A 111,279-nucleotide genomic window follows, 5' to 3' on the forward strand; every position below is an offset into this window, starting at 1 on the left:
CAGACGGTGGCCGAGGCCTACGGCAATATCGAGGCCGAGCTGCTGCGGCTGGACGCGGGAGAAATCCGCGGCACGTTGCGTGTGCGATCGATCCCGTCGTTCCTGGCCAAATGGCTCACGCCGCGCTTGCCGCGTTTTCAACAACGTTACCCGGACATCGAGTTGCGCCTGGTGGCTGAAGACAGTGCCCAGGCGCTGACGCCGGGCGACTTCGACCTGGCCATCGACCTGAACGATGGCAGTTACCCCGGCATGCTTTCGACGCCGCTGCTGGACGAGCAGATCTTCCCGGTGTGCTCACCTGCCCTGCTGCGCGGGCGCCCGCCGCTGCACGGCCCCGCTGACCTGGCGCACTACCCGCTGCTGCATGACATCACCGCCTGGCGTGGCAGTTCGGAATATGCCGAGTGGGAGTTCTACCTGGAAGGCATCGGCGCCGCCGGCCTGGATGTACGGCGCGGGCACACCTTCAACCGCAACCACCTGACCATCGAGGCGGCGATTGCCGGGATCGGCGTGGCGATTGCCCGGCGCACGCTGCTCAATGATGAACTGGAACGCGGGGCACTGATCGTGCCGTTTGGTGTACCGATCGCCAACCACAAGCGTTATGTGGTGCATTACCCGCCAGGCGGCTTGAACCAGCCGGGTGCGCGGGCGGTGCATGACTGGCTGGTGGAAGAAGCGCAGGGGTTCAGGGCGTTGCATCCGCTGAACAAGGACTAACTGGCGGCACACGGTCGATGCGGGCGTGCGTTGCTCAATAAGCCTGCTTACCCGTAAAGGCATTAAGCGTGCGCACCAGAATCACAAAGTCCAGCCACAACGACCAGTTGTTGATGTACTCGATGTCCGAGTCGACCCGCTGGATCATTTGCTCGATATCCTTGGTCTCCCCCCTGAACCCGCGCACCTGCGCCAAACCCGTCATGCCTGGCTTGATATTGTGGCGGGCAAAGTAGTCGACGATGTCCTGCGAATACAGGGTGTCATGTTGCAAGGCGTGTGGCCGCGGCCCTACCAGGGACATTTCCCCGGTCAGCACATTGAACAACTGTGGCAACTCGTCAAGGCTGGTACGCCGGATGAAAGCCCCGATCCGGGTCAGCCGTGGGTCATTCTTCTGCGCCTGTTTGACCACGCCCTCTTCCGGTTGGTGAACATGCATGCTGCGAAACTTCCAGATACGGAACGATTCGCCCGTCCAGCCGGTACGTTCCTGGCGGAAGAACACCGGGCCGCGGCTATCTATCTTGATGGCCAGCGCAACAGCCAGCAGTACGGGTGATGCAAACAGCAAAATCAACGCGGCCAGCACCCGGTCCTCAAGGTTTTTCAAGAACAGGCTCATGCCCGTCAAAGGTGTCTCCGACAGGGTCAGCACCGGAATGCCGGCAATTTCCCGCACGCTGTGGTTGATCAGGCGCAACGAGAAGATATCCGGCACCCAGTTCACCGCAATGCACTTGTCGAGCAACTTGAAATACACGTCGTTGATGACCTCGGAGCCACCCAGTGGCGTCACCAGGTACACCGTACGAATGCCGTGCTGGGCCACCAGTTCGTCAAGGTCGCCAATATGCCCCAGCACCGGCAGGCGCTGCTTGCCCTCGGCACTCTCCAGCCCCTGCCCATCGCCTTTGTCGAGCAGCACGCACCCCAGCACCCGCTCGCCAAACCACGGGTTGTTGCTGATTTTCTGATAAAGGAAGTTGGCCAGGTCACCGTTGCCGATGATGAGGGCATTGTCCAGGCGCGCATGCGCGCTAAAGCGCTTTTGCAGTTCGCGCACGGCAAAATGCAAGAATAACTGGGCGAAATAACCAATGACGAACAGTTGCACGACCAATAGCCGTGAATAGGTTTCGCTCTGTTTGGTCAGGAACGCCATGACGACCAGGAAGCAAAACGTTGCCGACCAGGCCTTGAACAGGCGGAACGCCTTGATCGAAAGCCCGACGTTGGTGCGGTAGATCGCGTAATGATCATAAATGACTGCCAGTGCGCCAATCAGCAACAGCAGCATGATCACGTAATCGGATGTGATATAGCCGAACTGGTCGTAGATCAGGTACCAGGCAATACCGGTGACGGCAATACCATCAAGGCCGGCCTGAATGGCGTTACTGACACTGCTTCTTCTCTGGAGTAAGGAACGACTGCTTCTGGGTTCGAAAACCATTTCAGACCTCATCAAGATGAGCCTAGCAAGTGCCTTCCATCAAACAGCAAGTCTTGAAAACAGACTTAAGCAAAAACCGTGCAGCAGGCGCGTGGCGCCCTCAAGCGATTGATATCACTGTAGCAGCCACCCGCTGCTGGCGTACCCGGAATCACCGCTTTTGCGATTTTTGGCCGATTCATAGGGCCCGCCTGGCCAAAACCGCCGCCCGCCGGTACAACAGGGTGCGCAACAGGAATAGCGGATTGCCCACCACATAACGCATGAACAGGCGCTTGGGCTCGCGCAGCAGGCGGTACAACCACTCGCCACCCAAACGCCGCAGCCATTCAGGGGCACGGCTGACCTTGCCGCCGAGAAAGTCCAGGATCGCCCCACCGCACACGATCAGGCATGGCCCGCCAGTGGCTGCCAACTCCGCTGCCACCGCTTCCTGCTTGGGCATGCCCATGCCCAGCACGATCAGCTCGGGTTGCTGCCCGCGGGCCAACTGTAGATAGGTTTCAACGCTGGCAAAGCCATCGTGAACCGACACTGGCACGATGCCGAACTCGGCTTTACAGCGCTGCGCAGCCTGGTCCAGGTAGGGTTGCCGGGTGCCCCAGAAGGCGACCTTTCGCCCTCGGTAAGCAGCCATGAGCCTGGGAATGAAGTCAGTGCCGTTCATGTTGAGCCCGGGTTCCAGGCCCAGGCCGCGATACAGGATCGCCATGCCGGCACCATCGCGCAGCAGCACATCTGCGGCCGACAGTGCCTGGCTGTAGCCTCCATCGCGCACCACCAGGTTCATCGCATGGGCGTTGACGAAGCCCAACACGGTGCCCTTGTCCGGCGTAGCCAGGCGGTCGAGCAGGTGCTGCACGGCGGCGTCATCAGCGATCACGTCCAGTTGGTCGATCACGCGCTTCCAGCGATTCTGCCACTGAGCCATCAGTCGTCATCCCGTTTTGAACGCACCCATTCAACCTGGCGCTTGATCAGGAAACTCAGGTACAAGGGAATCTTCCTGGCCGCGTAAAACGGCGCGTACAACAACACCGAGAACGGTATCACTTCACGGCAGAAGCGCGCCCAGGCCAACACCACGGCAAAGGCCAGCAAGGCCAAACCGGTAAAGGCCAGACACGCGGGCACCGTCAGGCCGAACAGCAGATACGCCAGCCAGGTCACCAGATTAAGCCCGAGCAAGGCCAGCACCAGCAACGCCAGGGGCGGCACCAGCAAGTCCAGGGTCAAGGCCGCCAGGCTAGCATTGCGCTGGGTGATTGCAGCCCTCGCCCGTTTGGGTGCGTCGGCGAGCATCAAGCCCAGATGGCCATGCTCCCAGCGGGTGCGTTGGCTGTTGAGGCCTTGCTGGCTGAGCGGAAACTGGCTAGTGACCAGTGCCTCGGGGCAGAAAGCAGGAGGCTTACCCTGCTGGCAAAGGTCCAGGCCCAGCTTCACATCCTCGACCAGGTGACCATTGGCCAGGTTGATCAGGCTCAGATCGTGCCAGCCGAACGCCATGCCCGCGCCCATCAACTGGCATGGTAGGCCCAGGCGCGCCCAGCCGCGTGGCCGCACCAGGTTCTTGACCCGCCAGGCAAACTCGGCAACCTGCACTCTCAACCCGGCACCTGCCGGTGCACGCATCAGGTACAGCGACTGTACCGGGCGCCCAAGTTCGAGACAGCGGCGCGCCAGGCAGTCGATCGCCCCCTCGCCCACCTGGCAGTCGGCATCCACCACGATGACCACCTCGGTCGGCCGCTGAGCCAGGTGGCGTACGCCGAAATCCAATGCGTAGCCTTTGCCGCGCAACCGCGTGTCGTGGCGCTCTACCACTTCGGCGCCGGACTCGCGTGCCAACTGGGCCGTGTCGTCAGAGCAGTTGTCCGCCACTACCAGCAAGCGGTCGCCGTCCAGCAGTTGCGGCGTAACGCTGGCCAGCATCGCACGAATGACCAACGCCTCATCGTGGGCGGGCACCAACACCGCCACTCGCGGGCGCTCGCCAATGCCGTTGGGCCTCGCCCGCGCTGGCAGGCACGCCAGCAACACTTGCAGCACCAGGACCAACACCGGCACCAGGACGATGATCGCCAACAGGCCCAGTAACCAACCCAATACACTTATCATGCGTATGCCTTGAAATAGCCGGCCAGCCTGGCCGCCTCGGTGTCGATGTCATGCCGTTGCACTACACGCTGGTAGGCCACCTCGCCCATGTGCTGCAGTACCTCGGCCGGTTGCGCCAGGCAGTCGGCCATGGCTGTTGCCAGCTCGTCCACGGCGCCGGCAGGGAACAGCCAGCCGTTCTCGCCAGGCCGCACCAGTTCGGGGATACCCGCTACATAGGTGGTCAGCACGGGCCGGCGCAAGGCCATGGCCTCCATGATGACCACGGGCAAGCCCTCGGCGAAACTGGGTAGCACCAGTGCACGGGCGGCCAGGACTTCCTCGCGTACCTGAGCACTGCTGATCCAGCCGGTGATACGCACTTGCTGCTGCAAGCCGTGCCGGGCAATCAAGGCCTCGATCTGCTTGCGCATTTCACCGTCACCCGCCAGCACCAGCTCGAAAGCGATCGATTGGGCAGCGAGACAGCGCGCCGCTTCCAGCAACAGCAGCTGGCCCTTCTGTTCGCACAGGCGCCCGACACATACCAGCCGTGGCGCCGACGGCACATTGATCGGCGCCACCTCATGAAAGCCACGCTCCAGGCCGCAATGCACCACCTTCACCTTGCTCCAGTGCTCGTGCGCCACCCAACGGTACAGCTGGCTGCGCCCGTACGAGCTCACCGCCGCGACAAAGGCGGCGCGCCGTACTTTCTCACCCAAGTGCAGGAACTGTGGTTTGTCGAATTCTTCAGGGCCGTGCACGGTAAAGCTGTATGCCGGCCCGCCCAGGGCGTTGGCCAGCATGACCACTTCAGTAGAGTTGGTGCCGAAATGCGCGTGCACATGTGTCGCTTCCCCTGCCTGCAACCACTGCAGCACCTGGCAGGCCTCGGCCAGGTAGACCAGGTGGTAGGGCCAGGCACGGTCTGCTCGCAGACCAAGGCGCATGGCCAGCCACAGTGCCTGGAAAAAACGCCGCGGCTGCGTACGCAGTACCTGCCACGTCGGTGTCAACAACCCCTTGAGCCCACCTTGCAATACGTAGCGGGTCTTGTCCCGCTCGGTTGCGTCCTCGGCGTCCTGCACCTCGGCGTCCCACCCACGCAGGGCTATACGTTGTACCTCAACCCCCTGACGCTCCAGCGCCAGAATTTCGCGACGGATGAAACTGTGGCTGACTTTCGGGTACTGATTGATGAAGTAAGCAATGCGCATACGAATCCAGATCCAAACCCGCTTGATGACCAACCTTCCCTGGCAACCTTCACTTCAGGCTGTCGACTACGGGCGGTCTGTCTACTGCCGATGCACTCACAGCAAATGCATCCCCCTGTTTTCCTTGTAGTCCAAGGTTGTGATTGCTGCTTGGCAATGCTGCCTGCAAACGGGTGAAAACATCGTCAAGCAATGCCTGGCGGCGGCGGTACATCGCCCGTTTCTTGGCCGGGATGTCAGCTTCCGCCCGTTGTGCCGGCGCTAACGGCAGGGTAAAAAAATCCTCACGGTCAGACGCTGTGGCGCCATGCTCTTGCCAGATCACGTCGTAGTTGGCCGCCAGGTCCTGGCCCTTGTCGCTGCCAAAATAGGGGTGACGATGGTGCCGGCAGGCGTCGCTGACGGCATACAGCTTTGTCACACCCAGGGTCCTGCCCAGGCATTTCAACGCTTCGAGCAACAGGCTGCGTGGCCGCAGCCCTTCGAAGTCCTTGGTCAGGTCGCGGTAGATGGCCAGTGAGGTTTCGCTGTCGACACCTTTGTGGATACCCTGCACCGCACCAATGAACAGACTTGTCTCACCCTGGCTGCGGCCCAGGGTGAAGGCCAGGGATGCCACCCGCAGGTCGGCCTGGAACAGGTTCAGCACCAGTTCGCCTTCGCGCTTGAACCAGATTGGCCGGTCCAGTACCAGGCAGCAGCCCGGCGAATGGCTGGACAGGTCACACAGCCTCAGGTTTTCGTCGCGCCCCAGCAGCAGCAACGCCGGGAATTGCCCCGCCACCAGTTCAAAGTGCGAAGCCAGCGCATCCAGACGCTGTGGGGCCTCCCAGCACTGGCTGATGTAAGGCCATTGCACGACCCCGATACAATCCACACCCAGCCGCTGCAAACCATGCGGGCCCAGCGCCGTCGTCATGCGCTGCATGAACCCGGTCAGCTCAGGCCATTGCCTGGCAATCTGGCGCATCAACTTGTATTTGTTGTGCAACGCCCGCAACGAGTAACCCGGTTGCAAGGTAAACACGCTTTTCACGAGGGTGCCGAGCATCATGGGTTTCTCTCACTTGTACTCGATCAATGCCGATTTGCCAGCCGCAAGGCGATGGCGCAGGAACTTCAGCTGGCCGAGCATTTCCGGGAACTTGCCCAACACCAGGAACACGGCCTGCAGCCAGTTCTCGCGCGTCGACTTGCCGCCGCGACGGGCCAGGCGCACAGCCTGCAGTGGGTAGATCAACAGCAAGAGCAGGCACCAGCCGCCCAGCAGCAGGCAGGCCAGCGCGATCACCAGGGGTATCCCCAGGCCCCACAACCAGGCCCGGCGTGACTCGCGCAGCCAATGCCGCTCGGGGGGCTGGCCATGCAGGTACGCGCCCTCGGCATAGGCGTGCCCAGCGCGCAGGCTACGCCGCCACCACTGGCTGAAACGGGTCATGCCGGCATCGTGCAGGGTCATCTCGGCAGCCAGTCGCCAGACTTTCCAGCCGTTGGCCCGCAAGCGCACGCACAGTTCCGGCTCTTCTCCGGCGATCAGGTCAGGGCGGAAGCCACCAACAGCCACAAAGGCGTCTGCCCGCATCAGCGCATCGCCGCCACAGGCCTTGGCCTCACCGACAGGGGTATCCCACTCAAGGTCGCACAGCAAGTTGTACACCGAGCGCTGCGGGAAGCGCTCACGCCTGCGACCACACACCACTGCCACGGCGGGGTGCTGCTCAAGAAAGGCCTGCGCCGTGGCCAGCCAGCTGGCATTCACCTCGCAGTCGCCATCGACGAACTGTACCAGTTGCATCGATGGCAACAGGCGCTGCAAAGCGGCAAAACCTTCATTACGCGCGCGAGCGGCGGTGAACGGGATACCCATGTCCAGCGCCAGCACGTCCACGCCAAGGTTGGCGGCCAACTGCAGCGAACCATCGGTGGATCCCGAGTCGACGTACATGACCTTGTCCGCCCCATGCGCCAGCGAAACAAGGCAGCGCTCGAGACGCTGGCCCTCATTGCGGCCGATCACCACCACGCCGATCACCGTTGCCATAGGCCTCACTCGACCGACGCCGTGGCGGCCGGTTGCCGGGCCTTGATGATGGCCGGCACCCCCACTGCCAGTGAATTGTCAGGCACATCTACCAGCACGACGGCATTGGCGCCGATGATCACGTTGTTGCCGATGCGAATACTGCCCAGCACCTTGGCCCCGGTGCCGATGTCGACGTTATTGCCGAACACCGGGGCAATCGGCTCGTCGACATTCTTCAGGCCCACCACCACGCCGTTGCGGATACGGCAGTCATCGCCGAAGCGGGCATAGCCGCTGACAACGATGCCGCCAAAATGATCGATGACGAAGTTTCGCCCGATCACCACCTCGCAAGGCAGTTCGATACCGGTGATGATCTGGACGAATTTGAACAGCACCTTGTAGATGAGCGAACACAGTTTACGCAGCAGTGCCGGGCGCAGCGTATAACGCCAGCGGCCAAAGCGGTACACCAGCAATACCCAGAAACCCTGGGCGCCCCAGTCCCCGCCATGGGCCCGCAGGTCGGCGCGAATATTCTCGAACATGGCTCCACCTACCTTGTCGGTTGGCTGGCGTACCGGGTCTTGAACAGCAATGACCAGGTTGCCCGGCAATGACGCCAGCAGGCCTGAATGGCGCCCCAGCCGCGTCGTTTCAACAGCGCCTTGAGTGCCAGCACCAGGTCGCCCAGCGTGACCAGCAGCATGTGCAGGGCCAGCCCCGCCACCCCATGATGCTTGCGGAAGTACAGCAGCTCGCTTTCGATCTGGTAGGACGAGATCTGCCGGCTGGCGGCCTCCAGCTCCGCCACCGACTTGGAACTTTCGCCACCGATGTGCACCACCGTGGTATGCGGGTAGTACACCACTTTCCAGCCAGCCTCCTTCACCCGCTTGCAGTGGTCCACCTCTTCGTAATAAAGGAAGTAGCGCGGGTCGAACAACCCCACCTTGTCGAGCACTTCGCGGCGCACCAGGTAGAAGCAGCCGGGCAACCAGTCACACTCGCGCACCGAGGCGTGATCCCAGTTCATCTCGTCGACCATCTTCAGCCCTGGGAAAAACCGCCCCAGCCCGGTGCGCCCGACGAACACATTGAGCGGCGTGGGGAAGTAGCGGCAACTAGGCTGCAGGTCGCCATCGCGCCCCTCCAGGCGCACCCCCAGTACGCCGCACTCCGGGTGGGCTTCCATGTAGTCGAGCGTTTTCTGCAGCGAGTCGGCGGCAACGAAGGCATCGGTATTGAGCAGCAAGGCGTACTTACCCTTGAGGTGGGCCAGCAACTGGTTGTTGGCCCGGCCGAAACCCACGTTCTGCTTGTTGCTCAGCAGCAGTGCCTCGGGGCACACCTGGGCCATGCGCTGCACCGAGTCATCGCGTGAGGCATTGTCGACCACCAGGTAACTGGCCAGCCGCTCGCTGTCGGCCCGGCGCAGCGCATCGAACATCGGCTGCAGCAGTCCCGCGGTATTGAAGTTCACCACCATGACATCCACAGGTTTGCTAGCCATTTTTGCCGTCCCCGAAGAAATACTGGCGTCTTTGCGCCATCAGTAACGGTTCCACTTCCGGGTCGTAGGCACCGTTGCGCTGCTTCACCAGATCGATCCATGGGTAGGCTTCGCAACGTGCCTCGACTCGTTTGATCAACTGCTCGGTGGTACAGATGAACTCGGCCGGGTTGCCACCATAGACGGTGCCTGGCGGCACGTCCTTGGTCACCACCGCCCCTGCCGCCACGATGGATTCGGGCCCGATGGTCACGCGAGGCATCACGATCGCACCATGGCCGATGAAGCAGTTGTCCTTGATGTCGATGAAACCGACCGAATCCAGGTGCTTGCCATAGCGATGCTCGATCAGCAGTACCACTCCGTCATGACCGATCAGCGTGCAGTCGGACAAGCCCACGCTGTTGCCGATACGTACCAGCGACGGGTCGAGAAACTTGCAGCCTGTATTGACGTAGAAATTGCTGCCGACCGAGTGAAAGTTGCCCCATCGGGCCAGGTAGGCCCCCCATTCAAGACCAGAGGGGTTGCAGAACCTCCTGTAGAATTTGCCCCCTCGCCCGGTTGCATGGGCGTAGTGCGCCACTGCCTTGCGTATCCATCCCTTCATACTGCCTGGCCTCGCGATCTGAACAATCTGGAGTGTCCTGAGGCGTTCCGGTCTCGTTCTTCTAGGTGCTGACCGCATCGCTCTCACCCGTGTACAACCTGCATCACGCTGCGGCGCTGCTGGCCGCTTTCATCTTGTTATCGAGGTGGTCGGCCAGCCGCAAGGCAAATTGCAACAGCGGCATGGTCGGGTTGGAGGCGCCGCCCTTGGCAAAAATGCTGCTGCCGGCGACATACAGGTTTTCGGTACCGAACACCTTGCAATTGGCATCGACCACACCGAACTGCGGCGAGGCGGCCATACGCGTGGTGCCCATGTGATGGGCATGGGGTGCCATTTTCAGCGGAATCGAGGTGTCGTAAACGAAATCGTTGAGCTTGACGAACCCCAGATCCATGTCGGCGAACTGCTTGGCCAGTTCGCTGCCAATGCACTTGATGGTGTGCCGGTCATCGGCGCTAAGCACCCAGTTGACATTGACCTTGGCCACGCCCAGCGCATCCTTCTCGTCCAGCAGCGAAATGCGGCTGTGCAGGCTGGGGAATTGCTCGATCATGGTGCTGAGCACGCCGTCACCGGGGCAACTGAACTTGGCGACGAAGGCGACCTTGCTGGCAAAACCCATGTCGCAGGCCAGGCTCTCGAGAAAATACTTGACCTCGGCTGTGCGGCCATAGGTCTGCACATCGGCCAGCAAAACAGCGGTGACATTACCTTTACCAGCCTTGTACTCGTCGACGAAAGCATCGGTGGTGTAGTACTGGCGCGGCTCCGGGTCCTGCCCGGACTTGAGGATGAAAGTGCCCATTTCGATGTTCAGGTGCTCCATGAATCCCCCGCCGACCAGCCCTTCCTTGCTCACCACACCTGCAGCCACCAGGGTCTCGCTGTTCAGCAACTGCCGGGCATTCTCGATGGCACCTGTGGCCAGAATGAAGTTGCTTGCTACCAGGCGCTGACGATTGCGTTGATAGTCGGACAAAACCACCGCAGCCAGGTGGCCGGAAGCCTTGTCGAACTCCAGGTCAACGCAATTACAGTGGATGAATACGTCCAGGCCTGGGGTCTGCTCCAGTGCTGTAGCGTACTTTTGCGCAAAGCGTGTCGGCGTGCTGAGCAGAAAGCGGTCCGCCTCGAAGTCACCACCATCAAGGCCGGTATTCATCGCGCGAAAATCCGCGCCAGGCGCCAGATCGACAATCTCCATCGCTGCCGGTAGAAAGCCTTCGATCTCCGAGTAGGGAATTGGCCAACCCGGCAAGTCGCCTGGCGGGGCGACGGCAAAATCCGAAGGAGTGAATGGCCGGCACCGGCCAGCCCAGTGATTGGAGGTGCCCCCCAGGTAACGCAGGCGGGATTCCTCGGCATACAGCTCCAGGCCGGTGGATGAGCACGCGTACAAGTCTTGCGAGTACGACGCATATTCGCGCCCCCCGCCTTCAGCGATCATTACGCTCCAGCCGGCGGCTGCCAGGCGCAAGCCCAGGGTTATACCCGCCGGGCCGGCGCCGATGATGCAGAAATCGTAGTGATCGCGCAGCGCCTTCTGCTGCTGAAAGTCTTTGATCATGCCGACGCGTTCCGAAAATAACGGGACGGCAATACCCAACCGTTGATTACCACGAACCCGGGCTTTTCGACCGCCTTGCCAGCAACGGCCGCCGAGGCGCCGAACACCGCCCCCCCCACACTGAGCAAGACACAACTCTGGAGAAAACCTCTACGACCCAACTGCGCATTACAAAAAGTGAGCTTCTCCATGATCCCGTGACCTGTAGCCATGAAAGTTACACCCGGCAAACTGCGCTACAGCCAGTTGAAAAAGGCCGTCAACAGTGCCCCGCACAGCGCCCCGACCAGCAACATCGGCAGTACCACCAGCTCACGCTTGAGGCTGAAGATATCCAGTTTGCAGTTCACATACACAACCAGCACCAGCGTTGGCACAGCATGCAGGGCAACCCCCCAGATAGCCCACTCCACCCCACCAATCGCCAGTAACAGCGGCAACAGCCCCCATAACGAGACCAGGCGGATGATGTTGTCCATGGCCTGGTACTTGGTCAGGCCCAAGGCAATCCACACCTGATGAGCCAAGGTATAGCGCAATACGATGAACGATAGCGAGAGAATCGCCAGCATCGGCCCTGCTTCGCGGTAGCGATCGTCATACATCCAGCCAATCAGCAATGGGCTGGCGGTCAGGAACCCGCCACAAATGAACAGTACCAGCAGGTCGACCAGCAGCCGAAAGCGGAAATACAGCGCTTTCAGGCGCAGCTTGTCGTCGGCCCGGGCCGCTTCGCTGAAAGCAGGCAACGCCACCGCGCCGACAATTTTCATGAGGGCGGTCTGCACCGCACCCAGGATCAGCACGGCGATTGAATACACACCCAGTTGCGCCGCCGACATGCTGGCGCCAAACCACATACGGTCGCCGTACATCGCCAGCACGCCAACCATCGACGACAACAGGATCCAGCGGCCAAACACGATCAGCTCGGTCAGCGCCGAACGGTCCCAGCGCAGGTGGTTGGTGGGCCCCTCCAGGGCGGTATGCCCCAGCACGGTCCAGACCACCGCCGAAACCAGGCCTGATAACACCAGCGCCCAGATCGAATGGGTCAGCAAGCCCAGCACCAGCATCACCACCAGGCCGGCCACCTGCGAGGCAAGGTCGACCAGTACCACGCGCTTTTGTTGGAAAGTTCGTACCGCCACATCTATCTTGGTGGACTGGAACCCCCAGATGGCCGCCGACAAGCCGGTTACTGCCAGCACCATCGGCAGTACGGGGGCGGCATAGGTGGAGTCGGCCGGCCACAGCTCGGCCAGTTGGGCCAACCAAGCCCCCAGGGCCAGCAGCAGGGTAAGCGCAAACAGCAGGAAACCGCGGATGATCTGCACGGTCCAGGCGGTATTGAGAAAATCCGGATCGTCACCACGGTGGCTCTGAATGATGTTCTGGCGCAGGCCAACATCGGAAAGCAAATGCAGCAGTATCGAAACAGTGGTGGCAATGACCATCACCCCGAACATTTCCGGCAGCAGCAAGCGGGCCATGATCAGATTGCCGCCCAGGCGCATCACCTGTGAAGCCACCTGCGAGACCAGGTTCCACGACCCGGCTCTCAAGGCCCGCTTGCGCAGGCTCGCGGCGGCTGACACATCAATCGACGGCATGACTTCAATCTCTGACTGATTGGCTAAAAGTCACTATAGTTTCAATTAGCCACGATGCTAGCCGTTGCCCACCGAAGGAAAGGTGTACATAGCCAATGCCTGAACATTTTCGAGCGTTGATCGTCATCCTGTTTTTGGCGAGCGTGGTCTTCGTGATGGCGCGGCGGCCTGCCACCGACCTGATTCCGCTCAGCGACTACAAGCGCCGGCGTAATCTGTGGTTCCTACTGACCCTGCTGGCTTTTCTCTCGCACAGCTTCTGGCTGTATCTGGGTGTGGGTGCGGTCGTCCTTTTGCTGGCCGGGCGCCGCGAGCACAACCCCATGGCGCTGTTCTACATGCTGCTGTTCCTGATCCCGCCAGCGTCGGTGCAGGTGCCCGGGTTTGGCGTGGTCAATTACCTGGTCGACCTTAACCATATTCGCCTGCTGAGCCTGTGCGTGCTGCTGCCGGCCGCGCTGCACCTGCGCCGGCAAGGTGACACCCTGCGCTTCGGCCGCACCTGGGCCGATAAGTTGCTGGCCGCCGGCCTGCTGCTGCTGAGCGTGCTCTATTTGCGCGAAACCACCCCGACCGACACGCTGCGCCAGGCGCTGTACCTGTATGTCGACGTACTCCTGCCGTACTACGTGGCCAGCCGTGGCCTGCGTCAGATCAGCGACTTCAAGGACACCCTGCTGGCCTTCGTACTTGTCTCTTTCGTCATGGCGCTGATCGCTGTGGCCGAGTATGTACGCCACTGGCTGCTATACAGCGCCCTGGTCGACGCCATGGGCGTGCCATGGAGCATGTCCGGCTACCTGAGCCGCGGTGGTGCGCTGCGGGCGAGCGTCACCACCGGCCAGGCGATTGTACTGGGTTACGTGATGAGCGTGGCCATCGGCCTGTTCCTGTTCGTGCAAGGCTATGTGCAACGCCCGCTGCACAGGGCCATGGGCGCCCTGCTGCTGGCCGCCGGGCTGTTCGCGCCATTGTCACGCGGCCCGTGGATCGGCGCCGTGGTCATCGTGGTGGTGTTCATTGCCCTGGGCAAAGGCGCCGTCAAGCGCCTGGCACTGCTGGGGGCGGCTGGCATGCTGGCGTTGCCCTTGCTGACCGTCGTGCCTGGTGGCGACAAGGTGCTGGACCTGCTGCCGTTCATCGGCAACCTCGAGAAAGAGAACATCACCTACCGCGAGCGGCTGATGGACAATTCCTGGATCGTCATCCAGCGCAACCCGTTGTTCGGCTCCTTCGACTTCCGCAACACACCCGAAATGCAGTCGATGATCCAGGGCGAAGGCATCATCGACATCGTCAACACCTACATCAACCTGGCGCTGCGGGCCGGCCTGGTCGGGCTAGGCCTGTTCGTGGCGTTCTTTGCCGTGGTGGTGGTGGGTATCCGCAGGGCCATGCTCAGTTTTGCCGACAAGGATGACGAGCGACGACAGCTCGGCCGGGTGTTGCTGGCAACGCTGATCGGCATTCTGGTCATCATCTTCACGGTCAGCAGCATCACCTTCATCCCGGTGGTGTACTGGTCTATCGCAGGGCTGGGCGTGGCCTACATCCAGATGGTTCGCCGGCTGCACAACAGCCAGGTGATGGAACTGGCAGAACCCGACCTACAACCCAGGTAATGTTCATGAATAGGCTGTCCCTGCGTCATTTCGTGCGCTTTTCGGCCATTGCCGGCCTGGCCCTGCTGCCGCTGGCCAGTTGGGCTTCAGACTGGCAGGTCAGTGTCGATGAGCAAAATGGCTTGCCTACCGTGACACACGGCGGCGGCCCGGTCATGAAGGCCAAATTCGATTTCTGGGCTGCCAACTGGAGCTGGACCGGTTTCTATACCGACTTCAAGGTCAATGGCCCTTACCACTACACGCTGCGGGGCAAGAACAAGGAACTGGACTTCGACCTGCAAGCTGACATCCGCAAGGAACAAGCGCAAACCCTGAGCTGGGCCTTCGACCTCGACGCCCACAGCCGCCAGAGCGGTGTCATGGGTGGCGGCATGGTGTTCCAGTTCGACCCGGCGCAAATCACCGGCGACATGGGCGCCCCGCAGTTGCTGCCCGACAACCGCGGCTGGACGTGGGGCAAGGCCGACCAGGCTCGACGCATCGAAATGCGTTTCGACCCGCCACTGGCCAAGGTCTATTTCGAGCGCGGCAACCCGTCCGAGCTGCGTGCATTCCTCTACAAGGACCCGATCAGCGCCGGCCGCCAGCAGTTCAAGGCCGTGCTCAACGTGACCGGCGACATCGAACTCGGCCCTACCCCCAGCGAGCGCTTCGGGCTGGCAGACCCCGCCAGCTGGCCTGATGACCAACTGGACTGGCGCACCTCGCCGGTGGACCTGTCGTTCCTCAACGCAGCGGAGAAACCCGCCGGCAAGCGTGGCTTCGTGAAGGCGGTCGGCGACCAGTTGATGTTCGCCGACAACACTCCAGTGCGCTTCTGGGGCACCAACCTGTCGGCCTACTCGTTGTTCAAAACCCCTGACGAAGAAATCCGCCTACAGGCCAAACGCCTTTCGGCGCTGGGCTTCAACCTGGTGCGTCTGCATCACCACGACTCGCCCTGGGTCAGCCCCAACGTCTTTGGCGACGGCACCTTGGTGCATGATACCCAGCAGCTCAGCGCCGAATCGCTGCGCAAGCTCGACCTGTGGATCAAGTCACTCAAGGACGAAGGCATCTACATCTGGCTGGACATGCATGTGCAGCGTGCGTTCACCGCCAACGACAACATCGAAGACTTCAAGGAGCTGCCCGAGAAGGACGGTCGCGTCGACCTGAAGGGTTACGCCTACGTGAACGACAGTATCCAGCAAGCGATGAAACGCTTCGCCGAGCAGTACCTGACCCATGTGAACGAATACACGGGCCTGGCCTACAAGGACGACCCGGCCATCGCCGCCGTGCTGATCACCAACGAGAATGACCTGACCCAGCATTACGGCAACGCCCTGATGCCAAACAAGGATGTACCGCGCCACAGTGCGCGCTACATGGCCGCAGCCAAGGCCTTTGCCAAACAGTTTGATCTACCCGTCGACCTTACCTGGCGTGCCTGGGAACATGGACCGTCGAAGCTGTTGCTCAACGAGCTGGAGCAGCGCTTCAATGCCGGCATGATCGCCCACCTGCGCAGCGTGGGCGTGAAAGTGCCCATTGCTACCACCAGTACCTGGGGCGGCAATGGGCTTAGCGCGCTTCCGGCACTGAGCGTTGGCGATGTCATCGACGCCCACAGCTACGGCGACGCAGGCCAACTGGAGAAAAACCCGCTGACCAGCGACGGCATGATCGACTGGATTGCTGCCGCCCAGGTCGTCGGTAAACCGCTGACTGTCACCGAGTGGAACGCCGAGCCCTTCCCGCTGCCGGACCGTCACTCGCTGCCGATTTACATCGCCGGCACCGCCAGCCACCAAGGCTGGGACGCCATGCTGCAATACGCCTACAGCCAACAAGCGTTCAACCCGGGCTGGCGCACGGCGGACAACTGGCACGCGTACAACGACCCGGCGATGATCGCCACCCTGCCCGCCGCTGCCCTGCTCTATCGCCGTGCGGACGTAAAACCAGCCACCACTCGCTACGTGTTCGCACCGACACCTGCCACCCTGTACAACCAGGAAATCACCCCGCGTAACTCACCGCTGCTGCGCACGGCCATGGAAAAGGGCCAGTTGCAGATCGCCCTGCCACACACGCCGGAATTGCCCTGGCTAAAACCCGCGCCCATACCGGCAGGCGCGCAGGTGCTGCACGACCCGGGGCAATCGCTGCTGGCCGCCGATGCCACCGAGTCGGTGACCGATACAGGCGAGCTCAGGCGCAACTGGCAACAAGGCATCTACACCATCGACACGCCATTGACCCAGGCCGCCAGCGGCTGGCTGGGCGGCCGCCCGATAAACCTGGGTGCCATTCAGATACAAACGAAAACGCCTTACGCCAGCGTGGTGGTCCAGAGCCTGGACGGCAAGCCACTGGGTCAGTCGCGCGAGCTTCTGCTGTCTCTGGGCACCCGTGCCATGCCCAAGGCCGATGACAAGACGCCGTTCAATGTGGAGCCCCTTGAAGGCAGCCTGAACATCAAGGCACCCGCCGGCCTGAAACTGTTCGCCCGCGATGCACAGGTGCAGCTGAAACCGCTGCCGGTGGCCTACAAGGATGGGCAATACACCATTACCTTCGACGGCACCTACATGTCCAACTGGCTATTCTTGAAATAGAGCATAGGGCCATCTACGCTCAGGTCACCTGTAGATGATCATCCCACCTGCACGTGTCAGGGAGTGTTCACTGCGTCTGTAAACAGCAGATTCCAGGAGGTGGGGATGAAATATCTGGTTGTGGGTGGTGCGGGCTACATTGGTTCGCACATGGTCAAGCACCTGCTCGCCGCCGGCCATGACGTGCTGGTCGCGGACCTGGTCTCACCTGGCCCCGGCATTCAGTGGGCCAGGCTCGATATCGCCGACGAAGCCGCACTGGACGTGCTGTTTGGCGTCTGTCGCTTCGATGCAGTGTTTCACTTCGCCTCGTTCATTCAAGTGGGCGAGTCGGTCAGCGCGCCCGGCAAGTACTACCAGAACAACGTCGCAGCCACCCTTGCCCTGCTGCAGGCCATGGTCAATGCCGGCATCAGGCACCTGGTGTTTTCTTCCAGTGCCGCCGTATATGGCAACCCACAGTACGTGCCGATCGATGAAGCGCACACCAAGGTACCGATCAACCCGTACGGGTTGAGCAAATGGATGGTCGAGCAGATTCTTGAGGACTTTGACCGGGCCTATGGTTTGAAATCGGTATGCCTGCGCTATTTCAATGCCGCGGGCGCTGACCCAGAAGGCCAGCTAGGGGAACGTCACGACCCGGAAACCCATCTGATCCCCTTGATCCTGCAGGCTGCATCTGGCCGACGCGAGGCGGTGACTGTGTTTGGTCGCGACTACGACACCCCGGATGGCACCTGTATACGCGACTACGTGCATGTTGCAGACCTGGCGGCGGCCCATGCACTGGCGGTGGATTATTTACGGGCCGGTGGCGAGCGTGCCGCGTTCAACCTGGGCAATGGCCTGGGCTTTTCGGTGCAGCAGGTGATCGATACGGCCCGGGCAGTAACCGGGCGACAGATCAATGCCCTTGACGCACCGCGCCGCGCGGGCGACCCGCCGCGGTTGGTGGCGGATGCGAGCAAAGCCATGCAGGTGCTGGGCTGGCGCCCGGCGTTCGCTTCGCTGGAGGAGATTGTGCGACATGCGTGGCAGTGGGAGTTGCAGTATCCCTGGGAGCGCTGAGTTGGCTTCGCTCCCTGTAGGCGCAGCACAAGGCTGCACCTGCAGGCGGACGGCCAGAAGAATCAGTAATAGGTGCGCGGCTGTTCGTCAGCCTTGTTCAACACAGTCCCGATCAGGTTCACCGTGGCCAGGTGATGCAGGCAATCCTCGATTTCCTTTTTGTTGTTCATCCCGTTGGCCACCACCAGCAATACACAATCAAACTTGGGCATCACGGTGATTGCATCGTCCGAGCTGAGCAGCGGTGGCAAATCGAAAATGCAGATGCGCGACTCGTAGCGGTTGCGCAACTCGCCAATCAGGTTGTTCACCTTGGGCGAGGACAGCATCTCGGTCGACAGGGGTACGGGTACCCGCGTCGGCAGCACCACAAAGCGCGGCAAGGTCGGGTTGACCAGGCAGTCCTGCAGCTCGGCCTTGTCCGTCAGAAACTCGTTCAGTGCCTGCTCCATGGGCAGCCCCAGGTAACTGCCGACCTTGGGCCGGCGCAGGTCGAAGTCCACCAGCAACGCAGTCTTGGTGGTGTGGTGGGCAATACTCATGGCCAGGTTGATCGCCAGCATTGTCTTGCCCGCTTCCGGCGTTGGCGAGGTGATGGCCAAGGTACGCCAGCCGTTCTCGTCCATGGCCCTGAGCACCTGCGTACGCAACAGGTCGATCGGCCCGTTCATGTTGGAGTTCTTGTTGTACGCGACGATGCGGTTGCGCTCCAGGTGGTCTGCACGCAGCGGTACCACTTTGGTGTTCACGTAATCGAACTGACCCGGCACTTCTGCCAGCGCCGTACCGGGGGCGGGAGACAGTGCCTGGGGAGTACCTGGGGTAACCTGATGAATATTGTTGCCAACAGCCGGCTTGATCCTGTCCATCACTGCTTTCCCTATACAAACCGAGACATGACTTTGTACAACAGCACATCCAGTGGCATGTAGAACACGTGCACCAGCCCTATCATGATAGCTGCCAGCGCCAGTGCCGCCAGGATCAGGCGATTGCGCCAGCGCTTGCGTCGGGCCACGTCGGCTCGGGTATCGATATAGGGCAGTGCCACCAGCACCCGTTTGCCCAGCAGGCTTTCCAGGGCGCCAACGCCGCGCACGCGCTGATTGAGCATTTCCAGCAGCATCACCAGCGCACCGCCACCGGCGGGTGCCAGCACCAGGCCCAGCGCGGCGATTTTCTTGCGGTTAGGCTTGATCGGCTTCTCGGGCAACAGCGGAGGCTCCAGCAGCACAAAGCGTTCAGCCTTGTTTTCCTGCTCGAGGCTTTCGGTAATTTTTGCGCCCATTTCCTTGGCACGAATCTCTTCGTATTTCTTGCGCGCGTTGTCGTGGTCACGCATCAAGGTCACCAGGCCACGCTCGACCTGCGGCGCCTCGAGGATCTCGGCCTCATAGCCTTCCATTTTCCGGGTCAGCTCGCGCTTTTGCTCTGCCAGCGAGGCAATACGCACCTGGGCGGCGCTCATCTTGGCACGGACACGGGCCACGTCGAGGCTGACCGTGGACGCTGCCGCAGTGCGACCACCACTGGCTTCGAGCGCCTGGATCTTGCGTTTGATCGCCACCACATCAGGGTGGGCGTCCTTGTAGCGGGTCAGCAGCCGCGCGTATTCGGCTTTCAGGCTAGGCAGGTCCTCAGGCAGGTCGGCACGGGTTGACCGGGTGCCTTCGGCAGCCTTGGTGGCAAGGCCTGCATTGGCCGCAGACAGTTCCAGCTCCAGGTAGCGCAGCTCTTCCTGGGCAGCCTTGTAGTCACGGTCGACCTCACGGAATTCCAGCTCCGCACGCGACAGCATGTTCATGCGCAGGGTCTGGTGCTCGGGCAAGGCATTGGCGTGGGCCTGCTTGAAATCGGCCAACTGGTTTTCCAGGCTGGCCAGCTCGGCACCCAGCTTGTTGGCTTCCTGGGTGAGGAACTCGGTGGTTTCGTTGGCCCGCTCGGTGCGCTGCTTGAGGTTTTCGTTGAGGAACAGCGTCACCAGTTCGTCGGCGACTTCCTTGGCCACTTGTGCCTGCTTGTGCTCGAACGACACAGTGAACGCCACGGTCGCTTCACCACGTCCGCGCACATAGGTGGTAAGGGTTTGGACCACGATCGCGTTGCGCATCTGGTCGATCTTGTCGCTTTCGCTGAAGCGCTTGTCGGCGAACAGGTCGTACTTGCCAATGATGCGCAGCAGGTTTTCGCGGGTCATCACCCGTTGGCGGATCACCTCGATGCGCTCATCGGCAAAAGTGGTGGTGTTGGTCGACACCAGCTCGGGTGAAATCTGCTGCGACTCCACCAGAATGGTGCCGGTCGACTGGTAGATCGGCGGCACCATCAACGCGACGGCCACGGTCGCGGCGAGAATGACTGCGGCACTCACCCCTAACACCAGGGCCCTGTCCTTGATAATGGCGATGTAATCTCTGAGGGAGAGCTCGTAGTCAGACTTCATAGGGCCACCTGCCTGAAGTTCAGATGTCGGGGTACCTGTACGTCAACGTCAAACCAACGATCGTAGCGGTCGCATCCGGTACATGGTCCTGCTGCCGTTCTTTGTACATCAGCGACAGGCGCAGGTCCCAGTAAGGCGAAAACTGGCGGCTGGCCCATACGCTGTAAGTCTGCAGCGTATTGGGCGACTGCCCCTTGCTGTCTTGCCACGCGGCGTCCGCGCCCACCCGGGACAACTCGGTCAACGCATAGCTCCACACACCACGCACCTGGTCCAACTCGGCGAAGCCGCCTTCGGCGCTTGCCACCGTGCTGCGCTCGGCTGTGAGGCTGGCATCGGCACGCGGGCCGGTGTACAGCAACGCAACCCCACCCTCCCCGCGTCGGCCGCCGTCGTCACCTGATACTTGGTTGACGCCAACATGGGCATCGGCGCTAAAGCCTTCGGCAAGCTGGTATTTGACGCCGACTGCCGGGGTGTAACTGTTGGAAGCGGTCGCGGTAAGGTCCTGTTCGGGCTCATAGCGCCGGGCACCAAAACGGGTATACAGATCAGCCCGCTCGTTCCAGGCGTAAGTCCAGGTAAAGACGTTCGCCAGTTCGTCGTAGCCCGTCAGCGTGCTGATGTCGTAACGGGCACGGTTGTAGGTGGTTTCGTTGCTCAAGGTACTGCGCTCGGTCACCGCCTGGCTCCAGTTGCCAGTCAAGGTGTAAAGCTTCTGCGTACCGTCGGTGGTAATCACCCCGGTATCCAGTACTGTCCCCGACAACGTCGAGCTCTCGTTGTAGCGCGCCACCAGGCCGAAACGCCCCCGCTCGGTGGTGCGCTGCCAGCCCAGGCTGATATCAGGGTCTTCACGGTCATCGACGATATCCGTATCGGATGAGCGCAGCACATGCATGCCAAGCCCCAACCTCAATTCGTCACGGTCAAAAGTGCCGATCAGGGTGTAATCCGGCGCGATGATCGTGCGCGTTATGCCCTTTTCCCCCGAGGTCAGCAGCAATGGGTTGCTGTCGTATTCGACGGATGTCGGTACCACCACCGTAGACTGCCAATTTGCCGCCAGTACCGCGTCCGTAAACGGCAAGACCAAGATTGCCGTTGCAATGCGAGTTGTTCTAAGAAGAGGCATTAAATGTTCTTATTAAAGGCAAGATCAAGGGACGACCAGCGTATCGCCAGCCTGAAGTTGGATGTTGGTGGACATGTCCCGCCCAGACACCAGGTCCTTATATCGCACGGGCAGGATCTTTTGGGAAGCACCCGTGCCGCGGACCACCTTGATTTCGCTTTCATCCGCAAACTTGTCCAGGCCACCCGACATGCTCAACGCCTGCAATACCGCAGTGGGGCCTGCCATTTGCACCGGCCCGGGCTTGATCACTTTGCCTTGCACATAGACCATGTTGCCGGCAATGCTTTTGACGACAACGCTGACGTTAGGGTCGGGGAGGAATTTTTCGAGTTTGGCAGCGACCTGCTTTTCGACTGCCGTCACGTCCAGCCCGGCAACATTGATGCGCCCGGCCAGGGGGAAGGTGATACTGCCATCGGGAAGTACGGTGGCTTCTTGACGCAGGCTGTCTTCCTGCCACACCGAAACCATCACCACATCGCCGGGGCTGAGCAGGTAGGGAGCGCTGCTCTGGTCGGCGTTAGCGGCGCCGGCCCACATCGTCAGCATGCACAAAGCGGCAAATATTGAACGCACCATGAGGGTCCCTCCGGCCAAATGGCCCGACAAAGAGCACTGAATGAGAACAACACACCAACTCTCGCTCCGCTTCGCGACGCACAGCTGCCGCGATGGCCTCGACCTTCCTGCAGGCCCTTACCTTGATACTGTAGCCGTGGGCTGCAACGTTCTTAACGTTGGCCCTTACGGGCTACTGGGAATATAGCAACGGTTGGAGAATTCACAAGCCATGCCTGTGGCCTCTCGGCAATGGGCAGTCACTTCGGGTACAAGGTGTCCGGTTCAGATCTTTCTGCGGTTGGCAACAGCAACAAAACCGACGACAGCAAAGGCAAAGAACCAGCCCGCAGTTGAAACAGGAATGATACTGTTCTGACTGATATACGAATCTGCCGCGCGGGCAGCACCACTTAGCATCACCAGCAAGAACATCGATTTGATTATCAGAGTCGAGCGCATACTCCCCTCCTAAAAACAGGAAAATCAATTAGTTATTGGCGCGGTGTTGCGGGAGTTGTTTCGTTGTTGATTTGAGCTTATGGGCACAATGACACTACGTCAATGATCCGACACCATAATAAAATTCAATGGGCGATGGGTGCATTCGTCAAAAAAGCGACACGCAGATTATGCAAGGGAGGGCTGGTGCGATGTATCTGGCGTTTCACAGCTGAGAACAAGGGGCATACCTGCCCCCCTGATGTTTTATTCGTCTGCGTGGTGAACCACGACCAGTAATTGCGCCGGTGAGACACCTACCGAGCGCAGCCGGTGCGGCGTCTGGGCGTTGAAATGCAGGGCGTCGCCCTGCTCCAGCATTACCCGCTCGCTCATGAAATCCACTTCTACCTGGCCTGCGTGAACAAACAGGAACTCTTCGCCCTGGTGCTCCTTGAACGTGGGGTCGCTGAACTCGGACGGCGGCTGGATCAGAAACGGCAGCAGGCTGCGCTGGCCAACCTGACTGGTGAGGGCCGCATACCCCGGCCCTTGCCCATCGCCAACCAAGGCCTGGCGCTCGGTATGGCGCACCAGGCTGTAGCGGCTCTGTCCGGCCTGTTCTTCGGCGAACAGCTCTTCGACATTGACGTTCAGCGCCCTCGCCAGTTTCAGCGCCGCAGCGATCGAGGGCGTGTTGAGGCCGCGCTCGACCTTGGACAGGTAGCTTTTGGTCATGCCAGTCTTTTCGGCCAGCATTTCCAGGGTCATCCCCAGTTTCTTACGCAGCAGTTTCAATCGGATAGACATGTGACGCGTGTTTCCCAGGCTGAGGCAGCCATGATACGCGTCTGAAAGCTGACGCCAAGCCTGCAGAGGCCTTGAATCAAGGCATCACTGGCGGTACGTACTGCAGCGTTGTACCCAATGCCCACAGCAACACCAGCACCAACGGCACATGCACCAGCAATTGCACGAACGAGAACCCGATCAGGTCGCGCGCCTTGAGCCCCAGCACGCCCAGCAGCGGCAGCATGTAGAACGGGTTGATCAGGTTCGGCAAGGCTTCGGCCGCGTTGTAGATCTGCACCGCCCACCCCAGGTGGTACTGCAGGTCGTTGGCCACCAGCATCACGTAAGGGGCCTCGATGATCCACTTGCCACCGCCGGATGGGATGAAGAAGCCCAGCACCGCCGAATACACGCCCATCAGCACGGCATACGTGTCGTGGGTGGCAATCTGGGTGAAGAACAGTGAAATATGGTGGGCCAGCGTCTGTTCATCGACGCCCTTCACCTGAGTGAGGATGGCGGCGATCGAACCATACAGCGGGAACTGGATCAGCACACCGGTGGTGGTCGGTACCGCACGCGCCACCGCATCAAGGAAGCTGCGTGGGCGCCAGTGCAGCAAAGCACCGAGCATGATGAACAACAGGTTGTAGGTGTTGAGCCCCGAGATGGCGGTAATCGCGGGTTTTGTCGCAAACTCCTGATAGAGCCAGCCAGCAGCCAAGGCCACCAACAGCAGGATCAGGATCGGGCTGTGTTCCAGCCACTCCCCCGGGCGCGTGCGTTGCGGGGCGGGTGGCGCTGTGAAGCTGGGGTCGACACCGCAGTCTTCGGCGCTACGTGCGCTGTTCGGGCCCGGCGCGGTGGCGTAGGCGATCACCAGCGAGACCACCACCAGCGCCGCCAGCATCACGCCGGACTGCCAGAGAAAGATGGTTTCGGTAAAGGGAATCACCCCGGTTATCGACAGGATTGAAGGTGGCAGACTGGCCGGGTTGGCCTGCAACTGCGCCGCCGAGGATGACAGGCCCAGCGCCCACACCGCACCCAGGCCCAGGTAAGCCGCCGCACCCGCTGCGCGGTAATCCATCTTCAGGTCGGTACGCCTCGCCAGGGCGCGTACCAACAAGCCTCCAAACACCAGCGACAGCCCCCAGTTGAGCAAGGAAGCCAGCATCGAGATCAGCGCTACCCAGCACACTGCCGAGCGCCCATTGCCGGGGATACGCGCCAGGCGATCGATCAACCTCGCGGCCGGCGGCGAGCTGGCCACCACATAACCACCGATGACCACGAAAGCCATCTGCATGGTGAACGGTATCAGGCTCCAGAAACCGTCGCCAAAAGCCTTGGCGGTGTCGGTCGGTTTGGCGCCCATGGCCAGTGCGCCAATACACACCAGCAGTACCGCCAACGCGGCGAACACCCAGGAGTCGGGGAACCAGCGTTCGGCCCAGTTGGAGCAGCGCAAGGCAAAGCGCGCGGAGCGGCTGTCTTGGATTTCAGCGGCCACGGTGAATTCCTTTTATTGGTTTTATGAGATAAAGCGGTATTGCCAGGCAACGCAAAAAACCTGTGGGAACGGGTTTACCCGCGAATGCGGCGGTCTATGTACCGACGCATTCGCGGGTAAACCCGCTCCTACAGGGTGAGATCACGTCATGCCTTAGAAGGTCATTTCCTTCACATCCTCCGGCACGATCAGCTTGCCGGCGGTTTTCTCGATGATTTCCTCGACGCTGACCCCGGGTGCGGTCTCGCGCAGGATGAAGGCGCCGTCTTCGATTTCCAGGTAGGCCAGGTCGGTCAGCACCTTGCGGATGCAGCCCGCACCGGTCAGCGGCAGGCTGCACTGCGGCAGCAACTTGGACTCGCCGTCCTTGGAGGCATGGGTCATGGTGACGATGATGTTGTCGGCGCCGGCCACCAGGTCCATGGCCCCACCCATGCCCTTGACCAACTTGCCCGGAATCATCCACGAGGCGATGTTGCCCTGCACGTCCACCTCGAAAGCGCCCAGTACAGTCAGGTCGACGTGGCCGCCACGGATCATGGCGAACGATTGTGCCGAATCGAAGATCGAGGCGCCGCGGCGGGCGGTGACAGTTTGCTTGCCGGCGTTGATCATGTCGGCATCAAGGGTGCTTTCGGTCGGGAATTCGCCCATGCCGAGCAAGCCGTTTTCCGATTGCAGCATCACATCCATGTCGGCGGGTACATAGTTCGCCACCAAGGTGGGGATGCCGATGCCCAGATTGACGTAGTAACCGTCCTTCAGTTCACGGGCAACGCGTTGCGCCATCTGTTCGCGGGTCAGTGCCATGGTCAGGATCTCTTTATTGTTCGGGTGGATGGCGCTCAGGCCTTGACGGTGCGCTTTTCGATACGCTTTTCGAAGGTGCCGACTATGACACGGTCCACGTAGATGCCCGGGGTGTGGATTTCGCTTGGCAGCAGCACGCCGGGTTCGACGATTTCTTCCACTTCGACCACGGTGATCTTGCCGGCGGTGGCCGCCAGCGGGTTGAAGTTTTGCGCAGTGTTGCGGTAAACCACGTTGCCGTAGTGGTCGGCCTTCCAGCCCTTGACGATGGCGAAGTCACCGGTGATGGATTCTTCCAGGATGTACTTGCGGCCCTTGAACTCGCGGACTTCCTTGCCGTCGGCAACCGGGGTGCCATAGCCAGTGGCGGTGTAGAACGCCGGAATGCCGGCACCACCGGCGCGCATTTTTTCGGCGAGGGTGCCCTGTGGGGTCAGCTCCACTTCCAGTTCGCCACTGAGCAACTGGCGTTCGAACTCGGCGTTTTCGCCCACATAGGAGGCGATCATCTTGCGGATCTGCCGGTCTTCCAGCAGCATGCCCAGGCCAAAACCGTCCACGCCGCAGTTGTTGGAAACCACGGTCAGGCCCTTGACGCCGCGCCGTTTGATTTCGCTGATAAGGTTTTCCGGGATGCCGCACAGGCCGAAACCACCGGCCAGTACCGTCATGTTGTCGCTCAGGCCTTCAAGGGCCTGTTCATAGGTTGCAACGCGCTTGTCCAGTCCGGCCATGCTGATCCGCCTTTTGTAGTTGTTTAACCGACGAGGCTGTCGGTGAGCGTGTGCCGACATCTTCACCGCAAGCGACTGATTTGTTAATTTTGTTTTCGTCATCGATTGATAAATTTTATAAAACAAAAATAGGCCCGACATGAACGTCAAGCAACTACGCGCCTTTGTCGCCGTGGCCAAGTACCAGAGCTTCGCCCAGGCCGGCGAACACCTGCACGTTTCGCAACCGGCACTGAGCCTGACCATCAAGGCGCTGGAAGAAAACCTCGGCGGCGCCCTGCTCAGCCGCACCACGCGCAGCGTCAGCCTGACTGCCGAAGGCGAAGTGCTGTTGCCACTGGCACGCCGCCTGCTGGCCGACTGGGACGACACTGAAGAGATGCTGCGCCAGCGCTTCACCCTGCAATTGGGCCGTGTGTCGGTGGCGGCCATGCCGGCTTTTGCCGGCAACCTGTTGCCCCACTCGCTCAAGGTGTTTCGCCAGCGCTACCCCAAGGTCAACGTCACCGTGCACGACGTAATCAACGAACAGGTACAGGAACTGGTACGCCATCGCCGCGTCGAACTGGGCATCGGCTTCGAGCCGGATAACATCGATGGGCTGGACTTCCACCCGTTGTACATGGACCGCTTCGTTGCGGTAGTGGCCGCCGACTCGCCCTTGGCACTGCTGCCCCAGGTCAGCTGGGCACAGCTGATGGCCGAAGACTTCGTGGCCCTGCAGCGCCCTTCGGCAGTGCGCCTGCTGATGGAGCAGAATGTGGCGGCCCGCCACGGCAAGCTGGCAGTAGCGTTCGAAAGCCACCAGCTGACGACCATCGGCCGCATGGTTGCCAGCGGCCTGGGGGTCAGTGCCGTGCCGGCGCTGTGCATCAACCAGATGCAGGAGCTGGGTGCCCGCTGCGTAACCTTGGTCGAGCCCACTGTCGAACGGCGCATCGGCGTGATTGCCCTCAGCGAGCACAAGCTTTCCACCGCAGCGCAGGCACTGCTTGAGGTTCTTCTTTCCAATACCCGGATCCCGGAGGTGACATGCGTTTCGTAACACTGGCAGGCACGAGTGTTCCATCCATCGGCCAAGGCACCTGGTACATGGGCGAAGACCCAGGTCACAAGGCTGCCGAAGTCGCGGCGCTGCAACAGGGCATCGAGCTGGGCCTGAACCTGATCGACACCGCCGAGATGTATGCCGAAGGGGGGGCAGAAGAGGTCGTTGGCCAAGCCATTGCCGGGCGCCGCGACCAGGTATTTCTGGTCAGCAAGGTCTACCCGCACAATGCCGGCCTGCGCGGCATGGCGGCTGCCTGCGAACGCAGCCTCACCCGGCTGGGCACCGACTGCATCGACCTTTACCTGCTGCACTGGCGTGGTCAGCACCCGCTGGAGGAAACCGTCGAAAGCTTCGAGCGCTTGCGCGAGCAAGGCAAGATCAAGCGCTGGGGCGTGTCCAACTTCGACGTCGACGACTTGCGCGAGCTGCATAACCCTGATTGCGCAACCAACCAGGTGTTGTACAACCCGGCCCAGCGTGGCATCGAATTCGACTTGCTGCCGTGGTGCGAAAAACGTGGCTTGCCGACCATGGCCTACTGCCCGCTGGCTCAGGCCGGGCGCTTGTTGCAGCACCCGGTACTGGCAGAAATCGCCGAGCGTCATGGCGCCACACCGGCCCAGGTCAGCCTGGCCTGGGTGACCCGCGATGACGGCGTGATCGCCATCCCCAAGGCAGTGGCGCCCGAGCATGTGCGGCTCAATGCAGCGGCGGGAGCGCTGACCTTGACCAGCGAAGACCTGCGGGCGATCGACCGGGCGTTCCCTGCGCCGACGCACAAGCAGCGGTTGGCGATGGTGTAACCGGCGAGCGCAAGCTGGATCAGTAGATGACCTCTGTGGGCGCGGGCATACCCGCGAACACCGGCAAGGCCGGTGCCATGCAACGCGGTGGCTGCTTCGCGGGCTCGCCCGCTCCCACAGGGAGCCGCGCAAGTACCGAGCGTTGGGGTTTCAGTGGAAATCCCGGCTGCGCACATCCAGCCCTTGCAGCAGCGGACTCACATCCTCCAACCGCCGCGCAATCAAGTGCCGCACCCCATTCTCCTGCTCCAGCCGCCCACTGACCTTGAGCAGCTGCGAACCCACCAGCGCCCGCCGCTGCCGTTCGGCCAGCGCACGCCACACCACCACGTTGACCATGCCATGCTCGTCCTCCAGGGTAACGAAGGTCACACCGCTGGCGGTTTGAGGCCGTTGCCGGCCCACCACCAGCCCGGCCACGGCAATGTTGTCGCCATGCTCCACACCCTGTAATTCACTGGAGCTGCGACACCCCAGCGCCCTCAGACGAGAGCGCAACAGGGCCAGTGGATGTGGGCCAAGCGTAGTGCCGAGGGTTTGATAATCGGCCATCAAGTCCTCGCCCACGGTTGGCACGGGCAATTGCACCGTTTCTTCAGGCAAGGCCTGCACATCGGCGAACAACGGCAGCTGCGGCTGCACCGCAGCCACCTGCCAGCGCGCCTGATGCCGATCGCTGGCCAAAGCGCGCAGCGCCCCGCCATCAGCCAGGCGGGCACGGGCCCGAGCGTCCAGGCCGGCGCGCAGGCACAGGTCTTCGACGTTGCGCCACGGCCGCTGCGCCCTCGCCTGCTGCACGCGCCTGGCATCGGCTTCGGCCAGGCCACGCACCAGCCGCAGCCCCATGCGAATGGCCAGGGTGCCTTCAGCATCAGGCTCCAGGGTGCAGTCCCAGTCGCTGTGGCAGACATCAACCGGCCGTACCTCGATACCTTGGCGGCGAGCCTCTTGCAACAGTTGATCAGGGCTGTAGAAGCCCATCGGCCAACTGTTGACCAACGCACAGGTGAAAATCGCCGGCTCATGGCACTTCAGCCAACTGCTGGCATAGCACAGCAAGGCAAAGCTGGCCGCATGCGACTCAGGGAAGCCATAGCTGCCAAACCCCTTGATCTGCTCGAAGATGCGCTCGGCAAACGCCAGCGTGTAACCATTGCGCAACATGCCCTGCACCAGCCGTTCGCGGTGCGGCTCCAGGCCGCCGTGGCGCTTCCAGGCGGCCATGCTGCGGCGCAACTGGTCGGCCTCGCCCGGGGTATAGTCGGCCGCGACCATCGCCAGCTCCATCACCTGCTCCTGGAACAGCGGCACGCCCAAGGTACGCTCGAACACCTCCTTCAGTTGCGGCGACGGATACGTCACCGGTTCCTGCTTCAGGCGCCGGCGCAGGTACGGGTGCACCATGTCGCCCTGGATCGGCCCAGGGCGGACGATGGCTACCTCGATGACCAGGTCGTAGAACTTTTGGGGCCGCAGCCGCGGCAACATGGCCATTTGCGCGCGTGACTCGATCTGGAACACGCCCATGGTTTCGGCACGGCTGATCATGGCGTAGGTGGCCGGGTCTTCGCTAGGGATGGTCGCCAGGGTCAGGTGCCGGCCACGGTGGCGTTGCAGCAGGTCGAAGCAGCGGCGCAAGGCGCTAAGCATGCCCAGCGCCAGTACGTCGACCTTGAGCAGGCCGACCATGTCCAGGTCATCCTTGTCCCACTGGATCACCGTACGCTCCGGCATCGCGGCATTCTCCACCGGCACCAGCTGGTCGAGCGGTTGCTGGGAGATGACAAAACCACCCGGATGCTGCGACAGGTGCCGGGGGAAGCCGATGAGTTCGCCGGCCAGCACCAGCACCCGCCGCAGCGAAGGGCTGCCCGCTTCGAAACCGGCCTCGGCCAGGCGCTGGTCATCGGGTATGCGATCGCTCCAGCGGCCACAACATTTGGCCAGGGCATCCACCTGGTCGGCAGGCAGCCCCAGCACCCGCGCCACATCCCGCACCGCACCGGCGGCATGGTAGGTGTTGACTACCGCAGTGAGCGCCGCCCGGTGCCGGCCATAGCGACGGAACACATACTGGATCACCTCCTCGCGCCGGTCGTGCTCGAAGTCCACGTCAATGTCCGGTGGCTCGTTGCGCTCGCGCGACAGGAAGCGCTCGAACAGCAGGTGGTGTTTCATGGGGTCAAGCTCGGTGATGCCCAGCACGAAGCACACCACCGAGTTGGCTGCCGACCCCCGGCCCTGGCATAGAATGCGCTGGCTGCGGGCGAAGGCGACAATGTCGTGCACCGTCAGAAAGTAGCTTTCGTAGCCCAGCTCTTCGATCAGCCCCAGTTCCTTGGCAAGCACATCCCGCACCTTGCCACTCGGCCCGCCTGGCCAGCGCAGCGGCAGGCCTTGCTCGCACAATTCGCGCAACCAGCTTGCCGGGGTATGCCCCTCGGGCACCAGTTCGCGTGGGTACTGGTAGTTCAGTTCGCTCAGGTCAAACTGGCAGCGCCGGGCAATGACCAGGGTCTCGGCCAGCAGGTCGAGCGGATACAGCTCGCCCAGTTGCGCCTGGCTGCGCAGGTGCCGTTCGCCATTGGCAAACAGAAAGCGCCCGGCCTCGCTCACCTGGCAATGCTGGCGGATGGCAGTCATGCAGTCCTGCAAGGCACGGCGACCACGCACGTGCATGTGCACGTCGCCACAGGCCACGGTGCGAATGCCTACATCAGCCGCCAGTACCCGCAGCCGTTGCAGGTGCACGGCATCGTCACTGCCCCGATGCAGGTGCACGGCCAGCCACAGGCGCTCAGCGAACACACTGCGCAGCCACGCGCCGGTAGCGATATCGCCACTGTCAGCGGCCACCCACAGGGCCAGCAGGCCTTGGTGGTGCAGCAGCAAGTCATCACGAAACAGCTGGTACGCCCCCTTCTCTGCCCGCCGCCGGGCACGGGTGATCAGGGCGCACAGGTTCTGGTAGCCGGTCAGGTTCTCGACCAGCAGCACCAGTTTGGGCCCGTCGCACAATTGCACCTCGCTGCCAACGATCAGCCGCAACTGGTGCACCTTGGCTGCCTGCCAGGCGCGCACAATACCGGCCAGCGTGCATTCGTCAGTGATCGCCAAGGCCTGGTAGCCCTGCTCGCGCGCACGCCGGAACAGCTCGTCGGCGCTCGATGCACCGCGCTGGAAGCTGAAGTTGGAAAGGCAATGCAGCTCGGCATAACCCGGGGTGTTCATGCGAACCAACCCTGCAGCCAAAGCGGGCCGGCCTGGCTCAGGTCGCGGTAGGCCCAGCCGCGCAGGCCGTCACGGGTTTCGATGCGGTAGTAGTCGCGACGCACATCGCCGCCATCCCACCAACCGGATTCGATACGTTCGGCGTAGCCCTGCACCTGGTAGCCGGCATCATCCAGCGCGATCGGTGCCGACAACAGCCAGCCCGGGCGGCTGCCCGGTGCAACCGGCATGTTGCCTTGGGCACCCTGCTCTACCAACTGCCAGGCGCATTCGGGGCGGTGATCGGCTGCTGCGCCAAGCCCCTTGACGGCCTCATCCCCCAGGCGGGCGCGCAACCGCTCGCGCAACTGCGCCCAGGGTTGCGCCTGTTGCGCCCGCGGGTCGAACAACGCCTGATGCTGTGGCACGAAGGGTGGCAAGTCTTCGGCAACCAGCCGCAGGTTGCGCACCGGTGCGGGTATGCGCAGCGGCTCAAGGCGCGCACGGGCCAGCTCGAACAGCATCGCAGCATCGCGTTCCGCCGCCAGCAGGCCCACCTTGAGCAGGGTATCCGGCCCCTCGGCGTGCTCCAGATGCAGGCAGAAGCGCTGCACGCCACAGTCTCGCCCGGCCAGAAATGCAGCAAGGTCGTTGAGCATGCGCCGCAGCGGGAACAACAGCGCCTGGTGCGACTCGACGTCGAAGTTGAGTTCCAGCCGGGTTTCGAAACGGTCCGGTGGCTGGTAGAAGTCCAGCCCCAGGTTGCGCAGGCCGAGCAACTGATCGAGGTGCAGTTGCACCTGGGCCGCAAAGCGCCTGGCCAAGGTATCGCGCGGCAAGGCCAATACCTGGCCCAGCTGGTGCAAGCCCATGCGGGCAAACGCTTCGGCCGCCTCTGCCGGCAGGCCGACGCGCGTGATGGGCATGCCAAGCAGCGCCGCTCGGGTGGCGTCGACATCGCCCACGGCCAGGCCATCGTGGCCATTGGCGAGCATGCGAGCAGCCACCGGGTTGCTGGCCAGGACAATGCGTTGACGCAGGCCCAGTTCTGCCAGCCCCTGACGCAGACGCGCCTCGAACAAGGGCCAGGGCCCGAACAGTTGCAGGCTGGAGCCCACTTCCAGCAACAGCGCCCGTGGGTAATGCAGGCTGACCTGGGCACTGAAGCGGTAGGCCCAGGCCGCCAGCAGCTGTTGCACCTGATCGATGCGTTTGGGGTCGGCTTCGACACAGGTAAAGCCATCGGCCAGGGCACGCGCTGCGGTCAGGGTTTGCCCGGCCCGCAGGCCAAGTGCAGCGGCCGCCGGGTTGACTGCCTGCAACAGGCGACGCTGGGTCGGCCCGCCAATCAGCACCAAAGGCGTGTCAGGGTCGTCACGCTCACGCAGGACGGTGTCCAGCGCAAGCTGCGGGAGCAGGATGCAGGCCCAGAGCATGGTGCATCAGCCCCGCCCCGGGCAGGGTATTGGCAGTGCTGGTGGCATGCCACCCCGGCTTTTCAGCACGCGCCATTGCGCCGGGCGTGTGTCGACTGCAATGCGCAGCGCTGCGGGTGAAGGGTTGTGCGACGCCTGCTGCGGCCTGCAGGCGAACGCCAGTGCCTGCCCGGTTTCGGCCGCTACCTGCAAGCGCCGCAGGGCGCGGTCATCGGCACGTTCCGGCCAGCACAGCACCGCCGCGCAACTGCCCGAGCGCAGGCACTGTTCGGCAGCCCACAGGGCATCGGCAGGCTCGGCATCCACCTGTACCAGCCAGCGCAGGTCCACCCCCGCTGCCTGCCAGGCTGGTGCAAAAGGGATGAAGGGTGGAGCCACCAGCACCACTCTGCTGGCTTCTGCACTCAGCCGGGCCAGGGTTGGCCACAGCAACTGCAATTCGCCACAGCCGGGGTTGGCCAGCAACAGCTCGCTCAGTGCTGCCGCCGGCCAGCCACCTTCCGGCAAACGTTCGTCGAGGGCCGCATGGCCGGTGGGCTGCAGCCCGAGCGGTCGCGCCTGGGCCTGCCGGCCGCGCCATACCCGGCGCTGTTCCAGCAGCCTGTCGAGGTCGACCACGGCACCCATCAGTCACGCCTCAGCAAGCCGCAGAACACGCCTTCGATGAAAAAGTCCTGTTCGGGCCGCACATCGATCGGCGCATAGGCCGGGTTGCGTGGCAACAGCCGGTAAGTGCCGCCTTGGCGCTGCAGGCGCTTGATGGTCACTTCGCCGTCCAGGCGCGCAACCACGATTTGCCCGTCGCGGGCGTCGGCCTGTTGCAGGATGCCGACCAGGTCACCGTCAAAGATGCCGTCGCCGATCATCGAGTCGCCCCGCACCTTCAGCAGGTAGTCGGGGGTACGGCGGAACAGGCTGGGGTCGAGCAGCAACTGCTCGTGGATGTCCAGGTCCGGGCCGATGGGGGCACCTGCCGCCACCTGGCCCAGCACGGGTACTTCGAGGATTTCTGGCCGGCGCAGCGGTTCGGCCAGGCGTATGCCCCGGGCCTGGTTTGGCGTGACATCGATGTAACCGGCCTGGCACAGGGCGGTGATGTGCTTGCGCGCAACGCTGCGCGAGGCAAAACCGAAGCGCGTGGCGATATCGGCCAGGCTCGGCGGCTGACCATGCTCGGCAATACGCTCACGGATGAATTCGAAAATGGCGCGGCGTTTGGGGGTAAGAGTGTCCATGGAGCACATTTGTACTCTTTTCGGAGCGCGCTGAACAGCCCCCTTCGTCGTCAGCTTTGGTTATGATCCCTTGGCTTGTGTTTTTTCATCTGGATATCCCATGCTGACCGCCCTGCTGTTCGACCTTGACGGTACCCTCACCGACACTGACACCCTGCACCTGCAGGCCTTTCGCCAACTGCTGCGTGAACACGATGGCCGCGAGCTGAGCCAGGCGCAGTTCGATGCCCAGGTCAGCGGCCGCGCCAACGGCGAGCTGTTCGCCGAGCTTTTCAGCGGCGCCAGTGTCGAACAGTGCCAGGCGTTGGCCGACCGCAAGGAAGCGCTGTTCCGCGCAATGTCGCCGTCGCTTGAACCGATGCCGGGCCTGTTGCGCCTGCTGGAGCATGCCCAGGCCCATGCCATCGGCATGTGTGTGGTGACCAACGCACCGCGGCTGAACGCCGAGCACATGCTGAACGCCATGGGCCTGGGCCAGCACTTTGAACATGTGCTGGTAGCCGAAGAACTGGCACGGCCCAAACCGGACCCGCTGCCCTACCTCACAGGCCTGCAGCGCCTGGGTGCCGAGGCCGGGCAAGCGCTGGCCTTCGAGGACTCATTGCCGGGGACGGCCGCGGCCAGTGGCGCGGGGATCTTTACCGTGGGCGTGGCCACGACGCAGACCCCGGAGCGGTTGCTGGCGGCGGGCGCCAGGCTGGTTGTCGACGATTTCAATGATGCGGCGTTGTGGGCGTTGATCGAGCGTATGGCTTCAGATAGGGGCTGTGTTCCCGAAGGCTAGGGAGTGGGAGCCGAACCTGCTGGCGCTGCAGCCGGGGTGCCGGCTGTACAGCCTGGAACGCTAAGCCGTGACGCCGCATTTCGCCCCTGCAGCCATACCGCCAAAGCCGCCAACCCTGCGGGTAGCAACAACGAAGCGAACACCTGGGCAAAACTCCAGCCCAGTGCCAGCATCTGTGCCCCGGCAAAGGCACTGAGAATCGCACCCAGGCGCCCGATGCCGCTCATCCAGCTGGCGCCGGTCGCCCGTGCTTCAGTCGGGTAAAAAGCCGCCGCCAGTGCATTCATGCCAACACTTGCCCCATTAAGGCCAAAGCCCACAGCGCTCGCAACCGCACACAACCAGGCGAAGTCCGCAGCGACCTGACCAATTGCAAAAATCACCACACCACTTAACAGGAAGGTCAGTACCAGCACGCGCTGCGCCGGGTAGCGATCCATGGCCCAACCCACCGAAATTGCCCCCAACGGGCCGCCAATCTGGAAACAGGCGGTGACGATGGCCGCTTCGGCCACCGAAAACCCGCCCCCCTCCTTTACCAGCGTCGGCAACCAGCCGCTGAACAGATAGACCAGGAACAGCGCCAGCACGTACCCGCCCCAGAGCATGCAGGTACCAAAGCGATACCGCGCTGAGAGGATGGTGCCGATTGCACCGCCTGCAGCCTGGGCTTTACCGGGCAAGACAAAGGTCGTGTCGGCGTTGACATGCTCAGGTGCCAGGCGACGGACAATGGCCAGAATGCGCTTGCGGTCCGCCCCTTTGCTGACCAGGAACGTCACCGATTCCGGCAGGCGCCAATACAGCAACGGCAGGACCATTAGCGGCAACACCCCACCCAATGCCAAGACACTGCGCCAGCCCAGGTTCGGAATCATCCAGGCGCTGACGAAGCCACCTGCCGCCGCGCCCAGGGAGAAGCCGCAGAATGCCAGGGTAATGAGCAGCGAGCGGCTGCGTGCCGGGGCATACTCGCTGACCAGGGTGCTGGCATTGGGCATGGCTGCGCCCAGGCCCAGGCCGGTCAGAAAGCGCAACGCGACCAGGGCTTCCAGGCTGGGTGAAAAGGCCGAGGCCAGTGTCCAGAGGCCGAACAGCAGCACGCTGCACAGCAACACCGCCTTGCGCCCGTAACGGTCCGCCAAGGGGCCGGCAATCAAGGCGCCGAGTGCCAGGCCGATCAACGCGGCGCTCAATACCGGGCCCAGACTTTGCGCATCCAGGCCCCAATCGCTTTTCAATTGCGGGGCAATGAAGCCGATGATGGCGACGTCCAGGCCGTCCAGAGCGATGATGAGAAAGCCGAGGAACACTACCCATTTCTGGTAACGGCCGATGGGTTGCTGGTCGATCAGTTGGCGCACGTCGAGTGTGTTGTTCATAGGTATCACCTGTTGTTGTTTTTATGACGGTGTTTGTCGCAGCCCTAGTGGAAAAGGCTGGGTAAGCGCACAGGCCTTATGATGCGTGTTTCCTGAGCCACCACCAGGTCGCGGGTGGCATGCAGGTACGCAGCAAAGTCCGGGTCGGCATCCCGCGCTGCGCTGCGCTTCTCGAAGTCATCGAGGCTGTCATAGCCCCACAAGTGCACCACCTGGTTCAACGGCCCGATGCTGCTGGTGTAAAACGCCAGGGGTTCACCGAGATGGCGCAGCAGGATCGGCATCGCCAGCTGGTCGAACGCCTCGAGAAAGGCCGCCATGCCGCGCGGGCGAATGGTGTAGATGCGGTGGTCGACCACAGGCTTGTCCATCACGCCACCTCCCGTGCGTTGCCCGCCGCCAGCCCCTGCTCGACACCCGCCAGATGACGCCCGGTGATGTAGGCAAAGGTCATGATCGGCCCCAGGGTGATGCCCGCCCCGGGGTAGTTGCCGCCCATGATGCTGGCGCGGTCGTTACCCACCGCATACAGGCCGTCGATGACTTGCCCGTCGGCCGCCAACACTTCACCGGTCACACGGGTGCGCAGCCCGTCGAAAGTGCCCAGATCGCCCATGATCACTTTCACGGCAAAGTACGGTCCCTCGCCAACCGGCGCTACGCACGGGTTGGGTTGTTGCTGCGGGTCGGCCAGGTAGCGATTGAAGCTGGTGCTGCCGCGGCCGAACTGACGGTCTTCACCGTGGACAGCGCCAAGGTTGTACTCGCGCACAGTCTGCTCCAGCCCTTGCGCATCGATACCGGCCTTGCCGGCCAACTCCGCCAGGGTCTGGCCCTTGAGCAGGTAGCCGTTGCGCAGCAATGGCCCCAGCGGCATCGGCGCAGGCTTGGCAAAGCCCAGCCCGTATTTGGCCAGGGTGCGGCGGTCGCACACTAGCCACATGGCAGTTTCTGCCTGGTCGGAACACGCCTCGATCAGCGCTGCGCCTACGTCGTGGTAGGCATTCGACTCATTGGTGAATCGCTGCCCTGAACGCAGCACGCCGATCACACCCGGTTTGTAGCGGTCGAGCAAATGCGGAAAGGCAATATGCCGCCCACCACCCACCGGCACCTTCGACACCGGCATCCAGGCTGCAGGTGCCTGCAGGCATATATCGACCTTTGCTCCCAGCGCCTCGGCCATGCGCGCACCATCGCCGGTGTTGCCCGCTGGCACCGGTGAAAAATGCTCGCCGCCACGCCGTACATGCGGGTAGGCCTGGCGCAGCCGTTGCAGGTCATGGGAGAAACCGCCACAGGCCAGCACCACCCCGCGCCGGGCCTCGATGCGCTGCTCGCTGCCGGCCTGCCCGGTCACCGCCCCCACTACCCGCGCCCCTTCGCGCAGCAACTGCCGCGCCGGGGTGCCTGTGAGAATCGGAATGCCCAGGTCCAGTGCCGAGCGTACCAGCCGTGCCGCCAGGGCATTGCCACTGGTGACCTGGGTGCCGCGTCGGTACAAGGCCAGCTCCTTCAAATGGGTCAGCAGGCGCTTGGCCACGTAGGTGAACGAGGTCAAGGAACGGGTGACATTGAAGAAGTGCTTGAGGTCGGCATTCGACGAGTTGAACATCATGCCGATGAAGGTGATGGTCTTCAGCGGCGGGCGCAGCCGCGCCATGTCGGCCCCCAGACCACGGATGTCGTAAGGTGCGGCCAGTATCGAGCGGCCCACATCGACGCCGCCTTCCACCTGCGGGTGATAATCGGGGTACAGCGTGGGCACGAATTTGACTGCCGTCTCGCGCTCGAAAAACTCAACCATCTGCGGCGCGTAGCGCAAGAATGCCTCCACCCCGGCCGCATCGAAGCAGGCACCGGTTTCGTTGCGCAGGTAGGTCATGGCCGCTGCTTGGCTGTCATTGCCCCCGTGCCGGGTGCCCGGCACCCACAATACGCCGCCGGAAAACGCCGTGGTGCCGCCGAAGCACTCCTCCTTTTCGATGACGATCACATCCAGGCCAAGCTTTTTCGCGGTGATGGCTGTCGCCAGGCCGCCAGCCCCCGCACCGATGACCAGTACATCGCAGCTACGCGTACTCATTGGCCTGCCCCCTCGAAGCCAGGGCGCGGGATCAATGCCATGGGCATGCTTTCCAGTCCGCCATCCACAGTCAGCTCGGCGCCGTTGATATAGTCGGCGCGGCGGCTGGCCAGAAACAGCACGGCTTCGGCGATGTCTTGCGGTTCACCGATGCGCTGGTTGGCGGTCATGGCGCTACGCCGGCGCTCCACCTGTGGATCGGCATAGAACGCCGCCGACAATGGCGTGCGGATCAAACCCGGGCATACGGCGTTGCTGCGCACACCGCGTGGCCCCCACTCTACGGCAATCTGCCGCGACAACATGCTGACGCCTGCCTTCGCCGCGCTGTAGGCGCCACTGTTGGGTTGCGGGTAATGTGCTGCAATCGAGGCCACATGCACGATACGGCCCTGGCCGCAGTCCAGCATGGAACGGCCAAAGGCCTGGGCACACAAGAGGTAGCCACTGAGGTTGACCGCCAGCACCTGGTTCCATTGCTCCAGGCTTAGCGTGTCCAGCGCACCAGGGCGCAGCACGCTGGCATTGTTGACCAGCACATCGCAGCGCCCATGCAGCGCCTGTACCTGGGCCGCAGCCTGCTCCACGCTGGCCGGGTTGGCAATGTCGCAGGCCAGGGCACTGACTTCGCCTGCACTGTGTTCCCCCAGGGTGGCCGCCAGTTCGCGGCATTTGTCCAGGTCGCGGTCAAGCAGCACCACGTGGGCCTGCTGCTCCACCAAGGCTGCGGCCAACGCTGCGCCAATGCCGCCGGCCGCGCCGGTCACCACGCATACGGCCGACTCCAGGCCTAGCCACTGAGAAAGGATCTTGTTGTTGTACATGCTGTTCTCCAGAGCGTTGCTTGTTCTGGGCAACAGGCTATGGCCGGCAGGCCCACCGGCAGAATGGACAAAACCTGCAACCAGCCCCACATTCCCGTCAATTTGCCCACTGCGCCCTGAAGCCTGCGGGCAGCTATGGCACAGTAGCGGGTACTGAACAGAACAATTACAACACCATGAACAAGATCCCCAATTACGCCCTGTACGGTGAAACCGCGCAGCCGGTGTGGCACGAAGCCTTGCATGTGGAGCAGATATCCCAGCGCTCTGGCGCGCACAACTGGGAGATTGCCGCACATCGTCACGAAGGCTTGCTGCAGCTGTTGTACCTGCAAAGCGGTGGCGGCGAGGTGCTGTTCGACAGTGACCGGTTTCAGGTCCATGCGCCCTGCGTGGTGTACGTCCCGGCGCAGGTGGTGCATGGTTTTCATTGGGCCAGCCAGGTAGAAGGCCAGGTAATCACGGCTGCGCAGCACCCGCTGGATAGCATCGCCCAGGTGCTGGCACCCAGTGTGCTGGTACAACTGCGCAAACCACAGGTGATTGCCCTGCCCCACTGGGCCGCCGATGAAGACCCGTTGTTGCCCCTGTGTCGGGCCCTGCGCGAGGAATACCACAACCGCGCCCGCGAGCATGTGGCCAGCAGCATGGCGCTATTGCTGGCACTGATGATCCATGTCCTGCGCCATGAGCCGTACATACCCGCAGGTGAGCAACGCCCAGTATCAAGACGCAGCCAGCAACTGACTGCTTTTCGCGAGCTGGTAGACATGCACTACCGCGCGCACTGGCCACTGGCAGAATACGCCGCCGAGTTGGGCATGACCCTGGTGACGTTGGGGCGGTTGTGCCAGGAACACCTGGGCATGACGCCGATGAATGTGATCAATGCCCGACTGGTGCTGGAGGCCAAGCGCATGCTCGGGCATTCGAGCCTAAGCGTGAAAGAGATCGCCCATGAGCTGGGGTTTGCCGATGTGGGGTATTTCAGCCGGTTCTTTCGCAAGCAGGCGGGGGTGAGCCCTAGCGGATTTCGGGAGGGCCAGTGACGCCCGCTGGCTCTGTGGATGTTACTGGCAATGCACGCGCCTGTGGCTTACCCGCGAAGAAACCCGTGCAGGAAACATCAAACAGCCAAGGCCCGCTGCACTTCCCCCACAGTGGTCGCCAAACTGCTCAGGTGCAGGCTCGACACCCGCTCCACCGGCGCCTGATCCAGCGGCCATTGCAAGGCAATGCTGCCGACCAGGCGCCCTTCGGCATGTACCGGCAAGGCAATGGCGCGGATCAGGAACGGCAGGCGCACCGGGTATTCCCAGTAGCCTTCGGTGCGCTGACCAAAGCCCTTGTGCGCTTGTTCTTCGATATCGCGTAACAACCCGTCGTCACCCAGCCGCTCATGGGCCGCCAGGCGCTGCACTTCGTCCACCGCCAGCTCCCCCAGGCACGCCCGCCCCATCGCCGAATGAAACAGGCTGGCATGCTGCCCGACGATCTGACAGGTGTGCGGATAGCGCTTGCGCAGCACCTGGGGAATGGCGCTTTCCATCACCTCCAGCCGCTGGCCGTCGAAACACGACAGGTCAGCGACCAGCCCGGTGCGCTCACTCAACTCCAGCAGCATGGGCGCTGCGCTTTCCACCAGGCGCCGCTTGAAACGCAACTGGCGGTCACCGAACAGGCGTCGCGCACACAGCCGGTAGCGCCGGTCGGCAAGGCCGCGGTACAACCAGCCTTGCGCCTGCAAGGTGGCGATCATGCGCGACACCGTGGCCTTGGGCAGCGCCGTCAGGTAGTGCAGTTCTTCCAGGCCCAACGCCTCGTGCTCGCCCAGCAGGTCGACGATAGCCAGCGCCCGCTCCACCGAACGCACGCCGCCGCTGTCTGCCGTGATGCCCATGGGTATGACCTCCTTGTAGCGGGATGGTCAGGATAGCCAGCAAGATCCGCGCCTGCCCATGCTTTCATGGCGCAAGCAGGCGTTGTGGCGGGCAGCGCACCACCCAGCGGGTGAGCTGTTCATGGGCATACGCCAGCTGCAGCACGGCATGGTCGGCCTGCGCCGGGCCTATGATTTGCAGGCCCATGGGCAACCCGGCGGCATTGAACCCCACCGGCACGCTGATGCTCGGCAAACCGGCCAGGGTCGGCCCGATCATCACTTCCATCCAGCGGTGGTAGGTGTCCATTGCCCGCCCCCCGACCACCGTTGGCCATGGCTGGCGTGCATCGAAAGGGAACACCTGGGCCGAGGGCAACAGCAGGAAGTCGTAACGCTCGAACAGCTTGCCCATGGCGCGGTACCAGTCACTGCGGTCCAACGAAGCCTGGTACAGCGCCGCCGCACTCAGCTGCAAGCCACCTTCCACCTCCCACCGTGCTTCGGGCTTGAGCAATGCGCGCTTGCCGGGGTCGGCATAGGCTGCGCCGAGGTTGCCATGCACCAGGAAGTGGCGGTGGGTCAGCCAGCATTGCCACAAGCGCGCCAGGTCGAATGCCGGCTGGCAGGCCTCGACCCGGCAGCCCAGCTCGGCAAAGTCGGCCAGCGCCGACTCGCACAGGCTCATTACCCCGTCATCCATCGGCAGATAGCCGTTGTAGTCGCCCAGCCAGCCCACCCGTACACCGCGAAAATCGCGCGGCAAGCCAACGGTAAAATCGCGCCGGCCTTCGCTTAGCGACAGCGGCGCCCGGGCATCAACACCCGCCTGTATCGACAGCAGCCGCGCCACGTCGACCACACTGCGGCCCATCGGCCCTTCTGTGGCCAGCTGCTGCACGAACAGCTCGGGTGCCGGCCCATGCGGCACGCGGCCCTGCGATGGGCGCAGGCCGAACAGGTTATTGAACGCCGCCGGGTTGCGCAGCGAGCCCATCATGTCGCTGCCGTCGGCCACCGGCAGCAAGTGCATGGCCAGCGCCGCTGCAGCCCCACCGCTGCTGCCACCCGCCACCCGCGACGGGTCGTAGGCGTTGGTGGTGGTGCCAAACAAGGGGTTGTAGCTTTGCGAGCCCAGGCCAAACTCGGGCACATTGCTCTTGCCCATGATCAATGCCCCGCTCGCCCGCACCCGCGCCACGCTGATCCCATCCTGCTCGGGTACCTGCTCGGCAAACAGCGGCGAGCCGAGCGTGGTACGCAGCCCGGCCGTGGCGGCGAGGTCCTTGATTGCCTGCGGCATGCCATGCATCCAGCCGCGCGAGTGGCCACGGGCCAGTTCGCGGTCACGCGTCTCGGCCTCGGCCAGCAGCACTTCGGCCGGGCGCAGCGAGACCAGTGCATTGACCTGCCGATTGAAGCGCTCGACATGCCCCAGGTAGGCCTGCATCACCTCCCGGCATGACAACTGGCGGGCATGGATGGCCTGGGACAGTGCCTCGGCATCAAGGGCAACAATGGGGTCGATGGCTAGCGGCTTCACGGTTTTACTCCAAGGTTGAAGGCGGCAGGCTTGACTGCCTGCGGTGCTTCTTTCAGGCAATAGGTGCCCAGCAATGTCAGCAGGCAGGCAAACAGCACGTAGAACGCTGGCGCAACCGGGGTGCCGAGCACCTGGGTGAGCCAGGTCACGATCAACGGGGCAAAGCCACCGAACACCATCACCGCCACGTTGTAGGCCACCGACACGCCGGTGGAACGCACCTGGACCGGGAACTGCTCAGCCAGGGCAGTAGGTGCCGGGCCGAAGAAACCACCGATGGCCGTGCACAACAGCAGTTGCATGACCAACAGGCGCTCCAGGGAAGGCGCAGCGGCCACCCACACATACAGTGGGTAGACCATCACGAAGAACGCCAGGGTGAAGGCCATCAGCACCGGGCGCCGCCCCAGCCGGTCAGACAGCGCCCCGGACAACGGAATCACGAGGGTCATCAGCCCCACGGCGAGCATCTGCACCAGCAGCACCTGGTCCAGCGGCAGGCCTAGGCTTTTGTGGGCGAAAGTCGGCATGTTCACCAGCACCACGTAGAACGATACCGTCGCGCCGCAGGCCAACCCCATCGACACCAGCAGGCTGCGCCGGTGTTCACGCAGCACCTGCCACAGGCTGGGCGACTGGCCCTTGGCATGGCGACGCGCCTCGACAAACGCCTCAGGCTCCTCCATATGCTTGCGAATCCACAGCCCGACCGGCCCGATCAGCAGGCCCAGCACGAACGGGATGCGCCAGCCCCAGCTGTCCAGCGCCTCAGGCGAGCACAGGTGGGTAACCAACGCCACCATTGCCGCCCCGGAAAACACCGCCAGGCACTGCCCTACCAATTGCCACGAACCATACAGGCCCTTGCGGTGGGCAGGCGCGCTTTCCACCAGAAACGCCGTGGCGCTGGCGTATTCTCCACCGGTGGCAAAGCCCTGCAGCATGCGCGCCACCACTATCAGCAGCGGCGCAGCCATGCCGATGGCCAGGTAGTCGGGCGCGAAGGCGATCATGGCGATGGACACGGTCATCAGGCGGATGATCATCTGCATGGCCGCCTTGCGGCCCTTGCGGTCGGAATACATGCCCAGCAGCACGCCGCCCACCGGGCGCATGAAAAACCCGACGCCGAAGGTGGCAAGGGCCATCAGCAGCGAGGCGTACTCGTCGTCGGACGGGAAGAACTGCCGGGCGATGATGCTGGCCAGAAAGCCATACACGATAAAGTCATACCATTCCAGGGCGTTGCCGATAACGGCGGCCACCACTTGCCGGGTACGCGACACGCCGGTGCTCGAAGTCTGCATAGGGAACACTCCACACAATGATTGGGTGATCGCCCAGGCGCAGTCGCGCCCGGGTTCCAGCGGCAGTGCTCAAAAAGGGACAATCAGGCAGGTGCCAGCCAGCGCTCTGCCAGCGCGCCCCAGTAGGCGGCGCCGGTCAGCAGGATGTCGTCGTTGAAGTCGTAGGCCGGGTTGTGCACCATCGGCCGCGATACACCATTGCCGATGAACAGGTAGGCCCCCGGGCAGCGCTGCAGCATCCAGGCGAAGTCTTCGCTGCCCATCAGCTTGCGGGTGTTGCCATCCACTGCCTGGGCGCCCAGCAACTCGACCCCTACCTGGGTGGCAAAGGCGTTTTCAGCGGCATGGTTGACCAGTACCGGGTAGGCCGGGCGGTGCTCGATGCAGGCGCGGCAGCCAAAGCTCTCGGCCTGACTGACGATGATTGCCCGCACCCGCTCAAGGGCCTGCGCCCGCACCTCGGCGTTCAGCGCGCGCAGGCTAAGGCGCAACAGCGCCTGTTGCGGGATCACGTTGGCCGCTTCGCCGGCCTGCAACGCGCCGACGGTGACCACTGCCGCTTCCTGCGCATCGATATTGCGCGCCACCACGGTTTGCAGCGCCATCACCACACTGGCGGCCGCCACTAGCGGGTCGACGGCCAGGTGCGGCATCGAGCCATGGCCACCCACCCCGTCCAGGGTCACCGTCAGCAGGTCTTGTGAAGCCATCATCGGCCCTTCACGAAACCCCAGGTGCCCGGCCGGCAGCCCTGGCATGTTGTGCATGCCGAATAGCGCATCACATGGAAAGCGCTCCAACAGGCCGTCAGCCAGCATCGCCTCAGCACCGCCCTGGCCCTCCTCGGCCGGCTGGAAGATCAGTGTCAGCGTGCCGTCGAACTGCCGGGTTGCCGCCAGGTAGCGCGCGGCGCCAAGCAGCATGGTGGTGTGCCCGTCATGACCACAGGCGTGCATGCAGCCTGGGTGCTGGCTGCTGTATGCCGCGCCCGATGCTTCGTGGATGGGCAGCGCGTCCATGTCGGCGCGCAGGCCCAGCCGGCGGGGGCTACTGCCATTGCGCAGCACGCCGACCACGCCGGTCTTGCCGATTCCGGTGTGCACTTCATAGCCCCATTCCTCCAGCAGTCGGGCGACCAATGCCGAGGTGCGGCTTTCTTCAAAGCCCAGTTCCGGGTGAGCGTGGATATCGTGACGGATCGCGTGCAGGTCGCTGGCCACGTCGGCGAGCCAAGCCTGGATATGCTGATGTCGGGACATGTGGAGTCTCCTCGCGCGGGTGGTTTCCCGTTCTTGTTGTTCGCCTTCAGATCACGACAGGTGAGGCAGGTCGTGCTTGGCTCACAGATAAGCGCGAGTGACGCGGGATCACAAACGAATGTGGTTCCGCCCAGCGGAACCAGTCGTGGAGAGGGAAAGCAGTGTTGGCAACAGAGTGTTCAACATTCGGAATCTTTGCGCGCCTTTTGGGGACCGCTGCAGTTGCTGGTACCTTGAGCACCCTGCTCAGCTTCAGACAAGGACTGCTTCATGCCGCCAAGCCCAACCACCCCAAGCGGTTTCATCCGCGTCCGTGGCGCCCGCGAGCACAACCTGAAGAACATCGATGTCGATATTCCTCGCGATGCCTTGGTGGTGTTCACCGGCGTGTCCGGCTCGGGTAAGTCTTCACTGGCGTTCTCCACGCTGTATGCCGAAGCCCAGCGGCGTTATTTCGAATCGGTGGCGCCCTATGCCCGGCGCCTGATCGACCAGGTTGGCGTGCCGGACGTAGATGCCATCGACGGGCTGCCGCCGGCGGTGGCCCTGCAGCAGCAACGCGGCACGCCGAGTGCACGTTCCTCGGTGGGTAGCGTGACCACTTTGTCCAGCTCGATCCGCATGCTCTACTCCCGCGCTGGCCACTACCCGGCCGGGCAAGCGATGCTGTACGCCGAAGACTTTTCTCCGAACACGCCCCAGGGCGCTTGCCCGCAATGCCATGGCCTGGGCCGTGTCTACGAGGTGACCGAAGCGACCATGGTCCCCGACCCTTCGCTGACCATCCGTGAGCGTGCGGTAGCGGCGTGGCCAATGGCCTGGCAAGGGCAAAACCTGCGCGACATCCTGGTCACGCTGGGCTATGACGTCGATATCCCTTGGCGCGACCTGCCCCAGGCACAGCGCGACTGGATCCTGTTCACTGAAGAGACACCCACCGCCCCCGTGTATGCCGGCCTGACCCCGGCGCAGACCCGCGAAGCGCTCAAGCGCAAGCTGGAGCCCAGCTATCAAGGCACGTTCATGGGTGCCCGCCGTTACGTGCTGCATACCTTCATGCACTCGCAGAGCGCGCAGATGCGCAAGCGTGTGGCCCAGTACATGCGCCCCAGCCCTTGCCCGCTGTGCCAGGGCAAACGCCTGAAGCGCGAAGCGCTGGGCGTGACCTTCGCCGGGCTGGACATCGCCGAACTGTCGCACCTGTCGTTGCAGGCGCTGGCCGAGGTGTTCCGCAAGGTGGCGGCAGCTGACTACCTGACCCAGCAGCAGGACGATCTGACCCTGGAAAAACGCCTGGCGGCCCAACGCATCGCCAACGAGCTGCTGGAACGTATTGATACGCTGCTTGACCTCGGTCTCGGTTACCTGGCCCTGGAGCGCAGTACCCCGACCTTGTCTTCCGGTGAACTGCAACGCCTGCGCCTGGCCACCCAGCTGAATTCGCAGCTGTTTGGGGTGGTCTACGTACTCGACGAGCCGTCGGCCGGCTTGCACCCGGCCGACAGTGAAGCGCTGTTCGAAGCCCTGCAGCGCCTGAAACAGGCTGGCAACTCGGTGTATGTAGTGGAGCACGACCTGGACACCATGCGCCGCGCCGACTGGCTGGTGGATGTAGGGCCAGCTGCCGGCGAGCACGGCGGCACCATCCTCTACAGCGGGCCGCCTGCCGGCCTGGCCGCGGTGCAACAGTCATGCACCCGCACCTATCTGTTCAATGCCCCGGTACAGGCCACACGCGCCCCCCGCCAGGCCCGCGACTGGCTGAAGCTTCAAGGCATCACGCGCAATAACCTCGATAATCTGAGCGCCGCATTTCCGCTGGGCTGCTTTACCGCCGTTACCGGTATTTCCGGCTCGGGCAAATCCAGCCTGGTCAGCCAGGCCCTGCTGGAACTGGTGGGGGCACACCTGGGCCATGCCGAGCAACGTAGCGAGCCCGAAGCGCAAAGCCTGGAAGACGAACCTGAACAGACCAGCAGCGGCCACGTGAGCTCCGGGCTTGGCAGCATCAAGCGGCTGGTGCAAGTTGACCAGAAGCCGATCGGCCGCACGCCGCGCTCCAACCTGGCCACCTACACTGGCCTGTTCGACCACGTGCGCAAACTCTTCGCGGCTACCGAGCAGGCCAAGGCACAGGGCTTCGACGCCGGGCGCTTTTCCTTCAACGTTGCCAAGGGCCGGTGCGCCAACTGCGAGGGTGAGGGTTTCGTCAGCGTCGAGCTGCTGTTCATGCCCAGCGTGTATGCGCCCTGCCCGACCTGCCAGGGTGCCCGCTACAACCCCGAAACCCTGGCGGTGAGCTGGCAAGGCATGAACATCGCGCAAGTGCTGCAGTTGACCGTCGACCAGGCCCTGCAGGTTTTTGCTGAACAACCGCCTGCCCGCCGTTGCCTGCAAGTGCTACAGGATATCGGCCTGGGCTACTTGCGTCTGGGCCAACCGGCCACCGAGCTGTCCGGTGGTGAAGCGCAGCGCATCAAGCTGGCGACCGAACTGCAGCGCATGGCCCGCGGGGCGACCCTGTATGTGCTGGATGAACCCACCAACGGCTTGCACCCGCAGGACATCGACCGGCTGCTGGTACAGTTGAACCGCCTGGTAGAAAGCGGGCATAGCGTGGTGGTGGTCGAGCATGACATGCGAGTGGTGGCGCAGAGCGACTGGGTAATCGATATCGGGCCGGGGGCTGGCGATGCCGGGGGCAAGGTGGTGGTCAGTGGCACACCGCAGGTGGTGGCGGGATGTACCGACAGCCGCACGGCGGCGTTTCTGGCCAAGGCCTTGTGACCCTTGCGCATAGCCTGGTTCCTGGGCCGCCGACCAGCGCACATTGACTCAACGGAAATTGCTGTCGTTGCCAATGGCCTACATCCACCAAGCCAGCACCACCGGCAACCAGGCAAACGACAGCACCGTAGAACACATCACCAGGTTCGCCACCTGCTCTGGTTCACGGTTGGCCCGCACCGCCATCAGGTAGTTGAACACGGCTACCGGCATCGCCGACTGCACCACCAGCACCGCACGCTCCAGGCTGTCCATACCCAGTACCGCGCCCACTGCCCAGCCCACCGCAGCCCCCAGGCCAATGCGCAAACCGCCCAGCAACATGCCGCTGCCCACGTGACGCAGGCGAATGCTGGCCAGTGATACCCCCAAGGTCAGCAACATGAGCGGGATGGTCATACCGCCCAGCAAGTCTACGGTGTTGGCCAACCAATGCGGGAGTTCGAAATCGAGAAATATGATGGGCATGGCGCCGGCCAGGCTGATGACGATAGGGTTGCGCAGCAGCGCCTTGAGCGAAGCCGCCGTGCCGGAAATGGCCATGCCGATGGTGAACTGCACGATGGACAGGGTCAGGAAAAACGCCACAGCCAGGGCCAGGCCATGCTCACCGAAGGCGTACAGACTGATCGGCAGGCCCATGTTGCCTGTATTAGGGAACATGAACGCCGGCAGCAGTACCCGCCAGTGCATGCCCGACGCGCGACACACCAGCAAAGCGGCCAAGGCCATCCCCAAGGTGCACAGCAAGCAGGCCACGGCCATGCTGGTAAAGGCATTCGGGTTCAGCTCGGTACGACTGAGGGTGGACAGCACCAGCGAAGGTGTGCCGACGGTCATCACCACCCGGGCGATGAAATCGGTGGGGTAATCCAGGCCCTTGCGGGCCCAGGCAAAGCCAATTCCGGCGACGATGAAAACCGGAGCCAGGACTGCGAACAGCGACGCGAACATGGAGGCCTTCCTTGGTGGGGGGGTCAGCATTATGCAGCACTCTGCAAGATTGCCGTGCCGATCTCACCGCACGCAGGAGCAGCCATCTAAAATGTCTGTGGCAGACATGTTCATGTCGCGCTGAGACTGCGGCGTCTCGTCGCACACCCATACCCCTTGGCAAAAGCGTCCAAGCCCGTAGAATCCCGCTTCCTTTTCGCCCGTCGCCTTGAACGGTGGCAACCAGCAGCAATGACAGAGTCAGCGCCTGAACACATGAACGCACATGTGAAGTAGGCTCAACCCTCCCCGCCCGGCCCATCTCCCATAACGCCCAGCGGTTGAGTCTTGCCCAGGTCGCATCCGTGTCGCCACTCGCCCCTTGCCGGGTCGAGCCGGTGTGCGCGCCGAGAAGGTGCTCATTCCGCTCATCCAACTAGAGGTACGTATGTCTCCGCGTTTGCTGGCCATGGCGCTGGCGCCCCTGCTCGGGCTGTTCATCATCGCCCTGGGCAACGGCTTCATGTCTTCCCTCACCACCCTGCGCCTGGGCGCCGCCGGTGAGTCTGCCACCACCATTGGTATCGTCTCGTCGACCTACTTCATCGGCCTGACCCTCGGCGCCATCTTCAACGACCGGCTGATCCTGCGCATTGGCCACATCCGCGCCTATACCAGCTTCGCCTCGCTGATTGCCGTCACCATTCTGCTGCAAGGGTTGTTCTACGAGGTCACCTGGTGGTCGGTGCTGCGCCTGATCAACGGCTGGGCGGCAGTCGGCGTGTTTCTGGTGATCGAAAGCTGGCTGCTGCTGGCCGGTGACGCAAAGATTCGTGGCCGCCTGCTGGCGCTGTACATGATCGCCTTCTACGGCGCCGGGGTGATCGCCCAGGCCGGCCTTGGCGAAATCACCCAGCTAGGCGATACCGCCCCGTTCATGCTGGCCGGCGTGCTGGCCGCCCTGTCGGTGCTACCGATCGTGATCCTGCCGCGGGTGTCGCCGCTGCTGGACCAGGTCGAACCCCTCAAGCCCCGCCAGTTGCTGGGTGTGGCACCGTCGGGCCTGGTCGGCTGCTTCGGCTCGGGCGTGGCGATTGCCGGCATCTATGCGCTGCTGCCACTGTACCTGCAGCGCATCGGCCTGGAGGTGGGTGAAGTTGGCAACATGATGGCCTGGGTGATCCTCGGCGCGATGCTGCTGCAATACCCGGTCGGGCGCTGGTCCGACCGCAAGGACCGCCTCGATGTGCTGCTCGCGCTTGCCGCGTTGTGCGTTGTCCTGTCCCTTGTAACGGTGTTCCTGCCATCGGACTCGTTCCTGCTGCCGGCCATGCTGTTCCTGTTGGGTGGTGGCGTGTTCACCCTGTACCCGGTGGCGGTCAGCCATGCGGCCGACCGCGCGCCTTCCGATGCGCTGGTACCGATGATCCAGGGCCTGCTACTGATCAACTCGCTGGGTTCGGCCATGGCCCCGGTGGCCATTTCGCCGATGATGACCGAGTTTGGTGAGGCCGGGTTGTTCTGGGCGTTTGCCGTGGTCAACCTGACCATGGTGTGCTTCTTCATGTGGCGCCGTGGCAAACGCCCGGCAGCAGAGCACCCTGCCCCGTTCACCGCGTCGACCACCTTCTCGCCAACTGGCGCCGAGCTGCGGGTGACCGAAGACCTGATGCATGCCGCGCAGGAGCATCCGCCGCTGGAGCCAGTCGAAACCCCGGCGCCCGCACAGCACTCAGCATCCTGATGATTGCAGGGGTCGCTCTGCGGCCCAATCGCGGTACCAGGCCGTTGCCACAGAAGATTACATTTCCTTCTGCGGGCGGCCTTGGGTGTGACTGGGATATACAGCCCCCATAAATTGCCACTCGTCGCCCAGAAGGCACCCCGCCAGCTGCCGCCAGCCAAACGAATGACTGATCACCCGCAAAGGAGAAGCCCCATGATCCGCATTCGCCCACTATCCCTGTGCCTGGCGCTCGCCCTGAGCAGCCTCACCGGCACTGCCTTCGCCGCCACCGACACCCATACCGACAGCCATCCGCAAACCGACCCCTCTGGCGGCAAGACCGTCGGTGAAGGCAGCAGCGTCAACAGCCCCGGCAGCGGCAAAGGTAACGACAGCAGTGACACAGGCAGCAACACCGATGCCGCCGACGGGGCCGCTGGCGGCTCCAACAATACCGGCGAAGGCACCGGCTCTGGTGCCGGTGCCAGCGGCGGCACTGCCGAGGACCAGGACAGCCGCTGAAGCCGACCTGGACTAAACTGAGCCCTGACGCCCTGCCAAGGATTGACCATGCACCTCAGACACTGGCTGTTCGCTGCTTTGCTGCCGTGTACTGCGTTAGCTGCCGCAGGCAACCAAGGCGCGATGTCGATCAGTTCCTCGTCATTCACCGATGGCGGCGTCATCGCCCTGCAACAGGTCGGCCAGGACCCGGCATGCGGCGCCGGCGAAGAGCGGACCCCGCAACTGAGCTGGGACAACTTGCCCGCAGGTACGCGGTCGCTGGCCCTGATCATGTTCGACCCGGACGGTGGCAAGGGCGTTGGTGTGGTGCACTGGATTGCCTACAACATCGACCCCGAACAGGATGGGCTCAAGGCAGGCACGGCCGGGCTGAGCGGGCCATCCGTGACAGTGGGCCGCAACTCCCGCGGTACCCTCAGCTACCGAGGCCCCTGCCCACCCGCCGGCGACAACCCCCATCATTACGCACTCACGCTGATTGCCACCGACCTGCCCTTGGGTACCTTGCCTGAGGGGCTGGATCGCAGCGGCCTGCTGCAACTGCTGCAAGGCCACGCGCTGGGGGCTCAAAGCCTGGTCGGGCGATACGGCCATTGAACCAGTCAGTACAAAAACAAATGATCAGCCCCATAGCATTTATCCATTGAATGGCCTGCACGAACTGAAGTAAGCTCGGGCTCATTCACTGGAGAGCAACATGCCGAAACACACCCGCAACCACGCCAACCACACCGGTCGCAGCCTGCGCCCTGTGCTGGCCGTTGCCGGCTGCGTGGCACCTGCCAGCTATTACTTTGGGTATTGGTTTAGCCACTAGGCGCCGATACCCACCCGGCGTCCACCTTCGAGGGGCCGCCGAACATGAGAATACTCAAACCCCCGGTCGGCTCCCCGACCGGGGGTTTTGCTTTTCAGGCCTTTGACCAACACCGATTCACTTTGAGGACAGATTCATGAACTACGCCACTTATTACTACGCAAACACCTCTGCCTGGCGATTTAGCCAATCCCGCTCGGGCCAGCCTGCCGCCTCCGATCGGTCCTCTACAGGTGGCAATGCAGCAGCCAATACCAATTCAACGATCTGTCGAACACCTCGATAGGGCCGACCATGCGGGCCTGAACCCGCTGTCCGCCCAGGGAAAAACGCCATGCACGCTTCCAGCCTCGCCCTGCCCCTGACCCAGCCGCAAGCGGCCAACACCACTGTCAGCAAACGCTTGCCCAGCCCGCACCTGCTCAAGCAACAGATGCCACTGTCCAGCGAACTGGCCCAACAAGTCCAGGCCCATCGCCTGGCCATCCGCGACATCCTCGAAGGCCGCGACCCGCGCCTGCTGGTCATCGTCGGCCCCTGCTCGATCCATGATCCACGCGCGGCCCTGGAATACGCCGACCGCCTGGCTGCCCTTGGCCGCGAAGTCAACGACAAGCTGCTGCTGGTGATGCGCGCCTACGTCGAAAAACCGCGTACTACAGTGGGCTGGAAAGGCCTGGCCTACGACCCGCACCTCGATGGCAGTGACGACATGCACTCTGGCATCGCCTTGTCCCGCGGGCTGATGCTGAGCATGATCGAACGCGGCCTGCCGATCGCTACCGAGTTGCTGCAACCGATGGCCGCCGGCTACTTCGACGACCTGCTGGCCTGGGCCGCGATTGGCGCACGCACCACCGAATCGCAAATCCACCGCGAAATGGTCAGTGGCCTGGAACTGCCGGTCGGCTTCAAGAACGGTACGGACGGCGGCATCGCCATCGCCAGCGACGCCATGCGCAGCGCTGCCCATCCCCACCGGCACTTCGGTATGGATGCTCAGGGCCACCCGGCGATCATCGAGACCTTGGGCAACCCGGACACACACCTGGTACTGCGCGGCGGCCACAAAGGCCCGAACTACGATGCCAACAGCATCGCCATGGCCCGCCAGGCGTTGGCCAAGGCCGGCCTGCAGGCACGGATCATGGTCGATTGCAGCCACGCCAACAGCGGCAAGGACCCGGCGCGCCAGCCAGCGGTCTTCAATGAGGTGCTGGAGCAGCGCCTGGCCGGCGACCGTTCGCTGGTCGGGGTGATGATCGAAGGGCACTTGTTCGATGGCTGCCAGGCGCTGGGCAAGGGCGCACTCAAATACGGTGTGTCGATTACCGACGGCTGCCTGGGCTGGGCCTCGACCGAAACCCTGTTGCGTGAGGCGGCACAAAAACTGTAGGCCAATGGTTGCAAGCCTGGCGAGACATACCCCGGACAAGTGCGCTAGGCTTGCCTTTTTACCCCAAGGAGCAGTACCCATGGCCCGTGCAACCGCCCGCCACATTCTGGTCAGCAGCGAAGACAAGTGCAACGAACTGAAAGCCCAGATCGAAGCAGGCGCCGACTTCGCTGAAATCGCCAAAGCCAACTCCACCTGCCCGTCCAGCCGTCAGGGCGGTGACCTGGGCTCGTTCGGCCCAGGCCAGATGGTCAAGGAATTCGACACCGTGGTCTTCAGCGCCCCGGTCAACACCGTGCAAGGCCCGGTGAAGACCCAGTTCGGCTACCACCTGCTGGAAGTGACCAGCCGCCAGGACTGATTCACCCCTCCCGGTGATCAGCCCCCCTGTGGGAGCGGGTTTACCCGCGAAGAGACCAGACCAGACAACCTCGTTGCCTGCTCCGACGCATTCGCGGGTGAACCCGCTCCCACAAGTATTGTGGGGGCTTGTATTTTCGTGCATGGGCTTTACGGTCCAGGCGGCTACCACCCACGCCCTCACCGTCTACGGTGAAGCCCCCCGCTACGCCGCCAGCTTCCGGCATTTCGACTATGTAAACCCCGACGCCCCCAAGGGCGGCATCTTACGCCGCTCGGCCATCGAAATCGGCCAGTTCGACCACATCCTCCCCTACATCGACAAAGGCATCGGTGTCAGCGAAGTCGATGGTCTGCTGTACGCGCCACTGGCGGTACGCTCGTACGATGAGCCCTATACCGTTTACGGCCTGATCGCCCGACGCATGGAGCGCGGCCCCAAGGATGAATGGCTGCGTTTCGACATCGACCCGCGCGCCACCTTCGCCGATGGCAAGCCGGTGCGCGCCGAAGACGTTCGTTTTACCTTCGAACTGCTGATGAGCAAGGGCAGCCTCAAATACCGTACCCAGTTTGCCGACGTGACCGGCGTGACCGTGGAAAGCCTGCACAGCGTACGATTCGACTTGAAGCCCGAGCACGGCCGCACCCTGGCGCTGGACCTCGCAAGCCTGCCGGTAATGCCCAAGCACGATTGGCAGCAGCGCGATTTTGCCAACGGTGCCGGCTTCGACAAGCCGGTCGGCAGCGGGCCATACCGCATCGGGCGCATCGATAACGGCCGCAGCATCACCTTTGAACGCGACCCTGCATGGTGGGCACGTGACCTGCCGGCCAGCCGTGGCCGCTACAATTTCGACAAGCTGCGCATCGAGTACTTCGGCGACACCGAAGTGGCGCGCCAGGTACTCAAAGGCGGAGGCTACGACTATAACCGCGAGTTCTCCGCCACGGCCTACACCTTGGGCTACAACGGTGCGCAACTGGACGACGGCCGCCTGCAACGCGCCCACCTGGCCCCGGCCAAACCGCAGGTGGCCCAGGGTTTCGTGTTCAACCTCGACCAGCCGCAGTTCAAGGACCGCCGTGTGCGCCAGGCGCTGGGTATGTTGTGGGACTACGAGTGGAGCAACCGGCAGATGATGCGCAACCTGTACATCCGCCAGCAAAGCGTGTTCTCCAATACCCCTTTGGCCGCTCGCCAGTTGCCGGATGCGGGGGAGTTGAAGCTGCTCACCCCCTTGCGCGGCCAAGTGCCAGATGAAGTGTTCACCACGGTGTTCACCGCCCCGGTCACCGACGGCTCGGGGATCATCCGTAAACAGCAGTTGCAGGCCCTGGCCCTGCTCGAACAAGCCGGCTGGCACCCCGAAGGCGACCGCCTGGTGAATAGCCAGGGCACGCCACTGGCGTTCACGTTCCTCAATGGCCAGGCGGGCCTTGAACGCCTGCTGCTGCCGTGGAAGCGCAACCTGGCCCAGATCGGCGTGAGCCTGAACATCCGCAACGTCGACTCGGCCCAGTACGTCAACCGGCTGATGGCGCGCGATTACGACATGATCGTCACCGGCTACCCGGTCACCCTGTCGCCGGGCGCCGAGTTGTACAACTACTTTGGTTCGGCGGCCGCTCACGACCCCGGCTCGAACAACCTGATGGTTTTGCAGGACCCGGTCGTAGACCACCTGATCGACGGCCTGGTCCGCGCCGACACCCAGGCCGACATGCTGCGCCACGCCCATGCCCTGGACCGCGTGCTGCAATGGAATTACTACTGGATCCCCAACTACTACCCGCCAGGCAGCTCCACCGCCTGGTGGAACCGCTTCGGCCTGCCCAAGGTCCAGGCCACCTATGACGAGGGCCTGGACACCTGGTGGGAGGTCAGCCCTACCCCACTGACCAACGCGCAAATGGCCGAACGCCGGAAGGCCTTGCCATGACCGCTTATGTCCTGCGCCGCCTGTTGCTGATCATTCCGACGCTGCTGGCAATCCTGCTGGTCAATTTCGCCATCGTCCAGGCCGCGCCGGGTGGCCCGGTGGAGCAAGCAGTGGCCCGCCTCCAGGGCATCGGTGGCGGCGCACCCGGCGCGCGAGCTGAAGTGGTCCATGGCGAATCCCGGGCCACACGCGGCCTGGACCCGAAACTGATCGAAGAGATCAAGCGCCAGTATGGCTTCGACAAATCCGCCCCCGAGCGGCTTTGGTTGATGCTCGGCCAATATGCCCGGCTGGACTTTGGCAACAGCTTCTTCCGCGGCGCCAAAGTCACCGACCTGATTCTCGACAAGTTGCCGGTCACCTTGTCGCTGGGCTTCTGGGCCACGCTGATCACCTACCTGGTGTCGATCCCGCTGGGCATCCGCAAGGCGATGCGCCATGGCAGCCGCTTCGATGCCTGGAGCAGCGCATTGATCGTGATCGGTTACGCCCTGCCTTCGTTCCTGTTCGCGCTCTTGCTGATCGTGCTGTTTGCCGGCGGCACTTCGCTCAACTGGTTCCCAGTGCGCGGCCTGGTCTCGGACAATTTCGACGAGCTCAGCCTGCTGGGCAAGGTCGCCGACTACTTCTGGCACCTGGTGCTGCCGGTCGCTGCCCTGGTGATCGGTGGGTTCGCCACCCTCACGTTGCTGACCAAGAATGCCTTCCTCGACGAGGTTTCCCGCCAATACGTGGTCACTGCCCGGGCCAAAGGCCTTAGCGAACGCCGCGTGCTGTATGGCCACGTACTGCGCAACGCCATGCTGCTGGTGGTGGCCGGGCTGCCACAGGCGCTGATTACGGTATTTTTCGCCGGTTCGTTGCTGATCGAGGTGATCTTCTCGCTCGATGGTCTTGGCCGCATGAGCTATGAGGCCGCCGTGTCGCGGGATTACCCGGTGGTGTTCGGCACGCTGTTCATCTTCACCCTGGCGGGCCTGCTGATTCGTCTGATCGGTGACCTGTCTTACACGTTGCTCGACCCGCGCATCGACTTCGATACGAGGGCGCATTGATGCTGTCGCCCCTATCACGCCGTCGCCTGCAACGCTTTCGTCGCCACCGCCTGGGTTGGGTGTCGCTGTGGTTGTTTGCCGGCCTTCTGCTGCTGAGCCTTGGCGCTGAACTGGTGGCCAACGACAAGCCACTGCTGCTGGGCTACAAGGGCGAACTGTACGTTCCGGCGCTCAAACGCTATACCGAGCAGCAGTTCGGCGGGCAACTGCCGTTTCAACCCGACTACCGCAGCGCCTATGTGCGCCAGCTGATCGCGGAACAGGGTGGCTGGATGCTGTTCGCGCCTATCCCGTTCAGCGCCGACACACCTAATTACGACCTGCAGGTGCCCACCCCCAGCCCGCCAAGCGCCAGCAACTGGCTAGGCACCGACGACCAGGGCCGTGACGTGCTGGCGCGGGTGCTTTATGGCACACGGGTATCGCTGCTGTTCGCCTTTGCCCTGACCGTGGTCAGTGTGCTTATTGGCGTGGCGGCAGGCGCCCTGCAAGGCTACCACGGGGGCTGGGTCGACCTGCTCGGCCAGCGATTGCTGGAGGTATGGTCGGGGTTGCCCGTGCTGTATCTGCTGATCATCCTCAGTGGGTTTGTCGAACCGGATTTCTGGTGGCTGCTGGGGATCATGGCGCTGTTTTCCTGGCTGACCCTGGTCGACGTGGTGCGCGCCGAGTTCCTGCGCGGGCGCAATCTGGAGTATGTAAAGGCTGCGCGGGCGCTGGGGTTACCGGACAGTCAGGTCATGCTGCGGCATATCTTGCCCAATGCCATGAATGCCACGCTGACCTATGTGCCGTTCATGCTGACCGGGGCGATCACCACACTGACCGCGCTGGACTTTCTGGGCTTTGGCATGCCAGCGGGCAGCGCCTCGCTGGGCGAGCTGGTGACCCAGGGCAAGCAGCACCTGGAGGCACCGTGGTTGGGCTTTACCGCGTTCTTTGCGCTGGCGGTGATCCTGTCACTGCTGGTGTTTATCGGGGATGCCCTGCGCGAGGCGTTTGACCCCCGACGATAAGTTTTCAGGCCCGGTCTTTTCGCGGGCTTGTGCCAATACATGATTCAGGATGTTCACCCATGCACGAAAGCGACAGCCTCAAGGACTACCCCCAGGTACGGCAACTGGCGATCCGCTCGCTGTTCGAGATCATCGAGCAGTCCAGCGAAGGCACGGTGATCGTCGACCGCCAGGCGCGCATCGTCTGGATGAACGAACGCTATGCCCGACGCTTTGGCCTGGCCGACGCTGCCAGTGCCATCGGCCAACCCTGCGAAACGGTGATCCCTGGGAGCCTGATGCGCGACGTGGTGAGCAATGGCCGCCCCATCCTGCTGGACATGCTCGACACGCAGAACGAGCCGTTGGTTGTCATGCGCCTGCCCATCCACGACGACCAAGGCACGCTGATCGGCGCCATCGGCTTTGCCCTGTTCGACGAACTGCGCAGCCTGTCGCCGCTGCTCAAACGCTATTCCAGCATGCAGCAGGAACTGGCCTCGACCCGCTCGCAACTGCGCGCCCGCCAGGCCAAGTACAGCTTCGCCCAGTTCGTAGGCAGCAGCGCGGCCAGCCTGGAAGCCAAGCGACGCGCCCGGCGTGGCGCCGGCAGCGATTCACCCGTGTTGCTGCTGGGCGAAACCGGCACCGGCAAGGAACTGCTGGCCCACGCCATTCACGCAGCGTCGGCACGGGCGCACAAAGCCTTTGTCAGCATCAACAGCGCAGCCATCCCGGAGACGCTGCTGGAAGCCGAATTCTTCGGCACTGCGCCGGGTGCTTTTACCGGTGCCGATCGCAAAGGGCGCAGCGGCAAGCTGCAACTGGCCGAAGGCGGCACGTTGTTCCTCGACGAGATCGGCGACATGCCGCTGGCCCTGCAGAGCAAGCTGCTGCGGGTGCTGCAGGAAAAGGAATACGAGCCGGTCGGTTCGAACCAGATGCTGCGCAGCGATGTGCGCATCATCGCCGCCACCTCCATCGACCTGCAGGCTGCCATGGCCCGCGGGGCCTTCCGCGCCGACCTGTATTACCGGCTGAATGTGCTGCCGATCGATGTCCCGCCGTTGCGGCAACGGCTGGAGGACCTGCCGGCGCTGTGCGAAGCCATATTGGCTGAGCTGGGCAGCCAGTACGAACTGGAAACTGAAGCGCAGCAACTGCTGGCCAGGCATGCCTGGCCGGGGAACATTCGCGAGTTGCGCAATGTGCTGGAGCGCGCGACTTTGCTGGCGGATCAGCCCCGGTTGGGGGTTGCGGACTTGCGTGCGGCACTGGGGCCATTGAGCTCGCTGGCTGAGGCGCCTGTACGGCAGACCTACCGCGAGGCGTGCGAGGCATTTGAACGCGGCCTGATTGCCGGGGCACTGGCCGAGCATGGGGGGAAAGTGCCAGAGGCAGCGGCAGCGTTAGGGCTGGGGCGGTCGACGCTGTACAAGAAGATGGTGGCACTTGGTCTCTGATTGGAGATTTTTGTTTCTGGTTTGAGATTGCCGCGTTGATTGCGCTCTCGATTGCGTGCAGGCCAGCAAATGGGCTGCAGAGTAGACGCCAGGCGTCTCTTAATGTAGACAGCGACTTCAAGAAAATTCATTTAACCCTTACAAATCAGCCAGTTACATTGTTGGCACGATTCCCGCTATCTCCTGTTCAACGATAAAAACAAGACTCACCCAGGAGACCCACCCCGATGACCGTGCTCATCGCACTCGCCGCTCTGGCCTTGCTGATGCTGGCCGCCTACCGCGGTTACAGCGTGATCCTCTTCGCCCCCATCGCCGCCCTCGGCGCTGTCCTGCTCACCGACCCTTCTGCCGTCGCCCCTGCTTTCACCGGGGTGTTCATGGAGAAAATGGTCGGTTTCATCAAACTGTACTTCCCGGTATTCCTGCTGGGCGCGGTGTTCGGCAAGCTGATCGAGCTGTCCGGTTTCTCCCGCTCGATCGTCGCTGCGGCCATCCGCATGCTCGGCACCCGCCAGGCGATGCTGGTCATCGTACTGGTCTGTGCGCTGCTCACTTACGGCGGTGTCTCGCTGTTCGTGGTGGTGTTCGCGGTGTACCCGTTCGCCGCCGAAATGTTCCGTCAGAGCAACATCCCCAAACGCCTGATTCCGGCCACCATCGCCCTGGGCGCATTCTCGTTCACCATGGACGCCTTGCCCGGCACCCCACAGATCCAGAACATCATCCCCAGCACCTTCTTCAACACCACCGCCTGGGCCGCACCGTGGCTGGGCCTGATCGGCACGCTGTTCGTGTTCTTTACCGGCATGGCCTACCTGCAGCGCCAGCGCAACAAGGCCCTGCGCGCCGGTGAGGGTTATGGCACCGACTTGCGCAACGAACCGGAAACCGCTGCCGACCTGAGCCTGCCCAACCCTTGGCTGGCGCTGTCGCCGCTGATACTGGTGGGGGTCATGAACCTGGTGTTCACCCACTGGATACCGCATTGGTACGGCCCCAGTCACAGCCTGCAACTGCCAGGCATGAGTGCACCGGTACACAGCGACGTGGCCAAGCTGACGGCCATCTGGGCTGTGCAGGCCGCGTTGCTGGTGGGCATACTGATGGTCCTGGTGTGCGCCTTTGGCGCCATTCGTACACGTCTGGCCGAAGGCACCAAAAGCGCGGTGGGCGGTGCCTTGCTGGCAGCCATGAACACCGCCTCGGAATACGGCTTTGGCGCGGTAATCGCCTCGCTACCGGGTTTTCTGGTGCTGGCCGATGCCCTGCGCGGCATCCCCAACCCATTGGTGAACGAAGCCATCACCGTGACCTTGCTGGCCGGCATCACCGGCTCCGCTTCGGGCGGCATGAGCATCGCCCTGGCGGCCATGGGCGACACGTTCATCGCCGCCGCCCACGCAGCCGACATCCCGCTGGAAGTGCTGCACCGGGTAGCCGCCATGGCCAGCGGCGGCATGGACACCCTGCCACACAACGGCGCGGTGATCACCTTGCTGGCGGTGACCGGCCTCACCCACCGCGAGGCTTACAAGGACATTTTTGGTATTACCCTGATCAAGACCCTGGCGGTGTTCGTGGTCATCACCACGTTCTACGCCACTGGCATCGTCTAAGGAGCATGGCATGACCCTTGAAGGCAAAACTGCACTCGTCACCGGTTCCACCAGCGGCATTGGCCTGGGCATCGCCCAGGTATTGGCCCGGGCTGGCGCCAACATCGTGCTCAACGGCTTTGGCGACCCGGGCCCCGCCATGGCGGAAATTGCCCGGCACGGGGTGAAGGTTGTGCATCACCCGGCCGACCTGTCGGATGTGATCCAGATCGAGGCCTTGTTCAACCTGGCCGAACGTGAGTTCGGCGGCGTCGACATCCTGGTCAACAACGCCGGTATCCAGCATGTGGCACCCGTCGAACAGTTCCCGCCGGAAAGCTGGGACAAGATCATCGCCCTGAACCTGTCGGCCGTATTCCATGGCACCCGCCTGGCACTGCCGGGCATGCGCACGCGTAACTGGGGGCGCATCATCAATATCGCTTCGGTGCATGGCCTGGTCGGTTCGATTGGCAAGGCAGCCTACGTGGCAGCCAAGCATGGTGTGGTCGGCCTGACCAAGGTGGTCGGCCTGGAAACCGCCACCAGTCGTGTCACCTGCAATGCCATCTGCCCGGGCTGGGTGCTGACGCCGCTGGTGCAAAAGCAGATCGACGATCGTGCAGCCAAGGGTGGCGATCGGCTGCAAGCGCAGCACGATCTGCTGGCAGAAAAGCAACCGTCGCTGGCCTTCGTTACCCCCGAACACCTCGGTGAGCTGGTACTCTTCCTGTGCAGCGAGGCCGGTAGCCAGGTTCGCGGCGCCGCCTGGAACGTCGATGGTGGCTGGTTGGCCCAGTGACGGGCGGCCTGGGCCTGGCGGCGGCCGCGCATTCGTTTATCAGCAAGGAGGCCTTATGCGCCCTACCCCAATGACCGCGATTCTGGCCCTGAGCCTGGCCGCCGCCGCACCTGCGACGGCCGCCAGCCTGAAGGACATCGCGCCCTACCCCGAGGCGGAAAAAGGCTTCACCCGGCAGGTTATCCACCTGCCGGCCCAGGCCGATGAGTCGGCCTATAAACTGGAAATCCTCGCTGGCAAGACCCTGCAGGTCGACTGCAATCGCCAGCGCTTGGGCGGCAGCCTCGAAGAACGCACCCTGGAAGGCTGGGGCTACAGTTACTACCGCCTGGACAACGTCAGCGGCCCGGCCAGCACACTGATGGCCTGCCCGGACGACAAGAAGACCGAGGCCTTCGTGCCGGTGGTCGGCAACGGCTTCCTGCTGCGCTACAACAGCAAGCTGCCGGTAGTGGTGTATGCGCCCAAGGATGTCGAAGTGCGCTACCGCGTGTGGTCGGCATCGCAGGATGTGCAAAAGGCTAAAGTAGAGTAAGCAGAACCGCTTTCTCTGCAGGATCAGCTTCTTCGCAACACAAGGCTGATCCTGCACTGAGCCTGCTTTGTTCCGGTAAAGGAGATTCGGCATGAACGATGTGCTCTGGCGCCCGTCCACAACGCAGATCGAGGCCAGCCGGATGGATGCCTTCCGCCGCCGGGTCAACCTGCGCTACAGCCTGCAGCTCGACGACTACCAGGCCCTGCACGGCTGGAGCATCGAACAGCGGGCTGCCTTCTGGCAAACCCTTGCCGAGTATTTCCACGTACATTGGCATACCCCGCCCAGCCAGGTGCTCAGCGAAGGGCCGCAGATGCCCGATGCACAGTGGTTCGCCAATGCCACCCTGAACTTTGCCGAACACCTGCTGCGCCGCCGCGACGACCGCCCGGCCGTGGTCGCCGTACGCGAAGATGGCCAGCGCGAAGTGTTCAGCCATGCTGAACTGGCCGCACAGGTGGCCGGGCTGCAAACGGCATTCAAGGCTGCAGGTATCGTCCCGGGCGACCGGGTAGCGGCCATCATGCCCAATACCTGGCAAACACTGGTGGCCATGCTCGCCTGCACCAGCCTTGGCGCAGTCTGGTCCTCCTCCTCGCCCGAATTCGGCGTGCACGGCATCATCGACCGCTTCGGCCAGATCGAACCCAAGCTGCTGATCGTCTGCGCCGGTTACCAGTATGCAGGCAAGGCCATCGACCAGGTGACCAAGGTCAACCAGGTGTGCGCGCAGCTGCCTGGCCTGGAGCAACTGATCGTGGTGCCCCATACCCGTAAAGGCACGCGTGCCGACGAATTCCAGGCAGCCAACGTCAGCCTGTGGGATGACTTCTTCCAGCCCGGCGGCGAGCCCCGTTTCACCCCGCTGCCGTTCGACCACCCGCTGTACATCCTCTATTCCAGTGGCACCACCGGCGTGCCCAAGTGCATTGTCCATCGCGCCGGAGGCGTGCTGTTGCAACACCTCAAGGAACACGGCCTGCACAACGACCTGAAGGCCGACGACGTGCTGTTCTACTACACCACCTGCGGCTGGATGATGTGGAACTGGCTGGCCAGCGGCCTGGCGGTGGGTGCCACGCTGGTGCTGTACGACGGCTCGCCGTTCCACCCGGGCCCCGGGCGCCTTCTGGACCTGATAGAGGCCGAGGGCATCCACGCCTTCGGTACCAGCGCCAAGTACCTGGCGGCACTGGAGCAGGCAGGCCTGGAACCCGCCACCAGCCACTGCCTGACCAGCCTGCGGCTGCTGATGTCCACCGGTTCGCCGCTGTCACCGCACAGCTATGACTATGTGTACGACAAGATCAAGGCCGACCTGTGGCTCGTGTCCATGTCGGGCGGTACGGATATCGTCTCCTGCTTCGTGCTGGGCAACCCGACCCTGCCTGTGCGTCGCGGCGAAATCCAGTGCAAGGGCCTGGGTATGGCGGTGGAGGTGTGGAACGAGCAGGGTCAGCCCGTGGTGGACGAAAAAGGCGAGCTGGTGTGCACGCGCAACTTCCCCTCGATGCCACTCGGCTTCTGGAACGACCCGGACGGCCGCCGTTACCAGGATGCCTATTTCAGCCAGTTCCCGGGGGTGTGGGCCCAAGGCGACTACGCCGAGCAGCGTGCCAGCGGGGGCATGGTGATCCACGGTCGCTCCGACGCCGTGCTCAACCCGGGCGGCGTGCGCATTGGCACGGCGGAGATCTACCGCCAGGTGGAAAAAGTCGAACAGGTCGTTGAAAGCGTGGCCATCGGCCAGGACTGGAACGGGGATGTGCGGGTGGTGCTGTTCGTGCGCCTGCACGACGGCCTGCAGCTGGATGAAGCCCTGCGCCAGCACATCCGCCAGGTAATACGCCAGTACACCACACCCCGCCATGTGCCGGCGGTGATCGCCCAGGTCAGCGACATACCGCGCACCATCAGTGGCAAGCTGGTGGAACTGGCGATTCGCGATGTGGTGCATGGGTTGCCGGTGAAGAACACCGATGCGCTGGCCAACCCGGAGGCGCTGGAGCAGTTTCGCGATCGCGCAGAGCTGAAGATTTGACATTCATCGCGGCCATTTGGGCGCGATCGCTACTACTGGATTCAATCAGGCATAATGCCGCCTTTTTTCCCGATACACAGGTAGCCCATGAAAGCCCAAGCCCGCCACATACTGGTCAAGACCGCTGACGAAGCCGAAAAGCTCAGGCAGCGCATCGCCAACGGCGAGGCTTTCGACGTGCTCGCCAAAAAGTTCTCTCTTTGCCCATCTGGCAAGCGGGGTGGTGACCTGGGCGAAATCCGCCCAGGGCAGATGGTCGGTGCCATCGACCAGGTGATTTTCAAGAAGCCTTTGCGTGTGGTACACGGGCCGATCAAGAGCAAATTCGGCTACCACCTGGTGCAAACGTTCTACCGCGACTAATGCGCTAGCCTTTTGCCACCTGACATTTTTGCCAGTTGTGATCGTGACGCACTCCTCTATACAACCCGGGTAACCCTGTACACCACGCGTGGTGCGCAGGACTCCCTGGAGAATGGAGGTTTTCCTGATGCGTCTACGCCTGATGTTGACCCTGGGTTCGCTGCCGCTGCTGGGCATGGCCCCGCCCGCCGCAAACGCGGCTTGCACCTTCTCACCCGGCCCGGGTAACGACACCTACACCTGTGACAGCGGCACGGCGCCCTCGCTGTTGGACACCAGCGGTGATAACCGCCTGGTATTCCCGGCATCCGGTAGCGGCGCCATCACCGGCGATGTAACCTTCGGCGCCGGCAAAGATAGCATCGACATGGCCTCTGGCAGCGTCGGCGGCAACATCCACCAGGGCTCCGGCATCGATGACTTCGCCATGAGCGGCGGCGTCATCGAAGGCAACCTCAACCAGGGTGATGGCCTGGACACCTTTCACATGACCGGCGGCTGGATCAAGGGCACGTTCGACAGCGGCGACTATGCCGAAATGGACAACGGGCGTATCGGCAACGTCAACATGCGGCTGGACGAGAACACCTTCATCATGCGTGGCGGCAGCGTCGACCGGAACGTCATCGCGGCCTTCGACAAGGACTACATCGAAGTCTTCGATGGCAACATCGGCGGCAATATCAGCGTCAGCGGTGGCGATGACCAGGTGCTGGTGCACGGTGGCCAGGTTGGCGGCGATGTGTTGCTGAGCACTGGCAACGACCGCTTCACCTGGGACGGTGGCCGTATTGGCGGGCGCGTGGATGCGGGGCCAGGTGATGACACGGCACTGCTAAAAGGCCTCACGCCCGAGGTGCTGAGTATCACTGTGGACGGCGGCGACGGTACCGACAGCCTGACCTTCGATGCCAGCCAGCCGGCAGGCGGTGCCCGCTATGTGAATTGGGAGCGCGTGGCGCTGAACAATGGCAGCCGGCTGGCACTGGATGACACACTGGTACTGGGCGACAGCAACAGCAGCACGGGCAGCCTCGCCCTCGACGCCAGCAGCAGCATCACTTCACGCCAAGGGGTAATCACTGCATTTGCCCCAGACCAGCGCGCCGCGATCAACAACGCAGGTACATTTGACCTCACAGCCGGCAATGATGCCATGGGCCGCTTGAGCATCGAGGGCGATTACACCGGCAACAACGGCGCCCTGCGCCTGAACAGCGTGCTGGCCGGCGATGGCGCAGCTTCCGATCGCCTGGTGGTCAGCCGCGGCGCGATCGCCGGCTCTACCCAGGTGCTCATCAACAACCTCAACGGCGCAGGTGCGGCGACTGCGCAGAACGGCATCCAGGTGGTCGAAGCCCGTGACGGCGCCACCAGCACGGCCAACGCCTTTGTACAGGCCCAGAGGCTATCGGCCGGTGCCTACGACTACCGGCTGTTCAAAGGCGGCGTCACTGCTGGCAGTGAAAACAGCTGGTACCTGCGCTCGACGCTGGTTGCGCCACCCGCTCCCGCCCCTGTGCCGGCACCGGGCGAGCCGCCGGTGATCGCCCCGGCCGTGACCCCACCCGTTGCTGCGCCCGCGCCCGGCCAGGCCGAGCTGCCTGCGCCGGCGCAGGGCCAAAGCCTGCCGCTGTACCGCCCCGAGGTCCCGGTTTATGCCGCAGCGCCACGGGGTGCCGCGATCATCGCCCGCCAGGCATTGGGCACCTTCCACCAACGCCAGGGCGACCAGCTGTTACTCCAGGGTGAAAGCGCCCTGCCCGCCAGCTGGGGGCAAGCCTACGGCGGCGCGCTGCGCCAGCAATGGAGCGGCACGGTCAGCCCGAGCCTGGATGGCGACCTGTACGGTTTCAAGGTAGGCCAGGACCTGTATGCCAAGGTTGGCGAGAACGGTTACCGCCAGCATGTCGGTATCTACGTAAGCCACAGCCGCCTGGACGCCGACGTCAAAGGTTTTGCCCTGGCCGTTCAAGACCGCAGCGTGGGCGACCTGAAGCTCGATGGCGATAGCGTGGGCACCTACTGGACGCTGGTCGGGCCACAGGGCGCGTACCTGGACGCGGTGTTGCAGTACACCCGCCTGGATGGCCGCGCCCGCTCCGATCGTGGCGACACGCTCAACCTCGACGGCCACGCCTGGACAGCTTCACTGGAATCGGGCTACCCCATTACTCTGTCCGAGCGCTGGCGCGTGGAACCGCAAGCTCAGCTGATTGCGCAAAAGATCGCACTGGACAGCGCCAGCGACAGCGTCTCGCGCATCAGCCATGACGCCCAGGTCGAGCTGACAGGTCGCTTGGGCCTGCGCCTGGAGGGTGCGTTCACAGGAAGCAGCGGCCGCCTGTTGCAACCCTATGCGCAGGTCAACCTGTGGCACGGCGACGGTGGGCGCGACACCTTGACCTTCGATGACGCAGACAAGATCAGGACCGATTACCGCTATACCTCAGTGCAACTGGAAAGCGGTGTGGTAGCGCAGGTCAACAAAGCGCTGAGCCTGCATGGCGGCGTGCAGTACACCGCCAACCTGGACAGCCGCCAGCAGGAAGCCAGCGGCGTGAACCTGGGCGTGCGCTGGCAGTTCTAGCGGCGCGCAGCCAGCAGACCGAGGCCCGCGCAACCCAGCAAGGAAGCGCTGACCCGGTTGAACATCCGGCGTGGGCCAGGCTGGCTGAACCAACGCTGCATGTAGGCGCCCAGGCCTGAGTAGATGGCAATGGCCGCCCATTCCAACAGCAGGAACAACACACCCAGCCAAAGGAACTGCTCACTCACCGGGGTGCTGCTACCGACCGAGACGAACTGCGGCAGGAACGCGGTGAAGATCAGGATGGCCTTGGGGTTACCGGCCGCCACCCAGAACTCCTGGCGCGCCAGGCGCCAAGTGCCGCCTGGGTGATCGCTTGCCACCACGGTCTCGCTCACCGGTGCGCGCCACAGTTGCCAGGCGATGTAAAACAGGTAGGCCGCGCCCACCACCTTGATGGCCAGGAACAGGTATTCGCTGGTATGCAACACCACTGCCAGGCCCATCGCTGCCAGGGCGATCATGCCGCAGAAGGCAAGGATACGGCCGCCGCCTGCCACACAGGCGGTGCGCAGGCCGTAACGGCTGGCGTTGTGCAACGACAACAGGTTGTTTGGCCCTGGCGCCATGTTCAAGGCGAAGCAGGCGGGGATGAAAAGCAGCAGGCTTGAAAGGTCCATTCTCGTTTTCCTCTGACAACAGCCCTCTATTTCGGCGCGTTCCGGGCCCTGCGGTCAAGTAACAGCCAGTGATAAAAACTGTACGGGTGCACGGTACCTGTTACCCTTCCGGCAATACCGAGGAGCCTGTAATGCCCCGTTCCCACGCCGCCCTGTGGCGCGACCCGGCCCTGGCACATGTCGAAAGCCGGCGCGCCTGCCACAGCCGGGCCTGCTACAAGGCCCACAGCCATCCGACGTTTTCCATCGGTGCGGTGGATGCTGGCCGCAGCCATTTCACCGGGGCTGCCGACGGGCAGCATCACTTGGCGCCCGGCACGCTGGTACTGGTCCCGGCCCACCGCGTGCATGCCTGCAACCCTGCACCCGGCCTGGCCTGGAGCTATCAGATGCTGCATGTGGATGCTGACTGGCTGACGCAGTTGCGCCTGGAGTCAGGTCTTGGCGGTATCGGAGCCAGCGAACCGGTGCGTATCTGCAGGGAGGCTGAGGTATATCGGCAGTTCTGCGCGCTGAATAGGTTACTGTTTTCCAGTGCCTGCACCGGCGAGAAAGATGCGGCGCTGATTGCCTTTCTGGGCGACCTGGACTTTTCCGCGCACCCACCGCTGGCAGCGCCCCCCACCCTGGAAACCGCCACCTTGAGCGGGTTGCTTACACGCATCGAGCAGCAGGACCCTGCGCAATTGAGCCTGGAGGTGTTGGCGCGGGAGGCGGGGCTTGGGCGCTATCAGCTGATCCGCGCGTTTCGTGCGGCTACCGGGTTCACGCCGCATGCCTACCTGCTCAATGCCCGGGTCAATCGCGGGCGGCAACTGTTGAGTGAAGGGCTGGCCCTGGCGGAAGTGGCCTATCAGCTTGGCTTTGCTGACCAGAGCCATTTCCAGCGGGTGTTCAAGGCCCATGTGGGGGTTACGCCGGGGCAGTACCGGGGGAACTGAAGGCTGCTGCAGGTGCAATATTGTTCAATACGCCAGAACGGGCCCGGCAGCAGACTGCGGTTTTTTCCGTAGAGCAGCCCCCAATGCAGCAATTCATGATCATCGCCCTGGCCCACTTCCTTGCCCTGCTCTCACCTGGCCCGGACTTTTTCCTGGTCGCACGCAACGCGATCAACAGCGGCTGGCGCATCGCCAGCGGCGCCTGCCTGGGCATAGCACTGGCCAATGGCGCGTTCATCGTCATGGCCTTCACCGGGCTTTCGGTACTGCAGCAGGGCGGCCCGCTGTTCACCACCCTGCAACTGGCAGGCGCCAGCTACCTGCTGTACATCGGCGTGCTGTTCCTGCGCCATGCCGGGCAAACCAGCCTGGGCGCAGTCGCCGGCAGCCAGCGGGTTCATGGCTGGTGGCGCAGTTTGGGCATGGGCTTCTTGTCCGGCATCCTCAACCCCAAGAACGCGTTGTTCTATGCCAGCCTGGCGAGCATGGTCGCCAGCGTCAGCCCCGGCTGGAAGGCTGCCTACGCCGTATGGATGTTCAGCATCGTCCTGCTCTGGGACTTGCTGGTCGCCGTGGCCATCGGCAACCAGCGGGTACTGAGGCGATTCGTCCGCAGCCTAGCGTGGCTGGAGCGGGCCTCGGGGGTCATGCTGGTGTTGTTGGCAGGGGCGTTGTTGCTGCATCTGGCCCAGGGCTGACCCGCTGCAAGGTGCGCATGTCGACCAAGGTGAAATGCCCGCTGGACCAGCCCCCCGTGTCCAGGTGCCACACATTGCCCAGCAGCTTGGCCTCCAGCACCGGGGTGTGGCCGACCAGCAGGGCTCGCAGGCCCTGCACCGGTTGGGTGTCTCCCTCTTTCAGGCGCCGACGCGACCACTGGCACACTTGGCGCACGTCAGGGTCGTCATCCAGTTCCAGCCAGGAGCGTAAGACTGCCCAGTCGGCAAACGGGCTGTCTGCATGCAGCAGGCCTACCAGCCCGTCTGCACTCTCCACTTCCATGGCAATCGGCAGCTGCTCGAAACGCTCCACGAAACGCAGTTGCTCGCGCCGCGGCAAGTCGAGAAACCAGCCACCGCCGGCGGCGCGGTACATGCCCAGGTCGAGCCGCCCCCCGCGCACGCGGGTGATTGCCAAGGCCTCATGATTGCCCTGGACGGCATGGAACCAAGGCTGGGCCAGCCATTCCAGCGCTGCCTCGCTGTGCGGCCCACGGTCGACCAGGTCACCCACGCTGAACAAGCGGTCCACCGCCGGATCGAACCCTACCGCATCCAGGCATTGTTGCAGGCGCTGGAAGTGGCCATGGATATCGCCCACCGCCAGGTCCCGTCCCCGGATATTGGCGATCAGCCGCCGAAACCGTGCCATTACAGTGTTCCTCCGCTGGTAGCACCATGCCCGCTTTCGCGCAGGCCGTGCTCATGGCGCTGTCACTGGACAGCATGGCACAAGGTACCGTGGCTGCGCAGGTCGGAGGGCGTTTTACCGCGCACCTCAGGCTTCCTGAAAAACCCTTCACTGGAACAGGCATTGGTGCCGATAGTATGCTCGGCACGTCAATCTTCACCAGGGAATGGTTCTGATGAAACTGTGCGCCGTACAACTGGCGTCGCTCAAGGGCGATTTGCCAGCCAACCTCCAGCGCCATCTGGTTTGCATCGAGCAGGCTGCGGCCCTGGGTGCCGAACTGGTCGTGTTCCCCGAGCTGTCACTGACCGGCTATGAGCCGAGTGTGGCACGCCAGGCCGCCCTGCCCGTCACCTCCGCGCGCCTGGACCCGCTGCAGGCAGCGTGTGACCGCTTGGGCATTACGGTTGCCGTGGGCCTGCCATTGCCGACACCCGACGGCATACGCATCGGCATGCCCATCTTCTGTCCTGGGGCGCCGCGCCAGGCCTATGCCAAGCAGCGCTTGCATGATGATGAGCTGCCTTACTTCACCCCAGGTGATCAGGCATTGCTGCTGGAGGTGGGTGAACATCGGGTGGCGCCGGCGATCTGCTACGAATCGATGTTCCTGGCGCATGCCGCCGTGGCCCGCGAGCGCGGTGCCGATCTGTATCTGGTCAGCGTTGCGAAAACCGCCAAGGGTATCCGCGAGGGATATGCGCACTACCCAGAGGTGGCGCGCGAGCTGGGCATGCCAGTGTTGATGGCCAACTGCGTGGGGCCGGCTGACACCTTCATCGGTGCCGGCGGTTCTGCCGCGTGGGACAGCCAAGGGCAGTTGCTAGCCAGCCTGGATGACCACAGTGAAGGCCTGATCGTACTCGACACCCGCAGTGCCAGTGCGATCACCCTGCCCTTGAGTCCGTACCTTGCATGATCTATCTGTTTCTGGCGTTGCTGAGTTACGCCTGCACCTACTGCCTGGTCGGCTTGCTGATTCAGGGTCAACTTGCCGATGTGGCCGAGGGTTTGCGCCATCGGCCCGATGCGCCTACGCCCGGCGAGTACCTGCGTGAGGTCGAGCCCCGTGCACGTCAGGCCCGGCGGCAATACACCCTGATCGCCGGTTCGGTGCTGGCTGTGTTGGCCTGCCTGATTGCCAGCGGGTTCGGTTGACGCCTTACAGGTCCAGTGCCAGGCTTTGCCGCCCTTCCAGCGCCAACAGATACTGCTTGGCCGCCAGGCCACCGGCAAAGCCGGTCAGGCTGCCCGACGCGCCGATTACCCGGTGACAGGGAGCAATGATCGAAATCGGGTTGCGGCCATTGGCGGCGCCTACCGCGCGTACCGCCCTGGGGTTGCCGAGCTGCCGGGCAATATCGCTGTAGCTGCGGGTTTCGCCGAACGGTATCGCCAGCAATGCGGCCCACACCTGGCGCTGGAACTCAGTACCGGCAAAGTCCAGCGCCAGCTCGAAACGCTGACGCTTGCCGTCAAAGTACTCACCCAGCTGGCGAGCGGCTTCCAGCAGTACCGGGCACTGGTCGTCCCGGTGCATTGCGCCCAGGCGTACGCGGTTTTCCCGCTCTTCTTCCCACAATACGGCTGCCAGGCAGTTGCCACGGGCCACAAGGGTGAGCACGCCGACGGGCGATGGCATGATCGTGAATGCGCTGGACATAGCAGGCTCCTGCAAGTTGCGATCGACCCACTGTACGCATCCACAGTCTTTCATGCATCCGCTTTCTTGCTCAGTTCATTGCGCAGCCGGCAATGTGCCGCGCCTGGCTGAGCGTGACCTTGGGTATCAGCTCAGTGGGAATGCGTGATGTTGCCGACAGGTTGTAGACATGGAAATGCTCGCTGACCACTTCCTTGGCCATCAGCTTCAGCGACGGCAGGATACGGCTGTCCCAATGCTGGTCGAGCCCGCACGGCGAACACTGGCCTTGGCCGTTCTCGTAAAAGCGCCCGACGCTCTGATCGAGGTCTACCCCTACCAGCAACACGTCTTCGAAGCCCAAGTGATAGGCCAACTGCAAGGCCACATAAACCACCGTGCGGGCATCGAAAAAGCCTTGGGCCAGGTCTTTACTGAAGGCGATCGAGCGGCTGCGTTTGCTCCACAGTGCCCGGTTGCACACGCAACTTTCACCCTGGCCGCGCAAACCGTCCAGCAGGCTCGGCGTGTCGGCTTTGTGCAAGGCATAACACTGGGTGTGGGCTGGCACATCGACACGCGCATACTGCTCTGGCCACAGGGCCAGGCGCTCGCTGTCGCGCACGGCAGTGGCGAACAAGGCCGGCTGTTGCTGGCAAAAGCTTTTGTCGGTGCACACGTAGAAGAAGGGTTTGATGCCGTGTTCGGCAGTCATGGCGACCGAGCCGTTCATGGCGATGATGGGCAAATGCGCAAACTCGCCCAGTGGAAACTGTTTGGCAGAAGCGCCGGAGGCAAGGATCACCACGGGGCCCTGCTGGGTATTGCGACACGCCTCGAAATCGGAGAACGCCCCGCGTTCAGCGCTTGGCTGCAACGGAAGTGTGTTCATCAATGGCATCTTTAACCGGACAGTACAAACCACAATACTGATCCGTGTATATGCCGTGGCCGCTTTTACCTGACGTTACCTGGCTGAGCTTCAGTCAACCGCCATTCCCTTGCTTGGCGGGGTTTCAGCCTGGCGAATACCGGCTGGTCCAACTGCCATAACAGACCACCCCGGTGAAAAAGTGTTCCCCTACTGTGGATCAGGATTAGCGATGACCATCACCGAGGTGACGGACGGGTGCTAAGCGCCTTTCGTCATGAGCCTTCTTGATGCTTACCATTGGTGGGACTAATACTTAAATATCTGCCTGGGGAGGCACGAAAAATGCTACCAAGATTCGTTATCGTTCCCGCTGTGCCGATCGAAAAGGAGTCGTTCCGCGTAGGCAGCCGCTACTACGCCGCTACCGTTTGTGGAGGGTTCGACATTTATGACAATCAGGCGAAGGAGCGGCTCAAGCCAAGCTACCCGAGCCGGAAGGAGGCGCAGGTGAAGTGCGAGCATTTGAACAAGCGGGATGAGGCGGGGTAACCGTAGGGGTTCTGCGCGGCTCAGCAAGCTCGGGTTACTAACTCAATCCAGGCATTGCTTGGCAGCCTGGCGCAATTTGTCGCCAGACAGAAAGCTGCCCTTGTAGAAGGTCGCGCGGCTGCCCTCGCGTACGTCGACGACATCAAGCACATCGTCGCTTGCTACAGCACTGGGCGCCGTCAGCCGGTAGCCGTGGGCTATCGACTTCTGCGTGGCCTGGGGTGCCAGCGCCTGCCATTTTGGCAGGACACAGGCGGCGTACTGCTGCGGCGACTTTTTGGTCAGTTTGCTGGCTGTGGGTTTGCCAGGGGTTGCGCAACCGCCAAGGCTGGCAACCAACACAGTTGCGAGAAAAATACGAAATGTAGGCATTTGCAATCGGCCGTTATGGATACGCTGCATTCTAACGGGGGTGACGCCGCGTTACTAATCAACCAAAGTCTTGCTGCAGGACGGCGCCCAAGCGGGTCAGTGTAGCGCACCTGATATTTCTGCCAGTAGCCGGGGGCACGCCGCAACAGTGAAACTCCCGATGAACTCCGGCGCCATTGCGAGCAAAACGCGGGGTCAGGGCTTGGCTTCCCTGTACAACACGATGGCTGCTATATCCAGGGCCAACACACTGCCGACAAACAGGAACATGATGTACAGATCTTCAGAGAGCATTGCCGTATCCCCCAGATGCGCCGGATTCAAAGGGGTATGCAATTACTGATCCCGTCAGCGCATCAGGTATGCGAGCTGTGACTCAGCTGAACTTCAACTTGATCACTTTGCTCAGCGCCCAGCCACTGAAGACATAGAACGCATCCAGGTAGAAGCGCCCTGCATAGTTGGGAAACGGCGTTTGATTCAATAGCACATCAGGCTCGGGCGCAGGAGGAAACAGTGCATAAAAGCCGTTGGGCAGAACTGCCAGCGCCAGCAGTAACAGGTAAGTCGAGGCTTGTAGCAGGGTGGCACGCTTACTGGATCTGGCGGACCACTTCAGCCCGTAGTAGGCCACCAGGCCGGCAACAGGCAAAACCCAGAAATGCGTCGGAATCCCAATGAACATTTCAGCGACTACGCTTCTTGCTTCCACCTGCGACTCTCCATCCAAATGCATCGATTATTACGGGCGGGGCCGGCAAATGCAAAAAACAACGCTGCTCAAGCCACAGGCCGTTTCTTGGGCACGCAAGGTTATTCGCCCCTCAGACAAGAAGCCCGCTCTCGACGGCGGGCTTTTTGACTTGGGTCTGAGATTTACGCTTTTGAACACATCAATGCAGCATCCAGCAACCGCCCATGGTCGTACCAGGCATCACGTTGATAGGCCGTGAAGTGGCGCTCGGTTCCCGTGCCCCGCAACTCTACAAGACCCTCTGCCTTGTCGGGGTCAGTGCTTTCGACGAAAAGCCTGACCGCGTTATCACCCTCGACTTCATAGGTTTTCACATTGCTTTGTAGCTCGCCTTTGACGCACCCCAGATACGCAGGTGGGCTTTTCACGGTAGTGCCAGCCGTATAATCGTGGCTGTCACGCACATCAGGGTTTTGTGCGCAGCCTGCCATGAACAACATGGCTACCCCGGATACAAGTAGTGCGCCTGCTAGCGATCTTGAGTTACTCATGCGACACGCTCCTGCAGCCCCATCGAAAACCGGGAAATGTTGCCAAGCAGCCTGCCCTTTTTTAGGTTTTGGTATGCCCATGTTACTGTGCCATCGCGACCGGGCATTAGGTTTGTTTGCTATATAGGTTTCAGGGCGTTTCCCTCACGCCCTGCCTTGCCCCCGATTACGAGTAAGGCCTACCCCATAACCGGGGTCAGGGGATGGCGTTGAGAAACACATAAGTCGCCGCCAGGTCCAGTACCAGCACAGCAACCACGCTGAAAATCATGTAATAGCGGTCATCCTGAGTCATATCTGCGTACCCCGCATGATCAATGTCTCAAGGTCACAGCAATTCCCGTTCCAGCAACCTGATGCAGGCCGCTGGCACCGCGCCAGCCAAACAGCGCGTTCGCGCAGTCAGTCCTTGATCTGGCATATGCCATTGGCTTTGTTCTTGCCGGTATACGAGACGTCAGGGGAGCCATCCGGGTTGATCGACAACGATACCGTTACCCCGCCGCCTTTGGCCTCGAAATAGTTGTCATTGAATTTCTTCAGCTTGGCCTCCTTGCCATTGATGTAGACGGGCCCGCCTTTATCGGCATGGACCTCGATATTTCCGGGGCATGTTGCATTCAACAGCGGAATACCGGCGTGGGCAACGCCCGACGCGGTGAACAACAGGCCTAGTAACAAACGCTTCATCTGCAGTGTCCTCATGGGGTTGTCGGGGTGCGAGCATTAACGCCGTCCTGCAATGGCGAAGATGCTCATGATTCGTTCGAGATTGTAGGCGAGCACAGGCAGGCTCATCGCGCTACGCATATTTTTTTCGTTCAGTGCATCCAGCCCGGCCGTTGGCGGGTATTGCTAATGGGCGGCCTCTGACTGCCCAGCCCAATGACTTTCAGGAGCACTGTCCATGAACTTCAAATACTCCGCCTGTGTGTTTGCCTGCAGCCTCGCCCTTGCGCTGCCACCCGCCCACGCCCAGTCCGCGCTGCCAGAATCGGTCAAAGTCCCTGATGGCCATCGCGTCCTGCTCGAAACCGTCGGCGTCGGCGAGATCACCTACGAGTGCCGCGACAAGGCCAACACCCCCGGTCAGACCGAATGGACTTTCGTCGGTCCCAAGGCAGTGCTCAATGACCGTACCGGTAACCAGGTGGGCGACTACTTTGGCCCGCCCGCCACCTGGCAGGCCAAGGATGGCTCGAAGGTCACCGGCACCCAGCTGGCAGTGGCACCGGCGGACAAAGGCGCCATACCCTATCAACTGGTCAAGGCCAACCCGGCCGAGGGCAAAGGCGCCATGCAGGGGGTCAGCTATATCCAGCGCCTCGCCACCCGCGGCGGTGTAGCGCCGTCAATCGACTGCACGGCGCAGAACAAAGGTGCCAGGCAGATCGTCCAGTACCAGGCTGACTATGTGTTCTGGACAGCCAAGTGAAGCGCTCTTGAGCCTACGCCCTGCGAGTGATGATCTACGCTCGATGGCAAGCCCCCGGCTGGATGGCCGGGGTACCTTGCCTTACACAAGGAAGCCACACACGTTGAACTCGCCGGCCGCCCCCTTCGACTTCCACCGCTGCTTGTTAGCCTGTGCACAGGGTGATCGGCGGGCCTTGCAGGCGCTCTACGATCACGAAGGCGCGCGCCTGCTGGGCGTTGCCCGGCGTATCGCACGTGACGACGCCACCGCAGAAGACATCGTCCACGATGCGATCATCCGCATCTGGACCCGCGCTGCCAGCTACGACCCGGCGCGCGGCTCGGCTCGGGGCTGGATCTACAGCATTACCCGCCACCTGGCGCTGAATTCGATACGCGATACCCGCCGTGAAACTGTACTGACCGATGCCGACACCGAAACTGCGTCAACATTGCATGGGAGGGTTGATGACCTTGACCTCTGGTCCGGTTCAGCAAAGATTTACCGCTGCCTTGAACAACTGCAGCCCGCACCGCAACGCTGCATCCTGCACGCCTACGTGGACGGCTGCAGCCACGCCGAGATAGCCGGTTTATTGGGTGCGCCACTGGGCACTGTCAAGGCCTGGATCAAACGTAGCCTCAAAGCGCTACGGGAGTGTCTGGAATGAAGCCCGATTCTGCCGAAGAACTGGACAGCCTCGCCGGGGAATATGTGCTGGGGACCTTGTCGCCGGAGCGTTATGCCGCAGCGGCCGAACGCCTGCGTACCGACCCCGCGCTCCGCGCCGCCGTGGATGCCTGGGAGGCCCGGCTGCTGGAGCTGACCGCGTTGTCTACCCCGCAGCCACCAAGCCCCCGTCTGTGGCGCCGTATCCAGCGCAGCCTCGACGAGCTACCCGCACCGCGCACGCAGACTCGCTTGTGGCAACGCCTCGGCCTGTGGCAAGGGCTCAGCGCCGCGGGGCTGGCTGCAAGCCTGCTGCTGGCGTTTACCTTGCTGACCACGCCCCCCTCTACCACGGAATACTTGGTGGTGCTGGTGGCGCCGAACAGCCAGGCCCCCGGCTGGGTGGTACAGGCCAGCGACAGCCGTATGATCGAACTGCTGCCGCTGGGCCAGGACACGGTCCCCGACGGCATGGCCCTGCAGTTCTGGACCAAGGGCGAGCAATGGCGTGCCCCGGTTTCGCTTGGCCTGGTCAAACCGGGCGAACCCTATCGGGTTCCGCTGCAAAGCCTGCCCCCTTTGGAGGCCAATCAATTGTTCGAGCTGACGCTGGAGAAAGCCGGTGGCTCGCCTACCGGTCTGCCGACAGGGCCGGTGAAGTTCATTGGTCGGGCGGTGAAAGTGATATGACACGAAAGGGCCGCAGCACGTGTCTGCGGCCTTCGTAAAGCTGGAAGCCAGGGTCAGGCGCGGATCACCTCGAGGCGATCCCGCCCAGCCTCTGTGATGGCGTTCTCTCCTTCATCGCTGATGCGATAACGTCCTGACACCATTTTGGTAATTGAGAACCGGACCAGCCCGCTTTGGGACAAGGCTTGGCCTGCTTCGAAGCTCATTGCCTGCTCCAGGTCGAAGATCTTGATTTCTCCGATTTTGTAGCGTGCAAACGCGACCAAGGCGTTATCCAGTTCTTGTTGACTGATCGTTGTAGCGACTTCCATTCGACCTCCCAGGTCATGAGAGCCCCGGTCCGTGGGGTTGAAGGCAACGAACCGGGTGGCTTGTTGAAGGCGGACCGTACTATGCAGTCACGGAAGTAGCTACTGGCTTTCCATCCATGCTGGATGGGTAGGCAGCACGACAGCCGCCACACCTACGGTCACTTCAGGAGCCGTCGCCGCATGCCCCGCGTCACCTGCTTTGCGGGTAAAACCGCTCAGAGCTCCGAGCCATGCGGCCCTGCTCAGACCATGCTCATCGCCGCACGCAGCGCCAGCAGGTAGGTTTCGACACCAAACCCGCAGATCTGCCCGCGCACCACCTCGGCAAATACCGAGTGATGGCGGAACGGCTCCCTGGCATGGATGTTGGACATGTGCACTTCTAACACCGGCACTTCGATGATGGCCAATGCATCACGAATGCCGTAGCTGTAATGGGTCCAGGCACCGGCATTGATCAGCACCGCATCTACCCGGTCCTCATAGGCCTGATGGATGCGTTCGCACATGGCGCCTTCGAAGTTGCTCTGGAAGCTCTCAACCTGCGCCCCCAGCTCTTCGCCCAGGGCCTGCAACGCCTGGTCGATGTCGGCCAGGGTCGCTGTGCCGTACTGGCGCGGGTCGCGCTTGCCGAACATGTTGTGGTTGATGCCATGCAGCATCAGTACATTGGCGGCCATCGACCTACTCCAGGGGAATCGTCAGCTGATCGATCACCGCGCGTGTGTCGGGCCGCACCCCGCGCCACCAGGCAAACGCCTCGGCGGCCTGCTCCACCAGCATGCCGACGCCATCGGCCAGGCGCGCCTGACCCTGCTCGCGGGCCAGGCGCAGGAAAGGCGTAAGGCCTTTGCCATAGGCCAGCTCGTAGGCCAAGGCCGCCTCACCCAGCACATCAGCAGGGAGTGGCGGCAGATCAGCGGTCAGGCTCGCCGAGGTGGCGTTGACCACGATGTCGAACGATTGCCCTTCCAGCGCTTCGTAGCGGCTGATGCGCAGAAGCGGGTGATCGAGCTCGTTACGCAGCGCCAGCGCCTTGGCCATGTCCCGGTTGGCGATCACCAGCTCACATGGCCCCGCCTGCAGGAACGGCAGCAACGCCCCGCGCACCGCGCCGCCAGCACCCAGCAGCAGCACACGGCGGTTGCGCAGCGGCTCGCCAAGGTTCTGCTCGATGTCCCGCAGCAAACCGATGCCATCGAAGTTCTCGGCGACGATGCGACCATCCTCGAACTTCAGCGCATTTGCCGCCCGTGCCAGTTGCGCCCGCTCGCTGCGCCGGTCGGCCAGTTCGAAGGCACGCAGCTTGAACGGGGCGGTGATGTTCATGCCCTTCCCGCCTTCGCTACGAAACTGCAGCACCTGGGCTTCGAAGTCTTCCAGCGAGCCTTCAATGGCCCCGTATTCCAGCTGCTGGTTGCTGGCCTGGGCGAACAAGCCATGAATCAAGGGGGATTTGGTGTGGTTGATCGGCCGGCCGATCACTGCGTAGCGGTCGCTCATCGTGCATCTCCGTGGGTGAACAGTACACCGTCTGCCTGCAGAGCAACGATTTCTTCGGGGCTGAAGCCAAGCCCGGCGGCCACTTCGGCGTTGTGCTGGCCAAGGTCCGGGGCTACTTGGTGAATCGTGGTGTCGCAGTCGGAAAAGCGGAACGGCAGGTTGGGCAGGCGCAGCGTGCCGTAGCGTGGGTGCTGCTGCTCGATGACCATGTTGCGTGCCTGGATCTGCGGATCGGCCAGCACTTCGTCGATGCGTTGGACCTTGGCACTGGGGATGTCGATGGCATCGAGCAACGCCAGGATCTCGGCCACCCGACGCGCGCCGACCCAGTCGCGGACCACCGCCAGGATCGCCTCACGGTGGGCGTTGCGGCCGTTGAGGTTGTGGTAGCGGCGGTCGCTGCCGAACCCGGGCGGGCCGCCGTTGGCTTCGAGCATGGCCGCGAAGCGTTGCCAGGCATCGTCGACCTGGGCAGCGATCACCAGGTCGCCGTCGGCAGCGCGGAACACGCCGTACAGGGTCGAGGTGGGCATGTCGTGGCCGGTCTGCTGGGGCAACACAGTGCCACCGGACAGCGTGTAACACTGCACCGCGTATTCGTGCATCGACACCAGGGTGTCGTACAGCGCCATGTCGATATGCTGGCCACGGCCACTGCTCACCCGGCCGAGCAGCGCGGCATTGATCGCCGCCACCGCGTGAATGCCGGTGTACATGTCGCCCAGGGAAATACGCAGCAGCGGCGGTGCCTCGCCCGGCACGCCAACCATTTGCATGATCCCGCTCTTGGCCTCGGCGATCAGGCCGAATCCGGCGCGGTGGGCGTCCGGCCCGGTATGGCCGTAGGCGGAAATCGAGCAGTACACCAGGCGCGGGTTGCGCGCCGACAGCTCGGCGTAGCCCAGGCCCAGCTTGTCCAGGGCGCCGGGGCGGTAGTTCTCGATGAACACGTCGGCCGAATCGGTCAGGCGCTGCATGAACGCCTTGCCGCGCGGGTCCTTCATGTTGACGCTGACGCCCTGCTTGCCCATGTTCAGCTGCAGGAAATAGCCGCTCTGCTGGTCGTCCAGGGTGAACGCGTGCTGGCGGCCAGCGTCGCCGCTACCCGGCCGCTCGACCTTGATCACCTCTGCGCCGAGCGCCGCCAGGCAACGGCCGACATAGGGGCCGGCGAGGAAGTGGCTGTAATCAACGACGCGGATACCCGCCAATGGCAATGCCTGGCTCATGCTGCTGCCCTCCGCGGCACCATCAACCGGTGCTCGCCACGTTGCACGACTTCGCCGTGCTGGTTGATCAGTTCCGAAGGCAACACCACGATGCCCCAGCCAGGTCGGCTGTTGCTCGGGCGCATCGCACCCACTCGCATGCGTACGTGGAGCACGTCGTTGACCTTGATCGGCAGCACGAAGTCCCAGGTCCAGCCCAGCGACATGCCCGGCAGGAAGCGGTACTCGCACTGTGTCTTCAGGCCGTCGGCGATCGACAGCCCGAACAGGCCGTGGGCAACCAGGCAGCCAAAGTGGCTGGCGTTGGCGTAAGCCTCGTCGACATGCACCGGGGTGTGATCGCCGGTAAGGTCGGCGTAGGCCAGGATGCGTTCGCGGGTCACGGTGTAGGTCGGGCTGATGCACTCGTCGCCCTCGCGGGCATCGTCCCAGTACTTTTCAATTACGCTCATGCCTGCACCTCCGCGCGCGGGTCGATGGCCAGTGCCTGGGCTACGCATTTGGCCGGCAGCGCCTGGATGAACTCCACCGCCAGGCCATCAGGCAGGCGTAACCAGTTTCGGCCCTGAGGCATTTCGCTGACGCCAAAGCGTTGGGCGGCGGCCAGCGCCGCTTCCAGGTCCTCACACATGATGCCCAGGTGCGCCATGCGCCCTTCCGGGCCAGTGAAGTCCGGCTGGTGAATGAACTGCAGGCCGCCGAGGGTCCAGTACTGCGCCGGTTGCTCGACGTCACCCTGCACTTCACGCATGCTCATGCCGCACACCTCGCTGAAAAAACGGATATGCCACTGAATGTCCTGCACCCAGAACGCCACGTGTTCGAGGTAGGCTTTTGGCTGGCTCATGGGGTTTCTCCCTTCTGGTGATCGGCCATGGCGCGCTCGATACCCTTGATGCAGGCCACCAGGGTCGCGTTGACCGGCGTGGCCACGCCATGGCGCTGGCCCCAGCGCACGACGGAGCCGTTGATGAAGTCGATTTCGGTGATCGAGTTTTTTTCCAGGCTCTGCAGCATCGAGGTGCGGAAGCTCGCCGGCAGGCCTTCGGCGGCCAGTGTCCAGGCAGCTTCGGGGCTGGTCAGGCTCAAGCGGATGCCGGCGCGCTCGGCAACGGCGATGGCCTCGGCCACAGCGGCCTTGGCGGTACTTTCCAGTAGCGGCTCGCTGTATAGCTGGCCGTAGCTGAGCATGGTGATGCCGCTCAATGCACCGGTGGCGACGTTGACCAGCAGCTTGTCCCACATGGTGCCGAGGATGTTGTCGCTGACCGTGGTGGCCAGCCCGGCTTGGTTGAACGCTTCGGCGATGGCCTGCACGCGCGGCGTCAGCTGGCCGTCGAGCTCGCCGATGAAAGTCTGTTTGCCGACGACACCGGCGCGGACCGAGCCCGGCGCGAGCAGCACGCCGCCGACATAGGTCTTGCCAGCCAGCACCCGCTCACGCCCCACCGCCTCGGCCAGGATGTCCTCGTGGCCGAGGCCGTTCTGCAGCGACAGCACCAGCGTCTGCGGCCCGATCAGCGCGACAGCGCCGGCTATGGCCTCGGCGGTGTGAAACGACTTCACCAGCACCACCACCAAATCGGTCACGCCAACGTCTTCGGCTTCGATGGCCGCGTTGACCGGTACATAGCGCTCGCCCCGTTCGTCCTGCACCCGCAGCCCGTGCTGGTTCATCGCCTCGACGTGCGCGCGGCCGCGGTTCAGCAGCCAGGTTTCATGCCCTGCCTCGCTCAGGGCCGCGCCAATGGCGCAACCCAGTGCTCCGGCGCCCAGAATGCAGATTTTCACGTCGCAGACCTCCTGTGATTTGCGGTCACCTTATGCAGCAGGGGTTATTTGCGCTATACAATGGCCTCAATACAACTATTGAGAATCGCAATGATGGCTACCCAGGAGGCCCTGCCCGAACCCAAGCTGCTGCAGCTGTTCGACGTGCTGTACCAATGCCGCAGTGTGACCCGCGCCGCCGAACAGCTAGGGCAGAGCCAGCCGACCATCAGCATCTGGCTGGCGCGTCTGCGCGAGCAATTGAACGACCCGCTGTTCGTGCGCACGCCGGGTGGCATGGCCCCTACCCCGCGCGCCGATCAGCTGATAGGGCCGTGCCACGAGGTGCTGGAATCGCTGCGCCGGCTGACCGCCTGGGAGCCGCAGTTCATCGCCGCCACGGCGCAGCGGCGTTTTCGCCTGTGTGTCAGCGATGCCAGCCATATCACCTTGCTGCCAAGCATCCTCAACCATCTGCGCAGCCATGCGCCGGGCATCCGCCTGGAGGCAGCGCGGATCGACGGCAATACCGAGAGCGCGCTGGAATCGGGTGAAGCGGACTTGGCCATCGGCTTCGTGCCCTGGCTGGGAGGGGGGATGTACCAGCAGGTGCTGTTCGAGCAGGACTGGGTGTGCCTGAGCAATCCGCAGCATCCGCGCCTGGGCAATGGCATGAGCCTGGAGCGATATCGGGCCGAGGGGCATGTGCAGATCAGTTTCGGCACCGGGCAGAAGCTGCTGGAAGCGGGATTGGCGCGGGCCGGGATCGAACGGCGGATCATGCTGGAGCTGCCAGCGTTTCTCGGGTTAGGGATGATAATCGGGACTACCGATCTGCTAGGCACCTTGCCGCGGCATATCGGGCAGACACTGGCCGATATGCATGGGCTACAGGTCCATGACTGCCCGTTCGAAGTGGAGGGGTTCACGGTCAAACAGCATTGGCATGCCCGATATCATCAGGACAATGGAAATCGATGGTTGAGGGACGTCGTGCGCGGATTGTTTCAGCAAGCAAGCCAAGCATGATCCAGTTTCGACTTGGAAGGCTGCAACCTGGAGAGCCAGTGGGGAAGCACACATGTACTCCGCTCAATTGACATCAGGCCCCTTCATTGATGAAAAATTGTCCTCAGAGAGAGGAAAAACCGCCAAAGATAGGCAAATAAATAATCAATAGACTGGCGGGCATTTCCACCGGGGCATCCGCATATGTCTGCATATGAATCCTTTTCTCAAGCTGCTACTCCCACGAAGGGCGTTGGGCTGAGCATCTCAATCCTGGCCCTCTCGGCCTTTCTCATCGTAACGACCGAGTTTCTGATCGTGGGCTTGCTGCCTGCGCTTGCCCGAGATCTTGATATTTCAATTTCTGTAGCAGGGCAATTGGTTACCCTTTTTGCCTTCACCGTCATGATCTTCGGCCCGCCCCTGACCGCTGCGCTTTCTCACCTTGATCGAAAGAAATTGTTCATCTCGATCGTGCTGATCTTCGCCATAGCGAACGCCCTGGCGGCAGTGTCCGACAGCTTCTGGCTCCTCTCTGTAGCCCGCGTAGTGCCTGCTTTAGCACTACCAGTTTTCTGGGGAACTGCCAGTGAAACTGCTGGGCAACTTGTAAGCCCACAGCAATCTGGCCAAGCCATCTCGAAGGTCTACTTGGGTATTTCGGCGGCAATGCTGCTCGGTATTCCGTTGGGCACCATTGTGTCGAATGCGATTGGCTGGAGAGGCGCGTTTTGGTTATTGGCAGGTTTGTCGCTGATCATGGCGCTAGCGATGTGGGTGTGCATGCCCACTGTCGCGCGTACCGAGAAAGTGGATTTTTTGAAGCAAGCACGGATCTTTAAAGAATCCTATTTCCTTTCGAATGTGCTCCTCTCGATTGTGGTGTTTACGGCTATGTTCACCGCTTATACCTACCTAGCCGATGTCCTTGAAAGAGTCGCAGGCGTGGCTCCGGAGCATGTCGGATGGTGGCTGATGGCATTTGGCGCAATCGGCCTGATCGGAAACTGGGTCGGTGGAAAGGCCGTCGACAAATCTCCAATCAAAGCAACTGCGCGCTTCCTGATAGTGCTGGCGATTGGCATGGCCGCGATTGTTCCACTCGCACATGCAGGCATGATTTTCTGCGTTGCTCTCGGCCTCTGGGGTATTGCCAATACCGCGCTTTATCCGGTAAGCCAGGTGCGAGTCATGAATTCGGTTTCCCACTCTCAAGCACTGGCGGGCACAACCAACGTATCGGCAGCAAACGCAGGTATCGGCATCGGCGCCATTGTTGGAGGGATGACGATTGCAAGCCTCGGCGTTGAATACCTAGGCTACATGGCATCTGGTGTGGCAGTGATTGCCTTGGCGCTGATACCTATCGTTCGCAAGCTTGCCCCAAAATAATCAGCACACAGCGGTCTTCTGCACCGCCTAGGCTGTTTTCAACGCAGCATGAACAAGTATCAAGGCTTTTCGTACAGAGCCCAGGCGTCTGAACGGAGCAGAATCGTGCATGATTACTGCTCCGTCAGGCGTTCAGCCTAAAAGCGGCTCAGTCGGTTGTGCGCCGTGCGGTGTTAGCCTGGGGAGCAGATAGTCCAGTAGCACGCGAACTTTTGGTTGCCCTTCCCGGCTTTTCAACCAGACCAGGTTCATCGGTAAGCCATCGGTGGCTAGATCTGGCAGCACCTCTACGAGCGTCCCTTGGTCAATGTGACGCTGAGTTAGCCACGTCGGTAATTGACCTATACCGTGTCCGGCAAGCACCGCTGCTACTTCGCCTTCGCCATCCCCAACCGCAATGCGGGTGTAGACCGTTCGACGCTCCATTTCGCCCGGCTGACGCCCTCTAAAAAACCATGGGCTGACGAATCCGTCGCTTTGCCCGTATCCAACACAATGATGGTGGTCGAGATCACGCTCGTATTGCGGTGTGCCATGTCGCTCCAGGTACTCCGGGGACGCGCAGAAGATCAACCGCTGGGCCCCGAGATACTGATGGCCAAGATTCGCTGGCCAGGCATCAGAGCCTCCAATCCGCACGACGATATCGATGCCCTCGTACACAGGGTCAATGAACCGATCAGTGAAAGAAATGTGGGGTTGCAGCATGGGGTGAAGACGGACAAAGTCCATGATCAAGGGGAGAACGTGTAGCCGCCCATAGGAGGCAGGAAGATCGATCCGTACCCTGCCATGCGGCTCATTACCCTCGGCTGTAATCGCATGCTCGACTTCTTCGAGATCTGTCAAAACTGATGTGCACGTCCTGTAGAAGACGATACCGGCTTCGGTAAGAGCCAGCGTCCGAGTCGTGCGGTTGAACAGACGAGTTCCGAGGCGATTCTCCAAACGTGCCACGCTTTTGCTTACGGCCGAGCTTGTGAGACTCAGTCGTTCGGCAGCAGCGGTGAAGCTACCGAAATCAGCTACAGCGACAAAGACATCAATACCTTTCAGTCGCTCAGACGAGTACATCGCAGTCTCCATTATTGAATAGCATTCCAGACACTTCGAAAATAATTGCCCTGATAAGACCAGAATTCTCCAACAGGCTAAATCACAAGCGACATTTAGTTAAGACATCAGGTAAAGCCGCACACGCGTAAGGCTGCTGCAGCCTTCAGGCTCGTCTTTGGCGACAGCAGTGAACCTTCGTGGCTGTCAGGGCTCAGTTGTCCAGAGCGCGTTTGCGACATCGACAAAGGATTGCCATGGGATATGCCTCCTCCACCGCCCTCCCCCAGGTTCGCATCGAACGTGAATTGAGCCTGCGGGCGGTGCTCACCGGCACGGTGCTGGGCATCTTGCTCACGCCCTCGAATGTGTACGCAGGGCTGAAGATCGGCTGGTCATTCAACATGTCGATCATCGCCTTGCTGATCGGTTTCGCCCTGTGGCAGGGCCTGGCAGGGCGCCGCAACAACCGCTCCGCGTGGACGTTGCACGAAAGCAACATCAACCAGACCGTGGCGTCAGCCGCCGCCTCCATCATCTCCGGCGGGCTGGTCGCGCCGATCCCCGCCTATACCCTGCTCACCGGACACCAACTGGACCCGCTGCCGATGATGGCCTGGGTGTTCTCGGTGAGCTTCCTGGGCATCTGGATCGCCTGGTACCTGCGCCCCGCCCTGCTCAACGATCATGGCCTGAAGTTTCCCGAAGGCATGGCGACCTTGGAAACGCTGCAGCAGATCTACAACCATGGGCGCGAAGCCATGGCGCGGATCAAGGTGCTATGCAGCGCCGCGCTGCTTTCAGGGCTGGTCAAATGGGTAGACGGGTTCGTCTGGGCGATACCACGCTGGGCGCCCACGCCGGCGCTCGAGCGCCTGACCTTCACGGTCGACCCTTCGCTGATGCTTATTGGCTTCGGCAGCATCATCGGCATTCGCGTGGGCGTGACGTTGCTGATCGGCGCCGCGCTGGCCTGGGGCGGACTGGCGCCGTGGTTGATCGAACAGGCCCTGGTGGTGCTCGCTCCGAACGCCAGCGGCCCGCAGTTCGCCGCACTGGTGGAATGGCTGTTGTGGCCTGGCGTGAGCCTGATGGTCTGCGCGACGCTGACTTCATTGTTGGTTCGCCTGTTCCAAGTGCCCCGGCGATCGCCCGCGAAACAACGGACGCCGCGCGCCAGGACGCGTTTTAGCCCATGGCCAGCGTCGGGGCTGCTGCTGTCCATGGCGCTGATCATTACCCTGCAGGTGGTGTTGTTCGGCATCGACTGGTGGATGGCGCTGCTGAGCATTCCGTTGGCTGTGTGCCTTGCCGTGGTCGCGGCGCGCGTGGTCGGTGCCACTGGCATCGCACCGATTGGCGCCATCGGCAAACTGTCGCAGCTCAGCTTCGGCCTGATCGCCCCCGGCCAGGTGGCGATCAACCTGATGAGCGCCAACACAGCGGGTGGCGCGGCCGGGCAATCCACCGACCTGATGAACGACTTCAAGGTTGGCCTGGCGATCGGCGCTACGCCGCACAAACAGCTGATTGCTCAGTGCGTCGGTATTTTCATCGGTAGTGTGGTCGGCGTGCTGGTGTATCGAGTGCTGATTCCCGATCCGCAGGCCTTGTTGCTCACCGAGCAGTGGCCGGCACCGGCCGCGGCGACCTGGAAAGCGGTCGCGCAGACGCTGACCCAGGGGCTGGGGGCGCTGTCGCTGGAGTCGCGCTGGGCGATTGCGACAGGGAGTGCTGTTGGCGTACTGCTGGGGGCACTGGACAGCCTGTTGCCGCAACGGGCAGCCCGCTGGCTGCCGAGTACGGCGGCGCTGGGGCTGGCGTTCATCCTGCCTGCATCGATCAGCCTGATGATGGGGTTTGGTGCCGTGGTGACCTGGCTGGTCAGTTGCCGGTGGCCGAGGGTGACGGAGCGGTTTGCGATTACCGCGGCGGCGGGGTTGATTGCCGGTGAGAGCATCATGGGGGTGGCGGCATCGTTCTGGGAGATGCTTCGGGGGTTGTAGATACTGCCTATCACCCCTCGCCCAGCCCGGGCTGGGCTGGTGGGAGCTGGCCTCGCCGGCGAATCGGGGTCGGCTACGGCCAATTGCACCGGTAGCTTTCGCCCCTTTCCAGGCGGTCGGTGCAACATTGGATAGTGGCTATCTGGCGTTCCGACTCATTTGCCGTTCAGCTCACCGCCCTCCTCGACACTCTGCGTGCTACCGCGCGCTTCTGTCGACCATTGCGATGATCGTTTCGAACAGTTCCTCCCGCGCCTGCTCGGGTGTGATTTCTCCGGCGGCGGCGGCATGGGACAGGGCCTCGGCCGCACCAAGCATCGCCCGAAGACTCGCGGGGGCGATAGCCCCCCCTCTGGTGAAGGGAGAGAGAGCCGACCGGCACTTGCTCATGAAGATCGCTTCGTATTCGCGCTTGATCTTTTCGAGCTCCGGTGAACTGGCCAACGCCGCGATCACGCCGGGTATCTCGTTGCCCTGGAGAAGCACGCAGTCGACGTAAGACGATGCGATGACCGTCGCCGTACCCGGCAAGGTGGCTTCGCTCGTCTGAAGCGCGGCATCCATGAGTGCGGTCTGGCGTGCATCGAACTCCTGATAGAGCGCTGCCAGCAACCCGGGTCGCGTGCTGAAATGGTCATAAACCACGGGTTTTGTCACACCCGCTTGCTCGGCCAGCCGTCCAAGCGTCAAGGCTTCCGTGCCTTCCTCCCTGACTAGCCGCCAGGCGACGTCCAGCAACTGGCGGCATCTCTCTTCCCTTGACATGCGCCGACGCGGCTGCGGACTGGAACCCTGCTCTCTTGTCTCGATGCTTGACATGGCTATATACCAAAAGTAACTTACTAAGCGTAACTTACCAAGAGTATATAAGGTTCGCCCTCTCGCCCTCAATCAGTAGCAGGTGTTTTCGACATGCACGCACTCATCGTTGTCGCTCATCACGATCCCCAGTCCCTCACCCATAGCCTTGCTGCGCAAGTCGCCGAAGGCTTATCCCTGGCCGATCCCGGCAACTCCTTCGAAATCGCAGACCTATCAGCGCAAGCGTTCGATCCGCGGTTCACTGCGGCTGATCTCGCTGTCCATCACAGGGAGGCACCGCCCCCCGCCGATGTTGCCGCCGAGCAGGCGCGGATCGATCGTGCCGATGCCCTTGTGCTGGTCTATCCCGTCTACTGGTGGTCGATGCCAGCGCTTCTCAAGGGTTGGATCGATCGCGTGTTCGCCAATGGCTGGGCCTTCGATTTCAGTTCGGATGCCAAGCTGGTGAAGAAGCTTCGCCACCTGCGGGTTCATCTTGTCGGCGTCGGCGGCGCGGACGGCGGAACCTATGAGCGGCACGGCTATGCCGATGCCATGAAGACGCAGATTGATCATGGGATCTTCAATTATTGCGGCGCATCTGTCGTCACGTCCGAGCTCCTGCTCGAATCGGAAACGCAAGATCCGACCGATCATTTGGACACTGCACGAGCCCTCGGTCGCGAACTTTTCACTGCGTCCAAGTGACGCCCGGTCTGCCCTTCCTGCGCCTCGGCCACCTCGCTCATTGCCTCGCGCGCAAATCTGTCGAGCAGGCGTTATACCGCATCCTGCTGCAGCCATTGCGTCGGGCTTGCGCCCACCTTGCGGCGAAAGGTTCGGGCCAGCGCAGAAGGGCTTTCGTAGCCGACCTCATCGGCGATCAGGGCAATGGGGCGCCCTTCGCGAAGGCGTTTCTGCGTCAGGCTGATGCGCCAGTTCGCCAGGTAGTCCGCGGGCGTGATGCCCACGATCTCGCGAAAGTGCGCGGCAAAGCTTGCCCGCGACATGCCCGAAAGATTCGCCAGTTCCGCCACGGACCAATTGCGCTGCGGCTCATCGTGGATCCCCACAAGCGCGCGGGACAGCTGAATGTTAGCCAACCCGGCCATCATTCCCGAGGCGATGCTGCGGTTGGCGATGAGGTGGCGAAGCAGTTGAATGATCATCAGCTCGAACAGGCGATTGAGAATGACATCTCGACCACACTCGTCTCCAAAGGCTTCTTCGAACAGCCAGTGAAGGGTGCTATCAAGACCTTGCAATTCGCCGAGGGGCTTGATGATGAAGTCCGGCAAAGCCAGGGTCAGCGGGTTGTTGGCGCCGCCATCGAAATGCAGGGTGGCGCACACCAATTCCGCCTCATCGGCTTCGGTGGCCAGCAAGTGGTGCTCCTGCGGGCGCACCGCCAGAATCAAGCTGGGTTCGGTCAACTCGATCAGCTGGCCACGCTTGCCCCTGAAGGCCAGACGCCCCGAGCGCAGCAGGTGGGCGTGGCCGACACTGTGCTGCCCATACAGGTGGGTTGTTCCACAGAACCCACCCTGGTGAAACGTGGACGCGTGCAGGTTGAAGTGCTTGAGCAAAGTCGATAGTCGGTCCATAGCCCGCTCAGGTTTAGACGATCTGTTGCATACCTTCGACGATCTGAAGCCGAAAGGAAAGTCTGCCTCCCTAGTATGGACTCCAGGCTTGATAGACAAGCCGTTTAATCAACCTAGTGGAGAACTACCATGACTCGCATCGCTACTCTCTCGCTGGACCAGGCCCCTACTGGCTCGCGCGCAGCCCTCGAAGGCATTCAAAAAGGTCTCGGCTTCATTCCCAATGCATTCAAGACCCTGGCTCACTCTCCGGTCGCACTCAACGGTTACCTGGGCCTCGCCCAAGCCTTGGGTAAAGGCTCACTGAGCGCCGTCGAGCGTGAAGTCGTTGCCCTCGCCACCTCGCAAATCAACGGTTGCGACTACTGCCTGGCGGCACACACCTTCTTTGGCGGCAAGGCTGGGCTGAGCGATGAGGCCGTCAGGCAAGCCCGAGCCGGCACACTCAGCGCGGTTGCCGCGCTGGCGCAGCAGATCACCGCGAGTCGCGGCCAGTTGAGTGACGAGCAGATCGCTGCTGCGCGTGAGGCGGGCCTTACGGATAGCAAGATCGTGGAGGTAGTGGCGCAGGTCACGCTGTTGACCCTGACCAACTACCTGAACAACATCGCCGCTACCGATATCGACTTTCCGCCATCGGCAAGCTAGGAGGGTAACCACCATGAGCCACGTGACTATCTACACCACCCAGCACTGCCCTTACTGCGTGAGCGCCAAGCGACTGCTGTCGAGCAAGGGCATTACCCCTGACGAAATCGACGTTGAACAGTCACCCCGGCACTTGGCGGAAATGATGCAGCGATCCCAACGCCGAACCGTCCCACAGATATTTGTTGGCAAGGTGCATGTCGGCGGCTTCGATGACTTGGCGAGCCTGGATCGCAAGGGCCAGCTCGAAGCATTGCTTAGCGCTTGAAGTGTAAAGACAAGTCGTGGACGCCGAGCCTGACCCTGTTTGCCCTCCGCTCTTGCGTGTGCCTACGTGCCGATGCTGCTGGCAGTAACACCACAGTGGCCAAGGCCTGGCCTGCCTCAGGGACAGGGCGCAACGGCAGATGACACCGGGTCAAGGAAGATCAGTTGCAAGGGCTCCGCCAACAACTGTTCGGCCTGCTCGGCAAACCGCTGGAAGTGAGCGGTGGTCAGGTGCGCGTCCAGGGCCTGCTGGTGGTCGAACGCCTCGCGCATGTAGAACGTCCCGGGCTCGTCGCTGCGTTCGAACAGCATGTAGTCGCGGTTGCCGGGCTCCGCCCGAGTCGGTTCGATCAAGGCCAGCAAGGCCGCTTTCAGCTTTGCTCCCTGGTCTGGCTTGGCCTTGAGGATGGCGAGGGAAACGAGGGGGTAATCTTGTCGGTTCATATCAAGCTCCTGGTCAGTTGCAAGGCGCAGGCGCGGTACTGCCTGCTTCAAGGTGTGCATGCGTTTTCACCGGGCGTGCCGCCGTGAGTATGCGCAGCGCAGAAAAACACGGTTCGTTTAACCCTGCTTGTTCCTGGTGGGCCGGATCGGCCGGTCCGCCGTTGTATGTCATACGGGTTTCAGAAGCCTTCCAGGACGATCTTGCCGCGCGCCTTGCCACTCTCGACCAGCTCATGGGCACGGCGCATGTTGGCGGCATTGATGAGGCTGGCGACTCTGATATCCGGGCTTGAACAGGGTCACCTGGGACCCGACCTCGCGGACGATTCCGGCCGCGTCCCAGCCGAGTATTTTCGGCTCTCCCGTGAAAGTTTCGGCGCGTACCATAGTGTCGACAGGGTTAACCGACACGGCTTTGACCTCGACCAGAAGGTCCCTGGTCCCAGGGCTGGGTTTGGGCATAAAGATGTCTTGAAGAGACGCAGGGTCTTCGATAGGCATGCCTTTGTGGATGTAACTGATCGCTCTCATAGGCACTCACTGCTGAATGTGGTTTGATTTGGCATTGAGTCTGGCGTGCCAGGCGGCCGGAAAAAACGGGCCCTGCCCGTCAACACTTTCACTGCAGGAGTGATAATGATCCGTCTCGACGACCTGGGCATCTTCGTTCGCAGTGCCGCGCTGGGCAGCTTTACCGCGGCGGCCCACGAGGCCGAGCTGCTGCCCGGCCAGGCAGCCGAGGCAGTCAAGCGCCTGGAGCGTGAACTGGATGTGCGATTGTTTGCCCGCACCACACGCAGCTTGCGCCTGACAGCCGAGGGCGAGCAGTACCTGCCCTCGGCCCTTGTCGCCCTGGAAGCCCTCAGGCACGGGCGCGACAACCTGCGTCAGGAAAGCGCCCAGCTCAGCGGAACCTTGCAGGTGGCCGCGCCCTCCGATCTGGGACGCAACGTGCTGTTGCCCTGGCTCACGGCGTTTCGCCGAGAGCATCCACAGTTGAACCTGCGCTTGTTTCTCTCCGACCAGATCGCCGATCTTTTTCGCGATCCAGTAGATATCGCCATCCGCTATGGCCTTAACGCCGACGCCAACTATATAGCCCTGCCACTGGCGCCCTGGAACCGCAAGGTACTGGTGGCCTCGCCCGAGTACCTGGCGCAGCAAGGCACCGTGCAAGCCCCTGAAGACCTGCTCGAACACCAGTGCTTGCTGTACATGCAGCAGGGCCGGGTCTACGACAAATGGCAACTGGGAACGCAGACCGTCCAGGTGCGTGGCGCCCTGCTCTGCGATGACGCCGATATCGCCCGGCGCTGGGCCGTGGCCGGCGAAGGAATAACCTACAAGTCCTGGCTGGATGTGAGCGACGATGTACTGGCAGGAAGGCTTGTCGTGCTATTGCAGGATCACCCCGGGCCGGCCATGCCGCTGAGTCTGGTGTGCCCACACCGCAAGCAGTTGTCGCCTGCGGCGAGGCACCTTCACGCCTGGCTGTCCAGCCGCTTCGCCGAACTGGAGCGCGACTGATCAACGGGAAGCCAGCCCCCCTGATCGAAAGCATGGCGGCGCCCCGCTTGCGCGCAATCGAATAATTTCAAGAGATGCTTGACCAGGGAGAACGGTCGTTCTACTCTGGCTACATGGATAAGCCAATGACCGATACACGCGAAAAAATCCTGGCGACTGCCGAGAAGCTTATTTACGAAAACGGGATTCATGCCACGGGCATGGACCTCCTGGTAAAGACCTCGGGCGTAGCACGTAAAAGTATTTATCGCTATTTTGCGAATAAAGACGACGTAGCCGCAGCGGCACTCAATGCACGCGATATACGCTGGATGAAATGGTTTAGAAGTGAATGCGAAAAAGCGCAGACGCCAGAAGCGCGCATCCTTGGAATTTTTGATGTACTCAAAAGTTGGTTCGAGTCTGACGATTTTCGCGGATGTGCGTTCATCAACACAGCCGGAGAGGTTGGTGACGCAGACGATCCTGTTCGGCAGATCGCAAAACTGCATAAACAAAAGCTGCTGGACTACACGCTAGAGCTGACCAACGCATTACGGATTAACGATCCGGCTGGCTTGGCCAAGCAACTTTTTTTGATGATAGAGGGCACGATAACCGTGGCCCACGTCATGGGTGACTACACCGTTCTCGATAGTGCAAGAGAAATCGCAAAGATATTACTCAAGGACGTACAGCACGCAAGCGTTTGACGTTAAAGCAACACCCACTCAACTTAACCATCCAGAAGATTGGAGGCACCACCATGTCCAACGAACACACTCGTCCGCCACTTCCTCCTTTCACTCGCGAATCGGCGATTGAAAAAGTCCGACTCGCCGAGGATGGTTGGAATACTCGCGAACCCGAAAAGATTGCACTGGCCTATACGCCGAACACCCAATGGCGTAACCGTACCGAGTTTGCAAACAATCGTGAAGAAGCTCAGGACTTCCTCACTCGCAAGTGGAAGAAAGAGCTGGACTACCGCTTGATCAAAGAGCTCTGGGCCTTCACCGACAACCGCATCGCCGTCCGTTACGCCTACGAGTGGCACGACGATTCGGGCAACTGGTTCCGCTCCTACGGCAACGAAAACTGGGAGTTTGAAGCCGATGGCTTGATGCACCGCCGTTTCGCCTGCATCAACGACATGCCCATCAAGGAAAGCGAGCGCAAGTTCCACTGGCCACTGGGTCGCCGGCCGGATGATCACCCAGGCCTGACTGAACTGGGCCTGTAGGTCCTGCTAAACCTGATTCTTTTACATAGAGGGTCGGGTTTTTTTGTTTGCCAGAAGCCCATCGTGCTCAGGCCGTCCTCAACCGCGACCTCAGTCCTGACCGCGCCGAGCGGCGGTATCAGTTCCAGCACGAAGATCCATGGTCTCGACGATCACCGGGTTAATCATAGTGGTGGAGATCGCGTTGTAGGTACGCGGCCTCACGCCTCAAGATCGCTGGATACTTCTTTAGCCAGCTCAATGAACACGCGCACGGCTGCGCTCAAAAAGGCCTCTTTTCGCCGCATGAGTACGGCCGTTCGCTGCAAGCGTTCTGGCTCCAGCGTGATGGCCACCAGATCGTCATGGGCCAAGGCAATTTTGGCAGGCAATAAAGTCGACAGCGTCGTCCGGCGAATGATTTCAATCACTGCGCCAAGGGCATTGACCTCCATCTGCACTTGCGGGCGAATGTCGTGTTTGCGGAAGTAGCGGTCAATTTGTTCGCGAGTGGCAAACTCTGGGCTGAGCAGAACCATAGACTCAGCACTCAGCGCCTGCGATGCAATGGACCGCTCCTCGGCCAGGCGGTGTCTGCGGCTCACCACTAAAGCGAGGGTTTCGCTCAGTAAGGAAACGGCCTCGATGTCCGGTGAGTTTATTTCATCAAACGCAATACCTACGTCCAGTTCTCCCGCCAAAAGCAGCTCCTCGATGCGCTCCTGAGAGATCTCTTTCAGGTTGAGGGTGATGTTTGGATACCGGAAGTGAAACGCCTCGATCAGCGGCCCCACCAGATAGGTCGTGAATGTCGGTGTGACGGCTACGCGCAATGAGCCGCGGCTGAGGTCGCTCACGTCATGGATGGCACTCTTACCTTCCCGCAGTTCCTGCTGAGCACGGCGCGCATAGTGAAGATAGACGTCTCCGGCATCCGTCAAACGGGTTGTGCGGCCTGAGCGGTCGAACAACTGGGCGCCAAGACTTTCTTCCAACTGCCTTACCTGCTGGGAAAGGGCTGGCTGAGATACGTGCAGCGCCGCTGCAGCCTTGGTGAAACTGAGGTGCTCCGCCACCGCAAGAAAGTACTGGATATGTCGAGCGAGCATGGCCTTACTCATAAGATTATCTGATTGCATGCATAATAAATGAGACTTTTACCTTATGTCATGCGGTGCTTAATCTTTGTCTCACACCCAGCGACATCGAGACAGCCACCATGAAAGCGATCATCGACGGTTTTCTGAAATTTCAGCAAAACGCCTTCCCGGAGCGGGTCAAACTGTTCAAGGACCTGGCCACCCAACAAAGCCCAAAGGCACTGTTCATCTCTTGCTCGGACAGCCGGCTGGTGCCTGAACTGGTTACCCAGCGCGAGCCAGGCGATCTGTTTGTAATCCGCAACGCCGGCAACATCGTGCCTTCCTATGGCCCGGAACCGGGCGGCGTTTCGGCTTCGGTCGAATACGCGGTGGCCGGCCTCAACGTCGCAGACATCGTGATCTGCGGCCACTCGGACTGCGGCGCGATGACCGCCATTGCCACCTGCAAGTGCCTGGATCACATGCCCGCCGTGGCCGGCTGGTTGCGGTACGCCGACTCGGCCAAGGTGGTCAACGAAGCCCGTCAGCACCCGGACAAGCCGAGCAAAGTCGCTGCCATGGTGCGCGAAAACGTCATCGCGCAGTTGGCCAACATCCAGACCCACCCATCCGTGCGTCTGGCGCTCGAAGAAGGCCGCGTGACCCTGCATGGCTGGATTTATGACATCGAGACCGGATGCATCGACGCCTTTGATGGCAGTACCGGGACCTTCGTGTCTCTCGCAGCAAACCCGGAAGTCCACGCCGTTTCCCAGCAAGCCAGGCACGTTGCCTGAAACCTTACCTGTACCTTTGCCTACCCAGGAGATTCACCATGATCCAGACTCAAGCTACCCGCACTGCTCGCCAGGAACTGACCGAAACCATCATTTTGGCCAAGGCCCGCAAAGACCTCTCCTTCGCCGAAATCGTTGAAGGCACCGGCCTGTCCGAAGCTTTCGTTACAGCAGCGCTGCTCGGCCAGCATCCGCTGCCTGAAAGCGCCGCGAAGGTCGTAGGCGAGAAACTCGGCCTCGATGCTGATCAAGTCGCGCTGCTGCAATCGATGCCTATCCGCGGCAGCTTCTTCGACGGCGTGCCGAGCGACCCGACCATCTACCGTTTCTACGAAATGATGTCGGTATACGGCACCACCCTCAAAGCGCTGGTGCACGAGAAGTTCGGCGACGGCATCATCAGCGCCATCAACTTCAAGCTGGACATCAAGAAAGTCGAAGACCCAGACGGTGGCCACCGCGCAGTGATCACCCTGGACGGCAAGTACCTGCCTACCAAGCCTTTCTGATGCAATTCAGCCCGGCGTCAGACGGCGCCGGGCTACATCCAACCTTGTTTGACAGGGCATGACGCTGTGCTTAGGCATATTTCTTAGCCCCGTAAACGCAGATGACAGCACCCAGCGTCACGAGCAGCATCGTCCAGCTGACATGCTCGTGCAGAAGCAACGCTGCCAGCCCAAGCCCCATGAACGGCTGAAAGAGTTGCAGTTGGCCCACAGCCGCAATCCCCCCCTGGACGAGCCCTCGGTACCAGAACACAAACCCGATCAGCATGCTGAACAGTGAAACGTAGCCAAAGCTGAGCCACGCAGGGGCACTTACCCTGGCAAAGTCATCAGGGGCTGGAAGATTGACCACCGTCAGCAGCAGCATGAACGGTAACGCTACCAGCAATGCCCAGCTGATCACCTGCCATCCCCCCAATGTCCGCGACAGACGCGCGCCTTCGGCATAACCTAACCCACAGACCGCAACCGCAGCCAACATCAGCAGATCGCCCACCGCCGATGCCTCACCTCCGTTCATCAAGGCATAGCCAGCGACCAACCCGGCACCTGTCAACGAGAACAGCCAGAACAATGGCCGAGGTCGTTCACCGCCCCGCAGAACGGCAAAGCCTGCGGTCCACAATGGCAGGAGCCCGACAAAGACAATGGAGTGAGCAGAGCTGATGTGCTGAAGGGCAAATGCTGTCAGTAGCGGGAAACCGATAACAACGCCGAGCGCTGTTACAGCCAAGGGCGACAAGTACTCACGTTTGGGTCGAGGCTGGCGTAGCACGATCAGAAAAAGCGCGCCCAGCATGGCGGCAATGGTTGCTCGCGCACAGGTGAGGAACGTCGGTTCGAAGTCGGCCACTGCCACTCGGGTTGCCGGCAACGAACCCGCAAAGATGGCGACGCCTATGAAGCCGTTGATCCACCCGCTTGCTGATTTTTCCATCGGTAAGTCCTCGATAAGCCAAGGCTCAGTACATCACCGACAGGCTCACCCAGGCCATGTACAATCCAATACACTTAAACCAAACTGTTATGCATATAACTCCAGCACAGTTGAGGGTGCGATGAAACGGGACGGAACGCGAATTCGAACAGTCATGGGTGAAATCCAGTCGCGGATCGCCTCTCGAACCTACACACCAGGCGCGAGAATTCCCTCGGTCCGCGCTATGGCGCAGACCATGCAAGTGTCGGTTTCTACGGTTCTTGAGGCCTATGAAAGGTTGATGGCAGAGGGTGTACTCAATTCTCGCCCTGGCTCCGGCTTTTACGTAGCCGGACCAGTGGCGCCCTTGGTACTCACCGAACTCGGCCCCAGGCTTGATCGTGAAGTGGACCCGCTGTGGATCTCCCGCCAGTCGCTTGAAACCGCTAGCGATGCGTTGAAACCGGGGTGCGGGTGGCTACCTCCTTCCTGGATGTTCGAAGCGGGCTTGCGGAAAGCGCTTCGAACCGTTGCCCGTTCTGACACGCTGAAACTGACTGAGTACGCCTCACCGCTTGGGCATCTGCCACTCAGGCAATTCTTGTCACGAAGGCTGACAGGCATCGGGATCGAAGCCCCTCTTGAGCAGATCATGCTCACGGAGTCCGGCACCCACGCCATCGACCTGATCTGCCGTTTTCTGCTGGAACCGGGGGACACCGTGCTGGTCGACGATCCCTGCTATTTCAATTTTCACGCACTGCTCAAAGCACACAGGGTCAACATCGTAGGCGTACCCTATACGGCAACGGGCCCGGACATCGATGCTTTTGGCGCTGCCCTGCTAGCGCATGCTCCCCGGTTGTACATAACAAATGCAGGCATCCATAACCCAACCGGCGCCACCCTGTCTCCGGTCACGGCGCACAGGCTGCTGAAGCTGGCCGACAACTCCAGCCTGGTGATTGTAGAGGACGACATCTTCGGGGATTTCGAGAATGCACCAGCGCCACGGCTGTCTGCCTTCGATGGTCTCTCTCGTGTCATCCAGATAGGCAGTTTTTCCAAAACCATCTCCGCGTCGATTCGATGCGGCTACATCGCGGCTCGCAGTGACTGGATCCAGAGCCTGGTCGATCTCAAGATTGCGACTACATTCGGGGGTGGCCGCCTGGCCGCGGACATCATCCATCTGGCGATTACCGATAGCGGGTACCGCAAACACATGGAAAGCGTTCGCCTCAGGCTGGCCGAGGCCATGGAGAGAACGGTAGCGAAACTAAGGGCCGTTGGTATCAAGCCCTGGATAACGCCCCAGTCAGGCATGTATGTCTGGTGCCAACTCCCTCAAGGCACGGATGCAGCCACGCTGGCCCGGGCTTGCTTGAATGAAGGTGTAGTGCTGGCGCCCGGAAATGCGTTTAGCCAGTCCATGACTGCGGGTGATTTCATCCGTTTCAACGTTGCCCAATCGGCTGATGCCAGGATTTACGAAGTGTTGAAACGAGTGCTGAGCGCCTGATAGCGAGCCTCATGGACTTTCATGATGGGGCAAGCGGTAACCAGATGCAGACTTCAAACCCATCCTGTCGACCTGTTGCCGGGGAGACCAATTTCATTCGCGCGTTTACTCCCTGCACGATGGTTTTGGCAATCGCCAAGCCCAGCCCCGAACCACTGATCTCACTGTGACCGCGCACAAAACGCTCGGTCAGGTGCTCTAATACAGACTGCGGCACCGCCGGGCCGCTATTGACTACCCGCAACTGTGCCTGCTCGGTGAGGCTGACTTCGACCGGTTGGTCCATTGCACCATACTTCAGCGCATTCTCAATCAGGTTGCGCAGCAGGATGCCAAAGGCGTCCGGGTCAATGATCGAATACACGCTGGTCTGGCTTGGCAACTGCAACTCAATGCGCTGCCCGCTGCGTTGGTTCCACTCGTCCACGCCATGGGCAAGCAACGGGATCAGGTCTTGTGGCGTTTCGGACAACAGCCCGCCGCCCTCGGCTTTGGCCAACTGCATGAGCTTTTCTGAAAGCCTTGAAAGCTCGTGCAACGCGTGCTCGATCTTCTGCGCACGCACCCGCAGCGGCCCCTCCGGCGCTTCGTGGTGTAACCGCTGGATCTGCGCCAGGGTCGAGGCCAATGGTGTGCGTAGTTCGTGGGCGCTGTTGGCGGTAAAGCTGCGCTCGGCCTCAAGGGCATTGCGTAAGCGCTCCAGCAGGTGATTGACCGCCTCAGCCAACGGATCGATTTCTGCAGGCAGGTGCTCCACCTTGATCGGAGACAGGTCACCCACACCGCGCGCTTCAATGGCACGACGGTAAGCCAGCACGCTGCGCAGGCTGAAACGCACCAATAACCAGGTGCCCACCAGGCTGACAGGAATCAACACCATGAGGGGCAACAACAACGCAAACAAGGCCTCCCGCGCGGCTTCACGACGATGACCAAGCGGTTCGGCCACCTCGATGAACAGCGTCTGACGCAATGCGCTAGCGCCATACAATCGGTACTTTTCAGAAGTGGAGAAGCCTTCAGTCGGTTGTCGGTTGAAAATCTGCGGGTTGGCGTCGTGAGATTGCATCAGAATCTTGCCCTTGGCATCGCGCACCAGGTAAGTCAGGTATTCCTTGTGCATCTTCAGTGTCGCGACGTGTTGGGCTGTGCTGGATTCTTCCCGGTTGCTGATTTCCAGCACGGCCAAGGGCAGAATGCGTTGTGCAGTTTCTTCCAACGCGCTATCGAACGCTTCGTTCAACTCATGCCGCACCACTAGCCAGGCACCCACTGTCGCCACCAGCCAGAGTAAAGTCATACCAAGCGTCAGCCCTAGACCGAGACGTATTTGCAGGCTCGAAGAAGGCTTCATGCGGACATTAACCGGTAACCCATGCCTCGCACGGTTTCAATCAGCTCGCGTCCGAGTTTTTTACGCAGACGGCTGATGTATACCTCGATGGTATTGCTCTCGATTTCGGCGCCAAAAGCATACAGCCGCTCTTCGAGCTGCGACTTGGAAAGTAGCGCGCCGGGGCGTTGCACAAACGCCTCGAACAGCGCCCACTCCCGCGCCGTGAGGTCCACCGTGGCACTGCCCCGTTGCACCGTGCGGGCACTCATGTCGACCTGCAAATCACCGAGTTTGATCTGTGGATTGGGATTGCCACTATAACGCCGCCCCACCGCTGCCACGCGGGCCGAGAGTTCAAACAGGTCGAACGGTTTGACCAGGTAGTCATCGGCACCGGCGTTGAGGCCGGCGATACGATCGGAAATCTGATCCTGGGCGGTCAGGATAATCACCGGGGTCACGTCTCCTGCCGAGCGTTGTTGACGCAGAAAATCCAACCCGCGCCCGTCCGGGAGCATCAGGTCCAGCAAGATCAAGTCGTAAGGCGTGCTGCGGACGCTGTTGCGCGCGTGGTCCAAGCGCTGTACCCAATCGACGGCGTGGCCATCATCGGCAATCTGCTCGCGCACCGCTTCACCCAGGCCTGGAGCGTCCTCGACCAGTAGAACCCGCATCTGACACCTCCTGTGATGGTTGTCTTGCAGCACCTTAATCGCCTTGCCTGACGTGAATCTGAAAATTCAGCTGGCTGTCAGGAAGGCCCTTTAGGTTATGCCACAGACGCCGCCCTCGACAGGAGACAAGTCATGAAATCAGGTTTTATTGCCAATGCCACGCTGATGGGCTTGCTGCTCAGCGGTTACGCCCTGGCCGGTGACGACTGCAGCGACCCGGTAAGCGACTGGCAACCTCGTGAAACCCTGCGTCAGCAGGTAGAGCGGCAATACGGCTGGCGCGTGCAGCGCATCAAGGTCGACGATGGCTGTTACGAACTCAAGGGCCAGGACCGCAAAGGCAATGACATCGAAGCCAGCTACTCCCCGGCATCGCTGCACCTGAGGACACTCGAGGTCCATTTCCGCAATGACGGCGATGCCAGGGACTATCTCGGCAGCCCGCTCGCCGAATGACAACTCACCTGTCTATGAATTTTCCTGCCGTTCAGGTTGCTGTCAGCCGGCAGGTCCAGGCTCTCGACCTAACGATCAAGAGGACACGCTCATGAAAAAGACCATCGCAGCAACCTGCCTCATCGGCGCCATTACCCTGCCGGCGCTGGCCCAGGCCCGTGAAGTGACCTTGACCACGCAGCTCAAGGACTACAGCGGCAATGATGCCTACCTGGCGATCTACGTCACCGACGCCAATGGCCAGTACCAGAAAACCCTCTGGGTGGCCGGCAAGAAGGCCAAATATTACAAGCACCTGGCCGACTGGGCCCGTGGCAGCGGGATGAAACCGAGCGAGTTCGACGGGGTCAGCGGCGCCAGCGTCGGCAGTGGGCGCACGCTGAAAGTCAGCGTAGAACTGGCGGACACCCTGATTGATGCCGGGTATCAGATCCGCATCGACAGCGCCGTCGAGGACAAACGCGACGCCCGCGGCGATGTCAGCGTGCCGCTGACATCCAAGGGTGCAGGCAAGCCCGCGACGGGCAGTACCTACGTCGACGCCTTTACTTACGATCTGTAGCACCCGCCACCTCCGGAGGCTGAACATGCTTCGTCAGTTCCATTCCCTTCCTGGCCTGATCGCCGCCCTGTTGGTCATGGTATTGGCCATCAGCGGCGCGATCCTGTCTGTCGAGCCGGCGCTGGAACGTCTGCACAATACGTCCACTTCTGCCGGGCAACTCAACGTCGGCCAACTTGCCGGGCGCGTTGCCAGCCACTTTACGGGGGTGGAGCAGATCCAGCGCTCAGCGTCCGGCACGGTGATCGTCTACTACAACCAGAACGGCAAGGCCGGGGCGGAGAAGGTCGACCCACTGACCGGCCAAGGGCTCGCCCCTTACGAGCCATCCGCGTTCACCCGCTGGGTGAAAGACCTGCACCGCTCGCTGTTCCTTGGCACGCCGGGCCATGGCGTATCGGGTGTTGGTGCCCTGCTCATGCTGGCGCTGTCACTGTCCGGCACGCTGTTGCTGGCCCGGCGCCTGGGTGGCTGGCGCAACCTGCTGCGGCCGCTGCGGGGCACTTTCAGCCAGCGCTGGCATGCTGAAGTCGGGCGACTGGCCTTGCTCGGGCTGTTGTTATCGGCACTGAGCGGGGCCTACATGTCCGCCACCACGTTTGGTTTTATCGCCGACGGCAGTCAAGCTGAACCCGCCTTCCCTGCGCACGTCAGCGCCGGTCCGGCCTTGCCGGTGGCGAAGCTGCAGGCCTTGCAGGCCACCGACTTGAACGACTTGCGCGAGCTGGTCTACCCGAGCCCCGGCAACCCCCGCGATGTGTTCTCCCTGCGCACAGCACAGGGCGACGGCTACGTGGATCAGGCCAGCGGCGCCTTGCTGTCCTATCAAGCCCACGACCCGATGCTCAACCTCTATGAATTGGTCTACCAGTTGCACACTGGCGAAGGCCTCTGGTGGCTGGGCCTGTTGCTCGGGCTCTGCGCCCTCTGCGTGCCGTTGATGAGCGTGACCGGCGTTCTGTTATGGTGGCGCCGCCGCAAGGCTGGCCCGCGCCTTCGCCACAACAGCCCTGCTCATGCTGCCGACAGCGTGATTCTGGTGGGCAGTGAAAACAACAGCACCTGGGGTTTTGCCAAAACCTTGCATGACGCCTTGCACCAAAGCGGCCATCAGGTGCACAGCGCGCCGATGAACGACTGGTTGGGCGATTACCGTAATGCTCAACGGGTGTTCATCCTCACCGCGACCCACGGTGACGGCGATGCGCCGGCCTCGGCTTCGCAGTTCCTGGCGCGGCTGGCCAAAACCGGCGTCAAGCCCGGCCTACCCTTTGCGGTGCTGGGCCTGGGCGACCGTCAGTTTGCGCAGTTCTGTCAGTACGCCCATCAAGTGCAGGACGCCATGTTGCAGGCCGGTGGCTCGCCATTGCTGGGGCTGGAAACCGTCAACCGCCAGTCCCCTCAGGAGTTTGCGCGCTGGGGCCACGCGTTGGGCGACGTGTTGGGGCAGGCGCTGGCGCTGGTTCATACCCCGCAGCGGCCGCGTACCCATTCACTAGAGCTGACAGAGCGGATTGCCTATGGCGAACAGGTAAATGCACCGACCCATGTCCTGCGCTTCAAAGCGCGCGGCGGACTGCCGAGCTTTCTGGCCGGCGACCTGGTCGGGATTCTGCCCCCGGGCAGCCCAATCCCGCGCTTCTACTCGCTGGCCAGCGGTTCCCAGGACGGCGTGCTGGAGATCTGTGTGCGTAAACACAACGGGGGCATGTGCTCGGAGTTTCTTCACGGTCTAGACATTGGCGCGCAGATTGACGCCTTCATTCAGCCCAACCCGCAATTTCGTCCGGCATCGGGCACGCACCCGGTAATCCTGATCGGCGCCGGTACCGGTATCGGTCCTTTGGCCGGCTTTATCCGCAACAACAAGGCCCGACACCCGATGCACTTGTATTGGGGCGGGCGCAACCCGGCTTCGGACTTTCTCTACGAACCGGAACTCAACCAATTCTTGTCGGACCGCCGCCTTACGCAATTGCACGCCGCCTTTTCTCAGGTCCCGGAGCGCAGCTACGTGCAAGACCGGCTGATCAATGATGCCCTCGCCTTGCGCCGGCTGATTGAAAAAGGTGCCCAAGTACTGGTGTGTGGCAGTCGCGAAATGGCCAAAGGCGTGATGCAGGCCCTGGATGAAGTCTTGGCGCCCCTCAACCTCAGCGTGCTGACCCTCAAGGCACAAGGACGCTACCGTGAAGATGTCTACTGAGTTGCAGCGTTACAGCCTGAACGGCGAAACCATGGGCACCCGCTACACTGCCCTGTTTTATGCCGGGGCCGGGCTTGATACCGACGAAATTGGCCAGCAACTGGCCCGCGCCGTGGCCCGGGTGGACCAGCAAATGTCCACCTGGAAACCCGACTCGGACCTTAACCGCCTCAATGCCGCCCCCGAGCAGCAATGGGTGTCGGTACCCGACGAACTGGCCACGGTGCTGTCTGCTGCATTGCGCGTCAGCCGGCAATCCGGCGGCGCCTTCGACATCGCTGTTGGTGACCTGGTGAACGCGTGGGGCTTCGGCCCAGCGGCGCGGCAGGTCACAGCGCAGGGGATCGGCACAATTGCGCCGCGCTCCTGGCTGTCAGCCGACGCCGCATTGGAGGTTGCGCCACAACGCAATCAGGTGCGCAAGCGCGCGCCGGCGAACCTTGACTTGAGTGGAATTGCCAAAGGTTTTGGCGTGGATGAACTGGCCCGTTGCCTGGAAGGTTCAGGTATCACTCGCTACCTGGTCGGTATCGATGGCGAAATGCGCGCCCGGGGCGTCAAACCTGACGGACAATGCTGGGTCGTGGCCCTGGAAAAGCCCAAAAGGGGCGTGCGTGAGGTCATGGGTGTGATGGAACTTAGCGATACCTCAATCGCGACCTCCGGGGACTACCGACAGTGGGTCGACGTGGCCGGTCAGTCCTATGCTCACACCATGAACCCGGCCACCGGCGCGCCACTGCGCAACTCGCTCGCCGCCGTCACCGTGGTGGCGGCCTCGTGCATGCTCGCCGATGCCTGGGCCACGGCGCTGATGGTCCTGGGCGAAACCGAAGGCCCTCGTCTGGCCCAGGAGCGCGGGATGGACGCGCTGTTCGTGCTGCGCGAGGGCGAACAGTTCAAAGAAATATCCATTGTCGGCGGACAGTTGCAGGCGCAAATTGAAACCCGCTGACGCCGGCTGCAGGCGCGCTCGGCACCCGTGCAACTTGAACCGCCTTATGACAGGGAGCCCGTTAAACAGTGAAATTCATGCACAGACACACCGAGGCACACAGAAGCGATCGTATCGGCTGGCTGCGCGCCGCTGTCCTGGGTGCCAACGACGGCATTGTCTCTACCGCCAGCCTGCTGATAGGCGTCGCGGCCGCCGACGCCAGCCATGCCACGTTGCTGGTCACCGGGATGGCGGGGCTGATGGCCGGGGCCATGTCCATGGCCGCCGGCGAGTACATTTCGGTACATTCCCAGGCCGATACCGAACGGGCGGACTTGTCCCGCGAACGGGCAGAACTGGCCAGCGACCCGAAAGCTGAGCACATCGAACTCACCAACATCTACATACATCGCGGGGTAGCACCCGAACTGGCGCATCAAGTGGCCGATCAACTGATGGCCCATGACGCACTGGGCGCCCACGCGCGGGACGAACTGGGCATCAGCGCCACGCTCGCCGCCAAACCCTTGCAAGCCGCCCTGGCGTCCGCCGCCAGTTTCGTGGTGGGCGCCGCCTTGCCACTGGCGGTGACGTTCGTCGCGCCGGAGCACAGCGTGGTGCCCTGGATATCGTGCATGTCATTGGTGTTTCTCGGGTCATTGGGGGCTATTGCCGCCAAGGCAGGCGGGGCCAGCCTCATGACCGGCGCCTGGCGGGTGACCGTCTGGGGGGCGTTGGCCATGGGCGCCACGGCTCTGGTGGGTCGCTTGTTTGGCGCGGTGGTCTAGCGTAAGAAGCGGACCTCAGGCCGTGCAGTCGGCGGCCTACGAATCGATCCGCCCTGGTGCAGTTCGGCCAGGGCGCTTTACATCAGGTTTAAAGCGGTTTGAAAAGGCACATCATGCAACTGCATTTCCGACCTCTCAGCGACGCCTCCATCGCTGACATCATCGCGCTCAACAACAATCCCGATGTCTTACGCCAAATGCCCTTGGGTCGTCCCGACTTTGACGAAAGCAAGTGCAAGGTGTGGGTCGCCCAAAAAGAGGCCCAATGGGCACTGAATGGCTATGGTCCCTGGGCTTTTTTCGTTGAAGATGAATTCGCCGGCTGGGGTGGCCTGCAGCAGGAAGACGGTGACGCTGATCTCGCCTTGGTGCTTCATCCAGACTACTGGGGGCTTGGCAGAGTGATTTTCGATGAGATCGTACGGCGCGCTTTCCAGGAGATGGGGCTTGAGTCGATCACCCTGTTGCTTCCACCAACCAGAACACGAATCAAAGGTATTCTTCGCCTGGGGTTTCGCCTTGACGGAGAGGTGGATATCGACGGCACGCCCTTCTCGCGCTATCGGCTACTCGCCACGGCCAAGCATTGACTTGTTGGCTGGATCGCCGGGGCGCCCCCCTGCCCTTTCCTGGTTCCGGTAGACCCATCCGTCAGCAGCATGACGCGTGCCCTATCACAGCGTTGTGCTCTGCTTTACCGGCAGTTGTACACGAAACGTTGTTCCCACTCCGACCTGGCTTGATACGGTTATCTCGCCACCGTGTTTCTTTACAATGCCATAGGAAAGGGACAGGCCTAGCCCGGTACCTTGGCCGACGGGCTTGGTGGTGAAAAAAGGATCGAAGATTTTCTTGATGTTCTCCGGTGCTATCCCCGCGCCTGTATCTGCAACTTCGATGCACACCCAGGCGCCTTGATGAGCAGTGCCCAATGTGATGGTGCCCCGCTCGGGGCCCATGGCTTGGGCGGCGTTGAGCACCAGGTTCATTATCACTTGGTTGATCTGCGACGGCAGGCATTCGACAGGGGGTAACGGCTGGTACCGTTTTACCAGGTCGGCTTTATGTTTCAGCTCGCTCGCGACGATGTTAAGCGTGGAGTCAATGCCCTGCTGCAAATCGGCTAATTGCCACTGCTGAGCGCTGTCAACCCGCGAGAAGTCTTTGAGATCCTTGACGATATGCGCCACTCGACCGATTCCGTCCTTGGACTCCTTGATGAGGATCGGGATGTCTTCCATGAGGAATTCCAGCTCCGTCTGCTCACGAAGCCTTTGCAAGCGCCCAGTGGTTTCGTTTGCGCCAAGCATCAGTTCGGCCTCGCGATAGGCGTCGAGCATCGCTACCAGTTGCTGGAAGTACCCTCCCAGAGCGCCCAGGTTGGAGGACACGAAACCGATCGGATTGTTGATCTCGTGCGCCACGCCGGCAGCCATCTGCCCCAACGAGGCGAGTTTCTCCGATTGCACCAGTTGGCTTTCCAGCTGCTTGCGCTCCTCGATCTCCTGCTGCAGCGCCTCGCTGGCCTGGGTCAGTTGCTGGGTACGCCGCTCTACCCGCTGTTCAAGCTGGTGCATTTTCAGCGAGGCTCGTTGGGTCATTTCCCACTTGGTCAGCAAGGTGCTGGCCATTTGCTGGACCTCGATGTTGTCGAACGGCTTTTTCAGGATCAGCAGGCGGTCGTGGGCCTGCAGCCGGTCGAGCAACTCATCCCAGGAATAGTCCGAGTAGGCGGTGCAGACGACTACCTGCAACAGCGGGTCCTCTTCCCACAGGTGCTCAATGGTCTGAGCGCCATCCCATCCACCTGGCATTCGCATGTCGACGAAGGCCAACGCGTAGGGCTTGCTGGCCTGCAGCGCACGCTTCAGCAGGCCGAGACCTTCCTCACCGCCATAGGCTGAATCGAGTTCGAATACCGGTCGTTCGTTCTTGACCTGCTCGCCGAACAACAACCCTTCCATCTCGTCCAGCTCAGAGTTCTGCGATCTGGCCGGGGCGAGGATCTTGCGAAAGTCCTCGTGGATAGTCGGCATGTCATCGATCAGCAGGATCCGGCGATTGATCATGTCACTCATGCAGGCTCCGTCACCGCGATCAGCGGGATCCTCAGGGTAAAGACAGCACCCAAGCCAGGGCCGTCGCTGTGTGCGGTCAGGTGACCATTCATCTCGATGGCAGCCAGGGCGCAACTGTGCAAGCCGAAGCCATGCCCGTCCTTGCGCGTGGTGAAGCCATGGGCAAAGATCTTCTGCAGGTTTTCAGGGGCAATGCCTTCTCCTTCGTCCAGCACGCTCATTTCCAGGAAGCCCCCCTCAACGATGCGCGTCCTGAGGATCATCGTCCGCGGGTCGCTGCCGGGGCCGGACATGGCGTACTTGGCGTTGCTGATCAGGTTGATCAGAATCAGCAACAGCCTATGCCGGTCGCCCATCACCAGAGGCAGGTCTGTAAAGTCGCGCACCACCCTCACCTGATGCCGGATCAACGCGCCTGCGTTCATGCGCAGCGCGTCCTCGACCAGGTCGTTCACCGACAGCGGCTCAGGCACATTTTTAGCGCCGGCATAGGATTGCTGGGTGGCCACCACTTCCTTGATGTGGTCGATGCTCTTGTTCATTCGTTCCAGCTCGATCAGCATTTCCTTCTGCTCATCGGCGATCGCCTCGGTCAACTGGTTGAGGTAGCCGGGAAGCAACCGGCCTCTGGGATCCTCGTCGAGAAACCGACCGATGTCAGTGGCATGCTCGCGAAACAGTTGCATGGCTTTGCCCAAACCCTGGGTTTTGCTGCTGCGCAAAGTTCGAGCGATGAGATCAGAGGACGTGTTCACGCTGTTGAGCACGTTGCCCACGTTGTGCAACACATTGGTGGCGATCTCCGCCATACCTGCCTGGCGCGCGGCGTTGAACAGCTCGCTCTGAGCGTTCCGGAGCTCCAGGGTGCGTTCCTCGACCCGCTGTTCCAGAACGTCATTGGCGCTTTGCAATGCGTTGTTGACCCGTCTCACCTCGGCGAAGCTGCGCACCAGCAACGCAGCCAGGCAAATGACCGAGAACATCAGCAAGCCTGATAGCCATAACGTGTAGAGATGGTTTTTACGGTTGATCCTTTCAACCTGCTGTTGATCCCTGTCCAGGAGGCCGGTGATCGTATCCAGGCGCTCGGCAACCGGAATCGCCTCGATCTGTTCGAGCAGGCGGTTGACGACAGGTTGCTCGCGCAGGATCAACGCCACGTGATTGCTCAACAGATTGAGGGGCGTCTGGAATTCTTTGGGCAGGTTCTCCGCGTTAACAGCCAAGTTGCCTAACCCCACCTCTATCTCGGCAGCCCTTTCCACAGAGGTAACCTGCGCGAACTCCAGGGCACTTAACAAGAGGTCATAAGTGTCAGTGACGAATACGTGTACCTCCTGCCGATTCGGGGCCAGCATGGTGTTGATCTGGGCCTGAATACCGTCCTCGGCTGTGGGTAGAAATGCCAACGAATTTCGCAGCAAGGCATTGTGCGACTTGAATTGCTCCACGAGCCGAGCCTTTTCCCCGAATGCAGAAAGAAAACCGTCATGGGCATCGCGCCACTGGTTTGAGTCATCACGCCCTTGCTCGGCTTCCCGACGGTCGAACCGTGCCCACAGCCGCTTCATCTCCTTGAGAGGGATCACAAGTGGATCGTAGTTATGGGAAACGGCTACCCGGGCCTTGAGCACCTCGTTTTCCCATACAGCATCCTGTTGCTTGAGCTGACGAATGAGATCTCGGGATTCGTTGTAGGTCTGGGTCTGCTCTGACCCGGAATTCAGGTACAAGTACAGCAGCATCGACGCCAGTATAAGGACCAACCCACTGAATAGAATCAGGCTTGTGCGCCGAGAAATAACCCTCATGGCTGACCCGCCTTTTCAGCAGTAAGGGTCTTGAGGAACAGCATGATGAGCCTGCGGTCCTCATCGCTTGGGATTCGTCCAAGCTGATACTGGAACATCACGTCGATCGCACGCTCCAGCGTAGGCGCCGAGCCATCGTGGAAATAGGGCGCGGTCATCGCCACATTGCGCAGGCTCGGCACTTTGAACACACCCCGGTCGGCCTCCTCTCCGGTCACGTTGAAGCGGCCCTGATCCGCCTCGGTGGGGTTGCCGCGGTCCGCGATGTAGTCGCCGAACACGCCAAACTTCTGGAACATGTTGCCCCCAATATTCACCCCTTGGTGGCAGGCGATGCAGCCATAGTCCTTGAAGCGCTGGTAGCCGTATTTTTCCTCCAGGGTGAGCGCCTCGGTATCGCCCTGCAGGTAACGATCGAAGCGTGCGCCTGGGGTAAGAAGCGTCCTTTCATAATCGGCCAACGCGCTGAGGATGTTGTCCTTTGTCACCGCGTCCGGGTAGGCATCCTTGAACGCCTGACGGTAACGCACGTCTGCGGCGATGCGCTGCTTGATCACCCGCCAGTCTCCGCCCATCTCGTGAGCGCTGGTGATCACCGCATCCCCCTGCTCCTCGAGCGACTCGACCCGGCCATTCCAGAACTGTCGGAAATTAAGGCTGGCATTGAGTACCGTTGGCGTATTGAGCGCAAGCGGCTGGCCATCAGCACCGGTGGAAAACGCCCGGTCATCGGCCCCGTACTTGTCCAGACGGTGACAGCTGGCACAGGACAGTGTGTTGTTGAGCGACAACCGTGGATCGTTGAACAACTGGCGCCCCAGTTCCACACGCTCGGGTGCCAGCGTGGGTATCGGAGGCAGCGGCTTGAGCGGCTCGTCCAGCGGCTCGGCCTCGCTGCCCGCACTCAGGACCAGTAGCACCCACAGGCTCAGACAACGTCGCAAGCGCTGCAGGTGAAGAACGGAACGATAACGACAGGTTGTATGCGCAAACATCCGGGAGAATCCTTTTTCCCTGGGCTGATGGATATACAGATGGGTGGTGCCCTGCCGTCAGGTTAGATGCCTTCCAGACAATTTGCCTGCCACACGCCACACCATGCCCCGACACCTGTCGCGGAAA

General features: G+C 62.1%; 111 protein-coding genes and 1 pseudogene (1 of these 112 running past the window's edge). 52 read left to right on the forward strand and 60 right to left on the reverse strand.

The window, feature by feature from the left end; translation table 11 throughout:
• A protein-coding gene (locus INQ47_RS03265) for a LysR substrate-binding domain-containing protein (RefSeq protein WP_404701085.1) crosses the window boundary here: on the forward strand, positions 1-726 show its 3' portion. It extends 216 nt beyond the left edge of the window; 726 of the gene's 942 nt are visible here — the last part of the coding sequence; its start codon lies off the left edge, out of view; the stop codon is at positions 724-726.
• Between the two features lie 34 nt (positions 727-760).
• Here the strand turns inward: INQ47_RS03265 and INQ47_RS03270 are convergent, their stop codons facing one another.
• The 11 genes from INQ47_RS03270 to INQ47_RS03320 all read right to left on the reverse strand — a co-directional run bounded on the left by INQ47_RS03270 (position 761) and on the right by INQ47_RS03320 (position 12,828).
• A complete protein-coding gene (locus tag INQ47_RS03270) occupies positions 761-2,182 on the reverse strand; it encodes an undecaprenyl-phosphate glucose phosphotransferase (protein WP_176684286.1) in 1,422 nt (473 codons plus the stop codon).
• A 178-nt stretch (positions 2,183-2,360) separates the two neighbouring features.
• On the reverse strand, positions 2,361-3,113 hold the full coding sequence (locus tag INQ47_RS03275) for a WecB/TagA/CpsF family glycosyltransferase (RefSeq protein WP_404701086.1): 753 nt from the start codon (positions 3,111-3,113) through the stop codon (positions 2,361-2,363).
• The gene (locus tag INQ47_RS03280; protein WP_404701087.1) at positions 3,113-4,300 is read right to left on the reverse strand and encodes a glycosyltransferase family 2 protein; all 1,188 of its coding nucleotides are present in this window, start codon (positions 4,298-4,300) and stop codon (positions 3,113-3,115) included. Before INQ47_RS03280 ends, INQ47_RS03275 begins: the two co-directional genes overlap by 1 nt.
• Positions 4,297-5,499 (reverse strand): glycosyltransferase, encoded by a 1,203-nt coding sequence (locus INQ47_RS03285; protein ID WP_404701088.1) that lies wholly within the window; start codon positions 5,497-5,499, stop codon positions 4,297-4,299. The genes INQ47_RS03280 and INQ47_RS03285 overlap by 4 nt, the downstream gene beginning before the upstream one ends.
• 49 nt (positions 5,500-5,548) lie before the next feature.
• Positions 5,549-6,553, reverse strand: a complete 1,005-nt coding sequence (locus tag INQ47_RS03290; protein WP_404701089.1) for a VirK/YbjX family protein — start codon at positions 6,551-6,553, stop codon at positions 5,549-5,551.
• A gap of 9 nt (positions 6,554-6,562) precedes the next feature.
• Positions 6,563-7,540 (reverse strand): glycosyltransferase family 2 protein, encoded by a 978-nt coding sequence (locus tag INQ47_RS03295; RefSeq protein WP_252461298.1) that lies wholly within the window; start codon positions 7,538-7,540, stop codon positions 6,563-6,565.
• 5 nt (positions 7,541-7,545) lie between these two features.
• A complete protein-coding gene (locus INQ47_RS03300) occupies positions 7,546-8,070 on the reverse strand; it encodes a serine O-acetyltransferase (protein ID WP_054888344.1) in 525 nt (174 codons plus the stop codon).
• A gap of 8 nt (positions 8,071-8,078) precedes the next feature.
• A complete protein-coding gene (locus INQ47_RS03305; protein ID WP_252461297.1) occupies positions 8,079-9,035 on the reverse strand; it encodes a glycosyltransferase family 2 protein in 957 nt (318 codons plus the stop codon).
• Entirely contained in the window at positions 9,028-9,645 is a 618-nt protein-coding gene (locus INQ47_RS03310) for an acyltransferase (protein ID WP_252461296.1), read from the reverse strand. The genes INQ47_RS03305 and INQ47_RS03310 overlap by 8 nt, the downstream gene beginning before the upstream one ends.
• Positions 9,646-9,748: 103 nt before the next feature.
• Positions 9,749-11,215, reverse strand: a complete 1,467-nt coding sequence (locus tag INQ47_RS03315) for a GMC oxidoreductase (protein WP_404701090.1) — start codon at positions 11,213-11,215, stop codon at positions 9,749-9,751.
• Between the two features lie 236 nt (positions 11,216-11,451).
• On the reverse strand, positions 11,452-12,828 hold the full coding sequence (locus INQ47_RS03320; protein WP_404701091.1) for an oligosaccharide flippase family protein: 1,377 nt from the start codon (positions 12,826-12,828) through the stop codon (positions 11,452-11,454).
• A 95-nt stretch (positions 12,829-12,923) separates the two neighbouring features.
• On the opposite strand from INQ47_RS03320, the gene INQ47_RS03325 reads away from it, so the two are divergent.
• From INQ47_RS03325 to galE, 3 genes are all read left to right on the forward strand, one after another.
• The gene (locus INQ47_RS03325) at positions 12,924-14,450 is read left to right on the forward strand and encodes an O-antigen ligase family protein (protein WP_021785069.1); all 1,527 of its coding nucleotides are present in this window, start codon (positions 12,924-12,926) and stop codon (positions 14,448-14,450) included.
• Positions 14,451-14,455: 5 nt separating this feature from the next.
• Positions 14,456-17,056, forward strand: coding sequence for a glycosyl hydrolase family 5 (locus INQ47_RS03330; RefSeq protein WP_252461293.1), 2,601 nt, complete (start codon positions 14,456-14,458; stop codon positions 17,054-17,056).
• Positions 17,057-17,161: 105 nt separating this feature from the next.
• The gene (galE, locus tag INQ47_RS03335) at positions 17,162-18,127 is read left to right on the forward strand and encodes a UDP-glucose 4-epimerase GalE (protein ID WP_252461292.1); all 966 of its coding nucleotides are present in this window, start codon (positions 17,162-17,164) and stop codon (positions 18,125-18,127) included.
• Positions 18,128-18,189: 62 nt separating this feature from the next.
• On the opposite strand, the gene INQ47_RS03340 is transcribed toward galE, so the two are convergent.
• From INQ47_RS03340 to INQ47_RS03380, 9 genes are all read right to left on the reverse strand, one after another.
• Positions 18,190-18,996 carry a CpsD/CapB family tyrosine-protein kinase gene (locus INQ47_RS03340; protein ID WP_021785066.1) on the reverse strand — a complete coding sequence of 269 codons (807 nt, stop codon included), beginning with the start codon at positions 18,994-18,996 and terminating at the stop codon, positions 18,190-18,192.
• Between the two features lie 11 nt (positions 18,997-19,007).
• Complete coding sequence (locus INQ47_RS03345) at positions 19,008-20,570, reverse strand: Wzz/FepE/Etk N-terminal domain-containing protein (RefSeq protein ID WP_252461291.1); 1,563 nt, start codon at positions 20,568-20,570, stop codon at positions 19,008-19,010.
• Positions 20,571-20,589: 19 nt separating this feature from the next.
• On the reverse strand, positions 20,590-21,705 hold the full coding sequence (locus INQ47_RS03350) for a hypothetical protein (protein WP_252461290.1): 1,116 nt from the start codon (positions 21,703-21,705) through the stop codon (positions 20,590-20,592).
• Between the two features lie 24 nt (positions 21,706-21,729).
• Positions 21,730-22,287 (reverse strand): polysaccharide biosynthesis/export family protein, encoded by a 558-nt coding sequence (locus tag INQ47_RS03355; protein ID WP_252461289.1) that lies wholly within the window; start codon positions 22,285-22,287, stop codon positions 21,730-21,732.
• Positions 22,288-22,551: 264 nt separating this feature from the next.
• Positions 22,552-22,728 carry an EPS-associated small membrane protein EppA gene (gene eppA / locus INQ47_RS03360; protein WP_252461288.1) on the reverse strand — a complete coding sequence of 59 codons (177 nt, stop codon included), beginning with the start codon at positions 22,726-22,728 and terminating at the stop codon, positions 22,552-22,554.
• A 246-nt stretch (positions 22,729-22,974) separates the two neighbouring features.
• A complete protein-coding gene (locus tag INQ47_RS03365) occupies positions 22,975-23,517 on the reverse strand; it encodes a helix-turn-helix domain-containing protein (protein WP_252461287.1) in 543 nt (180 codons plus the stop codon).
• 76 nt (positions 23,518-23,593) lie between these two features.
• Complete coding sequence (locus INQ47_RS03370; RefSeq protein WP_004576289.1) at positions 23,594-25,012, reverse strand: short-chain fatty acid transporter; 1,419 nt, start codon at positions 25,010-25,012, stop codon at positions 23,594-23,596.
• Positions 25,013-25,165: 153 nt separating this feature from the next.
• Positions 25,166-25,822: a CoA transferase subunit B gene (locus tag INQ47_RS03375; protein ID WP_252461286.1), complete on the reverse strand. Its 657-nt coding sequence runs from the start codon at positions 25,820-25,822 to the stop codon at positions 25,166-25,168.
• 35 nt (positions 25,823-25,857) lie between these two features.
• Positions 25,858-26,556: a CoA transferase subunit A gene (locus INQ47_RS03380; protein ID WP_252461285.1), complete on the reverse strand. Its 699-nt coding sequence runs from the start codon at positions 26,554-26,556 to the stop codon at positions 25,858-25,860.
• 139 nt (positions 26,557-26,695) lie between these two features.
• On the opposite strand from INQ47_RS03380, the gene INQ47_RS03385 reads away from it, so the two are divergent.
• The gene (locus tag INQ47_RS03385; RefSeq protein WP_252461284.1) at positions 26,696-27,601 is read left to right on the forward strand and encodes a LysR family transcriptional regulator; all 906 of its coding nucleotides are present in this window, start codon (positions 26,696-26,698) and stop codon (positions 27,599-27,601) included.
• The gene (locus INQ47_RS03390; RefSeq protein WP_404701092.1) at positions 27,589-28,410 is read left to right on the forward strand and encodes an aldo/keto reductase; all 822 of its coding nucleotides are present in this window, start codon (positions 27,589-27,591) and stop codon (positions 28,408-28,410) included. Before INQ47_RS03385 ends, INQ47_RS03390 begins: the two co-directional genes overlap by 13 nt.
• Before the next feature lie 150 nt (positions 28,411-28,560).
• Here the strand turns inward: INQ47_RS03390 and INQ47_RS03395 are convergent, their stop codons facing one another.
• The 4 genes from INQ47_RS03395 to lexA are packed head-to-tail and all read right to left on the reverse strand — an operon-like array spanning position 28,561 to position 34,300.
• Positions 28,561-31,641, reverse strand: coding sequence for an error-prone DNA polymerase (locus INQ47_RS03395; RefSeq protein WP_404701093.1), 3,081 nt, complete (start codon positions 31,639-31,641; stop codon positions 28,561-28,563).
• Positions 31,638-33,056 carry a Y-family DNA polymerase gene (locus INQ47_RS03400; protein ID WP_404701094.1) on the reverse strand — a complete coding sequence of 473 codons (1,419 nt, stop codon included), beginning with the start codon at positions 33,054-33,056 and terminating at the stop codon, positions 31,638-31,640. The genes INQ47_RS03395 and INQ47_RS03400 overlap by 4 nt, the downstream gene beginning before the upstream one ends.
• A 6-nt stretch (positions 33,057-33,062) precedes the next feature.
• Complete coding sequence (gene imuA, locus INQ47_RS03405) at positions 33,063-33,683, reverse strand: translesion DNA synthesis-associated protein ImuA (RefSeq protein ID WP_004374214.1); 621 nt, start codon at positions 33,681-33,683, stop codon at positions 33,063-33,065.
• A complete protein-coding gene (lexA, locus tag INQ47_RS03410) occupies positions 33,683-34,300 on the reverse strand; it encodes a transcriptional repressor LexA (protein WP_209966236.1) in 618 nt (205 codons plus the stop codon). The genes imuA and lexA overlap by 1 nt, the downstream gene beginning before the upstream one ends.
• A 91-nt stretch (positions 34,301-34,391) precedes the next feature.
• On the opposite strand from lexA, the gene INQ47_RS03415 reads away from it, so the two are divergent.
• The gene (locus INQ47_RS03415; protein ID WP_252461280.1) at positions 34,392-35,075 is read left to right on the forward strand and encodes an HAD family phosphatase; all 684 of its coding nucleotides are present in this window, start codon (positions 34,392-34,394) and stop codon (positions 35,073-35,075) included.
• Here the strand turns inward: INQ47_RS03415 and INQ47_RS03420 are convergent.
• From INQ47_RS03420 to INQ47_RS03435, 4 genes are read right to left on the reverse strand one after another with little or no spacing between them, the layout of a single operon-like run.
• The gene (locus tag INQ47_RS03420) at positions 35,072-36,457 is read right to left on the reverse strand and encodes an MFS transporter (RefSeq protein WP_404701095.1); all 1,386 of its coding nucleotides are present in this window, start codon (positions 36,455-36,457) and stop codon (positions 35,072-35,074) included. The two genes, INQ47_RS03415 and INQ47_RS03420, sit on opposite strands and share 4 nt — an antisense overlap.
• Before the next feature lie 44 nt (positions 36,458-36,501).
• Complete coding sequence (locus INQ47_RS03425) at positions 36,502-36,828, reverse strand: NIPSNAP family protein (RefSeq protein WP_392487511.1); 327 nt, start codon at positions 36,826-36,828, stop codon at positions 36,502-36,504.
• Positions 36,828-38,543 (reverse strand): FAD-dependent oxidoreductase, encoded by a 1,716-nt coding sequence (locus tag INQ47_RS03430; protein ID WP_252461277.1) that lies wholly within the window; start codon positions 38,541-38,543, stop codon positions 36,828-36,830. The genes INQ47_RS03425 and INQ47_RS03430 overlap by 1 nt, the downstream gene beginning before the upstream one ends.
• A complete protein-coding gene (locus INQ47_RS03435) occupies positions 38,540-39,367 on the reverse strand; it encodes an SDR family NAD(P)-dependent oxidoreductase (RefSeq protein ID WP_404701096.1) in 828 nt (275 codons plus the stop codon). The genes INQ47_RS03430 and INQ47_RS03435 overlap by 4 nt, the downstream gene beginning before the upstream one ends.
• A gap of 176 nt (positions 39,368-39,543) precedes the next feature.
• On the opposite strand from INQ47_RS03435, the gene INQ47_RS03440 reads away from it, so the two are divergent.
• On the forward strand, positions 39,544-40,416 hold the full coding sequence (locus INQ47_RS03440) for a helix-turn-helix domain-containing protein (protein WP_252461276.1): 873 nt from the start codon (positions 39,544-39,546) through the stop codon (positions 40,414-40,416).
• Between the two features lie 77 nt (positions 40,417-40,493).
• Here the strand turns inward: INQ47_RS03440 and INQ47_RS03445 are convergent, their stop codons facing one another.
• The 4 genes from INQ47_RS03445 to INQ47_RS03460 form a co-directional block, all read right to left on the reverse strand.
• Positions 40,494-41,267: an IclR family transcriptional regulator gene (locus INQ47_RS03445; protein WP_404701097.1), complete on the reverse strand. Its 774-nt coding sequence runs from the start codon at positions 41,265-41,267 to the stop codon at positions 40,494-40,496.
• Between the two features lie 64 nt (positions 41,268-41,331).
• Positions 41,332-42,789: an amidase gene (locus INQ47_RS03450; RefSeq protein ID WP_404701098.1), complete on the reverse strand. Its 1,458-nt coding sequence runs from the start codon at positions 42,787-42,789 to the stop codon at positions 41,332-41,334.
• Entirely contained in the window at positions 42,786-44,096 is a 1,311-nt protein-coding gene (locus INQ47_RS03455; protein WP_252461273.1) for a citrate-proton symporter, read from the reverse strand. Before INQ47_RS03455 ends, INQ47_RS03450 begins: the two co-directional genes overlap by 4 nt.
• 83 nt (positions 44,097-44,179) lie before the next feature.
• A complete protein-coding gene (locus INQ47_RS03460; RefSeq protein WP_404701099.1) occupies positions 44,180-45,355 on the reverse strand; it encodes a M20 aminoacylase family protein in 1,176 nt (391 codons plus the stop codon).
• Positions 45,356-45,625: 270 nt separating this feature from the next.
• Here INQ47_RS03460 and INQ47_RS03465 point away from each other — a divergent pair, with 270 nt between their 5' ends.
• Positions 45,626-48,142 carry an excinuclease ABC subunit UvrA gene (locus INQ47_RS03465; protein ID WP_252460939.1) on the forward strand — a complete coding sequence of 839 codons (2,517 nt, stop codon included), beginning with the start codon at positions 45,626-45,628 and terminating at the stop codon, positions 48,140-48,142.
• Between the two features lie 78 nt (positions 48,143-48,220).
• On the opposite strand, the gene INQ47_RS03470 is transcribed toward INQ47_RS03465, so the two are convergent.
• Positions 48,221-49,096 (reverse strand): AEC family transporter, encoded by an 876-nt coding sequence (locus INQ47_RS03470; RefSeq protein ID WP_252460937.1) that lies wholly within the window; start codon positions 49,094-49,096, stop codon positions 48,221-48,223.
• Between the two features lie 427 nt (positions 49,097-49,523).
• Here INQ47_RS03470 and INQ47_RS03475 point away from each other — a divergent pair, with 427 nt between their 5' ends.
• From INQ47_RS03475 to INQ47_RS03545, 15 genes are all read left to right on the forward strand, one after another.
• The gene (locus INQ47_RS03475) at positions 49,524-50,819 is read left to right on the forward strand and encodes an MFS transporter (protein WP_021785674.1); all 1,296 of its coding nucleotides are present in this window, start codon (positions 49,524-49,526) and stop codon (positions 50,817-50,819) included.
• Between the two features lie 195 nt (positions 50,820-51,014).
• Positions 51,015-51,323 carry a hypothetical protein gene (locus INQ47_RS03480; RefSeq protein WP_252460935.1) on the forward strand — a complete coding sequence of 103 codons (309 nt, stop codon included), beginning with the start codon at positions 51,015-51,017 and terminating at the stop codon, positions 51,321-51,323.
• Between the two features lie 48 nt (positions 51,324-51,371).
• A complete protein-coding gene (locus INQ47_RS03485) occupies positions 51,372-51,923 on the forward strand; it encodes a YbhB/YbcL family Raf kinase inhibitor-like protein (protein WP_392545693.1) in 552 nt (183 codons plus the stop codon).
• A 554-nt stretch (positions 51,924-52,477) separates the two neighbouring features.
• Complete coding sequence (locus INQ47_RS03490) at positions 52,478-53,539, forward strand: 3-deoxy-7-phosphoheptulonate synthase (RefSeq protein WP_404701100.1); 1,062 nt, start codon at positions 52,478-52,480, stop codon at positions 53,537-53,539.
• Positions 53,540-53,618: 79 nt separating this feature from the next.
• On the forward strand, positions 53,619-53,900 hold the full coding sequence (locus INQ47_RS03495; protein WP_003248318.1) for a peptidylprolyl isomerase: 282 nt from the start codon (positions 53,619-53,621) through the stop codon (positions 53,898-53,900).
• A gap of 142 nt (positions 53,901-54,042) precedes the next feature.
• Positions 54,043-55,842, forward strand: coding sequence for an extracellular solute-binding protein (locus tag INQ47_RS03500; protein WP_404701101.1), 1,800 nt, complete (start codon positions 54,043-54,045; stop codon positions 55,840-55,842).
• Positions 55,839-56,897, forward strand: coding sequence for a microcin C ABC transporter permease YejB (locus INQ47_RS03505; RefSeq protein WP_339534487.1), 1,059 nt, complete (start codon positions 55,839-55,841; stop codon positions 56,895-56,897). Before INQ47_RS03500 ends, INQ47_RS03505 begins: the two co-directional genes overlap by 4 nt.
• Complete coding sequence (locus INQ47_RS03510) at positions 56,897-57,913, forward strand: ABC transporter permease (RefSeq protein WP_176684554.1); 1,017 nt, start codon at positions 56,897-56,899, stop codon at positions 57,911-57,913. The genes INQ47_RS03505 and INQ47_RS03510 overlap by 1 nt, the downstream gene beginning before the upstream one ends.
• Before the next feature lie 59 nt (positions 57,914-57,972).
• Positions 57,973-59,355: a sigma-54 interaction domain-containing protein gene (locus INQ47_RS03515; RefSeq protein ID WP_404701102.1), complete on the forward strand. Its 1,383-nt coding sequence runs from the start codon at positions 57,973-57,975 to the stop codon at positions 59,353-59,355.
• A 227-nt stretch (positions 59,356-59,582) separates the two neighbouring features.
• Positions 59,583-60,974, forward strand: a complete 1,392-nt coding sequence (locus INQ47_RS03520) for a GntP family permease (protein ID WP_404701103.1) — start codon at positions 59,583-59,585, stop codon at positions 60,972-60,974.
• A 10-nt stretch (positions 60,975-60,984) separates the two neighbouring features.
• A complete protein-coding gene (gene hbdH / locus INQ47_RS03525) occupies positions 60,985-61,755 on the forward strand; it encodes a 3-hydroxybutyrate dehydrogenase (protein ID WP_404701104.1) in 771 nt (256 codons plus the stop codon).
• A gap of 55 nt (positions 61,756-61,810) precedes the next feature.
• A complete protein-coding gene (gene eco / locus INQ47_RS03530; RefSeq protein WP_404701105.1) occupies positions 61,811-62,290 on the forward strand; it encodes a serine protease inhibitor ecotin in 480 nt (159 codons plus the stop codon).
• Positions 62,291-62,381: 91 nt separating this feature from the next.
• Positions 62,382-64,334, forward strand: a complete 1,953-nt coding sequence (locus INQ47_RS03535) for an acetoacetate--CoA ligase (protein ID WP_404701106.1) — start codon at positions 62,382-62,384, stop codon at positions 64,332-64,334.
• Between the two features lie 87 nt (positions 64,335-64,421).
• Positions 64,422-64,697: a peptidylprolyl isomerase gene (locus INQ47_RS03540; RefSeq protein ID WP_014860332.1), complete on the forward strand. Its 276-nt coding sequence runs from the start codon at positions 64,422-64,424 to the stop codon at positions 64,695-64,697.
• Positions 64,698-64,809: 112 nt separating this feature from the next.
• Entirely contained in the window at positions 64,810-67,287 is a 2,478-nt protein-coding gene (locus tag INQ47_RS03545; protein WP_404701107.1) for an autotransporter outer membrane beta-barrel domain-containing protein, read from the forward strand.
• Here the strand turns inward: INQ47_RS03545 and INQ47_RS03550 are convergent.
• Positions 67,284-67,907 (reverse strand): LysE family translocator, encoded by a 624-nt coding sequence (locus INQ47_RS03550; RefSeq protein WP_101196066.1) that lies wholly within the window; start codon positions 67,905-67,907, stop codon positions 67,284-67,286. The two genes, INQ47_RS03545 and INQ47_RS03550, sit on opposite strands and share 4 nt — an antisense overlap.
• Positions 67,908-68,038: 131 nt before the next feature.
• Between INQ47_RS03550 and INQ47_RS03555 the strand changes: the two genes are divergently transcribed.
• Both INQ47_RS03555 and INQ47_RS03560 read left to right on the forward strand, forming a co-directional pair.
• Positions 68,039-68,848 carry an AraC family transcriptional regulator gene (locus INQ47_RS03555; protein ID WP_404701108.1) on the forward strand — a complete coding sequence of 270 codons (810 nt, stop codon included), beginning with the start codon at positions 68,039-68,041 and terminating at the stop codon, positions 68,846-68,848.
• 83 nt (positions 68,849-68,931) lie between these two features.
• Positions 68,932-69,546 carry a LysE family translocator gene (locus INQ47_RS03560; protein ID WP_404701109.1) on the forward strand — a complete coding sequence of 205 codons (615 nt, stop codon included), beginning with the start codon at positions 68,932-68,934 and terminating at the stop codon, positions 69,544-69,546.
• Here INQ47_RS03560 and INQ47_RS03565 read toward each other — a convergent pair.
• Complete coding sequence (locus INQ47_RS03565) at positions 69,494-70,219, reverse strand: serine/threonine protein phosphatase (RefSeq protein WP_176684563.1); 726 nt, start codon at positions 70,217-70,219, stop codon at positions 69,494-69,496. The genes INQ47_RS03560 and INQ47_RS03565 overlap by 53 nt on opposite strands.
• Before the next feature lie 26 nt (positions 70,220-70,245).
• Between INQ47_RS03565 and INQ47_RS03570 the strand changes: the two genes are divergently transcribed.
• Genes INQ47_RS03570 through INQ47_RS03580 form a run of 3 tightly spaced genes read left to right on the forward strand, consistent with a single transcriptional unit; the run spans position 70,246 to position 71,416 of the window.
• Entirely contained in the window at positions 70,246-70,434 is a 189-nt protein-coding gene (locus INQ47_RS03570) for a hypothetical protein (protein WP_325950832.1), read from the forward strand.
• Positions 70,434-71,177, forward strand: coding sequence for a carbon-nitrogen hydrolase family protein (locus tag INQ47_RS03575; RefSeq protein WP_404701110.1), 744 nt, complete (start codon positions 70,434-70,436; stop codon positions 71,175-71,177). The genes INQ47_RS03570 and INQ47_RS03575 overlap by 1 nt, the downstream gene beginning before the upstream one ends.
• On the forward strand, positions 71,174-71,416 hold the full coding sequence (locus tag INQ47_RS03580) for a hypothetical protein (RefSeq protein WP_054888825.1): 243 nt from the start codon (positions 71,174-71,176) through the stop codon (positions 71,414-71,416). Before INQ47_RS03575 ends, INQ47_RS03580 begins: the two co-directional genes overlap by 4 nt.
• A gap of 4 nt (positions 71,417-71,420) precedes the next feature.
• Here INQ47_RS03580 and INQ47_RS03585 read toward each other — a convergent pair whose 3' ends face one another.
• Complete coding sequence (locus INQ47_RS03585) at positions 71,421-71,921, reverse strand: methylated-DNA--[protein]-cysteine S-methyltransferase (RefSeq protein WP_404701111.1); 501 nt, start codon at positions 71,919-71,921, stop codon at positions 71,421-71,423.
• A gap of 70 nt (positions 71,922-71,991) precedes the next feature.
• The gene (locus INQ47_RS03590) at positions 71,992-72,792 is read right to left on the reverse strand and encodes a lipopolysaccharide biosynthesis protein (RefSeq protein WP_404701112.1); all 801 of its coding nucleotides are present in this window, start codon (positions 72,790-72,792) and stop codon (positions 71,992-71,994) included.
• A 324-nt stretch (positions 72,793-73,116) separates the two neighbouring features.
• On the opposite strand from INQ47_RS03590, the gene INQ47_RS03595 reads away from it, so the two are divergent.
• Positions 73,117-73,323 carry a hypothetical protein gene (locus tag INQ47_RS03595; protein WP_176684567.1) on the forward strand — a complete coding sequence of 69 codons (207 nt, stop codon included), beginning with the start codon at positions 73,117-73,119 and terminating at the stop codon, positions 73,321-73,323.
• A gap of 42 nt (positions 73,324-73,365) precedes the next feature.
• Here INQ47_RS03595 and INQ47_RS03600 read toward each other — a convergent pair whose 3' ends face one another.
• From INQ47_RS03600 to INQ47_RS03615, 4 genes are all read right to left on the reverse strand, one after another.
• Positions 73,366-73,725, reverse strand: a complete 360-nt coding sequence (locus tag INQ47_RS03600) for a hypothetical protein (protein ID WP_404701113.1) — start codon at positions 73,723-73,725, stop codon at positions 73,366-73,368.
• A 346-nt stretch (positions 73,726-74,071) separates the two neighbouring features.
• Entirely contained in the window at positions 74,072-74,380 is a 309-nt protein-coding gene (locus INQ47_RS03605) for a hypothetical protein (protein ID WP_252460962.1), read from the reverse strand.
• A 191-nt stretch (positions 74,381-74,571) separates the two neighbouring features.
• Positions 74,572-74,940, reverse strand: coding sequence for a hypothetical protein (locus INQ47_RS03610; protein ID WP_404701114.1), 369 nt, complete (start codon positions 74,938-74,940; stop codon positions 74,572-74,574).
• 402 nt (positions 74,941-75,342) lie between these two features.
• Positions 75,343-75,630 (reverse strand): hypothetical protein, encoded by a 288-nt coding sequence (locus tag INQ47_RS03615; protein WP_176684571.1) that lies wholly within the window; start codon positions 75,628-75,630, stop codon positions 75,343-75,345.
• Positions 75,631-75,847: 217 nt separating this feature from the next.
• On the opposite strand from INQ47_RS03615, the gene INQ47_RS03620 reads away from it, so the two are divergent.
• The 3 genes from INQ47_RS03620 (at position 75,848) to INQ47_RS03630 (ending at position 77,716) form a co-directional block, all read left to right on the forward strand.
• Positions 75,848-76,375: a DUF3455 domain-containing protein gene (locus INQ47_RS03620; RefSeq protein WP_252460899.1), complete on the forward strand. Its 528-nt coding sequence runs from the start codon at positions 75,848-75,850 to the stop codon at positions 76,373-76,375.
• Positions 76,376-76,478: 103 nt separating this feature from the next.
• Positions 76,479-77,027: a sigma-70 family RNA polymerase sigma factor gene (locus INQ47_RS03625; RefSeq protein ID WP_010953906.1), complete on the forward strand. Its 549-nt coding sequence runs from the start codon at positions 76,479-76,481 to the stop codon at positions 77,025-77,027.
• Entirely contained in the window at positions 77,024-77,716 is a 693-nt protein-coding gene (locus INQ47_RS03630; protein ID WP_404701115.1) for an anti-sigma factor domain-containing protein, read from the forward strand. Before INQ47_RS03625 ends, INQ47_RS03630 begins: the two co-directional genes overlap by 4 nt.
• A gap of 53 nt (positions 77,717-77,769) precedes the next feature.
• Here INQ47_RS03630 and INQ47_RS03635 read toward each other — a convergent pair whose 3' ends face one another.
• The 7 genes from INQ47_RS03635 to INQ47_RS03665 form a co-directional block, all read right to left on the reverse strand.
• Positions 77,770-78,027 (reverse strand): hypothetical protein, encoded by a 258-nt coding sequence (locus INQ47_RS03635; RefSeq protein ID WP_021785589.1) that lies wholly within the window; start codon positions 78,025-78,027, stop codon positions 77,770-77,772.
• A gap of 242 nt (positions 78,028-78,269) precedes the next feature.
• Entirely contained in the window at positions 78,270-78,707 is a 438-nt protein-coding gene (gene aroQ / locus INQ47_RS03640) for a type II 3-dehydroquinate dehydratase (RefSeq protein WP_404701116.1), read from the reverse strand.
• A 4-nt stretch (positions 78,708-78,711) separates the two neighbouring features.
• On the reverse strand, positions 78,712-79,530 hold the full coding sequence (gene aroE, locus INQ47_RS03645) for a shikimate dehydrogenase (RefSeq protein WP_404701117.1): 819 nt from the start codon (positions 79,528-79,530) through the stop codon (positions 78,712-78,714).
• Entirely contained in the window at positions 79,527-80,759 is a 1,233-nt protein-coding gene (locus tag INQ47_RS03650) for a CaiB/BaiF CoA-transferase family protein (protein ID WP_021785591.1), read from the reverse strand. The genes aroE and INQ47_RS03650 overlap by 4 nt, the downstream gene beginning before the upstream one ends.
• On the reverse strand, positions 80,756-81,211 hold the full coding sequence (locus INQ47_RS03655; protein WP_004576665.1) for a MaoC family dehydratase: 456 nt from the start codon (positions 81,209-81,211) through the stop codon (positions 80,756-80,758). Before INQ47_RS03655 ends, INQ47_RS03650 begins: the two co-directional genes overlap by 4 nt.
• Complete coding sequence (locus INQ47_RS03660; protein WP_021785592.1) at positions 81,208-81,606, reverse strand: VOC family protein; 399 nt, start codon at positions 81,604-81,606, stop codon at positions 81,208-81,210. The genes INQ47_RS03655 and INQ47_RS03660 overlap by 4 nt, the downstream gene beginning before the upstream one ends.
• Positions 81,603-82,550 carry a ketopantoate reductase family protein gene (locus INQ47_RS03665; RefSeq protein ID WP_101196054.1) on the reverse strand — a complete coding sequence of 316 codons (948 nt, stop codon included), beginning with the start codon at positions 82,548-82,550 and terminating at the stop codon, positions 81,603-81,605. Before INQ47_RS03665 ends, INQ47_RS03660 begins: the two co-directional genes overlap by 4 nt.
• A 93-nt stretch (positions 82,551-82,643) precedes the next feature.
• Between INQ47_RS03665 and INQ47_RS03670 the strand changes: the two genes are divergently transcribed.
• A complete protein-coding gene (locus tag INQ47_RS03670) occupies positions 82,644-83,558 on the forward strand; it encodes a LysR family transcriptional regulator (protein ID WP_404701229.1) in 915 nt (304 codons plus the stop codon).
• 183 nt (positions 83,559-83,741) lie between these two features.
• A complete protein-coding gene (locus INQ47_RS03675) occupies positions 83,742-84,929 on the forward strand; it encodes an MFS transporter (protein WP_404701118.1) in 1,188 nt (395 codons plus the stop codon).
• A gap of 132 nt (positions 84,930-85,061) precedes the next feature.
• On the opposite strand, the gene INQ47_RS03680 is transcribed toward INQ47_RS03675, so the two are convergent.
• Positions 85,062-86,003 carry a LysR substrate-binding domain-containing protein gene (locus tag INQ47_RS03680; protein WP_404701119.1) on the reverse strand — a complete coding sequence of 314 codons (942 nt, stop codon included), beginning with the start codon at positions 86,001-86,003 and terminating at the stop codon, positions 85,062-85,064.
• Between the two features lie 236 nt (positions 86,004-86,239).
• On the opposite strand from INQ47_RS03680, the gene INQ47_RS03685 reads away from it, so the two are divergent.
• Positions 86,240-87,988: an OPT family oligopeptide transporter gene (locus INQ47_RS03685; protein WP_404701120.1), complete on the forward strand. Its 1,749-nt coding sequence runs from the start codon at positions 86,240-86,242 to the stop codon at positions 87,986-87,988.
• A gap of 198 nt (positions 87,989-88,186) precedes the next feature.
• Here INQ47_RS03685 and INQ47_RS03690 read toward each other — a convergent pair whose 3' ends face one another.
• Complete coding sequence (locus INQ47_RS03690) at positions 88,187-88,807, reverse strand: TetR/AcrR family transcriptional regulator (protein ID WP_404701121.1); 621 nt, start codon at positions 88,805-88,807, stop codon at positions 88,187-88,189.
• Positions 88,808-88,900: 93 nt separating this feature from the next.
• Between INQ47_RS03690 and INQ47_RS03695 the strand changes: the two genes are divergently transcribed.
• Positions 88,901-89,497, forward strand: a complete 597-nt coding sequence (locus INQ47_RS03695) for an NAD(P)H-dependent oxidoreductase (protein ID WP_404701122.1) — start codon at positions 88,901-88,903, stop codon at positions 89,495-89,497.
• A gap of 71 nt (positions 89,498-89,568) precedes the next feature.
• Here INQ47_RS03695 and INQ47_RS03700 read toward each other — a convergent pair whose 3' ends face one another.
• Positions 89,569-90,393: an AraC family transcriptional regulator gene (locus tag INQ47_RS03700; RefSeq protein WP_404701123.1), complete on the reverse strand. Its 825-nt coding sequence runs from the start codon at positions 90,391-90,393 to the stop codon at positions 89,569-89,571.
• Between the two features lie 129 nt (positions 90,394-90,522).
• On the opposite strand from INQ47_RS03700, the gene INQ47_RS03705 reads away from it, so the two are divergent.
• The gene (locus INQ47_RS03705) at positions 90,523-91,041 is read left to right on the forward strand and encodes a carboxymuconolactone decarboxylase family protein (RefSeq protein ID WP_252460878.1); all 519 of its coding nucleotides are present in this window, start codon (positions 90,523-90,525) and stop codon (positions 91,039-91,041) included.
• Between the two features lie 13 nt (positions 91,042-91,054).
• The gene (gene grxC / locus INQ47_RS03710; protein ID WP_021782929.1) at positions 91,055-91,309 is read left to right on the forward strand and encodes a glutaredoxin 3; all 255 of its coding nucleotides are present in this window, start codon (positions 91,055-91,057) and stop codon (positions 91,307-91,309) included.
• A gap of 116 nt (positions 91,310-91,425) precedes the next feature.
• Here grxC and INQ47_RS03715 read toward each other — a convergent pair whose 3' ends face one another.
• Positions 91,426-91,752: a putative quinol monooxygenase gene (locus INQ47_RS03715; protein WP_252460877.1), complete on the reverse strand. Its 327-nt coding sequence runs from the start codon at positions 91,750-91,752 to the stop codon at positions 91,426-91,428.
• 83 nt (positions 91,753-91,835) lie between these two features.
• On the opposite strand from INQ47_RS03715, the gene INQ47_RS03720 reads away from it, so the two are divergent.
• The gene (locus INQ47_RS03720; protein ID WP_404701234.1) at positions 91,836-92,045 is read left to right on the forward strand and encodes a hypothetical protein; all 210 of its coding nucleotides are present in this window, start codon (positions 91,836-91,838) and stop codon (positions 92,043-92,045) included.
• Here INQ47_RS03720 and INQ47_RS03725 read toward each other — a convergent pair.
• Positions 92,035-92,283: pseudogene (locus tag INQ47_RS03725) on the reverse strand (alcohol dehydrogenase catalytic domain-containing protein); the annotation flags it as partial. The gene INQ47_RS03720 and the pseudogene INQ47_RS03725 sit on opposite strands and share 11 nt — an antisense overlap.
• A 105-nt stretch (positions 92,284-92,388) precedes the next feature.
• Here INQ47_RS03725 and INQ47_RS03730 point away from each other — a divergent pair.
• The 3 genes from INQ47_RS03730 to INQ47_RS03740 all read left to right on the forward strand — a co-directional run bounded on the left by INQ47_RS03730 (position 92,389) and on the right by INQ47_RS03740 (position 94,501).
• Positions 92,389-93,279 (forward strand): LysR substrate-binding domain-containing protein, encoded by an 891-nt coding sequence (locus INQ47_RS03730; RefSeq protein WP_404701124.1) that lies wholly within the window; start codon positions 92,389-92,391, stop codon positions 93,277-93,279.
• A gap of 125 nt (positions 93,280-93,404) precedes the next feature.
• Positions 93,405-93,971, forward strand: coding sequence for a TetR/AcrR family transcriptional regulator (locus tag INQ47_RS03735; RefSeq protein WP_404701125.1), 567 nt, complete (start codon positions 93,405-93,407; stop codon positions 93,969-93,971).
• Between the two features lie 53 nt (positions 93,972-94,024).
• Complete coding sequence (locus INQ47_RS03740) at positions 94,025-94,501, forward strand: nuclear transport factor 2 family protein (RefSeq protein ID WP_252460873.1); 477 nt, start codon at positions 94,025-94,027, stop codon at positions 94,499-94,501.
• 200 nt (positions 94,502-94,701) lie between these two features.
• Here INQ47_RS03740 and cynR read toward each other — a convergent pair whose 3' ends face one another.
• Positions 94,702-95,589 (reverse strand): transcriptional regulator CynR, encoded by an 888-nt coding sequence (cynR, locus tag INQ47_RS03745; protein WP_252460872.1) that lies wholly within the window; start codon positions 95,587-95,589, stop codon positions 94,702-94,704.
• A gap of 110 nt (positions 95,590-95,699) precedes the next feature.
• Between cynR and INQ47_RS03750 the strand changes: the two genes are divergently transcribed.
• On the forward strand, positions 95,700-96,359 hold the full coding sequence (locus tag INQ47_RS03750) for a carbonic anhydrase (RefSeq protein WP_252460871.1): 660 nt from the start codon (positions 95,700-95,702) through the stop codon (positions 96,357-96,359).
• A 38-nt stretch (positions 96,360-96,397) separates the two neighbouring features.
• Positions 96,398-96,868: a cyanase gene (gene cynS / locus INQ47_RS03755; protein ID WP_252460869.1), complete on the forward strand. Its 471-nt coding sequence runs from the start codon at positions 96,398-96,400 to the stop codon at positions 96,866-96,868.
• A 70-nt stretch (positions 96,869-96,938) separates the two neighbouring features.
• On the opposite strand, the gene INQ47_RS03760 is transcribed toward cynS, so the two are convergent.
• On the reverse strand, positions 96,939-97,805 hold the full coding sequence (locus INQ47_RS03760; protein WP_404701126.1) for a DMT family transporter: 867 nt from the start codon (positions 97,803-97,805) through the stop codon (positions 96,939-96,941).
• 121 nt (positions 97,806-97,926) lie between these two features.
• Between INQ47_RS03760 and INQ47_RS03765 the strand changes: the two genes are divergently transcribed.
• The gene (locus tag INQ47_RS03765; protein WP_339534504.1) at positions 97,927-99,309 is read left to right on the forward strand and encodes a PLP-dependent aminotransferase family protein; all 1,383 of its coding nucleotides are present in this window, start codon (positions 97,927-97,929) and stop codon (positions 99,307-99,309) included.
• Between the two features lie 19 nt (positions 99,310-99,328).
• Here INQ47_RS03765 and INQ47_RS03770 read toward each other — a convergent pair whose 3' ends face one another.
• Together INQ47_RS03770 and INQ47_RS03775 are read right to left on the reverse strand one after the other, a co-directional pair.
• A complete protein-coding gene (locus INQ47_RS03770) occupies positions 99,329-100,663 on the reverse strand; it encodes an ATP-binding protein (protein ID WP_404701127.1) in 1,335 nt (444 codons plus the stop codon).
• Positions 100,660-101,319 (reverse strand): response regulator transcription factor, encoded by a 660-nt coding sequence (locus INQ47_RS03775; protein WP_021782917.1) that lies wholly within the window; start codon positions 101,317-101,319, stop codon positions 100,660-100,662. The genes INQ47_RS03770 and INQ47_RS03775 overlap by 4 nt, the downstream gene beginning before the upstream one ends.
• Before the next feature lie 132 nt (positions 101,320-101,451).
• Here INQ47_RS03775 and INQ47_RS03780 point away from each other — a divergent pair, with 132 nt between their 5' ends.
• From INQ47_RS03780 to INQ47_RS03805, 6 genes are all read left to right on the forward strand, one after another.
• On the forward strand, positions 101,452-101,775 hold the full coding sequence (locus INQ47_RS03780; RefSeq protein ID WP_101196008.1) for a PepSY domain-containing protein: 324 nt from the start codon (positions 101,452-101,454) through the stop codon (positions 101,773-101,775).
• Positions 101,776-101,866: 91 nt separating this feature from the next.
• Complete coding sequence (locus INQ47_RS03785) at positions 101,867-102,337, forward strand: DUF2271 domain-containing protein (RefSeq protein ID WP_404701128.1); 471 nt, start codon at positions 101,867-101,869, stop codon at positions 102,335-102,337.
• 25 nt (positions 102,338-102,362) lie between these two features.
• The gene (locus INQ47_RS03790) at positions 102,363-104,543 is read left to right on the forward strand and encodes a PepSY domain-containing protein (protein ID WP_404701129.1); all 2,181 of its coding nucleotides are present in this window, start codon (positions 102,363-102,365) and stop codon (positions 104,541-104,543) included.
• On the forward strand, positions 104,533-105,498 hold the full coding sequence (locus INQ47_RS03795) for an FAD:protein FMN transferase (RefSeq protein WP_404701230.1): 966 nt from the start codon (positions 104,533-104,535) through the stop codon (positions 105,496-105,498). Before INQ47_RS03790 ends, INQ47_RS03795 begins: the two co-directional genes overlap by 11 nt.
• A gap of 68 nt (positions 105,499-105,566) precedes the next feature.
• Entirely contained in the window at positions 105,567-106,268 is a 702-nt protein-coding gene (locus tag INQ47_RS03800; RefSeq protein ID WP_404701130.1) for a VIT family protein, read from the forward strand.
• A gap of 113 nt (positions 106,269-106,381) precedes the next feature.
• Complete coding sequence (locus INQ47_RS03805) at positions 106,382-106,858, forward strand: GNAT family N-acetyltransferase (protein ID WP_021782911.1); 477 nt, start codon at positions 106,382-106,384, stop codon at positions 106,856-106,858.
• Between the two features lie 84 nt (positions 106,859-106,942).
• Here the strand turns inward: INQ47_RS03805 and INQ47_RS03810 are convergent, their stop codons facing one another.
• From INQ47_RS03810 to INQ47_RS03820, 3 genes are read right to left on the reverse strand one after another with little or no spacing between them, the layout of a single operon-like run.
• On the reverse strand, positions 106,943-108,346 hold the full coding sequence (locus INQ47_RS03810) for an ATP-binding protein (protein WP_404701131.1): 1,404 nt from the start codon (positions 108,344-108,346) through the stop codon (positions 106,943-106,945).
• Complete coding sequence (locus INQ47_RS03815; protein ID WP_252460863.1) at positions 108,343-110,157, reverse strand: DAHL domain-containing protein; 1,815 nt, start codon at positions 110,155-110,157, stop codon at positions 108,343-108,345. The genes INQ47_RS03810 and INQ47_RS03815 overlap by 4 nt, the downstream gene beginning before the upstream one ends.
• Positions 110,154-111,152 carry a cytochrome-c peroxidase gene (locus INQ47_RS03820; RefSeq protein WP_404701132.1) on the reverse strand — a complete coding sequence of 333 codons (999 nt, stop codon included), beginning with the start codon at positions 111,150-111,152 and terminating at the stop codon, positions 110,154-110,156. Before INQ47_RS03820 ends, INQ47_RS03815 begins: the two co-directional genes overlap by 4 nt.
• Between the last annotated feature and the right edge of the window lie 127 nt (positions 111,153-111,279).

Source organism: Pseudomonas sp. 3HC3 (assembly GCF_044904505.1).
Classification (GTDB): Bacteria; Pseudomonadota; Gammaproteobacteria; order Pseudomonadales; family Pseudomonadaceae; genus Aquipseudomonas; species Aquipseudomonas putida_Y.

What these genes read in the sequence shown, in the direction of transcription:
- INQ47_RS03270 (WP_176684286.1), bottom strand. Translation starts at nt 2,182, where the DNA reads ATGGTTTTCGAACCCAGAAGCAGTCGTTCCTTACTCCAGAGAAGAAGC.
- INQ47_RS03275 (WP_404701086.1), bottom strand. Translation starts at nt 3,113, where the DNA reads ATGGCTCAGTGGCAGAATCGCTGGAAGCGCGTGATCGACCAACTGGAC.
- INQ47_RS03280 (WP_404701087.1), bottom strand. Translation starts at nt 4,300, where the DNA reads ATGATAAGTGTATTGGGTTGGTTACTGGGCCTGTTGGCGATCATCGTC.
- INQ47_RS03285 (WP_404701088.1), bottom strand. Translation starts at nt 5,499, where the DNA reads ATGCGCATTGCTTACTTCATCAATCAGTACCCGAAAGTCAGCCACAGT.
- INQ47_RS03290 (WP_404701089.1), bottom strand. Translation starts at nt 6,553, where the DNA reads ATGATGCTCGGCACCCTCGTGAAAAGCGTGTTTACCTTGCAACCGGGT.
- INQ47_RS03295 (WP_252461298.1), bottom strand. Translation starts at nt 7,540, where the DNA reads ATGGCAACGGTGATCGGCGTGGTGGTGATCGGCCGCAATGAGGGCCAG.
- INQ47_RS03300 (WP_054888344.1), bottom strand. Translation starts at nt 8,070, where the DNA reads ATGTTCGAGAATATTCGCGCCGACCTGCGGGCCCATGGCGGGGACTGG.
- INQ47_RS03305 (WP_252461297.1), bottom strand. Translation starts at nt 9,035, where the DNA reads ATGGCTAGCAAACCTGTGGATGTCATGGTGGTGAACTTCAATACCGCG.
- INQ47_RS03310 (WP_252461296.1), bottom strand. Translation starts at nt 9,645, where the DNA reads ATGAAGGGATGGATACGCAAGGCAGTGGCGCACTACGCCCATGCAACC.
- INQ47_RS03315 (WP_404701090.1), bottom strand. Translation starts at nt 11,215, where the DNA reads ATGATCAAAGACTTTCAGCAGCAGAAGGCGCTGCGCGATCACTACGAT.
- INQ47_RS03320 (WP_404701091.1), bottom strand. Translation starts at nt 12,828, where the DNA reads ATGCCGTCGATTGATGTGTCAGCCGCCGCGAGCCTGCGCAAGCGGGCC.
- INQ47_RS03325 (WP_021785069.1), top strand. Translation starts at nt 12,924, where the DNA reads ATGCCTGAACATTTTCGAGCGTTGATCGTCATCCTGTTTTTGGCGAGC.
- INQ47_RS03330 (WP_252461293.1), top strand. Translation starts at nt 14,456, where the DNA reads ATGAATAGGCTGTCCCTGCGTCATTTCGTGCGCTTTTCGGCCATTGCC.
- galE (WP_252461292.1), top strand. Translation starts at nt 17,162, where the DNA reads ATGAAATATCTGGTTGTGGGTGGTGCGGGCTACATTGGTTCGCACATG.
- INQ47_RS03340 (WP_021785066.1), bottom strand. Translation starts at nt 18,996, where the DNA reads ATGGACAGGATCAAGCCGGCTGTTGGCAACAATATTCATCAGGTTACC.
- INQ47_RS03345 (WP_252461291.1), bottom strand. Translation starts at nt 20,570, where the DNA reads ATGAAGTCTGACTACGAGCTCTCCCTCAGAGATTACATCGCCATTATC.
- INQ47_RS03350 (WP_252461290.1), bottom strand. Translation starts at nt 21,705, where the DNA reads ATGCCTCTTCTTAGAACAACTCGCATTGCAACGGCAATCTTGGTCTTG.
- INQ47_RS03355 (WP_252461289.1), bottom strand. Translation starts at nt 22,287, where the DNA reads ATGGTGCGTTCAATATTTGCCGCTTTGTGCATGCTGACGATGTGGGCC.
- eppA (WP_252461288.1), bottom strand. Translation starts at nt 22,728, where the DNA reads ATGCGCTCGACTCTGATAATCAAATCGATGTTCTTGCTGGTGATGCTA.
- INQ47_RS03365 (WP_252461287.1), bottom strand. Translation starts at nt 23,517, where the DNA reads ATGTCTATCCGATTGAAACTGCTGCGTAAGAAACTGGGGATGACCCTG.
- INQ47_RS03375 (WP_252461286.1), bottom strand. Translation starts at nt 25,822, where the DNA reads ATGGCACTGACCCGCGAACAGATGGCGCAACGCGTTGCCCGTGAACTG.
- INQ47_RS03380 (WP_252461285.1), bottom strand. Translation starts at nt 26,556, where the DNA reads ATGGCCGGACTGGACAAGCGCGTTGCAACCTATGAACAGGCCCTTGAA.
- INQ47_RS03385 (WP_252461284.1), top strand. Translation starts at nt 26,696, where the DNA reads ATGAACGTCAAGCAACTACGCGCCTTTGTCGCCGTGGCCAAGTACCAG.
- INQ47_RS03390 (WP_404701092.1), top strand. Translation starts at nt 27,589, where the DNA reads ATGCGTTTCGTAACACTGGCAGGCACGAGTGTTCCATCCATCGGCCAA.
- INQ47_RS03395 (WP_404701093.1), bottom strand. Translation starts at nt 31,641, where the DNA reads ATGAACACCCCGGGTTATGCCGAGCTGCATTGCCTTTCCAACTTCAGC.
- INQ47_RS03400 (WP_404701094.1), bottom strand. Translation starts at nt 33,056, where the DNA reads ATGCTCTGGGCCTGCATCCTGCTCCCGCAGCTTGCGCTGGACACCGTC.
- imuA (WP_004374214.1), bottom strand. Translation starts at nt 33,683, where the DNA reads ATGGGTGCCGTGGTCGACCTCGACAGGCTGCTGGAACAGCGCCGGGTA.
- lexA (WP_209966236.1), bottom strand. Translation starts at nt 34,300, where the DNA reads ATGTGCTCCATGGACACTCTTACCCCCAAACGCCGCGCCATTTTCGAA.
- INQ47_RS03415 (WP_252461280.1), top strand. Translation starts at nt 34,392, where the DNA reads ATGCTGACCGCCCTGCTGTTCGACCTTGACGGTACCCTCACCGACACT.
- INQ47_RS03420 (WP_404701095.1), bottom strand. Translation starts at nt 36,457, where the DNA reads ATGAACAACACACTCGACGTGCGCCAACTGATCGACCAGCAACCCATC.
- INQ47_RS03425 (WP_392487511.1), bottom strand. Translation starts at nt 36,828, where the DNA reads ATGGACAAGCCTGTGGTCGACCACCGCATCTACACCATTCGCCCGCGC.
- INQ47_RS03430 (WP_252461277.1), bottom strand. Translation starts at nt 38,543, where the DNA reads ATGAGTACGCGTAGCTGCGATGTACTGGTCATCGGTGCGGGGGCTGGC.
- INQ47_RS03435 (WP_404701096.1), bottom strand. Translation starts at nt 39,367, where the DNA reads ATGTACAACAACAAGATCCTTTCTCAGTGGCTAGGCCTGGAGTCGGCC.
- INQ47_RS03440 (WP_252461276.1), top strand. Translation starts at nt 39,544, where the DNA reads ATGAACAAGATCCCCAATTACGCCCTGTACGGTGAAACCGCGCAGCCG.
- INQ47_RS03445 (WP_404701097.1), bottom strand. Translation starts at nt 41,267, where the DNA reads ATGGGCATCACGGCAGACAGCGGCGGCGTGCGTTCGGTGGAGCGGGCG.
- INQ47_RS03455 (WP_252461273.1), bottom strand. Translation starts at nt 44,096, where the DNA reads ATGCAGACTTCGAGCACCGGCGTGTCGCGTACCCGGCAAGTGGTGGCC.
- INQ47_RS03460 (WP_404701099.1), bottom strand. Translation starts at nt 45,355, where the DNA reads ATGTCCCGACATCAGCATATCCAGGCTTGGCTCGCCGACGTGGCCAGC.
- INQ47_RS03465 (WP_252460939.1), top strand. Translation starts at nt 45,626, where the DNA reads ATGCCGCCAAGCCCAACCACCCCAAGCGGTTTCATCCGCGTCCGTGGC.
- INQ47_RS03470 (WP_252460937.1), bottom strand. Translation starts at nt 49,096, where the DNA reads ATGTTCGCGTCGCTGTTCGCAGTCCTGGCTCCGGTTTTCATCGTCGCC.
- INQ47_RS03475 (WP_021785674.1), top strand. Translation starts at nt 49,524, where the DNA reads ATGTCTCCGCGTTTGCTGGCCATGGCGCTGGCGCCCCTGCTCGGGCTG.
- INQ47_RS03480 (WP_252460935.1), top strand. Translation starts at nt 51,015, where the DNA reads ATGATCCGCATTCGCCCACTATCCCTGTGCCTGGCGCTCGCCCTGAGC.
- INQ47_RS03485 (WP_392545693.1), top strand. Translation starts at nt 51,372, where the DNA reads ATGCACCTCAGACACTGGCTGTTCGCTGCTTTGCTGCCGTGTACTGCG.
- INQ47_RS03490 (WP_404701100.1), top strand. Translation starts at nt 52,478, where the DNA reads ATGCACGCTTCCAGCCTCGCCCTGCCCCTGACCCAGCCGCAAGCGGCC.
- INQ47_RS03495 (WP_003248318.1), top strand. Translation starts at nt 53,619, where the DNA reads ATGGCCCGTGCAACCGCCCGCCACATTCTGGTCAGCAGCGAAGACAAG.
- INQ47_RS03500 (WP_404701101.1), top strand. Translation starts at nt 54,043, where the DNA reads ATGGGCTTTACGGTCCAGGCGGCTACCACCCACGCCCTCACCGTCTAC.
- INQ47_RS03505 (WP_339534487.1), top strand. Translation starts at nt 55,839, where the DNA reads ATGACCGCTTATGTCCTGCGCCGCCTGTTGCTGATCATTCCGACGCTG.
- INQ47_RS03510 (WP_176684554.1), top strand. Translation starts at nt 56,897, where the DNA reads ATGCTGTCGCCCCTATCACGCCGTCGCCTGCAACGCTTTCGTCGCCAC.
- INQ47_RS03515 (WP_404701102.1), top strand. Translation starts at nt 57,973, where the DNA reads ATGCACGAAAGCGACAGCCTCAAGGACTACCCCCAGGTACGGCAACTG.
- INQ47_RS03520 (WP_404701103.1), top strand. Translation starts at nt 59,583, where the DNA reads ATGACCGTGCTCATCGCACTCGCCGCTCTGGCCTTGCTGATGCTGGCC.
- hbdH (WP_404701104.1), top strand. Translation starts at nt 60,985, where the DNA reads ATGACCCTTGAAGGCAAAACTGCACTCGTCACCGGTTCCACCAGCGGC.
- eco (WP_404701105.1), top strand. Translation starts at nt 61,811, where the DNA reads ATGCGCCCTACCCCAATGACCGCGATTCTGGCCCTGAGCCTGGCCGCC.
- INQ47_RS03535 (WP_404701106.1), top strand. Translation starts at nt 62,382, where the DNA reads ATGAACGATGTGCTCTGGCGCCCGTCCACAACGCAGATCGAGGCCAGC.
- INQ47_RS03540 (WP_014860332.1), top strand. Translation starts at nt 64,422, where the DNA reads ATGAAAGCCCAAGCCCGCCACATACTGGTCAAGACCGCTGACGAAGCC.
- INQ47_RS03545 (WP_404701107.1), top strand. Translation starts at nt 64,810, where the DNA reads ATGGAGGTTTTCCTGATGCGTCTACGCCTGATGTTGACCCTGGGTTCG.
- INQ47_RS03550 (WP_101196066.1), bottom strand. Translation starts at nt 67,907, where the DNA reads ATGGACCTTTCAAGCCTGCTGCTTTTCATCCCCGCCTGCTTCGCCTTG.
- INQ47_RS03555 (WP_404701108.1), top strand. Translation starts at nt 68,039, where the DNA reads ATGCCCCGTTCCCACGCCGCCCTGTGGCGCGACCCGGCCCTGGCACAT.
- INQ47_RS03560 (WP_404701109.1), top strand. Translation starts at nt 68,932, where the DNA reads ATGCAGCAATTCATGATCATCGCCCTGGCCCACTTCCTTGCCCTGCTC.
- INQ47_RS03565 (WP_176684563.1), bottom strand. Translation starts at nt 70,219, where the DNA reads ATGGCACGGTTTCGGCGGCTGATCGCCAATATCCGGGGACGGGACCTG.
- INQ47_RS03570 (WP_325950832.1), top strand. Translation starts at nt 70,246, where the DNA reads ATGCCCGCTTTCGCGCAGGCCGTGCTCATGGCGCTGTCACTGGACAGC.
- INQ47_RS03575 (WP_404701110.1), top strand. Translation starts at nt 70,434, where the DNA reads ATGAAACTGTGCGCCGTACAACTGGCGTCGCTCAAGGGCGATTTGCCA.
- INQ47_RS03580 (WP_054888825.1), top strand. Translation starts at nt 71,174, where the DNA reads ATGATCTATCTGTTTCTGGCGTTGCTGAGTTACGCCTGCACCTACTGC.
- INQ47_RS03585 (WP_404701111.1), bottom strand. Translation starts at nt 71,921, where the DNA reads ATGTCCAGCGCATTCACGATCATGCCATCGCCCGTCGGCGTGCTCACC.
- INQ47_RS03590 (WP_404701112.1), bottom strand. Translation starts at nt 72,792, where the DNA reads ATGAACACACTTCCGTTGCAGCCAAGCGCTGAACGCGGGGCGTTCTCC.
- INQ47_RS03595 (WP_176684567.1), top strand. Translation starts at nt 73,117, where the DNA reads ATGCTACCAAGATTCGTTATCGTTCCCGCTGTGCCGATCGAAAAGGAG.
- INQ47_RS03600 (WP_404701113.1), bottom strand. Translation starts at nt 73,725, where the DNA reads ATGCAGCGTATCCATAACGGCCGATTGCAAATGCCTACATTTCGTATT.
- INQ47_RS03605 (WP_252460962.1), bottom strand. Translation starts at nt 74,380, where the DNA reads ATGTTCATTGGGATTCCGACGCATTTCTGGGTTTTGCCTGTTGCCGGC.
- INQ47_RS03610 (WP_404701114.1), bottom strand. Translation starts at nt 74,940, where the DNA reads ATGAGTAACTCAAGATCGCTAGCAGGCGCACTACTTGTATCCGGGGTA.
- INQ47_RS03615 (WP_176684571.1), bottom strand. Translation starts at nt 75,630, where the DNA reads ATGAAGCGTTTGTTACTAGGCCTGTTGTTCACCGCGTCGGGCGTTGCC.
- INQ47_RS03620 (WP_252460899.1), top strand. Translation starts at nt 75,848, where the DNA reads ATGAACTTCAAATACTCCGCCTGTGTGTTTGCCTGCAGCCTCGCCCTT.
- INQ47_RS03630 (WP_404701115.1), top strand. Translation starts at nt 77,024, where the DNA reads ATGAAGCCCGATTCTGCCGAAGAACTGGACAGCCTCGCCGGGGAATAT.
- INQ47_RS03635 (WP_021785589.1), bottom strand. Translation starts at nt 78,027, where the DNA reads ATGGAAGTCGCTACAACGATCAGTCAACAAGAACTGGATAACGCCTTG.
- aroQ (WP_404701116.1), bottom strand. Translation starts at nt 78,707, where the DNA reads ATGGCCGCCAATGTACTGATGCTGCATGGCATCAACCACAACATGTTC.
- aroE (WP_404701117.1), bottom strand. Translation starts at nt 79,530, where the DNA reads ATGAGCGACCGCTACGCAGTGATCGGCCGGCCGATCAACCACACCAAA.
- INQ47_RS03650 (WP_021785591.1), bottom strand. Translation starts at nt 80,759, where the DNA reads ATGAGCCAGGCATTGCCATTGGCGGGTATCCGCGTCGTTGATTACAGC.
- INQ47_RS03655 (WP_004576665.1), bottom strand. Translation starts at nt 81,211, where the DNA reads ATGAGCGTAATTGAAAAGTACTGGGACGATGCCCGCGAGGGCGACGAG.
- INQ47_RS03660 (WP_021785592.1), bottom strand. Translation starts at nt 81,606, where the DNA reads ATGAGCCAGCCAAAAGCCTACCTCGAACACGTGGCGTTCTGGGTGCAG.
- INQ47_RS03670 (WP_404701229.1), top strand. Translation starts at nt 82,644, where the DNA reads ATGGCTACCCAGGAGGCCCTGCCCGAACCCAAGCTGCTGCAGCTGTTC.
- INQ47_RS03675 (WP_404701118.1), top strand. Translation starts at nt 83,742, where the DNA reads ATGTCTGCATATGAATCCTTTTCTCAAGCTGCTACTCCCACGAAGGGC.
- INQ47_RS03680 (WP_404701119.1), bottom strand. Translation starts at nt 86,003, where the DNA reads ATGTACTCGTCTGAGCGACTGAAAGGTATTGATGTCTTTGTCGCTGTA.
- INQ47_RS03685 (WP_404701120.1), top strand. Translation starts at nt 86,240, where the DNA reads ATGGGATATGCCTCCTCCACCGCCCTCCCCCAGGTTCGCATCGAACGT.
- INQ47_RS03690 (WP_404701121.1), bottom strand. Translation starts at nt 88,807, where the DNA reads ATGTCAAGCATCGAGACAAGAGAGCAGGGTTCCAGTCCGCAGCCGCGT.
- INQ47_RS03695 (WP_404701122.1), top strand. Translation starts at nt 88,901, where the DNA reads ATGCACGCACTCATCGTTGTCGCTCATCACGATCCCCAGTCCCTCACC.
- INQ47_RS03700 (WP_404701123.1), bottom strand. Translation starts at nt 90,393, where the DNA reads ATGGACCGACTATCGACTTTGCTCAAGCACTTCAACCTGCACGCGTCC.
- INQ47_RS03705 (WP_252460878.1), top strand. Translation starts at nt 90,523, where the DNA reads ATGACTCGCATCGCTACTCTCTCGCTGGACCAGGCCCCTACTGGCTCG.
- grxC (WP_021782929.1), top strand. Translation starts at nt 91,055, where the DNA reads ATGAGCCACGTGACTATCTACACCACCCAGCACTGCCCTTACTGCGTG.
- INQ47_RS03715 (WP_252460877.1), bottom strand. Translation starts at nt 91,752, where the DNA reads ATGAACCGACAAGATTACCCCCTCGTTTCCCTCGCCATCCTCAAGGCC.
- INQ47_RS03730 (WP_404701124.1), top strand. Translation starts at nt 92,389, where the DNA reads ATGATCCGTCTCGACGACCTGGGCATCTTCGTTCGCAGTGCCGCGCTG.
- INQ47_RS03735 (WP_404701125.1), top strand. Translation starts at nt 93,405, where the DNA reads ATGACCGATACACGCGAAAAAATCCTGGCGACTGCCGAGAAGCTTATT.
- INQ47_RS03740 (WP_252460873.1), top strand. Translation starts at nt 94,025, where the DNA reads ATGTCCAACGAACACACTCGTCCGCCACTTCCTCCTTTCACTCGCGAA.
- cynR (WP_252460872.1), bottom strand. Translation starts at nt 95,589, where the DNA reads ATGCTCGCTCGACATATCCAGTACTTTCTTGCGGTGGCGGAGCACCTC.
- INQ47_RS03750 (WP_252460871.1), top strand. Translation starts at nt 95,700, where the DNA reads ATGAAAGCGATCATCGACGGTTTTCTGAAATTTCAGCAAAACGCCTTC.
- cynS (WP_252460869.1), top strand. Translation starts at nt 96,398, where the DNA reads ATGATCCAGACTCAAGCTACCCGCACTGCTCGCCAGGAACTGACCGAA.
- INQ47_RS03760 (WP_404701126.1), bottom strand. Translation starts at nt 97,805, where the DNA reads ATGGAAAAATCAGCAAGCGGGTGGATCAACGGCTTCATAGGCGTCGCC.
- INQ47_RS03765 (WP_339534504.1), top strand. Translation starts at nt 97,927, where the DNA reads ATGAAACGGGACGGAACGCGAATTCGAACAGTCATGGGTGAAATCCAG.
- INQ47_RS03770 (WP_404701127.1), bottom strand. Translation starts at nt 100,663, where the DNA reads ATGAAGCCTTCTTCGAGCCTGCAAATACGTCTCGGTCTAGGGCTGACG.
- INQ47_RS03775 (WP_021782917.1), bottom strand. Translation starts at nt 101,319, where the DNA reads ATGCGGGTTCTACTGGTCGAGGACGCTCCAGGCCTGGGTGAAGCGGTG.
- INQ47_RS03780 (WP_101196008.1), top strand. Translation starts at nt 101,452, where the DNA reads ATGAAATCAGGTTTTATTGCCAATGCCACGCTGATGGGCTTGCTGCTC.
- INQ47_RS03785 (WP_404701128.1), top strand. Translation starts at nt 101,867, where the DNA reads ATGAAAAAGACCATCGCAGCAACCTGCCTCATCGGCGCCATTACCCTG.
- INQ47_RS03790 (WP_404701129.1), top strand. Translation starts at nt 102,363, where the DNA reads ATGCTTCGTCAGTTCCATTCCCTTCCTGGCCTGATCGCCGCCCTGTTG.
- INQ47_RS03795 (WP_404701230.1), top strand. Translation starts at nt 104,533, where the DNA reads ATGTCTACTGAGTTGCAGCGTTACAGCCTGAACGGCGAAACCATGGGC.
- INQ47_RS03805 (WP_021782911.1), top strand. Translation starts at nt 106,382, where the DNA reads ATGCAACTGCATTTCCGACCTCTCAGCGACGCCTCCATCGCTGACATC.
- INQ47_RS03810 (WP_404701131.1), bottom strand. Translation starts at nt 108,346, where the DNA reads ATGAGTGACATGATCAATCGCCGGATCCTGCTGATCGATGACATGCCG.
- INQ47_RS03815 (WP_252460863.1), bottom strand. Translation starts at nt 110,157, where the DNA reads ATGAGGGTTATTTCTCGGCGCACAAGCCTGATTCTATTCAGTGGGTTG.
- INQ47_RS03820 (WP_404701132.1), bottom strand. Translation starts at nt 111,152, where the DNA reads ATGTTTGCGCATACAACCTGTCGTTATCGTTCCGTTCTTCACCTGCAG.